The organism is Lentzea cavernae (assembly GCF_014653695.1).
Lineage (GTDB): Bacteria > Actinomycetota > Actinomycetes > Mycobacteriales > Pseudonocardiaceae > Lentzea > Lentzea cavernae.
This window is the reverse complement of sequence record NZ_BNAR01000010.1, coordinates 167,615-282,957: the sequence shown is the minus strand read 5'-3', so window position 1 is coordinate 282,957 and position 115,343 is coordinate 167,615. Positions and strand designations below refer to the sequence as shown.

The window sequence follows — 115,343 nt, the reverse complement described above, 5'->3', positions numbered from 1 at the left end:
GTCGGACCGGCTCGAGGCACTGAGCCAGGAGATCCAGGGCTACGACCACCTCTACGACGTCCCGGTCGCCCTCGTGAGCGCGGACAAGCGGATCCTGCTGGCCTCACGGCTCGGTTTCGACCCCACCGACGACCCCGAGGTCACGAAGGCCCTCAACACGGCGCTGAACGGCGGCGTGCGGCCCGAGCCCGAGTACACGGGCTGGCCGTGGCGCACGGGGCCCATGGTCGTGGTGGAGCCGGTCGGACGGGACAGCGAGGTCGTGGCCGCCGTCGTCACCATCTCGCAGACGCGCGGCCTGCGGGCCGAGGTGCTGCGGCAGTGGGGGCTGATGGCGCTGGCCGGTCTCGCGCCGATGCTGGCCGTGGTCGCCGCCGCCTGGCCGATGTCGCGGTGGGTGCTCCGGCCGGTCGGCAGGCTCGACGAGGCCACCGCCGCCGTGGCCGCGGGCAACCTCGACGTGCGGGCGGACGAGGTTGGAGGGCCGCAGGAGCTCAGAAGGCTCGCACGCAGCTTCAACACCATGGTCGACGTCGTCGGCAAGGCCCTGAACAGGCAGAAGGCGTTCGTGGCCGACGCGTCGCACCAGCTGAGGAACCCGCTGGCGAGTCTGCGGCTCGCCGTGGACAACCTCGAGCCGCACGTCGAGGGGGAGCACGCGAGAGAGGCGCACCAGATCGCGGTCGAGGAGGCCGAGGAGATGGGGCGCGTCCTCGACACGTTGCTCGCCGCGACCAGGCTCGACAGCGCGCGGCAGACCGAACCCGTCGAGATCGACCAGCTGCTCGCGACGCACCGGGCGGCGTGGCAGGCGCTGGCCAGCAGGTCCGGTGTCACGCTGAAGATCGACGTGCCGGCCGGGCTGACCATGCAGGAGCCGCCGGGCGGCCTGGGCAGCGTGCTCGACGAGCTCGTCAGCAACGCCATCCGGCTCTCCGGCGGCTCCGAGGTCGTGATCGCCGGCAAGCACGGTGAGCTGCACGTCGTCGACAACGGCGACGGCCTCACCCCGGAGGAACGCGAGCTCGCGCTGCAACGCTTCTGGCGCGCCACCAAGCACCAGAACGTCGCGGGCACCGGCATGGGGCTCGCGATCTGCGCCGAGCTGATCGAGTCGGCCGGCGGTACGCTCACCCTGCACGACGCGGGCCCCGGACTGGACGTGAAGGTCGCTCTCAGCGCTTCACGGAACGGAACCACCGCATAGCGCCGTCGTGCAGCGGTACGAGACCGGTCGCGATGCCGGTGCGGACGTTGATGCGCGACGCCTCCGGGTGCCCCTCCACGATCCGCGCGGTCTCGGTGAACACCGTGCGCGTCACGACCTCCACGACGTCGGCGCTCAGCGACTCGCGCGCCAGCAGCAGGTTCGGCACCGCGAACGTCTGGTTCGCCGCCACGTCCTCGTAGATCGTGCTGGGGATGGTCGCGGGGATGTACGGGCCCTTGTACGCGTCGGCGAGCTTGATCGCCTCCTGCGGGATGTCGATCAGCCGGACGTCGCCGTGCAGGTCGGTGATCGCGGGCGTCGGGATGCCGGTCAGCGCCAGCAACGCGTCGAGCGACCCGTTCGCGACCCGGCGGGAGGCCTCGGCGTGCGCCATGCGTTCGTCCATTGCGGACACCCCGAAGAACTCGAGCATCCGCTCGGCGGTGAACTCCGTGCCGGATCCGTTGGGACCCAACGAGATCCGCTTGCCGGCCAGATCGCCGAAGCTGGTGATCGGGGACGCCACCGGCACCGCGATCTGCATGAAGCTGTCGTAGAGCCTGCCGACCGCGCGGACGCTCTGCGGGTCGTCGATGGGGTCCAAAGAGGACAGCGCGAGCTGGGCTTCACCTGATCGCAGCAACTGCAGGTTCTCGACCGACGCGGCCGTCGGGATCGCCGTGACCTTCGTGCCGGGCAGCTGCTCGGCCAGCGCGGCCGCCAGGGCGCCCCCGACCTCGCGGAACACCGCGCCCTCCGGCCCGGTCGCGAGCACCAGTTCAGCGGGTGCCTCGACCCTGCGCGGGGTACACCCGGCGAGAGCCAGTCCGGCCCCTACCAGAAGTGTGCGACGGCTGAACGACACCGATGAAGCCTAGCTGTTACGTCAGGGCTGTCTGAAGTTTCCGGACGTCCGCTTGTCGGGCCAGGTGGCGCGGCTCACTCTCTCCCCAACACGTAGTTCAAGGAGGAACAGTGGCCACCACGACCACAGGGCGCAAACCGATCTACAAGCACCTCTACTTCTGGGTGCTCGTCTCCATCGTTCTGGGCGCTGCCGTCGGCTTCCTGTTCCCCAAACAGGCGTCCGAGATGAAGTGGCTCGCCGACCTGTTCGTGAACCTGGTCAAGGTCGTCATCGCGCCGACCATCTTCGCGACGATCATCGTCGGCATCGCGGGCCTCGGCAACCTCGCCAAGGCGGGCGGGCTCGCGCTCAAGACGATCCTCTACTTCACCGCGATGACCACGGTGGCGCTCGCCATCGGCCTCATCGTCGTGAACCTCGTCCAGCCGGGCCACCACGGCGGAGACATCGCGCTCAACGCGAGCCAGGCCGACGCGACGCTGAAGTCAGCCTCGACCGCGGAGACCGGTGTCACCGGCTTCATCCTGAGCCTGGTGCCGAAGTCGTTCGTCAGCGCGTTCACCGACGGCCAGCTGATCCAGGTGCTCGTGGTCGCCATCCTCGTGGCCGTCGCGGTCGCCGGCATGGGTGAGCGCGGCGCCAAGGTCGTCTCCGCGATGGAGACGCTCTCCAAGGTGATGTTCGGCATCATCAAGATCGTCATGTACGTCGCCCCGATCGGCGCCTTCGGCGGCATCGCCTACACCGTCGGCAAGTTCGGCGGCAGCGTCCTGGGCAAGCTGCTCTGGCTGATGGGCTCGTTCTACGCGACCTGCATCCTGTTCGTCATCGTGGTCCTCGGCCTCGTGGCGAAGTTCGCGGGCTTCAGCCTCTTCAAGTTCCTGCGCTACATCAAGGACGAGATCCTGATCGTCCTCGGCACGTCGTCCTCCGAGTCGGTGCTGCCGCGCATGATGGTCAAGCTGGAGGCGGCGGGCGCCCAGAAGTCGGTCGTCGGCCTCACGATCCCGACCGGGTACTCGTTCAACCTCGACGGCACCTGCATCTACCTGACCATGGGCGCGATCTTCATCGCCCAGGCCACGGGTCACGACGTGTCGATCGGCGTCCAGATCGGCCTGCTGCTCTTCATGCTGATCGCGTCGAAGGGCGCGGCGGGCGTCACCGGTGCCGGTCTCGTCACCCTCGCCGCCTCGCTGCAGGCGTTCGAGGCCCACTCGGCCATCCCCGCCGTCGGCATCGCGCTGATCGTCGGCATCGACCGCTTCATGTCCGAGGCCCGCGCCATCACGAACGTGATCGGCAACGGTGTCGGGTCGCTCGTGGTCGCCGCCTGGCAGAAGGCCCTGGACAAGGACCAGTTGACCCGCGTGCTGAACGACCCCGACAGCGTCGACGTCGACGACCTGCTGTCCAAGCAGACCGGCGAGAACGACGACAAGAAGGAGCCGGTCGCGGCTCACTGAGACGTCCGTGGCCGGAGGCGACTCTTCCCGCCTCCGGCCACGCGACCTCGCCGACCTCCACGAATGCCGAGGTCCTGCTCTCCCCGCATGCGGCGCGGGGTGAACGGGGCCTCGGTTTTCGTTTGGTGGCCAACGGTCGTGATCTGCCCGAGTGGACGGTGCCCGCACGACCGGGTTGCACTGAGGTGAGCGTCCGCTAACTGGGACGGCAGGCGTCTGACCAGTGAGAACGGGGGTGCGTCCGGCTCATCCAGTGGCAAATCGTGACTGTAGCGCAGCTCTCATCGGGCTGGCCCTGGTTGAACGTTCGGTTACGCTTACCCGGCTGTAACGAACGCCGACGTTGGCCGCAATATCGGTCCACACCCAGGAATCGTTACACTTCCATGACCTAGATCACCCATTGGCGGGTGTCCCTGGGTTTCGCGGCTGTTAAAGTCGCGTCAACACGCGGGCCATCGTCGTCCCGTGCTCCCACCTGTTGGTTCGAGGTCTGAGCACGAGGACTTTGTTCTTTAGCGAGGACGACGAAGGAGGTCTGCGAAGTGATCTTCTCCGCCATCCCCGGCCCCCAGGGTCTCTACGACCCGGCTGATGAGCGCGACGCCTGTGGTGTCGCCATGGTGGCCGACATCCAGGGCAGGCGTTCCCACGGCATCGTCGTCGATGCCTTGACAGCGCTGGCGAACCTGGAGCACCGGGGCGCCGCGGGCGCAGAGCCCACGTCGGGCGACGGTGCTGGCATCCTTCTGCAACTGCCGGACGAGTTCCTGCGTGCCGTCGTCGAGTTCGACCTGCCCGAGCGCGGGCAGTACGCGGCGGGAATCGCCTTCCTCCCGTTCGAACCCGAAGAACGCGCTGCCGCCATGCAGGAGATCGAGCGCATCGCCGAGCAGGAGAGCCTCGTGGTTCTCGGCTGGCGCGACGTCCCGGTCGACCCGGAGACGGCGGACGTCGGCCCGACCGCGATGTCGGTGGCGCCGCACTTCGCGCAGCTGTTCGTCAAGGGCACGCGCGACGAGTCCGGGATCGCCCTGGACCGCCTGGCCTTCTGCCTGCGCAAGCGGATCGAGCACGAGGGCAGCGTCTACTTCCCGTCGCTGTCGGCGCGCACGATCGTCTACAAGGGAATGCTGACGACCGCGCAGCTGCCGGCGTTCTTCCCCGACCTGCACGACGAGCGCCTCTACACGGCGATCGCGTTGGTGCACAGCCGTTTCTCCACGAACACCTTCCCCTCGTGGCCGCTCGCGCACCCGTTCCGGTTCGTCGCGCACAACGGTGAGATCAACACCGTTCGCGGCAACCGCAACCGCATGCGCGCCCGCGAGGCATTGCTGGACAGCGAACTCATCCCGGGCGACCTCGCCCGGCTGTTCCCGATCTGCAACCCGGACGGCTCGGACTCGGCGTCGTTCGACGAGGTGCTGGAGCTGCTGCACCTCGGCGGCCGCAGCCTGCCGCACGCGGTGCTGATGATGATCCCGGAGGCGTGGGAGAACCACGCCACGATGGACCCGAAGCGCCGCGCGTTCTACCAGTTCCACGCGTCGCTGATGGAACCGTGGGACGGCCCGGCCTGTGTCACGTTCACCGACGGCGAGCTCGTCGGCGCGGTGCTCGACCGCAACGGCCTGCGTCCCGCCCGCTGGTGGCAGACCGCCGACGGCCGAGTTGTTCTCGCATCCGAGACCGGTGTGCTCGACGTGCCGTCCGACCAGGTGGTCGCGAAGGGCCGCCTGCAGCCGGGCCGCATGTTCCTCGTGGACACCACCGCGGGCCGCATCATCGACGACGAGGAGTTCAAGTCGTCGCTGGCCTCGGAGTCGCCCTACGACGAGTGGCTGCACGCCGGCCTGCTCGACCTCGCCGACCTGTCGGACCGCGAGCACGTCGTGCAGAGCCACGAGTCCGTCGTGCGCCGCCAGCTCACCTTCGGCTACACCGAGGAGGAGCTGCGGATCCTGCTGACGCCCATGTCGATCATGGGCATGGAACCGCTTGCCTCGATGGGCACCGACACCCCGGTCGCCGCGCTCAGCCAGCGCTCCCGGCTGCTCTACGACTACTTCGTGCAGAACTTCGCGCAGGTCACGAACCCGCCGCTGGACGCGATCCGCGAGGAGATCGTCACGTCGGTCAAGCGCGTGATGGGCCCCGAGCAGAACCTGCTCGACCCCGGCCCCGTCTCGTGCCGCCACGTGACGCTCGACTACCCGGTCATCGACAACGACGAGCTCGCCAAGCTCATCCACATCAACGACGACGGCGACCTGCCGGGCTTCGCGTGCACCGTCCTGTCCGGACTGTACGAGGTGGACGGTGGCGGCGAGGCGCTGACGGCCGCGATCGAGCGCGTGCGCCGCGAGGCGTCGGAGGCCATCGCGAACGGCGCTCGCACGCTGGTGCTGTCCGACCGCGACTCGGACCACCGCATGGCGCCGATCCCGTCGCTGCTGCTCGTCTCCTCGGTGCACCACCACCTGGTGCGCACCAAGGAACGCCTGCGCGTCGCCCTCGTCGTCGAGTCCGGTGACTGCCGCGAGGTCCACCACGTCGCCGCCCTGCTGAGCTACGGCGCCGCCGCGGTGAACCCGTACCTCGCGTTCGAGACGATCGAGGACCTGATCAGCCAGGGCGCCATCACCGGCGTCCCGGCGCACAAGGCGATCCGCAACTACGTCAAGGCGCTCGTCAAGGGCGTCCTGAAGATCATGTCGAAGATGGGCATCTCGACGGTCGGCGCCTACACCGCGGCGCAGATCTTCGAGGCCGTCGGCCTGTCGAACGACCTGCTGGACGAGTACTTCACCGGCACGCAGTCGAAGCTCGGCGGCGCCGGCCTCGACGTGCTCGCCGAGGAGGTGGCGCTGCGCCACCGCCGCGCCCACCCGGACAACCCGACGGCGCGCGAGCACCGCCGGCTCGAGGTCGGTGGCGAGTACTCGTACCGCCGCGAGGGCGAGCTGCACCTGTTCACGCCGGAGACGGTGTTCCTGCTGCAGCACGCCACGAAGACGCGCAAGGAAGAGGTCTTCCGCCAGTACACGGCGGAGGTCGAGCGCATCTCCCGGCAGGGCGGCACGCTGCGCGGGCTGTTCAAGTTCCGGGGCGAGGGCCGCACACCGATCCCGATCGACGAGGTCGAGCCCGTCAGCTCGATCGTCAAGCGCTTCAACACCGGCGCCATGTCGTACGGCTCCATCTCGGCGGAGGCGCACGAGACCCTGGCCATCGCGATGAACCGCCTCGGCGGTCGTTCGAACTCCGGTGAGGGCGGCGAGGACCGCGAGCGCCTGTACGACCCGGAGCGTCGCTCGGCGGTCAAGCAGGTCGCGAGTGGACGGTTCGGCGTCACGAGCGAGTACCTCGTGAACTCCACGGACATCCAGATCAAGATGGCGCAGGGCGCGAAGCCCGGCGAGGGCGGCCAGCTGCCCGGCTTCAAGGTCTACCCGTGGGTCGCGCGCACCCGGCACTCCACGCCGGGTGTCGGTCTGATCTCGCCGCCGCCGCACCACGACATCTACTCGATCGAGGATCTGGCGCAACTCATCCACGATCTTAAAAACGCGAACGAGCAGGCGCGGGTTCACGTGAAGCTCGTCTCGTCCATCGGCGTCGGCACCGTCGCCGCCGGTGTGGCGAAGGCGCACGCGGACGTCGTGCTGATCTCGGGCTACGACGGCGGTACCGGCGCCTCGCCGATGAACTCGTTGAAGCACGCGGGAACGCCGTGGGAGATCGGCCTCGCCGAGACCCAGCAGACGTTGCTGCTCAACGGCCTGCGCGACCGCATCACCGTCCAGGTCGACGGCGCGATGCGCACCGGTCGCGACGTCGTCGTCGCCGCGCTGCTGGGCGCCGAGGAGTTCGGCTTCGCCACGGCACCCCTGATCGTCGCCGGCTGCGTGATGATGCGCGTCTGCCACCTGGACACGTGCCCGGTCGGCGTCGCCACGCAGAACCCCGACCTGCGCGCCCGCTACACCGGTCAGGCCGACCACGTCGTGAACTTCTTCGAGTTCATCGCGCAGGAGGCCCGCGAGATCCTGGCCGAGCTCGGTTTCCGCACGATCGACGAGGCCGTCGGTCACGCGGAGCTGCTCGACAAGGACGAGGCGATCGAGCACTGGAAGACCTCGGGCCTGAACCTGGACCCGGTCTTCGAGGTGCCGGAGACCCCGTACCCGACGGCGAAGCGCAAGATCCGCGACCAGGACCACGGCCTCGACAAGGCACTGGACCGCACGCTGATCCAGCTCGCCGAGGCGGCGCTGGAGGACGCGCACAAGGTCACCCTCGAACTGCCGGTCCGCAACGTCAACCGCACCGTCGGCACGTTGCTCGGCGCCGAGGTCACCCGCCGCTTCGGCGGCGAGGGCCTCGAGGACGACACGATCCACGTGAAGCTGACCGGCTCGGCCGGCCAGTCGCTCGGCGCGTTCCTGCCGCGCGGCATCACGCTGGAGATGGTCGGCGACGCGAACGACTACGTCGGCAAGGGCCTGTCCGGCGGGCGGATCATCGTCCGGCCGCACGACGACGCGCCGTTCCGCGCCGAGCAGCAGGTGATCGCGGGCAACGTGATCGGCTACGGCGCCACGGCCGGTGAGGTCTTCCTGCGCGGGCGGGTCGGCGAACGCTTCTGCGTGCGCAACTCCGGCGCGCTGCTGGTCGCCGAGGGCGTGGGCGACCACGCGTTCGAATACATGACCGGTGGCCGGGCCGTGGTGCTCGGGCCGACCGGGCGCAACGTCGCGGCCGGCATGTCCGGTGGCATCGCGTACGTGCTCGACCTGGATCCCCTGTCGGTGAACCAGGAGATGGTGAATCTGCAGCGCCTCAGCGCCGAGGACCTGCGTTGGCTCAAGGACGCCGTCACCAAGCACCACAACGCGACGGGTTCCGCCGTCGCCGCGTCGCTGCTCGGTGACTGGACCCGCAGGGCCGGTGCGTTCACGAAGGTCATGCCCGGCGACTACCAGCGCGTTCTCGAGGCCATGCGCCTCGCGCGCGCCGAGGGCCGGGATGTTGACGCGGCTGTCATGGAGGCGTCTCGTGGCTGATCCACAGGGTTTCATGAAGTACTCCCGCTCCGACGCTCCGAAGCGCTCGAAGCCGGATCGCTTGCAGGACTGGAACGAGGTCTACCTGCACGAGGAGCCGGCCGAGCGCAACCAGGCCGTCCGCACGCAGGCGACGCGGTGCATGGACTGCGGCATCCCCTTCTGCCACAGCGGAACCGCGGGCTGTCCACTCGGGAACCTGATCCCCGAGTGGAACGACCTGGTGCGCCGCGGCGACTGGGAGCTAGCCTCGGACCGCCTGCACGCCACCAACAACTTCCCGGAGTTCACGGGTCGTCTGTGCCCGGCACCGTGTGAGGCGGCCTGCGTGCTGTCGATCTCGCACGACGCGGGCGGTGCCGTCGCGATCAAGCGGGTCGAGGAGACCATCGCGGACGTGTCGTGGGAGAACGGCTACGTGCAGCCCTCCCAGGCCGCGGTGTCCTCGGGCAAGCGCGTCGCGGTCGTCGGCTCCGGTCCCGCCGGGCTCGCCGCCGCGCAGCAGCTGACCCGCGCGGGACACGAGGTCGTGGTCTACGAACGCGACGACCGGCTCGGCGGGCTGCTGCGCTACGGCATCCCCGAGTTCAAGATGGAGAAGAAGGTCCTCGACCGCAGGCTGTCGCAGCTGCGCAAGGAGGGCACCAAGTTCGTGACCGGCTGCGAGGTCGGCGTCGACATCACGGTCGAGCAGCTGCGGGCCGAGTTCGACTCGGTCGTGCTCGCCGTGGGCGCGCTCCGCGGCCGTGACGACAAGACGACTCCCGGACGTGAGCTCAAGGGCGTGCACCTCGCGATGGACCACCTGGTCCCCGCGAACCGCGCCGTCGAGGGCGACGGCCCGTCCTCGTTCTCGGCCGAGGGCAAGCACGTCATCGTCATCGGCGGCGGCGACACGGGCGCCGACTGCTACGGCACCGCGACCCGCGAGGGCGCGCTGTCCGTGACGCAGCTCGACCAGTACCCGATGCCGCCGTCCGTCCGCGACGACGACCGCTCGCCGTGGCCCGTGTGGCCGCACATCCTGCGCACGTACCCCGCGCACGAGGAGGCCGGCGAACGCCGCTTCACCGTCGCCGTCAAGCGCTTCGTGGGCGACGAGGACGGCCACGTGCGGTTCATCGAGCTGCAGCAGGTGCGCGTCGAGAGGGACTCGTCCGGCCGCCGCTCGGTGGTGCCGCTGTCCGACGAGGTCGAGGTCCTGCCCGCGGACATGGTGCTGCTGGCGATCGGCTTCGAGGGCGTCGAGCACATGCGGCTCCTGGACGACCTGGGCATCTCGCTGACGCAGCGCGGCACGATCTCGTGCGGCTCCGACTGGCAGACGACCGCGCCCGGCGTGTTCGTCTGCGGGGACGCCCACCGCGGCGCTTCCCTGGTGGTGTGGGCGATCGCCGAGGGGCGGTCCGTGGCGAACGCCGTGGACAAGTTCCTCACGGGCTCCTCGAGCCTGCCTTCGCCGGTCATCCCGAACCAGCTTCCGCTCGCTGTGGTCTGACAACGGCGTCCGACAGCGGAGAGCAGCATGACGCCCCGGCCGACAACGACGTCGACCGGGGCGTTCGCCTTTTCTCTACCGTGTGAGCATGGGGTCTGTGCGGGGTGAGTTCAGCGGGACCGGCTGGGCCGACGTGGCGGAGCGGTTCGACGAGCTGCACCGGGAGCACGACGGCTTCGCGTCGCACCAGCACATGCGGGACATCATCGCGAGCGTCCTCGCGAGTGGAGTGGCCGGCCGGTTGGGCGTGACCACCTCTATGCACGACCTCGTCGTGGTGTCCCTGGACGCGAGGACCTGGCCCCACGAGACGATCAGGGTGGCGTCGCCCTCGTCGCTGGTCCCCGTCCGCGACGGCCACTGCGTCCTGGTCTTCGACGGGCGCAAGCGGCGGCGGCAGGGGAGCCACGAGGTCCAGGAGCACCCCGTCGCCGAGGCCGTGCCGGCGTTCTGGCGGATGGTCGAGGACAAGTTCGGAATCCGGCGCTAGGAGCCGGTTCCGCACTTCACCCACTTCAATCCTGTCGACCAGGTGAACTTCCGGGAAAATCTCGCGCGCTCCGAGTAGCCTCTGTCAGATTGGTGTCGCGATCGCCACATTCCACATTGTGCGACGGCGAAGCTGTGCGCCATCACGGTCTCATTTGGCTTTTGGTGACGGAACGTATTGGTTGCCTATGGATCGCCGATCGGGCGCACTCTTTCGGCATAGTCCAAGCGCTCGATGATCACTCTGCGCATACCTGTCTTTCTGTGATAACAGAAACCCTTTCGGGTGAAACTGATGCATGATGCGAGTGAATCAAGTCTCGTATATCGTAAAAGTTGTTCAATTCGGGCAAAACTGATAGCAGTAGGTCAATCGGTCGGGGGTGTGAGCATGCGCAGCGTTCTTCTTGCTGTCGTCGTCGCCCTGTGCGCCGTGCTCGCACCGGCCGTGTCGACGGCGTCGATCGGCGCGCCGCCGCCCAAGTCGAAGACCTCCGCTCCCAAGGAAGAAGCGCCCCGCGAGGAGCGCGAGACGAGCCGCCTGCGCCTGCTGGTCGTCTCCGTCGACCGCACGTCCAGGGTGGCCGGTCCGTCCTTCGTCACGGTGTTCCTGCCGCGCGCCGTTCCCGGTGTCCTCGTTCTCGTCTCCAACGCCGAACCGATAGCGGTCTGGCGAACACCCCCTGCGTTGCAGGTGTTCCGCAACTGATCGGTCCTCTCTCCCCGGATCGAAAACCGAACACCTCTTCCTACGCAGTGAGGGATTCCCATGGACTTCCATCGCTTTGTTCAGCATGCCCGCGCACACGCCGCATTGCGTTCCAGCGCGCTCGGCCGCAAGCTCGCCGCGGGGCAGCAACCCAGCACGATGTTCATCACCTGCGCCGATTCGCGCATCGTGACCGCCGCCATCACCGGCGCCGAACCCGGTTCGTTGTTCGAACTGCGCACCGCGGGCAACGTCATCCCGCCTTACTCGCTGACCGCCCCGAGCAGCGAGATGGCCACCATCGAGTTCGCCGTCCTGCAGCTCGGTGTCAGCGAGATCGTCGTCTGCGGCCATTCGCACTGCGGCGCCGTGGGCGCGTTGAACGGCGGCGGCATCGACCACCTGCCCGCGATGCGCGGGTGGCTGCGCCCGGGACAACCGCGCCAGGCGTCCGGCCCGGCGATGCGCCCGGAAGGACAGGCGCACGTGCGCACCCAGCTGGAGGTCCTGCTGGCGTACCCGTTCGTGGCCGAGAAGGTCGCCGAGGGCTCGCTGCGCGTGCACGGCTGGTTCTACGATATCGAGACCGGCGAGGTCTCCGCGTGCGCCGAGCACGCCTTCCTTCCGCTGTAGGGGTCCTGACGTGATGAAGAAGCATTGGACCGACCTCGGCGCATCGATCGTCGTGTTCCTCGTGGCGTTGCCGCTGTGCGTGGGCGTGGCGGTGGCGTCCGGGGTGCCGGCCGAACTGGGCATCGTGACCGGCGTGGTCGGCGGCATCGTCGTCGGCCTGCTGCCGGGCAGCACGATGCAGGTGAGCGGACCGGCCGCCGGCCTGACGGTGCTGGTGGCGGATGCCGTCAGCCGGCACGGCATCCAGGCGCTGGGCGTGATCGTCCTCGGCGCCGGACTGCTGCAGGTGGCCTTGGGCTTAGCCAGGTGCGGACGCTGGTTCCGCGCGATCTCCCCGTCGGTGGTTCAGGGCATGCTCGCGGGCATCGGCCTCGTGCTGATCTTCGGTCAGCTCAAGCCGATCGTGGCGTCCCCCGTGGCGCTGGCACTGGGCCTGCTCACCGTCGTGATCATGCTGCTGTGGCAGCGCACCCCGATGAAGGTCGTACCCGGCATCCTGGTGGGCGTCGTCGTCTGCACCGGCCTGGCCGCCCTCCTCGCGTTGCCGGTGGACAAGATCTCCGTCGGCACGCTGTCCACGGACGTGCACCTGCCCGACCTCTCGTTGCTCAACACCGGAGTCATCGGCACAGCGGTGGTGTTCGCCCTCGTCGCCTCCGCCGAGTCGATGTTCAGCGCGGCCGCCGTCGACCGCATGCACAACGGCCCTCGCACCCAGTACAACAAGGAACTGGTCGCGCAGGGCGTCGGCAACACCATCTGCGGCCTGCTGGGCGCACTGCCCATGACGGCCGTGATCGTGCGCAGCGCGGCCAACGTGTCGGCAGGCGCCCGCACCAAGGCCTCCAGGGTGCTGCACGGCGTGTGGCTGCTGCTGTTCGTGGTGCTGCTCCCAGGCCTGCTGACGTTGATCCCGCTCGCCGTGCTGGCGGCCGTGCTGGTGCACGCGGGATGGAAGCTGCTCGGCCTGAAACAACTGGTCACCTTGTGGCGCACCGACAAACCAGAAGGCGCCGTGCTCGTGCTGACCGCGGGCCTCATCGTCGCCACCGACCTCCTGACCGGCACGGTCGTGGGCCTGCTCGCGGCGGTCGTGAAGACAGCATGGGACGTGTCGCGGCTGTCGGTCGTCGTGACACCGGACGGGGTGGCGCTGCGCGGCAACGCGACCTTCCTGCGGCTGCCCGTGCTGCTGGACGAGCTGGAGCGGGTCGACCGCGAGCACGTCCGGATGGACCTGAGCGGGGTCCGGCACCTCGACCAGGCCTGCGGGCAGGCGATCGACCAGTGGGTGGACGAGTCCCGCAAGGCGGGTAAGACCGTCGAGCTCGTCGGCAGGTAGGCGGCTGGTACCGGCGGCGAGGTGGGCTGGAGGCAGTCCGCCTCGCCGCCAACGGCAACGGGTGCACGCAACAGCACCAGAACTCCAGATGAACACTGGGCCGTTCGGGTGTACAAGGCTAACGCCCCCGTGAAACACGTCGACCCACAAGATGAACCACTAGGGGGCGACACATGACCAGCGCAGGCTTTGACCCGAAGTTCCTGGGCACCGCGGCCGGACTCCCCGCCCTGACCGACTCCGGGGCGACCGACGCGGTCGAGCTAGACGGCTCCACCACGATCGACTATACCCACTTCTCCCTCGCGATGAGCAAATCGCGGAAGTTCGCGAGCTGGGTGGCGTGGAACATCGACGGCGGCGAGATGAAAGCGCTGAGCCGCAACAACATCCCGTTCGTCAAGGACCCGCGGATCCCGGCGGAGTTCCAGACCGGCGACGAGCTCTACCGCGACAACCGGCTGGACCGCGGCCACCTCGCCCGCCGCGCCGACCTCTGCTGGGGCCCGAAGGCGGAGGCGCAGAAGGCGAACAGGGACTCGTTCTTCTTCACGAACATCACCCCGCAGATGGACGACTTCAACCAGAGCACGAAGGAAGGGCTCTGGGGCCGGCTCGAGGACGCGGTGCTCGCGGACGTCGACGTCGACGACCTGAAGGTCAGCGTCTACGGCGGGCCGGTGTTCAACGCCGACGACAGGGTGTTCCGCAGCGTCGCGATCCCGCGCGAGTTCTACAAGGCGATCGCGTTCGTGGTGGACGGAGAGCTGCGGTGCAGCGCGTTCCTGCTCACCCAGAACATCGTGCTCGCCGAGGCGCTCGACCTGGACGAGTTCCGGGTGTTCCAGGTGTCGCTGACGGAGCTGGAGAAGCGGCTGAGCCTGACCTTCCCCGCCGAGCTGCACGCCGCCGACACGGCGTCGGTGCAGCTGCTGGAGGAGGCCGACAGGAAGCCGCTGGACAGCCTCGGCGACATCAGGTGGTGATGGTCAGGCCCGGCAGGGCCTGACGCAGTTCCTCCAGCCCGGGCAACGACTCCGGCTGGTGCACCACGAGGTGTTCCAACGCCGGTAACGCGCGCAGGTCGTTCGCTGCCGGGAGTCCGAACACCTCCAGCGTCGTGACGGTCGGCCACCGTCCCAGCCCCGCCAGCGGGTAGGGCGGGCGGTGGTCGATCGCCAGTTCGCGCAGCGCGGGCAGCGAGGGCAGCGCGCCGAGGCCCTCGTCGGTGGCGGAGTCGCGGATCTGCAGCCGTCGCACCGCGCCGCCGTCCAGCGACGCCAGGTCGACCCGGCTGAAGTGCAGGTGCAGCTCGCCGAGGTCCTTCACCGGCGACAGGTCGATCCGCCCGAGCGGACGGCACCGGCTCAGGTGCAGCTCCTCGAGCGACCGCGAGGCCGCCAGCGGCGAGAGGTCGCGCATGACCTCGTTCTGCCACAGCTCCAGCCGGTGCAGCGACGGCATGGCGCCCAACGGGTCGAGCGGGTTGATGTTGCCGATGCACCGCACGTACCGCAGCTTCTCCAGGTGCATGATGAACTGGATCCGGTGCCAGCCGCGGACGTCCACCCGCCGGTCGCCGAAGTCCACTTTGGACAGCACGGACCTGGCGTACTTCTCCGCGTCCGGCGTGTTCCGCCACGCGCGCAGCAGTTCGTCGATGACCATGGTGTGGTCGACGGCCACGAACTCGGCGATCCGCTCCCACGCGCCCTCACCGCCGATGTTGGCGAGCGTCCGCACGATGTACGCGGCCTCGTCGGACGCCTCCGGGCCCGGCAGCAGGTCCACCACGAACGACCCGGCCTCCGACAACGCGTCGGCGTGCGCGAAGCTCGTCGGCGGGATCAGCGAGGAGGCGGCGGCCGTCACCTGGGCCCGTGCGGTCTCCGGTTCGATCACGTCGGCCTGGTCGAGGCAGGCCAGCGCGAGCAGCCGCAGCTTGTCCCGGCCGCGCTCGTCCTTGCGCGTGTCGTCGTTGCCCGCCAGCAGGTCCATCAGCACGCGGGCCCGTTCGCGCGGGCGGGCGTGCGCGACGGCCATCACCACCACGTCGTGCCACTCGTCCAGATGTGCCCTGTCCACCAGCAGGTTCAGGTCGCCGGCGTCCACGACCTCCTTGGCGGCCAGGTAGTCCCGGAACGTCCGGTGCACGAACTGCACGCGTTCGCCGCTCACCTCCCGCAGCAGCCCGGCCCGTTCGAGCAGCCGCTGCATCGCGTCGTCCGGGTCGAGGTCGTGCGACCGCAGCCCGCGCATCGCGTTCCCCAGCCGGTGCACGGCCTCCTCACGCGGCACCATCAGCTCCCGGTTGCGCACCAGCGAGTACGCGAACCGTTGCAGCAGAACGAGTTGCTCCTCCTTGGAGAACGACGGCAGCGCGAGCCCGCGGTCCTCGTCCCACCGGACCAGCAACAGGTCCAGGGCGGCCTCGTACAGGGAGCGGCGATCGCGGGGGAGGTGCATGTTCCGGTCCTGGTGCAACGCGCACAGCAGTCCGGCGAGCAACGGGCTCGACGCCAGCCGCCGCAGGTCCGGCCGCTTCACCAGCGTCGCCACCAGCCGCGCCTCGCACTCGGTCAGCCACACCCGCGCGTCGCGGGAGAGCCCCGGCTCGTCGCGGGCGGCGGTGTGCCAGGCCTCGACGAAGTCGCGCACGCCCTTGTCGCTCAACGGCAACAGGTCGAAGGCCGCGAAGCCGACGTCCTCCAGCCAGTCCTCCGGCACCGCGGCCGGCCGGGTCGTGATCGCGTACCGGGCGTCGGGGTAGGCGCTGACCAGCTTCTCGAGCCACAGCCGGGCCTCGGCGCGGCGCTCCCACACCAGCTCGTCCACGCCGTCGACCAGGACCAGGGCGCGTCCCTCCCGCAGCCGCGCGGTGACCCACCCGGACGGCTTCTCCTCCTCGATCATCGAGGCGGTGGACGAGATGAACTCCTCCGGCTTCGGCAGCGTCGTGTACTGCCGCAGCGGCACGAAGAACGGCACCAGCCCCAGCCACTCGTTGCCGGAGGTCCGGGTCTGCCCCAGCGCGTTCATCGCGAGCCAGCGCAGGAACGTCGTCTTGCCCGCGCCCGCGCCACCCCGGATCAGCACCCGGTGCGCGTCCGCGAGCGCCGCCGCGACGGGCAGCCCCGCGCCGGTCAGTTCGTCGGTGTCACCGACCCGCGCCACCGCCAGCGACACGTACGACGAGTCGAAGGAGTGCCGTCGCGGCGCCCGTCCGCGCGACACCCCGAACAGCTCCAGCCCGCCCAGCGCGTGCGACACCTGCTCGGCGTAGCGGTCCTCGAAGTCCCGGTGCGACGCCGTCAGCGCCAGTTGCTGCTGGTCCGCGATCCGGGCCACGGCATCGGCCGTCGCGCGGCCCATCCGGAACATCTCGACCGCGAGCCGCCGCGCGTACTCCGGCTGCGACCACACCAGTTCGACGACCGCGACGCACACCCGCAGCAGCAACGCGTCGTAGACCGCCGTCGCCTGGTCGGACAGCCCCGCCGCCCGCCGGATCGCCTGCGACTTCGCCATCACGTGCGCCCGCAGCGACTCGGGCGTCAGCATCACCCGCAGCGCCTCCTCCGGGCGCAACGGCAGCGAGGCCTCGATCGACTCGCGCACCGCGTCCACGGCGGCCTGCCACTCGTGCTCCTCGACGGTGCTCAGCTCACCGCGGGCGAGCTCCGCGCTGACCCGCTCGACCAGCGGGCCCGGCCTGGTCAGCTCGCGCTGGCGCTTCTTGTCCTTGGCGCCCTTGTGCACGACGTCGAAGAGACCGAGCAGCACGCGCTCCAGCACGGTCTCCAGCACCATCAGCAGTCCGGCGGAAAACGGGTCGGCCACACCTCCAGTATCAGCACGTGATCACCGGGGGCCGGCGGACTTCACCAGCTGTTCATCCGGGCCTCGTCACTCGGGGATGGCGACCTTGCGGACGTGGCCGATGGCGAACTCCCTGCTCGTGCCGTCCTCGCAGTCCGCGCTCACCACGCCCTCGAGGTGCTTGGTCGGGACGATGAGGTGCGTCTCGGTCCTGCGCGGCCCGGTCGCGTACTTGATCTCGACGCGGCTCCCGTCGACCAGCGCGGACGACAGCAGCAGCACCTCCTCGTCGCGCAGGAAGACGTTCTGGTCGCGCAGCATCCGCGCCGCGTTGGCCCGCGGTGTGCCGCGCCCGACGCTCGGCCGTTCCTGCTCGACCAGCCGGACCGCGAGCTGGGTCAGCTCCACGTCGTCCAGCTCGGTGCGCCACCAGCGCTCCGGCCGGCGCTCGCCGCGCGCGGACGCCCGCACCCGCTCGACACTCTCCACGATGGACTGCTCGCCCGCGTCCAGCCCGGTCGGCGCGTACCCGCACCGGCGCAGCGCCACGAGGGTCTCGGCCATCGGCCGGTCCGAGGCCAGCACGGTCGGCGCGAGGAACCGCAGCTTCAACGGGCCCAGCCGCTTCGACTTGACGATCTCCTGCAGCAGCGCGGGATCCGAGGCCCGCACGCAGCTCGCCACGTCCGTCACCGTCAGCTGCCCGTGCCGCCGCGCCACGTCCCGCACCTGGTACCCGATCGCCTGCGGCAGCGCGACCTCCGACACGGCGGCCAGCTTCGCGAGCACCTCGTCGGCGGACAGGCCCGAGTCGAGCGCGCGCCGCACCGACCCGGCGGACAGCCGCCACACCCGTGCGGCGTCGTTGTCCTCCAGGTCCGCCACCAGGTTCAGCGTCGCGCTCAGCTCGGGCGACGGCAGCCCGTTCACCACCGCCGTCATGTCCGTCTGGAACGCGGCCTTCTCCGTCGCCGGCGGCATCAACTCGCGCGCCGCCGTCTCGACGTCACCGTCCTCCAGCACCGCGACGCCCAGCGGGGTGAGCGCGCCACCGGCGACCAGCCCGAGCGACTCCATCTCGCCGATCACCGCCGCCGTCGCCCTAGGATCGTGTACGGCAGGGCGTTGCCAGGAGAGGTCCTCGACCAGTTCGCTGGTGCTGGTGAACGCCTCCTCCGCCGAGAACCGCTCCAGCGCGCTGCGCCGCAGCACCAGCCCGGCGGCACCGGTGTAGTCGCGCAACGCCGCCCGCGCCTGGTCCGGCTCCGGCCGCCAGTCCATCCGCCGCCACGCCGCCACCAGGGCCGCGAGCCGGGGACCGGGCTGCGAGTCGAGCCACGCGTCACCCTGCCTGGTCGGCAGCAGCCGGGACCGTTCGACACCGAGCAGCTGGGCCTCGACCGCGAGCTCCAGCCACAGCCGCAGCACGCCGTCCGCGACCCGCAGCGCCCGCGCGACCCGCCGGATCTCCACCGTCGCCACCCCGCCGGTGTAGCGGGCGTCGAACGTGTCCTGCTCGCAGTGCGCCAGCAGCCGCGCCACTCCGTCCACAGTGGACATGGCGGCCACGATCGGCGAGGTCTCGGACGCCCTGCGCCTCCTCGGGGTCCTCGGCCGCAACGTCAGCTGGCCCTGCGTCGCGCCGTTGGTCCGCACCGAGTTGATCGCGATCAGCCGCGGCCCCTCCGGCCAGGCCAGCGCCCGCAGCTTGAGCTCGCCGAGCGCCCGTTCGAAGTCGCCGACCGAACACCGCAGCTCGGCGCACACCGTGTCGATGGTCCCGGCGTTGCCCTGCTCGACGATCGCGCCGAGCACGTCGAGCGCGCCCTGGTCCAGCGTGTCCTCGGCGGCGTGCACCGAGTCGGAGTCGGTGAGCTGCGTGGCGAGGTCCTTGAGCGTGCGGACGTAGCGGTCGGCGACGTCTCGGCGGTGCATGAGGATCGCCGCCACCTCGTCCGGCCCGAGTTGGTGGAGCCAGGTCGCGAGCGCGTTGATACGGCGGGGCATTCACCGGATTATGGACTGATTGTGTGTCCTCAAACGAATTTTCACGCACATGGGCGATCGGCCTAGGCTGACTCGGTGACGTTCAGCGGTTTCGGCGAGTACGCCATTGACTTCTTCGACGGCCTGGTCCTGGACAACTCGAAGGCGTACTGGGAGGACAACAAGGAGACCTACCTGCGCGACGTGCGGGCGCCGATGGAGGCGCTGCTGCTCGCGCTGGAGAAGGAGTTCGGCGAGGGCAAGGTGTTCCGGCCGTACCGCGACGTGCGGTTCGCCAAGGACAAGACGCCGTACAAGGACCACTGCGGCGGCGTGATCGAGAAGGGCCGCGGCGGCGGCGCGTACTACGTGCAGCTCAGCCCCGAGGGCCTGATGACCGGCGGCGGCTCGTTCCACATGCAGTCCGACCAGCTGGCCCGCTACCGGGCCTCTGTCGACGCGCACGGCGTGCTGCTGCGCAAGATCGTGGACAAGCTGCTCAAGCAGGGCTGGGCGCTCGCGGGCGACGTGATGAAGTCGAAGCCGCGCGGGTTCGCCGACGACCACCCGCACCTCGACCTGCTCCGGCACCGGTCGATCTACGTGCGCAAGGTGTGGGAGCCGGACGACGTGCTGCACGAGCCCGGCTGCCTCGACCGCGTGCGCAAGTCGTGGAGGCAGCTCAGGGACTTCAACGCGTGGTGCGAGGACCACGTCGGCGTGAGCGAACAGCCGCGGCGATAGCCCAGCCGAGGCCGATCCCGGCCACGTCCACCAGCGCGTCGAGCACGTCCCCGCTGCGGTGCAGCGGCGTGATCAGCTGCTGGAGCACCTCCGAGACGCCTGCGTACGCCACCAGGACGAGCAAGATGCGAGGAATCCTCGCGTACAGGCCGGTGAACGCCAGCAGCGCGAACAGCAGGATGTGGACGACCTTGTCCGTACCAGGTGGAGAGCTCGGCACACCTGACTCGGGGGTGAACAGTACGACGACGCTGAGCGACGCCGCGATCACGAAAGGCAGTACTCGACCCATGTCAGAACATTACCGAGGAGTAGTTCGGGATCGTTCCAGGAACGGGGTCTACTCTCTATACACGTGAGTCGACGCGCAAAGATCGTCTGTACCCTCGGTCCCGCCACTGGCACGCCGGAGAAGGTCCGTGACCTGGTAGCAGCCGGTATGGACGTGGCCAGGATGAACTTCAGCCACGGCAGCCATGCCGACCACAAGCAGGTCTACGACATGGTCCGCGCGGCAGCCGACGAGTCCGGCCGCGCCGTGGGCATCCTCGCCGACCTCCAGGGCCCCAAGATCCGCCTCGGCCGTTTCGCCGCGGGTCCGGTGGACTGGAACAACGGCGACGTCGTCCGCATCACCGTCGAGGACGTCGAGGGCACGCACGACCGCGTGTCGACGACGTACAAGGAGCTCGCGAAGGACGCCAAGGTCGGCGACCGCATGCTCGTCGACGACGGCAAGGTCGCGCTCGTGGTGGTCGACGTCGAAGGTTCCGACGTCGTCTGCGAGGTGACCGAGGGCGGCCCCGTCAGCAACAACAAGGGCCTCTCGCTGCCCGGCATGGACGTCTCCGTGCCGGCGCTGTCGGAGAAGGACATCGAGGACCTCGAGTTCGCGCTCTCGCTGGGCGTGGACTTCATCGCACTGTCGTTCGTGCGCTCGCCCGCGGACATCGACCTGGTCCACCAGATCATGGACCGCTCGGGCAGCAAGCGCCTCCCGGTGATCGCGAAGATCGAGAAGCCGGAGGCCGTCGACAACCTCGAGGCCATCGTGCTGGCCTTCGACGGCGTGATGGTCGCCCGCGGTGACCTGGGCGTCGAGCTGCCGCTGGAGCACGTCCCGCTCGTGCAGAAGCGCGCGATCCAGATCGCCCGCGAGAACGCGAAGCCGGTCATCGTCGCGACCCAGATGCTCGACTCGATGATCACCAACTCCCGCCCGACCCGCGCGGAGACCTCGGACGTCGCGAACGCGGTGCTCGACGGCGCGGACGCCCTCATGCTCTCGGGCGAGACCTCGGTCGGCCGCTACGCCATCGAGTCCGTGCAGACCATGGGCCGCATCATCGAGGCCGTCGAGACCGAGTCGGTCGTCGTGCCGCCGCTGACCCACGTCCCGCGCACCAAGCGCGGCGTGATCTCGTACGCGGCCCGCGACATCGGCGAGCGCCTCAACGCCAAGGCCCTGGTCGCGTTCACGCAGTCCGGTGACACGGTCCGCCGCCTGGCCCGCCTGCACACGCACCTCCCGCTGCTGGCGTTCACGCCGGAGCCGTCCGTGCGCTCGCAGCTCGCGCTGACGTGGGGCACCGAGACGTTCATCGTCCCGCGCGTCGAGTCCACCGACGAGATGGTCCGCCAGGTCGACGTGGCCATGATCGAGATCGGCCGCTACCAGGCCGGCGACCTGATGGTCGTCGTCGCCGGTTCGCCTCCCGGCACCATCGGGTCGACGAACCTCATCCGCGTGCACCGCCTGGGCGAGGACGACCACGCGTAAGTGGTCGGCCTCTCAGTCACGACGGCGGCCCCGTCCCCCCATACTGGTCGTGTGAGGGCGCGGGGCCGTTTCGCGTCTGATGTGCTCTAGGGAGAGTTCTGCCGTGACTGAGGCCGCCCGTGCCGCCGCTTCGCACCCGTCCGGGGTGAGCGGACAATCCGCAGTGGACGACCTGGTCGCGTTGCTCGACCTGGAACGCATCGAGGAGAACATCTTCCGGGGCGTGTCCCCGGCCGAGTCGCCCGTGCGCGTCTTCGGCGGCCAGGTGGCGGGCCAGGCGCTCGTCGCCGCCGGCCGCACCGTCCCGGTCGAACGCCGCGTGCACTCGCTGCACTCGTACTTCATCCGCCCCGGCGACCCGCGCGTGCCGATCGTGTACGAGGTGGACCGCATCCGCGACGGCCGCTCGTTCACCACCCGCCGCGTCGTGGCCGTGCAGCACGGCAAGGCGATCTTCTCGCTGTCCGCGTCCTTCCAGCTCGAGGAGCAGGGCGTCGAGCACACCTCGGAGATGCCCGACGTGCCGGACCCGGAGTCGCTGCCGACGTGGAGCGAGTCCGCCAAGAGCTACCCGCTGGTGAACCTGAAGTTCCCGCGCCCCATCGACGTCCGCTACGTGACCGAGCCGCCGTGGGAGTCGCGTGAGGACGGTCCGGGCAAGGCCACGTCCCGGGTGTGGATGAAGGCCGACGGCAAGCTGCCCGACGACCCGATGCTGCAGCTGTGCGTGATGACGTACGCGTCGGACATGACGTTGCTGGACGGGGTTCTGGCCCGGCACGGGGTTTATTGGGGGCTGGACAAGGTTCTCGGGGCCTCTTTGGACCACGCGATGTGGTTCCACCGGTCTTTCCGGGCTGATGAGTGGTTGTTGTACGACACCGCTTCGCCTTCGGCTTCTGGGAATCGCGGGTTGGCGACCGGGCGGTTCTTCACGCAGGACGGGGTGTTGGTGGCGACCGTGGTGCAGGAGGGGCTGATCCGGGTGATCAAGTCTTCACCCGATGGGGCATGAGTTCGCTTGAACGTTCGAACCGCCCGTGCAGGTGATCAACGTTCCTGTCGATCGAGCCGATGCCTGCACTTGTGACCTTGGACGAGTGGGACGCGATGCCAGGGGGCGAGGACCTCGAGCTCGTGGACGGAGTCCCGCATGTGGTGACCGCAGCCGCACCCCCGCACCAGAAGGCCAAGAGCCGGTTGGCCTACTGGCTGGACGAGCAACTCCCGCCGAGCCTGGTCTCCTACCAGGACGTTGATGTGGTGATCGACCGCTCGAGCCGGCCCACTGTGCGGAAGCCTGACATCGTCGTGGTGACAGCAGAGGCGGCAGACCGCAATCCCAAGCGTTTCGACGTGAAGGACGTGGTTCTCGCGGTGGAGATCGTGTCCCCTGGTTCCGAGCGCGTTGATCGCGTCACCAAGCCCATGCAGTACGCCAAAGCGGGAATCGCGCACTACTGGCTGGTCGAGCTCGGAGACCCGATCAGCCTGACCGCGTTCGAACTCGTGGATGGCATCTACAAGCTCGTGGAAGATGGTGTGGGCGAGGTGCAGCTGACTCGGCCTGCGCCGCTGGCGTTCGACCTCGACGCACTGACCCGTCGACGCTAAGCCTTGCGCCGCCGATGAGTCGGCCGCAGGTTCGCCGGCGGCGTCAACGCCCGCGTCTCCACCCGCTCCAACACCACCGACGAGGTCAAATTCCGCACCTCAGTCCGCGAAGCGATCTTGTCCATCAAGAACGCCTGCAAATGCGTCGAATCCGCCACAGCGATGTGCAGCAGAAAATCAGCCTGCCCGGAAACGTGGAAGATCGACCGGGTCTCCGGCTGAGCCATCACGAACGCCCGGAACCCGGCCACCACCGCACGGGTGTGCGGCCGCACGTTCACCGAGATCACCGCCTCCAGCGGCAGCCCGGTCGTGGCCGGGTCTACCACGGCGTGGCACCCCGTGATCACCCCGAGGTCGCGCAGCCGCCGCACCCGTTGCAGGCACGACGAAGGCGCCAGCCCGACGATCTCCGCCAGCGAGCGGTTCGGCAGGGTGGCGTCGTTCTGCAACTCCTCCAGGATGTGCCAGTCGACCGAATCCAGTTCGGCTTGTTCGCGCATAACCGAACATCGTACTGACCTGCTGGAACGCACACGAACAAACCACAGACGATCTGCGTCATGCACATCGCGTGGACGTCGTTCCTGCTGGCACTCGTGGTCATCACGGTCGTGCCCGGTCCCGACTTCGTACTGGTCATGGGGAACGCGGTCCGGAGCCTGAAGAAGGGCGTCGAGGCGGCGCTCGGGGTGCTGACCGGGCTGTTGATCCACGCGACGCTCGCTACGGTCGGGTTGTCCGCGCTCGTGGCGGCGGCGCCGACGGCCCTGTTCGTGGTCAAGGCGGTCGGGGCGGTGTACCTCGCCTACATCGGGTTCATGACCCTGAGGACGGCCAGCAGGCCGCTCGCCGAGCAGCCGCGGCAGAAGAACGTGTTCCTGCGCGGCATGTTGTGCGACCTGTTGAACCCCAAGGTGATGCTCACGTTCCTGAGCCTCATCCCGCAGGCGATGGACCCGAACGCCGCGCCACTGCCGCAGGCGGCGCTTCTCAGCGCCGTCACCGTGGGTGTGTTCGCGGTGTTCTGGGTCATCGTGGTGCCGAGTGCGCGTCAGCTGGGCAGGTTGTTGAACAGGCCGAGGACGCGCGCGCACTTCGAGAGGGTCTGTGGGACCGCTCTCATCGGGCTGGCGGCGTCAGTTCTCGCTACCTGAGTCCCAGGTGACGGTCAGCTCGTCGCGGGTGCCGAAGCGGACGAGGTGCCGTTCGACGACGTCGCGCAGGCGGGCCGTGTCCTCCTCGGAGGACGCCACGACGCGCATGATCAGTGCGTCGTCGGAGGCCTCGAACTCGGCCAGACCGGCCGAGAAGCGGACGAAACCGCGTGTGTCCTCCCAGGACCCTTCGAGGTCCTTGGCCGTGAAGTGCTTCACCAGCTGCGAGCCGTACCTGGGGGCGCGGTCGGTCGCCGAGCGTCCCACGCTCGTGAATTCCGTCATGAAGCCAACTTACGCCTAGCAATACGTACCGGCACGTGACGCGGTTCACCTGCCAAAACGGAGTCTGAGAACACGCTGTGACGTCTCGCGCAAAGCGGGAGAACACGGCAGGCTGTGCGCATGACGGAAGGCAAAGCACGTATCGCGGTGACCGGTCTTGCCACCATGGGCAGCAACCTCGCGCGCAACCTCGCGCGCCACGGCTTCAAGACCGCCGTGCACAACCGGACGCCCGCGAAGATGAAGGCCCTGCTCGAGGAGCACGGCCACGAAGGCGACTTCGTCGGCGCCGAGACGCTGCAGGACCTGGTCGACAGCCTGCAGACGCCGCGCCAGATCATCATCATGGTCAAGGCGGGTGGCCCCACCGACGCCGTCATCGACGAGCTGAGCGGGATCCTCGAGCCGGGTGACATGGTCATCGACGGCGGCAACGCCCACTTCAACGACACGCGTCGCCGTGAGGCCGCGCTGAAGGAGAAGGGGCTGCTGTTCGTCGGCGCCGGCATCTCCGGTGGCGAGGAGGGCGCGCTCAACGGTCCCAGCATCATGCCGGGCGGCCCCGCGGAGTCCTACGAGCACGTCGGGCCGGTCTTCGAGGAGATCGCGGCCAAGGTGGACGGTCAGCCGTGCTGCGTGCACGTCGGGCCGGACGGCGCCGGGCACTTCGTGAAGATGGTGCACAACGGCATCGAGTACGCCGACATGCAGCTGATCGCCGAGGCGTACGACCTGCTGAGCCGCATCGGCGGGCAGAGCCCGGCGGAGATCTCCGAGGTCTTCACGCAGTGGAACTCGGGCGACCTGGAGTCGTACCTGGTCGAGATCACCGCCGAGGTGCTCAAGCACGTCGACGCCGACGGCACGCCGCTCGTGCAGGTCATCGAGGACGCCGCGGAGCAGAAGGGCACCGGTCGCTGGACCGTGCAGGAGGCGCTGGAACTGGGCGTGCCGGTCACCGGCATCGCCGAGGCCGTCTTCGCGCGCAGCCTGTCCGGCCACACCGACCAGCGCAAGGCCGTGCGCGACGCGTTCGGCGCCAGCGAGGTCGTCGCGAAGCCGGACGCCGACCTGGTCGACGACGTGCGCCAGGCGCTGTACGCGTCGAAGGTCGTCGCGTACGCACAGGGCTTCGACATGATGCGTGAAGCGTCGAAGAACTTCGACTGGAACATCGACCTCGGCGCGATGGCGACGATCTGGCGTGGCGGCTGCATCATCCGCGCGCAGTTCCTCAACCGCATCCGCGAGGCCTACGACAAGAACGCGGACATCGCGTCTCTGTTGGTGGACGACTACTTCCGCGACGCGGTGCGCAACGCCGAGGCCGCTTGGCGCAGGGTCGTGGTCCGTGCGGTCGAATCCGGTGTGCCGACTCCTGGCTTCGTGTCCGCTTTGGCCTACTACGACGGACTTCGCTCCGAGCGACTGCCCGCCGCGCTCGTGCAGGGACAGCGGGACTTCTTCGGGGCGCACACCTACAGGCGCACCGACAGGCCCGGTAGCTTCCACACGTTGTGGTCGGGTGATCGATCAGAGGTGGAAGCGTGAAGTTGAAGGTTCTGGGGGCGGTCGTCGCTGTGGCGGCAGGGGTGTCCCTGACGTCCAGCGGCGGCGCCGTGGCGGTCGGCAACGAGGCCCTCACGGCTGATCTCGACACGATCCTGGCCGACAACGCGCTCAAGGGCGCGGACGTCGGCCTGGTCGTGCGGGACGCCAACTCGGGTGAAGTGATCTACACCAGGCAGAGCAGCAGGCGTTCCCAGGTGGCGTCGAACCTGAAGCTGCTCACCACGACGACGGCGCTGGACCTGCTGGGTCCGGACTACCGCTGGAAGACCGAGCTCGTGTCGAGCGGCACGAGGTCGGGGTCCGCGCTCAACGGCGATCTGGCGTTGCGCGGCGGCGGCGATCCGACGATGTCCCGGCTGCGCTACCAGCAGCTCGCGGACACGCTGAAGGCCAGCGGTGTCACGACGGTCAACGGCTCGTTGGTCGTCGACGACACCAAGTTCGACGCGCAGCCCTACGGTTCGGGCTGGGCGTGGGACGACGAGCCGTACTCCTACAGCGCGGAGACGTCGGCCCTCACGCTCTCGCCGGACGCCAAGTTCAGCGCGGGCACGGTCGTCGTGCGCGTCAAGCCGGGCGCCGCGGCGGGCGCCCCGGTGGTCGTGACGACGGAGCCGGCGAACGACCACGTGCAGGTCGTGTCCACGGCGACGACCGGCAACGCCGGCATCTCCGTGGAGCGCGAGCACGGCACGAACCGGATCTTCGTCAGCGGGTCGACGTCCGTCGAGACGACGGCGCTCTCGACGGTCAAGGACCCGACCGGGCTCGTCACGTCGGTGTTCCAGAAGGCGTTGCAGGCCAGCGGGATCACCGTCACCGGTGGCGTGAAGCGGCAGAAGGCGCCTGCCGGTGCCGCGGTCCTCGCGACCGACACGTCGATCACGCTCGGCGAGCTGGTCAAGCCGTTGCTCAAGGACAGCAACAACATGCTGGCCGAGGTGCTGGTCAAGACCGCGGGCGGCTCGTTCACCAACGGCGTCAACCAGCTCAGCACCAAGTGGGCGGGTCTGGGCGTCGACCCGAACGCGGTCGAGGTCTTCGACGGCTCCGGCATGTCGCGGCTCGACCAGTTCTCGCCGGACGACCTCACCTCGGTGCTGGTCAAGGCGAAGACCAAGCCGTGGTTCTCCGCGTGGCAGGCGTCGCTGCCGGTCGCCGGTGTCGACGGCACGCTGGTCAACCGCATGAAGAACACCCCGGCGGCGGGCAACGTGAAGGCCAAGACCGGGTCGCTCTCGGGCGTCTCGGGCCTGTCCGGCTACGTGACCACGCAGGCCGGCCGGGAGCTCGTGTTCTCGTTGGTGCAGAACAACGTGCTGCTGTTCAACAGCCCGAAGAGCATCGAGGACAGGATCGCCGTGCGCCTGGCCTCGGACGGCGGCCAGGTGCCGCAGGTCCAGTCGGTGCCGCAGCAGCGCAAGGCCCCGGCTCAGGAACGCGTGGTGGTGCCCGCCAAGGAGCGCTTCGACGTGGAGTGCTCCTGGATCGGTACCTGCTAGAAGGTTCCAGGTGGAGCCGCCCCGAGTGTTTTCGGGGCGGCTCCTCGTTTTCTAGGCCGGGGAGGGCACGGGCTCGAGCCCGTTGCGGTCCGGGTCGACCAGCCACACGCGGGCGTTCGAGATGTCGAAGTACATGCCCTTCAACGTGAGCGTGCCCGCCGCGATCGCCTCCCGCACGCTCGGGTAGCCGAGCAGGTTGTCGAGCTGCTGCGCGACGTTCGCGACGGCGAGCCGGTCGGCGACCGGCAGGTCCGCGCAGCCGGGTGATGTCGGCGCGTGGAACCGGATCAGCGACGGTTCGGCGTTGCGCAGCCACGAGTGCAGGTGCGAGCCGCGTGACGCGGACCCCTTCACCAGCGCCTTCATCGCACCGCAGTCGGAGTGTCCACAGACGACGATCGTGCTGACGTTGAGGATCTCCACCGCGTACTCGACGGCCGCCCCGACCGAGCTGTCACCCGCCGACGGCGCCGGCACCAGGTTGCCGATGTTGCGCACGCAGAACAGGTCGCCCGGCCCGGACGTGGTGATCAGGTTCGGCACGACGCGGGAGTCCGCGCACGTGATGAACAGCTGCTGCGGCCGTTGCCCGCGCACCGCCAGCTCGTGCAGGAACGGCCGCACCAGCGGCGCGGAACGCTGCTCGAACTCGTGCATGCCGCGCAGCATCGGGTCGCCTTCGACGGAGGACCGCTGGGCGGGCAACGTCACCGCGTCCGGCGTGCCCTGCCAGTGCGACCACGGTGCGAACCAGCGCGGCAGCGGGCCGGGCAAAGTCTTGCGCCGCCCCGGTTTGCCCTGGTTCGCCCGGTCGTACCAGGTGTCGTGCACCTCGTCGACCCGCACCCGGCCACCGAGCCGTTCGTACCCCTCGCGCCAGTCGTTGATCGCCTCGTACGACGCGTGGTCCAGGTAGTCGACGTGCAGCTCCAGCACCACGGTCTGGCCCAGCGGCAGCCTGCGCAGCTCCCGCACGAGCCGTCCGACCCCCAGGAACACCAGCGATCCCCGCACGCACACCCGGTTGCCCTCGACGCGCACCGAGCAGTGCGTCAACCGGTACAGCGCGCGGAGCAACGCGATGGCGAGCCCGGCGACCACGCCCTCCAGCAGTCCGAAGAGGACGACTCCGAGAGCGGTGGCCGCGTAGACCGTGAACTCCCCGTGCCGCGACAGGGTCCGCATCCGCTGGAACGACACGAGCTTCAGGCCGACGACGAACAGCACGCCCGCCAGCGCCGGCAACGGGATGAGCTCCAGGGCGGGGGCGAACGCCAGCACCGCCACCGCGATCCACACGCCCTGCAGGATCGCGGCGTACCGGGTCTTCGCGCCCGCCGCGACGTTCGTGGAGCTGCGCGCGAGGCCACCGCTGATCGGGAACCCGCCGAGCGCGCCCGCGAGCACGTTGCCGGTGCCCTGCGCGATGAGCTCCTTGTCGAGCCGGGCCCGCGGCCCGTCGTGCAGCCGGTCCGTGGCGACGGCCGACAGCAGCGACTCCATGCTCGCCACCAGTGCGACGGTGACGACCGCCGCGACGACCGCGCCGGAACTGCCCTGCGGCATCTCCGGGAACACCAGCGCGTGGCTGTCCGGCAGGTCGACCCTGGCGACGTCGAGGCGCAGCACGAACGCCAGCGAGGTGGCGGCGGCGACGGCCACCAGCGGCGCGGGGATGACGCAGACGCGGGGAACGCGCGGCCACAGCAGCAGAACCGCGATCGCCACCGCCCCGGACGCCACCGATCCGAGCGGGGCCGCGGCCAGCACTCCCGGCAGCAGCGCCAGGTTCGCGGGCACGGACGACGCCGCCGTGCCGCCCAGCACCACCACGAGCTGCCCGACGGCGATCGAGATGCCGATGCCCGCGAGCATTCCGTGCACCACGGCGGGGGACAGCGACATCACCAGCCGGCTGATCCCGGTGAGCCCCAGCGCGACCTGCAGCACGCCCGCGGCCAGCGTGATCGCCGCCGTGGCCGCCCACCCGAACTGCGCGACCAGCCCGGCCACGATCACCACTAGCCCGGTGCCGGGCCCGCTGATCTGCAACGGCGCACCGCTGAGCGCGCCGACGACCACGCCGCCGACGACCGCGGAGATGATCCCCGCCATCAGCGGCGCACCCGTGGCGTGCGCGATGCCGAGCGACAGCGGGATCGAGATGAGGAACAGCACGAAGCTCGCGGGCAGGTCGTGCTTCAGGACCAGCGGAGGACCGTGCGGGGTGTGCTCGCCGGCGTTCGACCTGGGTTGGTGGTTCACGATTCTTCCTTTGCTGAACAGCGCATGGCCCTGTGCGACCGGTGGCACAGGGCGGGGAGGGGTGAGCTGTGAAGGGGGCGCTCTAGAGGCGCTTTAAGGGCAGCATCCGGCGCGGCCGGACGGCATCGAGCTCGTCGGCGCGGTCATGCGGGGTCGGCACGGGAACACCTCCGTGTCGGCACAGGCATCGAGGGGTCGAGATCAGGCCGCGTCGCCTTCAATGATGAGGCCGGGATCGGCGCTGTGACAGAGGTGTCAGCCAACCGTGTTGATCTTGACCCGCGTCGTCACGCGAGGTGATGACGTAGAAGGGCCGGCTCCGGTCGGGGGGTGCGGAGCCGGCCCAGGTCGGGACGGAACTGAAGAACTATCGAGTTCCGATTTTCAACCTACCGAGCGCAGGTGCTTGCCGTGTGGAGTCTCCTGGCCCACGACGGTCAGGATCAGCTGCGCCGAGAGATAAGCACGGCACGGTGCGGGCATCCGCCTGGAGAACCAGCCGCGCTTGCAGGTGGCGCACCGGCCGTGCTCGTCGGGCTGGTGCTCGTCGAGCAGCGCCTTCACCACCGCGACCACCCTCGGCAGCTCTACCCTGGCGAGCACGAGGGCGGTCTGGTCGTCGCCGCGTTCGGCGAGGTCGGTGAGCGTGGCCAGGTGGGAGTGCAGCGACTTGTCCAGTTGGCTGAACACCGTGACGGCCATCAGGCTCAGAGCTCCAGTCCTTGCGTGAGCAACCCATGCAGACTGGCGCGCCCAACCTGCGATCTGCAAGTTGCAGTACACGAATGGATGACGTCTCTTTGCGACACGCTCCTTTGCTCTCAAACTGGGAACGACCAGGAGGTGTGGATGCCACCCAGGAGGCGTCATGCGGGGTAGCAGTCCGACCCTGCGCAAGCGACGGCTCGTGAGCGAGCTCCGCCGGCTGCGTGAAGTGGCCGGTCTGACGATCGAGGAGGTCGGCGAGCGCCTGGAGTGCTCGGCCTCCAAGATCAGCCGCATCGAGACGGGCCGTGTGGGCGTGAGCCCGCGCGACGTGCGGGACATGCTCGCCGCCTACGGTGCGGACACCGCCACCCTCGAGGAACTGGTCCAGCTCGCCAGGGAAGCCCGCCGCAAGGCGTGGTGGGACGAGTTCGGCGACATCGTGCCCGGCCGTTACGTGGGGTACGAGGCCGACGCGGACTCGATCAGGACCTACCAGGGACTGATGATCCCGGGCCTGCTGCAGTGCGAGGCGTACACGAGAGCGTTGATCTCCCAGGTGTTGCCGAACGCGAGCACCGCCGAGATCGACCGGCGCGTCCGGTTGCGCAAGGCCAGGCAGGCCCTGCTGAACGAGGACGACCCGTTGCGCCTGCACGTCGTGATCGACGAAGCCGCCCTGCGCAGGCTCGTCGGCGGCGCCGAGGTGATGCGCGTGCAGATGGCGCGTCTTCTCGAAGTCGGTGCTCTGCCGAACGTCATGATGCAGGTCGTGCCGTTCAGCGCCGGTGGTCATGCCGCGATGGACGGGCCGTTCGTCATCCTCAGCTTTCCCGAGCGGCTCGACTCCGACGTGGTGTACATCGAGAGCACCAGGAGCGGCGTCTACCTGGAACAACAGTCAGACGTGAACAACTACGCCGAGATGTTCGAGCGTCTCGTGAGTTCCGCCCAGACCCCGCGGGAATCGGTAGCCCTGATCACAGGGATCGCTCGCACTCTCGCGTGACAGCGACCGGGAGTGAACACACAGTGGAAAGCTTGCGTTGGCGCAAGAGCAGCCGATCCTCGGCCGGTGGGCCCGACTGCGTCGAGATCGCCCTCGACGCCCGCGGTGCCGCCGTCCGCGACAGCAAGAACGCGGACGGGGTGCGGCTGAAGTTCGGCGACGCGGGATGGGACACGTTCCTCGCCGCCGCCAAGACCGGCTCCTTCGTCAGCTGATCGGAAGATGAAGCGCAGGGCCCCGGCTGGATGATCCAGCCGGGGCCCTGCGCGTCGTGAAGGGGGACGTGGGCCGGCCGGCGTTCCGCCGCCGCGGGCTGGATGCCCCTTGCACGCCGGCCGACCCACGTCGATCATGGGGAGCAGCGGGTGTTCCGCTGTCCGGTCCAACCTGCTCCGACTCCGCGATCTCCGGTTTCCGTTGATCTCGCGGTCTGTGGTTGGTTGGACACGCTAAGCGTAAGAATGCCTTCTACAGCACGACTGGAGCCCGACTGAAGTGATCTTCGAGCTCCCTGTGGACCCCACGCGAAGGACAGATCGGTGACGGCTGGCGAGGAACCCCTCCGGTTCGAGGTTCTCGGCCTTCTCCGAGTCGTTCGCGCAGGTCGAGAGGTTGATCTGGGGGCAGCGAAGCAACGCGCCGTCCTCGCGGTGCTGCTGCTGGCCCGCGGCACCCCGGTCAGCCGCGGGCAGATCATCGAGGCCGTCTGGGGCGACAACGTGCCCTCGAGCGCGGTGAACCTGGTCCAGACCTATGTCGCCGGGCTGCGCAGGGCTCTCGAACCGACCCGTGCGCGGAGGGCTCCCGCCGAGCTGCTGACGTCGGTCGGCGACGGCTACCTCATGCGCGTCGAGCCCGGCGCTCTGGACCTCGACGTGTTCGAGCGCCAGGTCCTGCTCGCGAACCGCCTGCGCGCCGCCGGTGATCTCGCCGGAGCCGCGGTGGAGCTGGACGACGCGCTGGCGTTGTTCCGCGCGGAGCCGCTGGGCGGCGTCTCCGGTCTCTTCGCCGACGTCGAACGCGGCCGTCTCGTCGAACGCCGGCTGGCCGTGCTGGAGGAACGCGCCGAGCTCGGCCTGGCGGTCGGGCAGGGTCCGGAACTCGTCTCGCAGCTGGGATCGATGGTCACCGAGCACCCGTTGCGCGAACGCGGCCACGGGCTGCTGATGCGCGCGCTGGTGCAGGCGGGCCGCCAGGCCGAGGCGCTGGCCGCGTACCGGGAGGCCCGCGGCGTGCTGATCGAGGAGCTCGGTGTCGAGCCGGGTCCGGAACTGCGCCGCGTGCACCAGGCCGTGCTGGCGGGGGACAGCCCCGAACCGGAACGCGCGCCGGTCCGCGTGCCGCACCAGCCCTCCGCGCCCGAACCGGCGCCGGTGACGATCCCCGCGCAGCTGCCCCGCGCCCCCGTGTCGCTGGTCGGCCGGGACGTGGAGGTGGCGGGCATGGACGCGTTGCTGCGCGGCCCCGGCGGCCCGGTGGTGCTGGTGACCGGTCCGCCGGGGGTGGGCAAGACGGCGCTGGCCCTGCACTGGGCGCACCGGGTGCGGGAGGAGTTCCCGGACGGGCAGCTCTACGTCGACGTGCACGGGTACGACCCGAACCGCGAGCCGCTCGAGATCGGCGAGGTGCTCAACCGGTTCCTGCGAGCGCTGGGGGTCCCGGCGAGCGACACCCCGGTCTCGGTCGACGAGCGCTCGGCGTTGCTGCGCACGTTGCTGGCAGACCGCCGGATGCTCGTGATGCTCGACAACGTCCGCAGCTCGGCGGACCTGCTGCCGTTGCTGCCGGGCGCGCCTTCCTGCGTCGTCGTGACTTCCCGCCGCCGGCTGGTCGGGCTCGTCGCGCAGGTCGAGGCGAAGCTGATCGAGCTGGACATGCTCGACCCGGACGCGGCCGTCGCCGTGCTGGACCGCATCGCCGGCCGGTCCGACATCGAGGCGCACGCCCTGCGTGAACTGGCCGAGCTGTGCGACGGCTTACCGCTCGCGTTGCGCATCGCGGCCGCCCGTCTCGCCGTGTCGCCCCGTCTGCGCGTGGCCGAACTGGTCGAGGAACTGCAGGACGAGCAGGGCCGGCTGGCCGCACTCGGCCTGGAAGACGGCGAAGGCACCGTGCGCGCCGCTCTGGACGCCTCGCGCCGTGCGCTGGCCGAGGAGCCGTCGCGGCTGCTGGCGATCATCGGCCTGCACCCCGGCGCGGACCTCACGCCGCACGTGGTCGCCGCGCTGGGTGACGTGCCGTTGTTGCAGGCCCAACGCGCGCTGGACGCGGTGACGGCCGCGAACCTGCTGTCCGTCAGCGAACCCGGCAGGTACGTCGCGCACGACATCGTCCGCGTCTACACGAAGACGCTGGCGGGGGAGCTGTCCGAACCGGAGCGCCGGGCCGCCACCGGCCGGATGCTCGACTACTACCTGCACTGCGCCGACCTCGCGGACGGCCTGCTGCCGATCAACCGCGGCAGCGTCTTGGTCGCACCGGAGCACAGACCCGTCCACGTGCCGTCGATCTCCGGCCCCGCGGACGCGACCGCCTGGTTCGACGCCGAACGCGCCAACCTGATCGCCGCCGCCGAGCTCGCCGCGGCCTCGGGCTGGCACGTCCACGCGTGGCAGCTGCCGTACACCTTGTCGCGGTACCTGTGGCTGCGGACCGAACGCGAGACCTCGCTGCGCCTCACCGAGGCCGCGTTGCAGGCCGCCATCGCCCTGAACGACGACGACGCCCGGTTCGTCATGCAGTTCAACCTCGGCGTCGCGCTGCTGCAGTTCGAACGCTTCGAGGAGGCCCTGCAGGCCCAGCAGGGCGCGCTGGAAGTGGCCCGCCGCAAGGAGGACGTGCACCAGCAGGCGCGTGCGCTGACGACCGTCGCCGGCACGTTGCAGGACCTGGGCAGGCACGAGGAGGCCGAGGCGCACTACCGCGAGGCCATGGAGATCTCGCGGATCGCGGGCTCGAAGTGGGCCGAGGCGAACGCGCACCACCACCTCGGGCTGCTGTACCTGAGCACCCAGCGGTTCGGCGACGCGATGCCGTGGCTGCGGGTGGCGTTGCGGATGTACCACGAGGTCGGCGAGCAGTGCGGGGAAGCGGCCTGCCACACCGACATCTCCACGGCCCTGCTGGAGACCGGGGACACGGACGGCGCGCTGTCCTCGGCACGTACGGCGCTGGCCGTGGCGTGCGACGCCGTCTCCCCGTACCACCAGGCGCTGGCGCACGACCGGCTCGCGGCGGTGTTCGAGCGGCTGGGCGCGGCGGGGGCGGCGGCGCACTGGCAGCGGGCGCTGGCCCTGTTCACCGAGCTGGGAGCGCCGGAGGCCGACGGGGTGAGGGCCCGGCTGGCTCGCGCGCGGGTCGTCACCGTCGGGTAAGGGGTCCTGCGCGCGGGACTGCGTGATCGCCCGATGCCCGGGGTGAGGCCTCAGGACGACTCTGAGGTCCATGACCGAATGGACCCCTGAGGCGATCAAGGCGGAAATCGACTACCGGCGTGGCAACGCCGTGTGCAACTGGCGCCGGGCGAACCGCGACATGCCGTCGTGGATCAGCCGGGTGATGCACCGCACCTCGGGAAAACACAGCAGCACCAGCTCATGACGTGTGACAGCATGCCTCCTGTGGCGCGCCTCGGTTCCGGAATCCCGTTGGTCGCACGCGATCGGGAACTGGACCGGTTGCGTGCCGCATTGGCCCAGGCCGGGGAGGGCACCGCGGGGGCGGTGCTGCTCGCGGGAGACGCCGGTGTCGGCAAGACGCGGTTGATCGACGAGCTGGCCGCCAGTGCCGACGACACCCTCGTCCTCATGGGACGGTGTCTCGACGCCGGCGAGACCGGCCTGCCGTACCTGCCGTTCGCCGAGGCGCTCGGCACGTTGAAGAGCGACGTGGCGAACCGGCCCGCGCTCGCGATGTTGCTGCCGCAGCTGGCGTTGCCCGCCGAACGCGAGCCCGGCACCGAGGGCATGATCGCGCCGAGCCTGATCCCGGGACGCAGGCCCGAGCAGGACGTGGGACAGCTCCAGCTGTTCGACGCCGTGCTCGGGCTCCTCGGTGACCTCTCCGAACGGCAGCGCGTGCTGCTCGTCGTCGAGGACCTGCACTGGGCCGACGCGTCCACCCGGTACCTGCTGTCGTTCCTGTTGTCCCGCCTGCGTTCCCAGCGCCTGCTGGTCGTCGGCACCTACCGCGCGGACGACCTGCACCGCAGCCATCCGTTGCGCCCCTTGCTGTCCGAGCTGGTCCGGCTGCCCGCCGTCGACCGCCTGGACCTCACGCCGTTCAACGCCGCCGACGCCCGCCGGTTCGTCGAGGCGCTGTCCGACGACCTGCCGGCCGACGTCCTGCAGCAGGTCGCGGAACGCTCCGAGGGCAACGCCTTCTTCGCCGAGGAGCTCATCGCGGTGGCCACCTGCGACGACGCCAGGTCGTTGCCGTCCGCGCTCGCCGACGTGCTGCTGAGCCGGGTCGAGAGCCTCAGTCCCGAGGCGCAGCACGTCATCCGCGTCGCGTCGGTCCGGGGCCGCCGGGTGCGGCACTTCCGGTTGCACGAGGTCTCCGGCATGACGGACATCGCGTTCGACACGGCGTTGCGCGAGCTGGTCCAGCACCACCTCTTCGTCGTGCACGACGACGAGGTCTACGCCTTCCGCCACGCCCTGGTCCGCGAGGCCGTCTACGGCGACCTGCTGCCCGGCGAACGGGTGCGGCTGCACGCCGCCTACGCCCACCACCTGGCCCGGCACCTCGACGAACGCGGTGCCTCGGCGGCACTGGCCCACCACGCCTTCCAGAGCCACGACCTGCCGCAGGCGTTGAAGGCCTCGATCAACGCCTCCAAGGAGGCCGAACGCGCGGGCGCGCCCGCGGAGTCGTTGCGGTACCTGGAGAAGGCGCTCAACCTGTGGGACGCCGTCGCCGAGGCCGACCGTCCGTCCGATGTGGACGAGTCGGTGCTGCTCCGGCGCGCGTCCTGGGTCGCGGGCACGGCGGGCCAGCCGGAACGGGCCGTGGCGTTCGCCCGCAGCGCGACCAAGGCGATCAGGGCCGGGCAGACGCCGGAGGAGGCCGCCGAGATCTGGCTGCGCCTCTCGCAGGCGCTCTCGGTCCTCGACGGCAACGAGGAGGAGCACTTCCTGGTCCTCGGCAAGGCGTTCGCGCTCGTGCAGGACCGCGAGCCCAGCCCCACCCGCGCCCGTGCGTTCGCCGGCAAGGCCTCTTCCCTGCGCCAGCAACGCGAGGACGCCGCCGCACGCGAAGCCGCCGAGCTCGCGATCGCGGACGGTCAGACGGCGAACGCGCCGGGAGCGGTCGCGGACGGCCTGGGCACCCTGGCGATCCTCGACGACCACGCGAACCGGCCGGACGAGGCGAAGAACAGCTTCGAGCGCGCGATCGAGTGCGCACGCGAGGTCGGAGCGTTCAACAACGAGCTGAGGGCTTGGTACTACTACGGCCTGATGCACTACGACCGCGGTGAGCTGGCCGAGTCCGCGCGCGTCTTCAACCTGGCGGGGGACAGGGCCAAGGAGACCGGACTGACGTGGAGCACGTTCGGGCTGGAGATCCGCATCCTGCAGGTGCTGGTGCACTACTACGTCGGCGACTGGGACTACGCGGCGTGGGCCAGCGAACCGCCCGGCATGTCGGTGTCGTCGACGGTGCTGGCCCGGCTGGCGTCGGCGAGCACGCACCTCACGGTCTCGCGCGGTGACCTGGCCGAGTCCGAGCGGATGATCACGAAGCTGCGCAGCGACTGGCACCGCGACATCCAGATCGCGCTGATCACCGGCGGTACGGGCGCGGAGCTCGCGTTGTGGCGCGGCCGTCCGGAACTGGCGGTCGAGCGCGTCACGGACGCGCTGGAGTGGGCGCGCAAGCTCGGCGGGCCGTGGATGCTCGCGGGCATCAGGATCGGCGCGATCGGCATCGCGGCGCACGCCGAGATCGCCGCGAAGGCCCGCCGCAAGCGTGACGCCGAGGCCGAGAAGAACGCTGTCGCGGCAGGTCACGAGCTCGCCGAGCACGTGCGGCTGACCGCGCGCAACGGCAAGCCCCGTGCCGGCACCCTCGGCCCGGAGGGACGTGCCTGGCTGGCCCGCGCCAACGCCGAGGAGTCGCGGCTGCACGGTGCGGGAGACCCGGTCCTGTGGCAGGCGGCGGTCGACGAGTTCGGCTACGGGGTCGCGTACGAGCAGGCGCTGTGCCGGTGGCGGCTCGCGGAGGCGTTGCTGGGCGCGGACCGCCGCGACGAGGCCGCCGAGCAGCTCCGCCCGGCCGACGAGGTGGCGACGAACCTCAAGGCCGTTCCGCTGGCCGAGGCCGTCGCGTCGTGCGCCAAGAGGGCCCGCATCACCCTCAGGGCTGACGAACCGGTGCGCGAGCAGGTCGACCTCTTCACCCCGCGCGAACGCGACGTGCTCGGCCTGGTGGCCTCGGGACGGACGAACCGCGAGGTCGGCGAGGAGCTCTACATCAGCGAGAAGACCGTTTCCGTGCACCTTTCCCGCATCATGGCCAAGCTGGGGGCGTCGCGGCGCGCGGAGGCCGTGGCGATCGCGTACGACCGGGGTCTGCTCGAGTAGCCCCGGTTGTCATACCTCAGGCTGACGCGCAACGCGTCGCGGAGTTGATGTCCGCGCACTCAGGCTCCTCATAGCTTCTTCCTCAGCAAGGAACACCCCCTGTGAGGAAGGCAAGAGACATGTCAGCACTGGTGTCCGAGGTCGGGACCCGGACCGCCGCGGCGGCCCACAACCTGGTGAAGGTCTACGGCAAGGGTGACACCGCGGTGCGGGCGCTCGACGGCGTGAGCGTCGCCTTCCAGGCCGGCCGCTTCACCGCGATCATGGGCCCGTCCGGCTCCGGCAAGTCCACGCTGATGCACTGCCTCGCGGGACTGGACACGGTGGACGGCGGCGCGATCCACATCGGACAGACCGAGATCACCAAGCTGAACGACAAGGACCTGACCAAGCTGCGCCGCGACCGCGTCGGCTTCGTGTTCCAGGCCTTCAACCTCCTCCCGACGCTGACCGCCGAGCAGAACATCCTGCTGGGCCTGGAGCTCGCGGGCCGCAAGCCCGACAAGGAGTGGTTCGACACGATCGTCAACGTGCTGGGCCTGCGCGACCGCCTGACGCACCGCCCGACCGAGCTGTCCGGTGGCCAGCAGCAGCGCGTGGCCTGCGCCCGTGCGCTCGTCGCCCGTCCCGAGGTCATCTTCGCCGACGAGCCGACCGGCAACCTGGACTCCCGCAGCGGTGCCGAGGTCCTCGACTTCCTGCGCATGTCGGTCCGCAAGATGGGCCAGACCGTGATCATGGTGACGCACGACCCGGTGGCCGCGAGCTACGCGGACCGCGTGGTGCTGCTCGCCGACGGCCGGCTCGCGGGCGAGATCCACCAGCCCACCACCGAGTCCGTCGTCAACGCCCTCACGCACCTGGGGGCGTGAGCTAGATGCTGAAGACGATCCTCGCGGGCCTGCGCGCCCGCACGGCGAGGCTGGTGCTGTCCAGCATCGCCATCGCGCTCGGCGTCGCGTTCGTGACGGGCACGCTGGTGCTCGGCGACGCGGTCGGGGAGCAGACGAGGGACAACTTCGCCCGCAGCGCCCGCAACGTCGACGCGGCCGTGCACACGGGGGAGAACAGCCCCAACCGGGAGGACGGCATCCCCGCCGACTTCCTGCAGAAGATCCGCAACACCCCCGGCGTCGAGGGCGCGGACTCGCGCGAGTTCGGCAGCGCCGCGTTGCTCAGCGGGGAGGGCAAGGCGCGCAACGCCTTGGTGCAGCCGCTGCCGACGACGGAGAAGCTGCGCGACTTCAACCTCAAGGACGGCAAGTTCCCGGTCAAGGCCGACGAGGCCGCGATCGACGTCAAGACCGCGCAGATCGCCAAGCTCAAGGTCGGCGACAAGCTGAAGCTGCTCGACGAGGACAACGCGGAGCACGCGTTCACGATCGTCGGCACCTACCAGCAGGGCGCCAGCAGCATCTCGATGTCCGGCAGCGACCACGTCGTCGTCTCGCCGGAGGGCCTGCGCACGGTCATCCCGAAGCAGCGCGTCTACGAGATCGTCGCCGTCGCCAAGTCCGGTGTGACGCAGCAGCAGCTCGTCGCCGACATCACCAAGGCCATCGGCCCCGGTTACCAGGTGCAGACCGGTGAGGAGCTGACCCAGGCGACGCTCGCCCAGGTCGGTGACGCCGCCGGGGAGATCAAGACCTTTCTGCTCGCGTTCGCCGCGATCTCGCTCGTCGTCGCGGGCATGGTCATCTACAACACCTTCACGATCCTCGTCGCCCAGCGCACGAAGGAGCTCGCGCTGCTGCGCTGCGTCGGCGCGAACCGCTCGCAGGTGTTCCGCAGCGTGCTCGCCGAAGCGCTCTTCATGGGTCTCGCGGCGTCCGTGCTCGGCCTCCTGGGAGGAATCGGCGTCTCGGCCGGCCTGCAGGCGTTCATCAGCACGGTCGGCGGCCCCAGCGGCGGTGACGACAACCCGATCCGCCTGCCGATCTCGTGGGTGACGATCGCCGCCGGCTTCGGCGTCGGCGTGGTCGTGACGGTGCTGTCGGCCGTGCTGCCGGCCCGCCGCGCCACCAGGGTCGCCCCCGTGGCCGCCCTGCGTTCGCAGCCGGACAGCAGCGACGACGTCGCCCGCACCGGCAAGCTCCGCGTCATCGTCGCCACGCTCATCGCACTGGCCGGCGGCGCCGCCGTCTACTTCGGACTCCAGCAGGAGAAGGAAGAGCCGGCCATGTTCATCACCGGCGCCGGCGTGATGGTGCTGCTGCTCGCCGTGCTGTTCCTCGGCCCGCTCTACGTGCCGCTGGTGAACCGCCTGTTCGGCAAGGCCCTGCGCGGCGTCCCGGCGAAGCTGGCCTCGGCCAACGCGGGCCGCAACCCCAAGCGCACGGCCGCGACGACGGCGGCGCTGATGATCGGCGTGACCATCGTCGCCATGGTGGCGGTGGTGGCCGGAAGCGGCCGCGCGACCATGAACGAACAGGTCGACAAGCGCTTCCCCTCCGACTACGCGATCAAGTCGAACGTCTACAGCCAGCCGCTGTCGCAGAAGTTCACCGACGACCTCGCGAACGTCCGCAACGTCGCGCAGATCGCCCCCGAACTCAGGGTCTTCGGCGAGTCGCCCAAGCTCGAGTACGCCGACGTCACCGGCTACCCGGCCGAGGCACTGGGCTCCCTGGTGCGCCCCGACGCGGCCGCCGGCACGCTCACCGGTCTCAAGGACGGCGAGATCGCCATGCGCGAGAAGGAGGCCACGGTCGCGGGAGCCACCATCGGCTCCACCGTCCCGATCAGCGGCAAGGACCTCAAGGTCGTCGCCCTGATCAAGGACAACACCTACGGCACCGGCATCGTGACGCTCAAGACCGCAGAGTCCCTGCTCAAGGAACCCGTCAAGGGCTACCAGAACATCCTGGTCAAGCTCGCCCCCGGCACGGACATCACGGCGGCACGCGCCGACCTGGAACGGTTCATCGCGACCTCTCCGGTGGCCGTCCTGGACTCCGCGGCCGAGACCAAGGCGGAGCTGAACGCCCAGATCGACCAGATCCTGCTCTTCATCTGGGCCCTGGTCGGCCTGGCCCTGATCATCGCCCTGTTCGGCATCGCGAACACGCTGACCCTCTCCGTCCTGGAACGGACCCGCGAGTCCGCCCTCCTGCGGGCCCTCGGCCTCACCAGGGGCCAACTCCGGCAGATGCTGGTCGTCGAATCGATCCTGATGGCCCTCATCGGCGCCGTGGTCGGCGTCCTGCTCGGCGCGGGATTCGGCTGGCTGCTGGTCGAAGCGATCTCCAACTCGGAGTTCCAGATCAGCTTCTCGATCCCGTTCGGACAGATCGGCATCATGCTCGGCCTGGCCGTCATCGCGGCGATCATCGCCGCCGCTCTACCCGCCCGCCGCGCGGCCAGGAACTCCGTGGTCGCGGGCATGGCGGAGGCCTAGTACACCCCGCCCGGCCTCGCTGTCGGGGGCCACGGCCGGGCGGGTTCGGGAGTGCGGGAAACAGGGGCCCGCACGACCGGGGGATCGGTGGAGGTCCGGTGCCGTCAGGGCACCGGGCCTCTGCTGTTCCAGGTGGACGAACGGCCGCACTTGTCCGCTGGAAGCCGCGGCAGCCACGGCGAGCCGATCCCGCTGGTACCGGTGCTGGCCACCGCAAGGCGACCACCCCGCTGGAACCGGCGCCTGCCATCGCAGCGGCACCCGCGCGGTGCCAACCGCCGCCCGGCGACGTAAAGCAACCTCGGACGAAACCTGGCGTGGCGATGCGAAGCGAGCCGTCCGAACTCTTACGACTGGGTAGCGGTGCACCCCGCTCATGGCGATTGGGGCTTGACCTTGAGTGGCGGGGTGCTACCCCTCATCGGGCACGGCCGGGCGCTTTTCAGCCCGGCTTTTCCGGCCGTCTCAGCGCCCCGCCGGAGGCTCAAGGTCAAGCCCCAATCGCCAGCCTTTGATTCGTCCCGACCCGCGCGCCCGTCCTCGCAAGGCGACCGACCTCATGGGACGCGACCAACCCCGCTGGAACAGGAGCGGTCGCATGCAAGCCGACCCGACGAACGCCCCCGCCAGCCACAGCAAACCGCCCCAACCCACCCCACAGGCCCCCGCAACCCGGCCCCACCAGTTCCATGTTCACCAACATGAACAACCACCCCGCCAGCCCCCGAAACCCACCCCGACACCGGCCCCCGAGAAAAATCTTGACCGGCACGCGTCACTTTTCCCCCGCAACCCCCTCTACCAGGGGTGAGGGACGACCGGAGCGAGGGCCCGGTCGTCCCTCTTCGTCGTCCCGGGGCACCCGACCACCGCCCGAACGGACACGTTCGGCTCTCAGGTGAAGGTTTTTGTTGCCCCTCTCCACAAAGTTACGGAACGATGTCGACCGCTTGACACCCGCGCGTCTCCGGTTGAGTGTGAGAGCGCTCTCATCACAGTTAAGCGCCGCTCACGGCGTCGTCGAGGAGGACGGATGAGCAGAAGGCTGGTCGGCAGCGCCGCTGCGACCCTCGCTATGGTCATGGTCGCCGGTTGCGGCGGGGGTTCACAGGCTGACGGCAAGATCGAGCTGTCGCTGGGCCTCTTCTCCGACTTCGGGTACGACAAGCTCATCGAGGAATACCAGGCCTCGCACTCGAACATCAAGATCGAGCAGCGCAAGGTCAAGATGGAGCAGCACAACACGCAGCTCGCGACTCAGCTCGCGGGTGGCCGTGGTGCCGCGGACATCGTTGCACTCGAGGAAGGCGTGGTCAGTCAGTTCCGCGCCTCCAAGGACAAGTTCGTCAACCTGGCGGAGTACGGGGCCAAGGACCTGAAGGACCAGTGGGCCGGGTGGAAGTGGAACCAGGGCACCGCCGACGGCGGTGAGTTCGTGCTGGGGCTGGGCACGGACATGGGCAGCCTGGGTCTCTGCTACCGCGCGGACCTGTTCGCGGCGGCGGGTCTGCCGACGGACAGGGCCGAGGTCGCGAAGTTGTGGCCGACGTGGGCCGACTACGCGAAGGCCGCGGACACGTTCACGGCCAAGACGCCGAACGTGAAGTTCGTCGACACGGCCCGCAACGTGTACAAGGCCATCCTCGACCAGACCGAGGAGGGCTACTTCGCGAAGGACGACTCGTACATCGCGGAGAAGAACGACAAGGTCAAGACGGCGTTCGACCAGGCGGCGGCGCTCGGCACCAAGCAGCAGACCGGTGCCCTCGAGCCGTTCAGCCAGGACTGGAACGTCGCGCTGAAGCAGGGTTCGTTCGCCACGACCACGTGCCCGGCCTGGGCGCTCGCGCTGATCAAGGCGGGTGCCGGCGACGCGGCTGCCGGGAAGTGGGACGTGACGACGGCGCCCGGCGGTGGCGGCAACTGGGGCGGTTCGTTCCTGGCCGTCCCGAAGCAGGGCAAGCACCCGAAGGAGGCCTACGAGCTCGCCAAGTGGCTCACGGCCCCCGAGCAGCAGAAGCGGATCTTCAAGGAGACGGGCAACCTGCCGTCGCAGCCGAAGGTCTACCAGGACGCCGAGGTGCAGGCGACCGTCAACGAGTACTTCAACAAGGCTCCGGTGGGCCAGATCTTCGCGACCTCCGCGGAGTCGCTGAAGCCGACCTACCGCGGCACGAAGGACTCGAAGGTCGGACCGGTGTTCGGCACCGCGCTGACCCGTGTGGAGCAGGGCAAGCAGTCCGCTGCTGAGGCGTGGACGCAGGCCCTGAAGGAAGCGACGGACGCCGCCAAGTGACGGTGACTCGTCCAGAGACCGAGGCGGCCCCGGCCGTCTCGGTTTCGCCTTCCAAGGAGCCGAAGCGCTTCCGGCTGAGCAACTGGGACGCCAAGTACACGCCGTACCTGATCATCGCGCCGTTCTTCGTGGTGTTCGGGATCTTCGGGCTCTACCCGCTGATCTACACGGCGTGGGTGTCGCTGCACGACTGGCAGCTGATCGACGGCGACCAGGGGTTCATCGGTCTCGACAACTACGTCAAGTTGTTCGGTGACGCCAACTTCTGGAACGCGCTGTTCAACACGCTGAGCCTGTTCGTGCTCTCGACCGTGCCGCAGCTGCTGGCCGCGCTCGGTCTCGCCGCGCTGCTGGACCGCGGTCTGCGCGGCAGCGCGTTCTGGCGCGCCGGTGTGCTGCTGCCCAACGTCATCTCGGTCGCCGCGGTGGCGCTGGTGTTCGCGCAGTTCTTCGGCCGCGACTTCGGCATCGTGAACTTCCTGCTCGGCTTCGTCGGCATCGACCCGATCGACTGGCGCGCCGAGACCTGGGCCTCGCACCTCGCCGTGTCGACGATGGTCATGTGGCGCTGGACCGGCTACAACGCGCTGCTGTACCTCGCGGCCATGCAGTCGGTGCCCAAGGACATGTACGAGTCGGCCACTTTGGACGGTGCCGGTCGCTGGCGCATGTTCTGGTCGATCACCGTGCCGTCCATCCGGCCGACGATCCTGTTCACCGTCGTCACCTCGACGATCGGTGGCCTGCAGCTGTTCGCCGAGCCTGCGCTGTTCGACCCGGCCTTCGCCACGAGCAACTCGACCGGCGGCTCGGACCGGCAGTTCCAGACGCTGGTGCTCTACATGTACGAGAAGGGCTTCCGGTTGTTCGACGCCGGCTACGCGGCCACCGTCGCGTGGATGCTGTTCCTGGTCGTCCTCGTGGTCGCGGTCATCAACTTCACGCTGACACGGCGCATCGCGGGCAAGGGGTGATCATGAAGAACGCCAAGACAGGTCCACTGCTCTACGGGTTCCTGGTCGCCGTGCTCGCGGCCTCGATCTTCCCGCTGTACTACTCGTTCATCGTCGCGTCGAAGGACAACTCGGTCCTCGGCGAGAAGGTCCCGCCGCTGGTTCCCGGCGGCAACCTGGTCGAGAACATCACCCGCGTCTTCGACACCGTCGACTTCTGGCTCGCCATGCAGAACTCGTTCATCGTGGCGTCGAGCGTGGCGATCTCCAACGTCGTGCTGGGCACGCTGGCCGGGTTCGCGTTCGCGCGGCTGCGGTTCAAGGGCCGCGACTCGCTGTTCCTCGTCGTGCTCGGCACCGCGATGGTCCCGACGCAGCTTGGCGTGATCCCGCTGTACATGCTGATGTCGGACCTCGACTGGTACGGCACGCTGCAGGCGGTCATCGTGCCGGTGCTGATCGGGTCATTCGCGGTGTTCTGGATGCGCCAGGCGTGCGAGGAGACCGTGCCGTTCGAGCTGATCGAGGCCGCGCGCGTCGACGGCTGCTCGGTGCTGCGGACGTTCTGGCACGTCGGGTTCCCGGCGGTGCGGCCCCAGGCCGCCGTGCTGGGCATGTTCACGTTCATGACCGCGTGGAACGACTTCTTCTGGCCGTTGATCGTGCTGGACCCCAACGACAGCCCGACGGTGCAGGTCGCCCTGTCGACGCTGGCCAGCGGGTACTACACCGACTACTCGCTGATGCTCGCCGGCGCCTCCATCGCGGTGCTGCCGGTCATCGCGCTCTTCGTCCTGCTGTCGCGCCAGATCGTCGGCGGGATCATGCAGGGCGCCGTCAAGGGATAGAACACGAGGATGTGACTGCATGACGACCGACTCGGACGTCGAGGTCGGGCAGGAGGTGCTGACCTTCCCACCGGACTTCCTGTGGGGGGCGGCCACCGCGGCGTTCCAGATCGAAGGCTCGACCACTGTGGACGGTCGTGGACCCTCGATCTGGGACACGTTCGCCGCGACGCCCGGCAAGGTGCTGGCCGGCGACACGGGTGACCCGGCCTGCGACCACTACCGGCTGTACCGGTCCGACGTGGACCTGATGGAGTCGCTGGGACTGGCCTCGTACCGGTTCTCCGTCGCGTGGCCCAGGATCCAGCCGAGCGGCAGCGGCAAGGTCGAGGAACGCGGGCTCGCGTTCTACGACCGGCTGGTGGACTCGTTGCTGGAGAAGAACATCCAGCCGCTCGCCACGCTCTACCACTGGGACCTGCCGCAGGTCCTGGAGGACTTCGGCGGCTGGCGCAACCGCGACACCGCCTACCGCTTCGCCGAGTACGCGGCCATCGTGCACGAACGCCTCGGCGACCGCGTGCAGGCCTGGACCACGCTGAACGAACCGTGGGTCTCGGCGTTCCTGGGCTACGGCAACGGGATCCACGCGCCGGGCATCACCGACGCGGTGGCGTCCCTGGAAGCGGCGCACCACCTGCTGCTGGCGCACGGACTGGCCACGCAGGCGTTGCGCGCGCAGGCGCCGGAGTCGCACCGGCTCTCGATCGTGCTGAACTTCAGCACGATCTGGGGCGACGACGCGGAGGCGGTCCGCAAGGTCGACGGCCTGCAGAACCGCATCCTGCTCGACCCGGTCCTCGGCAAGGGCTACCCGCTCGACGTCCTGCAGGACACGACGTGGCTGGGCGACTGGACGAACGTGGTCCGCGACGGGGACATGGAGACCATCGCGACCCCGATCGACTGGATCGGCGTGAACTACTACAACCCGACCCGCGTCGCGCCCGCGGACCCCGACTTCGTGCCCCTCGGGCCGCACGCGGGACTGCGCGGCGTCTCGATCGAGCCGCCGCAGGGCGAGCTGACCGGGTTCGGGTGGGAGCAGAACGCCGACGCGTTCACGGAGCTGCTCGTCCGGTTGTCGCGGGACGCCGGCGGGGTGCCGCTGGTGGTCACGGAGAACGGGTCGGCGTTCCCGGACGTCGTGGACCCCTCGGGTCGCGTGCACGACGTCAAGCGGACGAAGTACCTGGTGGACCACGTTCGCGCGGTGCACAGGGCGATCTCCGAGGGCGCCGACATCCGCGGTTACCTGGCGTGGTCGCTGCTCGACAACTTCGAGTGGGCGGCCGGGTACTCCCAGCGGTTCGGGATCGTGCACGTCGACTTCGAGACGCAGCGGCGAACGGTGAAGGAGAGCGCGGCCACGTTGTCCCGGATCATCGGGCGCAACGGGCTTCCCGCGCACGGTTACACCGTTTAGCCCTCAGTCGGGCCGAGGGGGCCTCAGCGCTCTCACCTGCGGATACAGCTGTGCCGCAGGTGAGAGCGCTCTCTTGTCTAGCGCCTGCGCAGGACCCGCGGGTCGGCGTGCAGACCCTCCGCCAGCCTGATGGTGATGAACTCGTTGTTGTCCGGCTTGCCCGGCGTGCGGCCCGACGACGACGGGAAGTTGTTGTCGTTGAGCACCGCGATCGTGCGGTCGTCGAGGATCGTGACGTCCTCGATCGTCGTGAACGGGAAGCGGAACGGGTCGGCCTGGCCACCGACGTGCTTCGGGTTGGCCAGGTTCAGAAGGTCGGCGACGAGCGTCTTGTCGAGCTTGCCGTCGGAGTTCCTGTCGCGCTTGTCGGCCAGGTACACGCGCTTGACCTTGGCGTCGGCGCCCTGAGCACCGTCGCGCTCGATGATCAGCAGGCGGTTCGCGTCGACCGCGATGGCGTCGCCGATCGCGAAGCCCGGGTCTTCCAGCTGGTAGCGCCAGGTCTTGCCGGTGTAGCGGTGCGACGCGATGTCGAACTCGTTGAGGCGCAGCGTGCCCGGCTCGTCACCGGCGACGGTGCCCTCCAGCAGCGCGTTGAGCGTCTTGCCGTCGGGGGAGAGCGTGATGCCCTCGAACCCCTTGCTGCCGCCGATGGTGGGGTTGCCCTCGGGGTTCTCGGGAGCCCGCACGCCGGCCAGCGGGACCGGCGCGGCGAGGAGGCGCCCGGCCCGGTCGAAGTGCAGCAGGTACGGGCCGAACTCGTCGCCCATCCAGTAGGTGCCGTCGGAGCCGCGGGTGAACGACTCGACGTCGAGGTCGGCGCCCGTGAGCACGCGGTCGGCGCGGGTGAGCGGGGTCTTGATGTGGCCGTTCGGGTCGGTCAGGGTGATGCCGCCGAGCACGTCGACCTGGTTGCTCCTGAAGTCCGGCGCGATGCGGTGGACGCGCAGGTTGAAGTCGGCGCTGTTGGCCTTCGTGCCGTAGCCGTTGTCCGACAGCACGTCGTAGGTGCCGTCGCTGTTGCGCAGGACGCCGCTGAAACCCTGGACGGGCTGGTCGGCGAACGGCGGCGTGACACCGTTGACGGGGGCGGTGCCGAGAGCGGACCCGCTCGGCTCGCTGCCGGGGACGTAGGTCTCGGCGGGCAGAGAGGCGAAGTTCGTGAGCGTCGCCTGCCTCGGCGCTCCGTGACGGGCCGTCTCGGGGGCGGCGGCGGTCGGGGTGGCCAGCGCGGCGACGCTGAGCAGGGTGAGGCCTGCGGCCAGAGTTCTCCTCATTCCGCGACCCTATGAGCATCGTTTTACGCGTGGTTCGTCTCGCGGCAACAAGTTCCATGAACTCTTGACGTCATGACGACGACCTGGCGCTTGCGCTTCGAACTCAGCGACAGCCCCGGCGCGCTCGCCCGCGTCACCGTCCGGCTGGCCGCCGCCGACTGCAACGTCCTCGCGCTGCACGTGATGCCCGTGCCCGGTGGGGTGCTGGACGAGATCGTCGTGCGGGCCGGCGAGGGCGTGCTCCCGGCGGACCTCGTCGACGCCGTGCGGACCGAAGGCGGTAAGCGCGTCGGCATCACCCTCGCCGACATGAGGGACCTGGTGGACGAACCGACGGCCGCGCTGCGGGCGGCCAGGACCGCGATGGCCGATCCGTCGCGGACCGGTGAGGCGCTGCGGCGAGTGCTGGCCGCGGACTCGGTGACCGCGGGGGAGGCCGCGGACGGTCAGGTCCAGTTGGGAGAGTGGGTGGCCCGGCGCGGCTGGGCCAGGTTCACCGAGGTGGAACTCACGCGGGCGCAGGCCTTGCTCGACCTCCTGGAGGCACCCGCGCCGACGCTGCGCGCCGCGCTCCTCGAGGACGGCGCGGCCCTGGTCCTGCGGCCCGGCTCCCCGTCCGACGAGGACGCCGTCGCCGACCTGCACTCGCGCTGTTCGATGAGGACGTTGTTCAACCGCTACCACTCCGGCATGCGCACCCTGCCCCGCCGCTGGGTGCACCGCCTGCTCGCCCCGCCGCGCGGCACCGCCGTGCTCGCGCAGGCGGGGGACAAGGTCGTGGCCCTCGGACAACTCATCCACACCGCGACACCGGAGTGCGCCGAGGTCTCGTTGTTGGTCGAGGACGCCTGGCAACGCCGTGGCGTGGGCGCGACCCTGCTGGGCGCACTGGCCGCGGACGCCCGTGCCGCCGGCTTCACGGAGCTCGTCGCGTGGTGCCTGCCCTCGGAGTCCGCGTTGGTGCGCACCGCGGCCCGCGCCGGCCTTCAGGCCACGACACGCCGAGAGGACGGCCTGCTCCGCGTTTCGATCACGCCTGGCACGTGTGCTGTGAAGACGCCGAGTGCAGCGGCCATAGCCGAAAAAACACGATGAACAGCGCGGAAACCCTCCTCGGAGATCGCTTGGGGCTAAGCTGCTTAGCGACTCAAAGGTTTTCATCGAGGAGTGGTGGTGCTCGTGTCCAACCACGCGCGTCCGACGTTGGAAGACGTTGCCGCGAGGGCAGGGGTTTCCCGCGCCACAGCGTCACGAGTGCTGAACGCGTCACCGCGCGTGAGCCCGGAAGCGCTGGAAGCGGTCAACGCGGCCGTGACAGCGCTGGGCTACCAGCCGAACCGCGCAGCACGGGCGTTGGTCACCCGCCGCACCGGCGCCGTGGCCGTGCTCTTCTCCGAGCCGGAACCCAAGATCTTCGATGACCCGCACTTCGCGCGCCTGATCCGTGCGGGCGCCCGCGCTCTCGCGGACGTCGACGTGCAGATGGTGCTCATGCTCGTGCACTCGCCCGACGACCAGGCACGCGCACACCGGTTCCTGGCCGGCGGCCACGTGGACGGTGCCCTGGTGTTCGCGCCGCACCGCAACGACGAGCTGGTCTCGATCGTGAAGAAGCTGCCGCTGCCGGTCGTGTACGCCGGTAAGCCGTGGGGGTCGTTGCGGGGCATGCACCTCGTGGACAACGACAACGAGGGCGGCGCCGTCCTCGCGACCGAACTGCTGAAGTCGCTCGGGCGCAAGAAGATCGTTCACGTTTCCGGGCCGTTGGACGAGTTGTCCGCCATCGACCGGTTGAACGGGTTCAAGTCCGCCCTGTCGTTGGACGACAAGGGAGTGGCCCGGTTGGTCGAGGACGGTGGGTTCACCCGGGAGGGTGGGCGGAAGGCCATGTCCTCGTTGCTGGCTCGGGTGCCTGGGCTTGATGCCGTGTTCGTTGCTTCGGATCTGATGGCTGCTGGGGCTCTTGAGACGTTGCAGGAGGCTGGGAAGAGGGTGCCGCAGGATGTCGCTGTGGTCGGGTTTGATGATCATGTGGCGATTGCTGAGCACACTTCGCCGCCGTTGACTTCGGTTCGGCAGGATTCTGATGAGCAGGTTGCTCACATGGTCGAGCATTTGATGCGGTTGCTTCGGGATGAGACTGTGAAGCGGAAGCAGCAGATGTTGCCGACTGTGTTGGTGCGGCGCGAGTCTGCGTAGCGTTGGTTGCCTTCGGCGTTGTCGCGCCGGTTTCGTGGGGCGTCCCCCGGTTGCGTTGGCGGGTGCCGGTTTGTAGTTCGTAGGTGGTCGCCTTGCGGGCGTTGGCTGGCGGTTGAGTGCGTTGTCTGAGGGCTCCGCCCTCAGGCTCCCGACACTCCCAAAGGAGCCGTTCCACGCCGCTCGCAAGCTGATGGCACGCCTGTTGCTTTGGGCGGCTTGCTGTTGCGTAGGTGGTTGCGTCTGCGGTGGTGGCTCCCCCGTCCAGCGCTCGCGAGGCAGCCACACTCGAGAGGGGGTGTCAAACGGACGAAGAGCGTGTCCGTTTGACACCCCCTCTCGAGCGCGGCAACGGCATCGGAGCGCTAGACGGGGGAGCCACCACCGCCAGGTTCGTGTGCTCAGGACTGCTCGGCTTCGCCATCGGACTGCTCGGCTTCGCCATCGGACTGCTCGGCTTCGCCATCGCTGGGGTGGGCTTGCCCTCGGGGTCGTGCGCTGGTGGGTGCCCTTGCCGCTGCTCTTGATTCACTCGCCGGGACTGTCGGACCTCGTGGCTAGCCTGGGTCGCGGGGGAGCCGAAATCGCGGGGTACCTCTGCGTGAGCCTGCGCGCGTGAGCTAGTTGCCCAGGTTCTTGCAGGTGGGGGGTGGCAGCGGGTTCAGGGGGCTGCACGGCCAACCCGACGAGGACGGCGGTGGCGTCGTCGTTTGTGCCGGCGTTGACGGGGGCTGTTGTTCCTGGTTCGTCGCCGCTGGGGGTGGGGTGGTCTTCTTCGGGCTTTGCTGCGTGCTCTGGGGGGTGCTGCTCGAGCTGGGGGGTGTGCTGCTGTTGTCCTGCGTCGAGCTCTCCGTCGAGCTCGGCTGGGTGGTGCTCGTGGTGGACGTGATCGGGGTGGCCGGTGGTCTGCTCAGCGGGTCTTCGCCTGCTGCTCCGTGGAATGCCATGCCTACCAGCACGCCGAGCAACGCTGACCCGAGCACAGCGGAACCACCTGCGGCCCACAGTGCGCGCACAGCGGTCCTCCTCTAGATGCTCACGGTGTGAAGTCGGACGATCACTCCCGGCACAGTACCGGGTGGGCCGGTTGCGGAGAACGTTCGTCTGGATGCCTTATCGGCTCCCCGGTGGCCCCGGTTGAGTGGTTGCCGTCACTGAACTGTGATCCGGGCGAGCACCAGACTGGCCCCGGAAAGGCCTGCCACCAGCACGGTTCCGGTCAGATGCCACGTCGGAGCGTCACCCGAGCAGGTGAACACCTCGGTGAAGCGTTCCGTGGAGCAGGTGACGAAAGGGACCGAGGAGAGGGCGATGGAGGCGGCTGCCACGCCGCCCAGCAGGGCTGAGCCGAACGTGCGCATGAGGGGGAACGCGGCGTTGGCGGTGCCCACCGCTGCGATGGCGAAGAGGAGGGGGACGGGTCTGGGGAAGAGTCCTGTCAGCGCGCAGCCGACCATCAGGACGCCGAGCACGGCCTGGCCGATCCTCGCCTGTGTCGCCACGGCGGCACCCTAACAACTCCGTAAGCTCTTTTCGGTCCGGTTTGGGCCAGTATTTTCGGTATGCGCAGTCGCCGTTTCCTGATTCCCGTCTCAGTTTTCCTGGTCGTCGCGCTCGGAGTGGGGTTGTACCTGTTCCAGCCGTGGCGGCTGCTCACGGTTCGCGAAACGCGGGACGCGTTGCTGGTGCCTCCCGCGCCGATCTCCACGACCGCTCCCGCGGCTGCTTCGGCCTCCGCAGAGGCGAGTGCCGAGGCGTCTGCCGAAACGCCGCAGGAGGTCGCGGTGGGGCAGTGGCGTTCGCTCGAGCACGCGACCACGGGCAAGGCGAGCCTCATCTCGTTGCCGGGTGGCGGGCATTCGGTCCAGTTCGCTTCGCTGGAGACCAGCGATGGGCCTGACCTGTACGTTTACCTGTCCCCGCACGCGTCGAGTTCGCCGGAGAAAACGTTTGGCGAGGGATTCACCAGCCTCGGCAAGTTGAAGGGGAACCGAGGGGACCAGGTGTACGAAATTCCCGCGGGGGTGGACGTGTCCACCATTCGAAGTGTGGTGATCTGGTGCAAGAGGTTCAGCGCCGGCTTCGCCGTAGCGCCACTGGAACAAGCCTGAAACATGCGCGCCCGAGTGCTCTATTCGCACTATTGACTTTCCTGGTCTAGACCACATAGCGTTAACGTGAACGAACACCACGACGTCCCTTGCCGATGGGCGTGCGGAAGCCCCGTTGGCGAGGAGTACGGCTCACTGGGTGGGCCCACTGCGGCGGTGACGCGGCTCCAACTCTCCCCGGAGCCGCGCCACCGCCGGTGGCGTTTACTGTGGTTCGTGCACACCAGGACAGTGGCGATCCACTACGTGCGTGCGGCGCTCCGCGCGTGCCCGGAGCCGTCTGCGGTGCTGCACGGTGCCGGCATTCCCCCGAGCCTTCTCGCGGACGACCGTGCGCGCGTCACGCCCGCTCAGTACACGAAGTTCATCCAGACTCTCTGGGAAGTCCTCGACGACGAGTTCATGGGCTTCGGGCCGCGGCCGTCGAAGCGCGGCACGTTCGCCATGATGTGCCTGCTCGCCGTGCACTGCCCGGACCTCGATGCGGCCCTCAAGCGCGGTCTCGCCTTCTACGCGCTCTTCGACGAGCCGCTGGAGTTGTCACTGGACGGCGGCCGCTTCACGTTGCACATCCCCGGCGACCCCGACCACTTCCTGACCGAGTCGCTCCTCGTGCTGTGGCACCGCTTCTCGTCGTGGCTCATCGGTCGCCGCATCCCCTTGCAGAGCGCGGAGTTCGGCTACCCGGAACCGGCGCACGCCGCCGAGTACCACCTGATCTTCGGGTGCCCGCTGCGGTTCGGCGCGCCTGCCACGGCGATCACGTTCGACCCGAAGTTCCTGCACATGCCGGTCGTGCAGGACGAGGCGGCGCTGCGGCGGTTCCTGCGGCACTCGCCGGCGGACCTGTTGTCGCGCCGGGACCACGGCGCGGACACGGCGGGGCACGTGCGGCGGCTGCTCGGGCGCGGGGTGACGGGGCTGGAGGCCGTGGCGGCGCAGCTGGGGGTCTCGGCGCCCACGTTGCGACGGAGGCTGGCGGCCGAGGGGACGTCGTTCCGCGAGGTGCGCGAGCAGCTGCTGCGCGACCAGGCGGTGGCCTCGCTGGTGCGGGGCGGGGAGTCGGTGGAGGAGTTGGCGCTGCGCCTCGGGTTCTCCGAGGCGAGCGCCTTCCACCGGGCCTTCAAGCGGTGGACCGGATCTTCACCCGGCTCTTACCGCGCCTAGGACCTAGAACTTGTCGCGCTCCCGCAGCGATGCCGGGGGACGGAACCGCTCCCCGTACGTGTCGGCGAGGTAGTCCGCGCGCTCCACGAACGCCTGCACGCCGTAGGAGTTGATGAACTGCAGCGTGCCGCCGCTCCACGGCGCGAAGCCGAACCCGAAGATCGAGCCGATGTTCGCGTCCGCCACGGACGTCAGCACGCCCTCGTCCAGGCACCGCACGGTCTCCAGCGACTGCACGAACAGCAGCCGGTCGCGCACGTCCTGCTCGGACACGCCCGCGTCGGCCTTCGCGTACCGGGTGGTGAGCTCGGGCCACAGGAACTTCTTCGACCCGTCCGAGGGGTACTCGTAGAAGCCCGCGCCGGTCGACTTCCCGCTGCGGCCCAACGACACCAGCTCGCGGATCAGGTCGTACGCCGGGCTTTCCGACACGAGCGACGGGTCGTCGGCGAGCGTCTGGTCGTGGATCTTCAGCTGCAGCGACAGCGTCACCTCGTCCGACACCGCCAGCGGGCCGACGGCCATGCCGGACTTCTTGGCGACGTTCTCGATCAACGCCGGTGCCACGCCCTCGGCCAGCATCGTGATCGCCTCGATCACGTACGTGCCGAACGTCCGCGAGGTGTAAAAGCCGCGCGAGTCGTTGACCACGATCGGCGTCTTCCCGATCTGCCGCACGTAGTCCAGCGCGCGCTGGAGGGTCTCCTCGGAGGTCTTCTCGCCGCGGATGATCTCCACGAGCCGCATCTTCGGCACGGGCGAGAAGAAGTGCAGGCCGATGAACCGCTCCGGCGCCGTCACCGCGGAGGCGAGGCCGGTGATCGGCAGCGTCGAGGTGTTGGACGCGATCACGGCGTCTCCCAACGCCTTCGCTTCGGCAGCGGGCAGCACCTTGTTCTTGAGCTCGCGGTTCTCGAAGACGGCCTCGATGATCAGGTCGCAGCCCGCGAGGTCGTCGTCGGAGTCGGTCGGGGTGATGCCCTCCAGGCCCTGAGCGCCCTTCTGGGCGCCTTCGAGGCTGACGTCCTTCAGGACGACCTCGATGCCCGCCTTCGCGGACACCTCGGCGATTCCGGCGCCCATCATGCCCGCGCCCAGCACGCCCAGCTTGGTCACGCGCTTGCCCGTGGCGGACGCGCGGCCGTTGACCTCGTTGAGGTTGAACCAGAACGCCGTGATCATGTTCTTGGAGACCTGACCGGAGGCCAGTTCCACGAAGTAGCGGCCCTCGATCTTCAACGCCGTGTCGAAGTCGACGTAGGCGCCCTCGACCGCCGTCGCCATGATCTTCTCCGGCGCCGGGTAGGTGCCGTGCGACTTCTTGCTCAGCACGGCGGGAGCGGCGGCGAGGAGGCCGTAGCTGTTGGGGTCGCCGAACTTGAGGTCCGGCACGCCCGCGCCCTGCACGTCCCACGGCTGCGACGGCGCCGGGTTCGCCTTGATCCACGCGAGGGCCTCGGAGATCAGCTCCTCGCGCGTCTCCACGATCTGGTGCACGATTCCGGCCTGCAGCGCGCGTTCCGGCCGCAGCTGCTTGCCCTCCATGAGCAACGGCAACGCCTTCTGCACGCCGAGCAGCCGCACCATGCGCGTGACGCCGCCACCGCCGGGCAGCAGGCCCAGCGTCGCCTCGGGCAGACCGACGCGGATCTTGTTGTCGTTCAGCACGATCCGGCGGTGCGCGGCGAGTGCGATCTCGAAGCCGCCACCCAACGCGGTCCCGTTGATCGCCGCCACGACCGGCTTGCCGAGCTTCTCCAGGCGCCGCAGCTGCGACTTGAGCTCCTCGACGCCTTCCAGCGCCTGCGAGGCGTTCTCCGGCGTGATCGCGATGAGCACGTTCAGGTCGCCGCCGGCGAAGAACGTCTTCTTGCCGGACGTGATGATCACGCCGGTGATCTCGTCGCCCTCGAGCTTCGAGACGGCGTCGCCCATCAGCTCGCGGTACTCGTCGTTCATGACGTTGGCGGAGCCGGACATGTCCATCGTCAGGGTGACGACGCCGTCTGAGTCCTTGTCGTAGTGGAAAGGCATCTCAGACCCTCTCGATGATCGTCGCGATACCCATGCCGCCGCCCACGCACAGCGTGGCGAGGCCCCGGCGCAGGTCCCGGCGCTCCAGCTCGTCCAGGAGCGTGCCCAGGATCATGCAGCCGGTGGCGCCGAGCGGGTGGCCCAGCGCGATCGCGCCGCCGTTGACGTTGACCTTGTCCTCGGGGACGTCCATGTCCCGCAGGAACTTCAGCACGACCGACGAGAACGCCTCGTTGACCTCGAACAGGTCGATGTCCTCGACCGAGAGGCCCGCCTTGTCCAGCGCCTTGCGCGCGGACGGCGCCGGCCCGGTCAGCATGATCGTCGGCTCGGTGCCCACGACCGCGACGGACACGATGCGGGCGCGCGCGGTCAGGCCGAGGGCCTTGCCGGCGGCCGCCGAACCGATCAGCATCGCCGCGGAGCCGTCGACGATCTGCGACGAGTTGCCCGGCGTGTGCACGTGGCTGATGCGCTCGACGGTGGGGTAGCGGTCGATCGCGACGGTGTCGTAGCCGAGGTCGCCGTGGAACTGGAAGCTCGGCTTGAGCCTGCCCAGGGACTCCACGGTGGACTCGGGACGGATCGTCTCGTCCTCCTTGAGCACCACCGTGCCGTTCTGGTCCACGACCGGCACGACGGACCGCTCGAACCAGCCGTTCTTCTGCGCCTCGAACGCGCGGGCGTGCGACCGGGCGGCCCACTCGTCGACGTCCGTGCGGGAGAAGCCCTCGAGCGTCGCGATCAGGTCGGCCGAGACGCCCTGCGGCACGAACGACAGGTCGAAGTTGGTGGCGGGGTCGATCGCCCACGCACCACCGTCGGACCCCATCGGCACGCGCGACATCGATTCGACGCCACCCGCCACCACGAGGTCCTCGAACCCGGACGCGACCTTGGCCGCGGCGAGGTTCACCGACTCGAGCCCGGACGCGCAGAACCTGTTGAGCTGCACGCCGGCGGGACGCTGGTCCCACCCCGCGGCCAGCACCGCCGTGCGGGCGATGTCGCCGCCCTGCTCGCCGAGCGGGGAGACCACGCCGAACACGACGTCGTCCACCGCGGAGGTGTCGAGGGAGTTGCGTTCGGACAGCGCGCGCAGCACACCGGCGGCCAGATCCACGGGCTTGACGCTGTGCAGCGACCCGCGCTTCCCCTTGCCGCGCGGCGTGCGCACCGCGTCGAAGATCAAGGCTTCGCTCATGACACCACGCTAGGCCCGCGTGCGGGAGCTGGCCATGACCGCGAAGGGTGACCGATTAGCTCACCGCGAGCTGGAGGTACTCGGGATCCTCCGTGTCGACGAACCCGAGCCTCTTGTAGAGCCTGCGAGCAGGCAGGTTGTCCACCCACACGCGCAGCCGGACGACCTTCCAGCCCTCCTGCACCGCCCACGCCAGAACGGCCTTGAGCAGCCCTTCCCCGAGCCCGCGGCCGCGGTGGGAGGGCCGCACCCACATCGAGTAGAGGTAGAGCCCCTCGGGCTTCGCGGTGGCCGCGACCAAGGCGACGGGGTCGTCGTCGAGCGCGACGACCTTCAGGCCCTCCGCGGCGCGCTCGCGCCACTCGGCCTCGTCGAACTCCTGCTCGACGGCCAGCGTCGACCCGAACTCCTCGGGGTCGCTGGACAGCGCCTCCAGGCGGATGTCGCGCCACAGCCGCCACTCGTCCGGCGCGACCTGATGGATCTCCATACCGGCCAGTCTGTACGACGGGGTGGGAATTTCGCTCAGTTTTTCCGGGTCGGAGTGGCGCGGCGGTCATGGCGTGGATCACCGCCCGGTGGTTTCGTGGACCGCATGGCAGAGCGTCGATCGCGGTGGATGGACAGCGACCTGGACCAGTTGCGGCAGCTCGCGCGCACGTTCTTCGAGAAGGAGGTCACGCCGAACGCCGAACGCTTCGCGGAGCAGAAGCAGGTCGACCGCGAACTCTGGCGCAAGGCCGGTGAGCTCGGACTGCTGTGCCTGAGCATCCCCGAGGAGTACGGCGGGGGCGGCGGCACGTTCGCGCACGAGGCCGTGTTGCTCGAGGAGCAGGCACGGGCAGGCGACAGCGCGTGGGGCAACAGCGTCCACAGCGGCATCGTCGCCCACTACCTCAACTCCTACGGCACGGAGGAGCAGAAGCAGCGCTGGCTGCCCAAGCTCGCCTCCGGCGAGTACGTCGGCGCGATCGCGATGACCGAACCGGGCGCGGGCTCCGACCTCCAGGGCATCCGCACGAAGGCCATCAAGGACGGCGACGAGTACGTCATCAACGGCTCGAAGACGTTCATCACCAACGGCGTGCACGCCGACCTGGTGATCGTCGTGGCCAAGACCGACCCGGCGCAGGGCGCCACCGGCATCTCGCTGCTCGTCGTGGAGAACGACATCCGGCGCGGCCGCGTGCTCGACAAGGTCGGCATGAAGGGGCAGGACACCGCCGAGCTGTTCTTCGACGACGTCCGCGTGCCCGCCGCGAACCTGCTGGGCGGGCAGGAGGGCCTCGGGTTCGTCCAGCTCATGCAGCAGCTGCCGCAGGAACGCCTGATCATCGGCGTCTGCTGCATCGCGGGCATCGAAGCGGCCGTCGACCTCACGTTGTCGTACGTGAAGGACCGCAAGGCGTTCGGCAAGGAGCTGATCAAGTTCCAGAACACCCGGTTCAAGCTCGCCGAGTGCGCCACCGAGGCTGCTGTGACCAGGGCGTTCATCGACGAGTGCATTGAGAAGCACCTGAAGGGCGAGCTCGACGTGCCGACCGCCGCCATGGCGAAGTGGTGGGCCAGCGACCGGCTGAGCAAGGTCGTCGACGAGTGCGTGCAGCTCTTCGGCGGCTACGGCTACATGAACGAGTACCCGATCGCACGTGCCTGGTCAGACGCCCGCGTGCAGCGGATCTACGGCGGCACGAACGAGATCATGAAGGAAATCATCGCGAGGTCCCTGTGAGCACCCCTTCTGGGAGCGGGCCCCTGGCGGGACTTCGCGTCGTCGAGCTCGCGGGCCTCGCGCCCGCGCCGTTCGCGTGCATGGTGCTGGCCGACCTGGGCGCGGACGTGGTCCAGGTGCACAAGCCGGGGAGCGTGCAGACCATCCCCGGCGACTTCCTCGGCCGCAACCGTCGCTCGATCGCGATCGACACCCGCAAGCCGGAGGGTGCCGAACTGGTGCTGCGGCTCGTCGAACGCTCCGACGTGCTCGTCGAGGGCTTCCGGCCGGGCGTCACCGAACGGCTGGGCATCGGGCCGGCGCAGTGCCTCGCCCGCAACCCGCGCCTCATCTACGGGCGGATGACCGGCTGGGGTCAGGACGGGCCGCTGTCCGACCGCGCCGGGCACGACATCAACTACATCGCCGTCGCGGGCGCGCTGGAGCCACTGGGACGCGCCGGCGGGCCGCCGTCGTTCCCGATCAACCTGCTCGGCGACTTCGGCGGGGGAGGGCTGCTGCTGGCCCTCGGTGTGCTCGCCGCGCTGTACGAACGGGAACGCTCCGGACGTGGCCAGGTGGTCGACGCGGCCATGGTCGACGGGGCCGCGTTGCTGACGACGTTCCTGCACGGGATGCGCTCGGCGGGCATGTGGCAGGGCGGCCGCGGCGAGAACATGCTCGACGGCGGAGTGCCGTTCTACGACGTCTACGAGGCCGCGGACGGGCAGTACGTGGCCGTCGGCGCGCTGGAGGAGAAGTTCTACGCCGACCTGGTCCGCGTGCTGGGGCTGCAGGACGCGCCCTCGCGCAACGACCCGGCGAACTGGCCCGAGCTGCGGGAACGCATCGCGGCGGCGGTGAAGACGCGGACGCGGGACGAGTGGGCCGGCCTCGCGCTGGACACGGACGCGTGCCTGGCGCCGGTGCTCACCCCGGCCGAGGCGGCGCGTCATCCGTACAACGCGGCCCGCGACTCGTTCGTGGACGTCGCCGGGGCGCTGCACCCCGCGCCGGCCCCGCGGTTCGACCGCACTCCCGCGGCGGTTCCGACGCCGCCGGTCCCGGTCGGGACGAACACCGGGGAAGTGCTTGCCGACATGGGTGTGGCGGACGACCGCATTGTGGAACTGCGGCGGTCTGGAGTAATTGGATGAATGTTCGGGTGCGCATTAATTGCGCCACGAAGGCGTGACGGTGCGTGATGGGACACGTTCGGCATCCGGGTGAGGCCCGGTGCAACAGTCTCTCTTCCAAGCTGTGGGATGCGAGGGGTTCGTGTTCACCTCGTGCCCAGGACATCGGCGCTGTTGACGCCCCTCTTTAGCCGCCATTCGGGTGACGTTGGCCGCCGTGCAGGCGTGTGCCGCTGGCAGAACCTGGGAGGAGTTTGGCGTGGTCGTTGTTCATCGGCCGGGTGAATGAGGGACCATGACGGGTGACACGGGCGGCCAGCCGCCCGACCGGTGAACCACACGGACGGAGAGGTACCTGTGAACCTCAAGAAGGTGCTAGTGCTGGCGGGCGTCGCGCTGGTGCTGTTCCTCCTGATCACCCGGCCCGAGGAGTCCGCTTCGGCGGTCCAGACGGCTCTCGGCTGGCTGCGGGACGGAGCGGAGTCGATCATCACCTTCATCAGGAGCCTCTTCGGGACGGCCACCCCGCTCAGCTAGTGACGGACGGTGATCCTCGGCCATCTGCGTTGAGCCGGACGGGTGGAATGCGGCCAATCACGCACTGGTAACGGGTGTTCTGGTGATTCAGGGTCTGGCGATTGTCAGACCTACCGAATACCTTCCGCTGCAATGGCCGATCCCCGACCGACGAGGAGGCACATATGGTCGAGGACTCCGGGGTCCACGAGCTGTTGCAGCAGTGGGCGGCTGAACGGTCTGATGACGCAGAGATGCAGGAGGTGAACCGGATCAAGAACGCATGGCTCGCGGAGGCTCCCCCCTCGGCGCCAGGCATCCCCGTGCAGCGGGGAGGCAGGAGCGGGTCGCGTGGCTTGGTCAAGGTCGACTCTGCGGATCCGGCCTACGTGGCCGCGATGCGCAAGCGGGCGCCGGAGGCACCCGAGGCACTGCTCGCCGCCGCGGCGAGCTACTGGCAGCTGGTGGGCGACGTCGCCGAGGCCGAGCAGTGGTGGGACGCGGGCATCAGCCCGTTGGACCAGCGCGCGCTCGACTACCGCGCGGCCGGCCTGTCCCCTGCCGATCTCGGGAGGCGCCTGGGACCGATGACGGTTCTCCAGCACCTTCGTCGTGGCTCCGCCGCGGCCTGGTGCGTTGCTCGTCTGCAGAGGCAGCGCCGGGACGGCGTGGCGTAGTTCGGTGACGGGCTCTCGGAGGCGGGAGCCCTGTATCCACTTGTCGAACGGGCACGCGCGCTCGTGCGGAGCGCGCTAGCCGACCGTTCGTTCGTCCACGTTCGTGCGCCGTTTTCCGCTGAGGGCTGAGGCCCTCACACCCCACAGGGTGGCCTCCTCTTCGCGGAGGTCTCACCCAAGTAGTGTGGAGGTCGTGCGCGGCCTCCTTACTCCCCAACGTGTGCTGATCGCGTTCGCCTGCCTGGCGGCGCTGGTCGCCTGTTGCGGGCTCGCGTGGTGGCAGTGGCAGCGCTTCGAGTCCGCCAGCGGCACGTTCCAGAACCTCGGGTACGTGCTCCAGTGGCCGCTCTTCGGTCTCTTCCCGCTCTTCATGGTGTGGCGGTTCCGCCGTCTGGCACGTCAGCGCCGTGACGAGGATCCGGTTGCGCCGGCTCCCCAGCCGGTCAGTACCGTTGACGCCGTCAAACCCGCGCCTGTCGAACACTTCGACGATGACGAAGACGCGGAGCTCGCGGCCTACAACCGCATGCTCGCGGACCTCAACGCGCGGGACGGTCGTTGAGCGAAGGCGGGCAGATGAAGGGTGCGTTGACCCGGTTCAGGGTCATGGCTTACGTGGTCGGAGTCTTCCTGCTGCTCCTGGTCGTGGCCATGGTGCTCAAGTACGCGGCGGACATGGGCGGCGCGATGAAGGTCGTGGGCCCGATCCACGGCTTCCTCTACGCCATCTACCTGGTGCTTTCCGTCGACCTCGCGCTGAAGCTGCGCTGGTCGATCAAGGGCACCGCGCTGGTGCTGCTCGCCGGCACGATCCCGTTCCTGTCCTTCTGGGCTGAGCGCAAGGTGGTCGAGAAGACTGCGCAGGGCGTCCCGCTGTGACGTTTGGCCTGCTAGCGTCTGGGGCTACCAACTGAACACGGCCGTCGATGTCGCGCGGGAGAGCTCCCTTCAGCGGGAGCACCGTAGGAGCAACTCCTCCCCGGAATCTCTCAGGTACAGGTACCGCGCGACGAAGGCAACTCTGAAAAGCAGGCTGCTCGGCAGCCTCGCCCACGGTGCAAACCACTGCGGTGGTGAAGCTCTCAGGCTCATGACAGAGGGGGAGGCTCGCTCTGGTGAGGAGTCTCCGATGGACCGTGTCATTCTTCTGATGCCTCAGCCGGCCACGTCCGGCTCTTTGGCGCACCCTGGAGGAGCGTTCTGATGTCCCGCCTCACGCCTCTGAACGCCGAGCACGAGCAGCTCGGCGCGATGTTCACCGACTTCGCGGGCTGGCGGATGCCGCTGCGCTACTCGTCCGAACTCGCGGAGCACCACGCGGTGCGCCAGACCGCGGGCCTGTTCGACCTCACGCACATGGGTGAGATCGTCCTGACCGGTCCGCAGGCGGGTGAGGCCCTCGACTTCGCGCTCGTCGGCCACATCTCGGCGCTGGCCGTGGGCAAGGCCCGCTACACGATGATCACCCAGGCCGACGGCGGTGTGGTCGACGACCTGATCGTGTACCGCCTGGGCGACCAGGAGTACATGGTCGTCGCGAACGCCTCCAACGCTGCGGTGGTGGCTGAGGCCCTGGTCGAACGCGCCTCCGGTTTCGACACCGTCGTCACCGACAGGTCGACCGACTACGCGTTGATCGCGATCCAGGGCCCGAAGTCGGTCGAGATCCTGTCCGGCCTGACCGAGACGGACCTGTCGACGGTCAAGTACTACGCGTCGTACCCGTCCACCGTGGCCGGCGTCGACGCGCTGCTCGCCCGCACCGGCTACACCGGTGAGGAGGGCTTCGAGCTCTTCGTCGCGCCCGCCGACGCGCCCGCCGTCTGGGCGGCGCTGCTGACCGCCGGTGAGGCGCACGAGCTCAAGCCGTGCGGTCTCGGCTGCCGCGACACGCTGCGCCTCGAAGCCGGGATGCCCTTGTACGGCAACGAGCTCACGACGTCGCTCACGCCGTACAACGCGAACCTGGGCCGGGTCGTGAAGCTCGACAAGCCGGGCGACTTCGTGGGCCGCGACGCGCTGACCAAGGTCGCCGAGTCCGGTGTGGACTCGGTCCTGGTCGGACTGAAGACCCCCGAGCGCCGCGCCCCGCGTCACGGCTACGCGGTCCTCAACGGCGACGAGGTCGTGGGCGAGGTGACGTCGGGCGCGCTGTCCCCGACCCTCGGCTACTCCGTCGCCATGGCCTACGTGACCAAGGCGAGTGCCGAGCCCGGCACCCAGTTGCTGGTCGACGTCCGCGGCAAGAAGCAGCCGGTCGAGGTCGTCGCACTTCCGTTCTACAAGCGCGCCAAGTAGGGAGATCTTCCAGATGTCCGACCAGTTCAACGCTTCCCTCGCGGAGTACGACCCCGAGGTGGCCGAGGCCGTTGCGGCCGAGCTGGCACGCCAGCAGGGCACTCTCGAGATGATCGCCTCGGAGAACTTCACGCCCGTCTCGGTGCTCCAGGCCCAGGGCTCCGTCCTGACCAACAAGTACGCGGAGGGCTACCCCGGCCGCCGCTACTACGGCGGCTGCGAGCACGTCGACGTCGTCGAGCGCCTCGCCATCGAGCGCGTCAAGTCGCTCTTCGGCGCCGGCTTCGCGAACGTCCAGCCGCACTCCGGCGCGCAGGCCAACGCGGCCGCGATGTTCGCGCTGCTCCAGCCCGGCGACACGATCCTGGGCCTGGACCTCGCGCACGGCGGCCACCTGACGCACGGCATGCGCATCAACTTCTCCGGCAAGCTCTACAACGTCGTGCCGTACCACGTCTCGGACGGCGACGGCCGCGTCGACATGGCCGAGGTCGAGCGCCTGGCCACCGAGCACCGTCCCAAGCTGATCGTCGCGGGCTGGTCCGCCTACCCGCGTCAGCTGGACTTCGCCGAGTTCCGCCGCATCGCGGACTCGGTCGAGGCCTACCTGATGGTCGACATGGCGCACTTCGCCGGCCTCGTCGCCGCCGGTCTGCACCCGTCGCCCGTGCCGCACGCGCACGTGACGACGACGACCACGCACAAGACGCTGGGCGGTCCTCGTGGTGGCGTGATCCTGTCGAACGAGGCGGACATCGCCAAGAAGATCAACTCGGCGGTGTTCCCCGGCCAGCAGGGCGGGCCGCTGGAGCACGTGATCGCGGGCAAGGCCGTGGCGTTCAAGCACGCCGCCTCGCCCGAGTTCGCCGACCGCCAGCGCCGGACGCTGGAGGGCGCGCGGATCCTCGCCGAGCGCCTGTCGCGGTCCGACGTGGCCGACGCCGGGGTGAAGGTGCTGACCGGTGGCACCGACGTGCACCTGGTGCTCGTCGACCTGGTGAACTCCGAGCTCGACGGCAAGCAGGCCGAGGACGTGCTGCACCAGATCGGCATCACGGTCAACCGCAACGCCGTTCCGAACGACCCGCGCCCGCCGATGGTGACGTCCGGGCTGCGGATCGGCACGCCGGCGCTCGCGACCCGCGGGTTCGGCGAGGTGGACTTCACCGAGGTCGCCGACGTGATCGCGGAGGCCCTGAAGCCGAACGCGGCGATCGACGAGCTGCGTGCGCGCGTCGAGGTGCTGGCGGCGAAGCACCCGCTGTACTCGACCCTCTGAGGTTGGGACGACGAAGGGGCGCCACCGGGATTTCGGTGGCGCCCCTTCGGCTTTGCGTCCCTGGAGCGAAACGACGGGAACCCCGGCCCCTTCCCCAGGGCCGGGGTTTCACCGTGTCAGGGTGATGTGTCTCTCAGATGGACCGTCCTAACGGGATCTGTGGGGGGTTACGCGGCGGGGGCCGTCACACCGGGCGGGAGGCACTCGACGTTGCGCTTGCCGTTGGGCTGGATCACGAACCACGTGCCGCCGATGCCCTGGCCGGCCCACTTGCCCGGCGCCGGGTCCTTCGAGTACGTGTAGAGGCCCCAGCCGTCGATGGCGACCTGCTTCTTGCCGTCAGCGCGGGTGATCAGCGAGACCAGCTTCGAGTCGACGCCTTCCAGCTGCGGAATCGTGTCCGACAGCATCGGCGGCCAGGTCACCGCGCACTGGTCGTTGCAGTTGGACTTGCCCTCGGGCTTCGGGACGTCCTTGTCGAAGCGGTAGAGGGTGCGGCCATCGCCGTCCTGGACGACCTGGCCCATCTTGTCCACGGCCTTGCCGACCAGCCTCAGCGTGCTGACCGGTGCTGCTGCGGGGGGCTGCGCCGCCGGGGGCTGCGCGACCGGGGTCTCCGGAGCCTGCTGCTGCACGGGCGCTTCGGGAGCCTGCGCGGGTTCCTGGAGTACCGGGGGCTGACCCACGTCGCCGTAGTCACCGAGGACGCCCAGGTCGGTTTCGGTCTGTGCCACCGGCTTCGAGTTGCTCGGGCCACTTCCCGTGGCGCTCCAGACACCCAGACCCAGCACAACTGCCAGTCCCGCGGCGAGCCCGATGGCAATGCGGTTACGTCGGATCACACTCATGTCCTCCTCGTCCATCCGTTCGCTCTATCGAGGCCATACGGGCGGGGTTGCGTCTCGGTTCAGAAACGAACCGAACCTCATCCCGTCTCGAACGTCGGGGGGAGTCAGGTCACGCAGGAGGTGCAGGGTGGTCGTCGCTGGTCAGCTGGCGGGAATGGCCGAAAGGGTGCTCGGTGCGCCGGTGCCGATCGGATTTCGGGCGTGGGACGGGAGCACGGCCGGGCCGCAGGACGGCACGGTGCTCGTGATCCGCTCCCGGGACGCGCTGCGGCGGCTCGTCTGGAGCCCGAACGAGCTGGGTCTCGCGCGCGCGTACGTGAGCGGGGAGCTCGACGTGGAGGGAGACCTCGCGACCGGGCTGTCGGAGATCTGGGGGCTCGTGCGGCGGGGCGTCACCCGGCGGCCCAGGATCTCGGAGGTCGCGAAACTCGCGGTGAAGCTCAAGGTGCTGGGCCCGAACCCGGACGCGCCCAAGGAGGAGGCGCGGCTGCGGGGCGCGTTGCACACCAAGAGCCGCGACCGGGACGCCATTTCGCACCACTACGACCTGAGCAACGCGTTCTACCAGCTCGTGCTCGACCCGAGCATGGCCTACTCGTGCGCGTACTTCACGTCCGGCGACGAGCCGCTCGAGCAGGCGCAGCACAACAAGCTGGACCTCGTGTGCCGCAAGCTCGGCCTGCAGCCGGGCATGCGCCTGCTCGACGTCGGCTGCGGGTGGGGTTCGATGATCATCCACGCCGCGAAGCACTACGGCGTGCACGCGACGGGCGTGACGATCTCCGCCCAGCAGCGCGAGCACATCCTCGGCCGGATCGAGGCCGAAGGGCTCACCGGCCGCGTCGAGGTGCGGCTGCAGGACTACCGCGAGGTGCGCGACGAGCCGTTCGACGCGATCTCCACGATCGAGATGGGCGAGCACGTCGGCGAGAGCAACTACCCGGAGTACGCCTCGACGCTGCACCGGCTGCTCAAGCCCGAGGGGCGCCTGCTGCTGCAGCAGATGTCCCGCGGACGCAACGCGCCCGGCGGCGGGGCGTTCATCGAGTCGTACGTCGCCCCGGACATGCACATGCGGCCGGTCAGCCAGACGACCGCCTTCCTCGAGGGCGCCGGCCTGGAGATCCGCGACGTGCACGCGCTGCGCGAGCACTACGTGTGGACCGTGCGCGCGTGGGCGCAGACCCTCGAGGAACGCTGGGACGAGGTCGTCGCACTGGTCGGGGAGGGACAGGCGCGCGTCTGGCGGCTGTACCTCGCCGGCGGCGCGCTGACGTTCGAGGAGGGGCGGATGGGCGTCGACCAGATCCTCGCGGTCCGCAGGAGCGAGACCGGGCGCAGCGGCATGCCGCGCGTGCGCCGTGAGCTGGTCGCCCGATGAGCTTCCTGATCAGCTTCGTCGCGGTCCTCTTGTTGCTCAGCGGACTGTTCCTGTACGCGGACTCACGCAAGCGCTACGACCTGATCGACTCCGTGTGGGGCCCCGGCTTCGCCGTGATCGCGGTGATCACGCTGCTGTTCGCGGAGGGCGAACCGACTCGGCAGTGGATCATCACCGCGCTCACCGTCGTGTGGGGTCTGCGCCTGGGCGTGCACATCCACTCGCGCAACAGAGGCAAGGACGAGGACCCGCGGTACCAGGACATCCTGAGGCGTGCCAAGGGAAATCCGCGCCTGAAGATGTACCGCGTCTACCTGCTGCAGGCCGTGCTGATGTGGATCGTGTCGCTGCCCGTCCAGGCCGCGCAGCACCTTTCGGCCCCGTTCGGAGTGCTAGATTTCGTGGGCACTGGCGTGTGGGTGGTCGGCTTCGTGTTCGAGGCAGTGGGTGACTGGCAGCTCTCCCGGTTCCGCGCGGACCCGGCGAACAAGGGCGCCGTGATGGACCGCGGGTTGTGGCGCTACACGAGGCACCCCAACTACTTCGGCGACTCGGTCGTCTGGTGGGGCCTGTACCTGTTCGCGTTGCACTCGTGGGTCGCCGCGCTCACGATCATCGGTCCGGTGGTCATGACGTGGCTGCTCGCGAAGGGCAGCGGCAAGCCGTTGCTGGAGAAGGACATCGTGTCGCGTCGCCCTGGGTACGCCGAGTACGTCCGGCGGACCAGCGGCTTCGTTCCGCTGCCTCCGAAGAGGCGGGTGGAGGCCTGAGCCCTGGGGTTCGGCGCGCGCTCTTCGTGGCACGCGCCGGATCCTGGGCGGTCCGTGTTCTTTCCTGGCGTGAGCCGGACTCTCGGCAGGCGTCAATCCTTCGCAGCGAACTGTGCCGAGTTCGTCCGGCGGGCGAGCGGCTTTGTCCTGCTGCCTCCGCGCAGTCGAGCAAGAGCCTGAAACCGGTGTCCGGCTCGCGCTCCTCCCGCAGCACGAGCCGGACCCCGGTCAGGCGTCAGACCGCCGCCGCGAACTGCGCCGAGTACAGGCGGTGGTAAGCCCCTTCCCGGGCAAGCAGCTCGTCGTGCGTCCCCTGCTCCACGATCCGCCCCGCCTCCATCACCAGGATCAGGTCCGCATCCCGGATGGTCGACAACCGATGGGCGATGACGAACGACGTGCGCGACGTGCGCAGCGCCGCCATGGCGTGCTGCACCAGGGATTCCGTGCGGGTGTCGACCGAACTGGTCGCCTCGTCGAGGATCAGCAGCGTCGGGTCGGACAGGAAGGCTCGCGCGATGGTGAGCAGCTGCTTCTCGCCCGCCGACACGTTCGAGCCCTCCTCGTCGATGACGGTGTCGTAGCCGTCGGGCAGGCAGCGGACGAACCGGTCCACGTAGGTCGCCTCGGCGGCGGCGAGGATCTCCTCCTCCGTGGCGCCGGGCTTGCCGTAGGCGATGTTGTCGCGGATGGTGCCGCCGAACAGCCACGTCTCCTGCAGCACCATGCTGGCCTGCGCGCGCAGGTCCTCGCGGCGCAGTGTGGTGATGTCGACGTCGTCGAGGGTGATGCGGCCGCCGCTGAGCTCGTAGAACCGCATGATGAGGTTCACCAGCGTCGTCTTGCCGGCGCCGGTCGGGCCGACGATGGCGATCATCTGGCCTGGTTCGGCGACCAGCGACAGGTTCTCGATCAACGGCTTGCCGGGCTCGTAGGAGAACGACACGTCCTGGAACTCGACCTTGCCGCAGCGCCACGGCGGTGGTGTCGCGTCGGCCGGGTCCGGTCGCTGTTCCGGTGCGTCGAGCAGGTCGAAGACGCGCTCCGCGGACGCCACGCCGGACTGCAGCAGGTTCGACAGCGACGCGGCCTGGGTGAGGGGCTGGGTGAACTGGCGCGAGTACTGGATGAACGCCGTCACCTCGCCGAGCGTCATGGTGCCGGAGGTGATCCGCAGGCCGCCGATCACCGCGATGGCGACGTAGCTCAGGTTCGACAGGAACATCATCGACGGCATGATCAGGCCGGACACGAACTGCGCGCCGGCCGCGGCCTCGTAGAGCTGGTCGTTGCGGCGGCGGAACTCCGCCTCCGACTCCTGCTGCCGGCCGAACGCGGTCACGAGCTGGTGGCCGCTGAACGCCTCCTCGATGTGCGCGTTGAGCTCGCCGGTGTGCTTCCACTGCGCCACGAACTGCTTCTGCGCGCGCTTGCCGATCGCGCGGGTCAGCGCCACCGAGATCGGGATGACGAGCATCATCACCAACGCCAGCAGCGGGGAGATCACGAACATCATCACGGTCACGCCGACGAGGCTGAGCACCGCGGTGAGCAGCTGGCTCATCGTCTGCTGCAGCGTCGTCGAGATGTTGTCGATGTCGTTGGTGACGCGGGAGAGCAGCTCACCGCGCGGCTGGCCGTCGAAGTACTTGAGCGGCAACCGGTGCAGCTTCTCCTCGACGCTCTCGCGCAACCGGTAGACGACGCGCTGCACCACCGTGTTCAGCAGGCGTCCCTGCAGCCAGCTGAACAGCGAGGCCACCACGTACAGGCCCAGCGCGAAGGAGAGCACGCCGGCCAGGGAGCCGAAGGCGATCCCGTCCCCGATGATGCCGTTGAAGATGATGTCGGTGGCGTCGCCGAGGATCTTCGGGCCCACGACGGTGAACGCGACGCCGAGCACGCCGAGTCCGACGACGGCGGCGAACGTGAGGCGTTCGGGTTTCATCAGGCCCGCCAGGCGTGTCGCCGACGTGCCGAAGTCCTTCGCCTTGCTGACCGGTGCCTGGGCGGCGAAGCGTCCGGCGGGGCCGCCGACCGGCTGAGGCCGATCACGGGTCGTGGTGCTCACGGCGTCTCCTCCGGCGTGATCTGCGAGTGGACGATCTCCTGGTAGGTGGGGCAGTCGTCCATCAGCTCGCGGTGCGTGCCCATGCCGACGACCTCACCGTTCTCCAGCACCAGGATCTGGTCGGCCGAGGCCACTGTGGACACCCGCTGCGCCACGATGATCACGGCCGCGTCCCGTGTGGAGGGTCGCAGTGCCGCGCGCAACGCCGCGTCGGTGGCGAGGTCGAGCGCGGAGAACGAGTCGTCGAACAGGTACACGTCCGGCCTGCGCACCAGCGCCCGCGCGATGGACAGCCGTTGTCGCTGGCCGCCGGACAGGTTGGTGCCGCCCTGCGCGATCGCGGCGTCGAGTCCGCCCATCGTGGTGACGAAGTCCCTCGCCTGCGCGATGTCCAGCGCCGCCCACAGCTGCTCTTCGGTGGCGTTCGGGTCGCCGTGCAGGAGGTTCGACCGCACGGTGCCGGTGAACAGGTAGGCCTGCTGCGGCACCAGCCCGATGCGCGACCGCAGCGCCTCGGGGTCCTGGGCCCGCACGTCGACGCCGCCCACCCGCACCTCTCCCGCCGTCACGTCGATCAGCCGGGGGATCAGGCTCATCAGCGTGGTCTTGCCGGAGCCGGTGCTGCCGATGATCGCGGTGGTCTGACCGGCGCCGACCCGGAACGAGATGTTCCTCAGGACCGGGGCGTCGGCGCCGGGATAGCGGAACTCCGTGCTGTGGAAGGAGATCTCACCGCTCCCCGCGGCCGCCGCCACCGATGATGAGGGCGCGTGCACCGACGGTTCGGTGGTGATGACCTCCATGATCCGGCCGGCGCTGACGGCGGCTCGCGGCACCATCGTGGAGATGAACGACGCCATCATCACCGACATCAGGATCTGCAGCAGGTAGGCGAGGAACGCGGTGAGCGCGCCGACCTGCATCTCCCCGTCCGCCACGCGCTGCGCCCCGAACCACAGCACCGCGACGCTGGAGACGTTGAAGATCAGCGTGACCGTCGGGAAGATCATCGCCTGCAGCCTGCCCGCCCGCAGCGCGATGTCGGTGAGCTGCGCGTTGGCGTCGGCGAAGCGCTCGGTCTCCGCCTTCTCCCGCACGAACGCCCGCACCACGCGCACGCCGGTGAGCTGCTCGCGCAGCACCCGGTTCACCTGGTCGACCCGCTCCTGCTGGCGGCGGAACAACGGCACCATCCGCGCGGTGATCAGGAAGACCGCGACCGCCAGCACCGGCACGCACACCAGCAGCAGCCACGACAGCCCGACGTCCTCGCGCAGCGCCATCACCACACCGGCCACGGACATGATCGGCGCGGCGACGAACATCGTCGTCAGCATCACGACGAGCACCTGCACCTGCTGCACGTCGTTCGTCGTGCGGGTGATCAGTGACGGCGCCCCGAACCGCGCGACCTCCTGCGCGGAGAACGAGCCGACCCGGCGGAACACGCCCGAGCGGACGTCCCGCCCGAACGCCATCGCGGTGCGCGTGCCGTACCGGACCGCCACGATCGAGCAGACGATCTGCACCAGCGAGATGACGAGCATCCATCCGCCGAGCTCGACGATGTACGAGGTGTCGCCGCGCGCGACGCCGTTGTCGATGATGTCGGCGTTGAGGCTCGGCAGGTACAGCGAGGCGATCGTGCCGACGAGCTGCAGCGCGAGCACGATCGTCAGCTCTCGGCGGTACGGCCGCAGGTAGGTGGTCAGCAGGCGGGTGAGAGCGCCGTCTTCGCCCACCTCCGGGCTCCCGGCTCGCGCATCGGGGTCCGGGCGGCGCGGCGCCGTCGCTGTCAGCTGGGTGGACACGGGAGAGCTCCTGGAGGGTTCGGCGGTAGATAGTCAAGATTTATGACTATATCGGACGAGGTCGCGGGTTAGTGTGGGCTCGTGGGCAACGACATCTCCTTCCCGCGCCAACAGGCGCGCACCCAGCGGTTCACCGTCGGCGCACCGAGGACCTTCGCGGTGTCGGCGGACGGCGCACGCGTCTTCTTCCTCCGTTCGGCCACGGCCACCAGCCGTGCGAACGGCCTCTGGGAGCTGAACACTTCCACCGGAACCGAACGGCTGCTCGTCGACCCGGCGGAGCTGCTGTCCGACCCGGAGGACCTGCCGGCGGAGGAGAAGGCACGCCGTGAGCGCACGCGTGAGTCCGGTGCGGGCCTGGTCGGGTACTCCCTGTCCGGGGACGCCTCGGTGGCCGCGTTCGCGCTGTCCGGCCGCCTGTTCGTGGCCGATCTGACCAGAGGGGACGTCCGCGAGCTGCCGACGCAGGGCGGGGTCGTCGATCCCCGCGTCGACCCGACGGGTGAGCGCGTGGCCTACGTCACGCGCGGCACGCTGCGCGTGGTCGAACTGGAGTCGGGCGAGGACTACGCCGTCGCCGAACCGGACGGTGAGGACGTGACGTTCGGCCTCGCCGAGTTCATCGCGGCCGAGGAGATGTCGCGCTACCGCGGCTACTGGTGGGAGCCGAGCGGCCAGCGCCTGATCGCCGCGCGCGTCAACAACTCCCCGGTGCAGCGCTGGTACATCGCCGACCCGGCGAACCCGGCGACCGCGGCCACCGAGATCGCCTACCCGGCGGCGGGCACGGACAACGCCTCGGTGTCGCTGAACGTCGTGTCGCTCGACGGCACCTTCGTTCCGGTGCTGCTCGAGTTCGACTACCTCAACGACGTGCACTGGTCCTCCGGCGGCGCTCCGCTGATCACCACGCAGACCCGCGACCAGCGCACCCGCACGATCTACGCGCTGTCCCCGGAGACCGGCTCCGTCACCGAGCTCGCGACCGAGACCGACCCGACGTGGCTCGAGGTCACCGACGGCGCCCCGGCCTGGACCCCGGACGGCAGGCTCGTGCGGATCGTGGGTTCCGGCGACGAGTACGCGCTGCAGGTCGGCGACGACGTCCTGACGTCCGGCCTCCAGGTGCGCCGCGTGCTCGACATCGCGGACGACTCGATCCTGGTCGCCGCGTCCGCCGACGACCCGACGCAGACGCACGTCTACTCGGTCGGCGGCAGCGTCGAACGACTGTCCTCTGAGGACGGTGTTCACTCCGCGGTTCGGGGTGGTGGCACGGTTGTCCTCGTTTCGGCCACTGTGGACAGGTTCGGCGCACGCGCGAGCGTCGGCTACCACGTGATCGAGTCGTGGGCGGACACCCCGGTCCTCACGGCGTCCCCGCGCCTGCTGACCCTCGGCGAACGGTCGCTGCGCGCCGCCCTCCTGCTGCCCACCGGTCACGTCCCGGGCACCAAGCTCCCGGTGCTGCTGGACCCGTACGGCGGCCCGCACGCCCAGCGCGTCGTGTCGGCGCAGAACGCCTACCTGGCCTCGCAGTGGCTGGCGGACCAGGGCTTCGCGGTCCTCGTCGCCGACGGCCGCGGCACCCCGGGCCGGGGCCTCGCCTGGGAACGCGCCATCGCGTACGACTTCGCCGGCGCCACCCTCGAGGACCAGGTGGACGCCCTCCAGGCGGCCGCGGCGATCGAGCCGGACCTCGACCTGACGCGCGTGGCGATCCGGGGCTGGTCCTACGGCGGCTACCTGAGCGCGTTGGCCGTGCTGCGCCGCCCGGACGTCTTCCACGCGGGCATCGCGGGCGCCCCGGTCACCGACTGGCGCCTCTACGACACCCACTACACCGAGCGCTACCTCGGCCACCCGGACGACAAGCCCGAGGTCTACGACCAGAACTCGCTCATCGCCGACGCGGACAAGCTCTCCCGCCCGCTGATGATCATCCACGGCCTGGCTGACGACAACGTGGTGGCCGCGCACACCCTGCGCCTGTCCAGCGCCCTGCTCGCGGCCGGCCGCCCGCACACCGTGCTGCCGCTCTCGGGCGTCACGCACATGACGCCGCAGGAACAGGTCGCGGAGAACCTGCTCCTGCTGCAGGTCGAGTTCCTCAAGCAGTCACTGGCCTGACGCGACGAGAAGGGGGCGCCTCCCGCGAACGGGAAGCGCCCCCTTCTCAAGCCTCGATCAGGCCAGCGACTGCCGCACCCGGTACGGCGGGATGCTGTTGCCCACCAGCGCCAGGTCGTCGATCGACTCCGGCTCGTACCCGGCCGTCTTCAACCGCTCGACCATCAGCGCGGTCGGGTCCTCGACGACGTCCGCGCGGCCGAACAGGTACGCCCACTCGTGCTCGTCCGAGCCGTAGTACGCGACCGTCTCGAACACCTCGTTGAACCGCTGCCAGGAGCGGATCAGCGTGGTGTTGCGCCACATCGTCTGGCACCCGGACTGGTTGACGACGACGCCACCGGGACGCAGCAACGCCTTGCACATGCGCAGGAAGTCCGCGCCGTACAGGCGGTTGTGCTGCGCCTCCTCCTCGCGCTCGTCGGGCAGGTCCACCAGCACGATGTCGTACTTCTCCGACGTCGTGCGGATGTACTCGAACCCGTCGATGTACTGCACGCGGATCGGACCGTCGCCCTTCTCGGCGGCGGCCAGCTCCTCGAGCGTGTAGCCGTACGGGAGGTGCTCCGCGCACAGCTTCACGGCCTGCTCGTCGATGTCGATGTGGTCGACGACGGAAGCACCGTGCTGCACGGCCATCTGGCACACGACGCCCTCGGAGGAGCCGATGACCAGCACGCGCTCGACGGTGTCGGCCAGCAGCAGCGCCGGCACCATCAGGGCCTCGTGGTAGGTCAGCTGGCTGAACTCCGTCGACTGCCGGTCGTCGTCGCAGAACAGCGACAACCCCTGGGCCGTGCGGGCGATCACCAGGTGCTGGAAGTCGGTCTTGGTGTCGACCAGCACCTCGTCCACCTGCCAGTGGCGGGTCATGCCATCGGCGAGCGGCTCGTTGATCGTGTTCACGCGACATGCTCCTTGACGCCACGAGTGACGAGATCCGTGCTCACATGAGCAGCGCCCAGGGCGTCAGCGAGCAGCTTGACGGCCAGCGCGGGTTTCGCACGAGTGCCACAGGTGAAGACGTCGACGAACACCGAGCCCACTTCGGGATAGGTGTGGATCGACGCATGGGATTCCGACAGCAGGGCCAGCACGGTGACTCCTTGGGGATCGAACTTCTTGGAGATCACCTCCAGCACCGTCGCGTCGGCCTGCGTGAGAACTTCACCGAGGGCGTGCTTGAGGAACTGCTCGTCATCGAGCAGATCGGCACTCACACCCGAAAGCTCTGCAAGTACGTGCTGTCCCGCGAACAAACCGACGGTCTCCTCGGTCTGACAGGGCGCTTCGGACATCAATCACTCCAAACTATGTGATGTGCAAACGGTCTTAGATGCAGTACGTGGCCAACGGCGGGAAGCCGTTGAAGCACACGGACGAATAGGAGGAGGTGTAGGCGCCGGCGTGGAGGATGTCCACGTGGTCGCCCGCCTGCAGGTCGAGCGGCAGGTCGTAGCGGGTGTGCTGGTAGATCACGTCGTCCGCGTCGCACGTCGGCCCCGCCAGCACGATCGGACCGGTCTCGCCGCCGTCGCGCGAGGTCCGCAACCGGTACGCGATCGCCTCGCCCTCGGTCTCGGCGAGACCCTGGTAGCGGCCGATGTCGACGTACACCCAGCGGCGTTCGTCCGAATAGGACTTGCGTGACACCAGCACGACCGAGGAGCGGATCATCCCCGCCTCGGCGGAGATCGCCCGGCCCGGTTCGATCATCACCCTGGGGCGCGCGGCGCCGAAGTGGCGGGCGAGCGAGGCCTCGATGGCGGCCGAGAACGCCTCGAGTGACGGCGTGGACTCCTGGTACACCGCGGGAAGCCCGCCACCCAGGTTCACCGTCGTCGTCTCGATGCCCTCGGCGCGCAGCTTCGCGGCGATCAGGGCCGCGTCGGCGATGCCGGAGTCCCAGCCCTCGACCGAGAGTTGTTGCGAGCCCGCGTGGAACGCGACGCCGAGAGGAACGAGGCCCAACTCGTGCGCCAGCCGCAAGAGATCCGTCGCCATCTCGGGATCGCAACCGAACTTGTTGCCGAACGGGTACGTGGAACCCTTGCTGTGTACAAGAATCCGCACCAGCACGGACGAACCGGGCGCGTGGGAAGCGACGAACCGGACGTCCTGCTCGCTGTCGGACACGAACATCCGCACACCGCGCGAGTACGCGTACGCGATGTCGGCGGCCTTCTTGATGGGGTTGCTGTAGGAGATCGCCGACGCCGCGGCGCCGCGCGCCAGGCACAGGTCGATCTCCGCGGGGGACGCCACGTCGAACCGCGCACCCTCGTCGGCCAGTGCGCCGACCACGTCGGACTCCGGGTTCGACTTGACCGCGTAGAAGATGTCGATGGACGGCATGGCGGCGTGAATCGCCTGGTAGCGCGTGCGAATCGTCTTGAGGTCGATCACCAGACACGGTGTCGACGGGTTCTCCTGGTCCAGGAAACGCCGAATACGAGCCTCTGCCTCGTTGCGCCGATCAACGGCGAAGCTCTCGGTCATTTCCCCAGGGGTCCCCCTTCATCCGCCTCGCGTTCCACACGCGGGCACGGCCGTCCACTCTACGGCCTTGACACCGCAATCGCGCAATCAAGTACAGCCGAGTGTGATTTACCCAGCAGAACGCAGCTCGATCATCGTGATGTCCGGCGGGGCGCCCACGCGCACCGGCGGACCCCAGAAACCCGCGCCACGACTGGTGTAGAGCCACGTGTCGTCCACCTTCGACAACCCCGCGGTGCTGGGTTGCTGCAGCGGCACGAACAAGTTGAACGGCACCATCTGTCCGCCGTGCGTATGACCGGACAACTGGAGGTCGACGCCGTGTGAAGACGCGTCGGTGACCTGCACGGGCTGGTGCGACAACAGGACGACGGGGTTGTTCGGGTCGCGGTTCGAGAGCGCGCGCTCGAAGTCGGGGCCGTCGTTGTAGGACTTGCCCGTGACGTCGTTCACGCCCACGACGTCGATGCCGCCGGCGACCGTCAACCCCTCGTTGCGCAACGGGTTCACGCCGAGCTTGTCGAGCTCCGCGATCCACTGCTCGTGGCCGGAGAAGTACTCGTGGTTGCCCGTCACGAAGAAGCTGCCGTGCCGGGACACCAGGTCCCGCAACGGCGCCGCGGCCTCGCCCAGTTCGGCGACGGTGCCGTCCACCAGGTCGCCGACGATCGCGACGAGGTCGGCCTCCTGCTCGTTGATCATCCGCACGATCCGCTCGGTGTGCGAACGCCCGAGCAGCGGTCCGAGGTGGATGTCGCTCACCACGGCGATCCGGAAACCGGACAACGAGGACTGCAGCTTGTTCAGCGTCACCGGCACCCGCAGCAGCTGCGGGTCGCCCAGCGCCTGCGTCATGCCGTACCCGACGACACCGCCCGCCGCGATGCCCGAGCCGATCGCCACCGAGCGCGCGATGAACAGCCGCCGCGACGGGTCCGGCACGACCTCGACCGGTTCGACGGGCTCGGGACCGGCGCCGACGGCCACCGGCGCGAGCGTCGCGCGCTTGAGGACGATCCGGCGGGGGATCTCGGCGATGCCCAGGGCGATCGCCAGGTAGAAGAGCACGGCCAGCCAGATGAACCCCGGCCAGGCGAAGAACTTCCCGTACTCCGGCGGCACCCTGCGCGTGACGACCAGGGCGCTCATCAGCACCGCGAACGCGGCGATGATCGCCACGGTGCCGATGCGCCGTCCGAGCGTGCGCGGGAGCGTGGTGTCCACGACCAGCCGCCGCCACAGGTACAAATGGCCCAACGCGACCGGGACGCCGAGGAGCAAGAAGAAAATCACGACATCAGTATGCGATTCGGGGAACTCGTGCAACCCGCCAGGCCTCAGGTGGCGTGACTAACCCGGCACCGCAGACAGGGGGACAACTGATGAGTGATCGGGACGCCGCGTTCCAGGAGTACTTCGCGGCCCGTTCCGACGCCATGCGCGGCACGGCATACCTGCTGTGCGGCGACTGGCATCGCGCGGAGGACCTCGTGCAGCAGGCCTTCACCAAGCTCTACCTGGCTTGGCGGCGGATCGAGCGGCACGAGGCGCTGGACGCCTACACCAGGCAGATCCTGGTGCGGACGTTCCTGTCCGAGCGACGGCGCGGGTGGTTCCGCTTCGAGTCGGCGAGTGACGACCTGACCGACTCGGCTGCTCCTCCAGGCGCCCACCCCGAGGAACGGATGGTGCTGCTGGGGGCACTGGCGAAGGTGCCTCCGAAGCAGCGTGCGTGCCTCGTCCTGCGGTACTGGGAGGACATGTCCGTCGAGCAGACGGCCGTCCTCCTGAAGTGTTCGGAAGGAACCGTGAAGAGCCAGGCCGCGCGGGGGCTGCAGACGCTGCGCGGTCTGCTCTCGGAGCAGGAGAGGGTTCGATGAACGAACAGGACCTCAAGCGAGCTTTCGAGGACGTGGTGGTGGCGAGCAGCCCGCGGCCGTCCATGGACCCGCGTGTCGCGCTCGACAGGGCGCACAAGGCGCGTTCCCGGCGGCGGGCGTCCGTCACGGGGGCCGTGGTCGCCGTGCTGGTGGTCGGCGTCGGCCTCGGGTCGGCGTTCGCGCTGAACCCGCAGGGGACGAAGGAGTACGTGCTGGGCGCCGGGCCGAGCAGCTCCCACCGCGGCGTACCGGATCCGGAGTGGGGCGAGCAGTGGCCGGTCGGGCAGAACGACCGCACGGCCACCAACGGACCGCAGGCCGATCGCGGCAAGCAGTTGCTGGAGCTGGCCAGGGCCTCCGTGCCGGCCGGCTACGACGCGCCCGACCTCCAGTACAAGACCCCCGGCATGGCAGGGGGCATGCTCCGCGGCCAGGCGCAGATCATCACGAACAAGGGTGAGACTCCCCAGGTCTGGGAGTACACGGCGTCCGTCCCGGTGCGCAAGGGAGACAAGGTCGGCAGGCTGACGGTGCGCGTGTCCACGCCGAATCCGAAGGCCCCGACCGACCCGTGCGCGCAGGTCAACGGATACCTGGGCAACTCCGGTGCCGGCGGCTGCAAGACCTACGACGTCGCCGGGAACCAGGTCGCGACCGCCGCGTCCATGACCTCCGGGCCCGCCAGCACCTGGGCGTCCTACCGGGCGGCCAACGGCTGGACGGTGACCGTCGGGCAGGCGGAGGAGTACTCCGACAGCGGATATCCGAAGCTGGACTCGCAGCCGTTCTTCACCCCCGCGCTGGCGGAGCTGGCGGCTGATCCGAAGTTCCTGCTCGGCAGCTGAGTTCGCGGTCGGGTTCGGAGGGCGGTCACGATCTGTGGCCGCCCTCTCTCATTGCTCCTATCGGGTGTTTTGGCAGGTAGAGTGCCGTCCTGCAATGCGGACACTGCTCATCGACAACTACGACTCGTTCACGTTCAACCTCTTCCAGCACCTGGCCGAGGTGAACGGCGCCGAGCCCGCGGTCGTCCACAACGACGACCCGCGCTTCCGGCTTGCCTCGCTGCGGTCGTTCGACAACGTGGTGATCTCGCCCGGCCCCGGCCGGCCCGGCAATCCCGCCGACTTCGGCATCTGCCGCGCGGTGATCGACCACGCCGAGATCCCGTTGCTGGGCGTGTGCCTGGGGCATCAGGGCTTATGCCTGTCGTACGGCGCTGTGGTGGGACCGGCGCCCGTGCCACGCCATGGAATCGTTTCGCCGGTTATGCATTCGGGCGTCGACGTGTTCGCTGGATTGCCCTCGCCGTTCGATGTCGTGCGTTACCACTCGTTGGCCGTCACGGATCTGCCTTCTTCTTTGGAAGCCATCGCGTGGAGCGACGACTCCGTGTTGATGGGTGTGCGCGCTCTCGACAGACCCGCGTGGGGTGTGCAGTTCCACCCCGAATCGATCTGCACCGAGTTCGGCCGCGAGATGCTCGCGAACTTCGCCGCGCTGACCCCGACGCGGACCGCCGCGGTGCCGGAGCCGGTGCTGGTTCGCCCATCGCCTCAGAAGCGTCCTGTGCACGTCCGCAAGCTCGCCGCGGCCGTGAACGCGGAGGAGGCCTTCGCGGCGCTGCACGGGGCCTCTGAGACCGCGTTCTGGCTGGACAGCGGGTCCGGCGGCCGGTTCTCGTTCATGGGGGACGCCTCGGGGCCGCTCGCCCGCGTCGCGCAGTACTCGGTGCAGGACCAGGTGCTCACGCTCGACGGCACACCGCGACCCTGCCCGTCCTTCTTCTCCTGGCTCGACGACGACCTCCAGTCGTGGGCCGTCGAGCAGCCCGGCGTGCCGTTCGACTTCGCCCTGGGATGGGTCGGCTACCTCGGCTACGAGCTCAAGGCGGAGTGCGGCGGCGACTTCGCCCACCGCGCCGAACAGCCCGACGCCTCGTTCGTCTTCGCGGACCGCGCGGTGGTCCTTGATCACGCCGAAGAATGCGTCTATTTGCTCTCGTTGAGCGAGGACGAGTGGTTCAGCGAGGTTTCCGCCGTCCTGGGCCGACTGTCGCCATTGACCGAACCTTCACGACCTGTCGTGTCCGGTGTGACGTTGCGCCATCCGCGCACGCACTACCTGAAGCTGATCGACGCGTGCCAGGAAGCGATCACGGCCGGGGAGACGTACGAGGTGTGCCTGACGAACACGATGTCGTGGCGTGCCTCGATCGACCCGTGGGACACTTATCGGCTGCTTCGCGCCGCAAATCCCGTTCCGTTCGGCGCGTTGCTGCGATTCGGTGACCTGTCCGTGCTCAGCACGTCACCCGAACGATTTATGAGGGTGGGCCGAGATGGCGTCGTCGAGTCGTCGCCGATCAAGGGGACGCGTCCACGCGGTGTTGATGCGGCGGACGACGAGATGTTGCGCACAACGTTGGCGCGTTCTGTCAAGGACCGCGCGGAGAACCTGATGATCGTGGACCTCGTCCGCAACGATCTCGGCACGTGCGCGGAAGTGGGTTCGGTCGAGGTGACGCGGTTGTTCGACGTCGAGACCTACGCGACCGTACACCAATTGGTGAGCACCGTCAGGGCCCGACTTCGGCCGGACAGTTCTGCCGTCCGATGTGTTCGAGCCGCGTTTCCCGGTGGATCCATGACCGGTGCGCCGAAGATCCGCACCATGCAGATCCTGGATGGGTTGGAAGCCGGTCCACGCGGGGTGTACTCCGGAGCGCTCGGTTACTTCTCGCTCAACGGAGCCGCCGACTTCAGCATCGTCATCCGAACGCTGGTCGCGAACGGCGACCGGGTGAGTTTCGGTGTGGGCGGAGCAGTCATCTCGCTGTCCGACCCTGACGAGGAATTCGAGGAGACAGCGGTCAAGGCCGCCGCGGTGTCACGCCTGTTCGGAGCGCACTTTCCCGGCCGTTGATCCCGCGTTCCGGGGATAGTGTGAACGAACCGGGACGTGTTAGATCTTCGGGGTTTAACACGTCGGCCGGCGCCCCGGCCGACGTGTGGAAACCTCGCGAGTCCGCCCAGGTCAGGAAGCGTGCGCTTCCTGGAACTGCACGACCAGGTTCTGCGGAATGCGACCGCGGTCGGAGATCTGGTGCCCCTGCGCGCGAGCCCAGTCGCGAATGCGCTGCGCCTCAGCCTTGTCGGTGGCCTTGACCGTGGACTTGCCGGTGCCCTTGCGCTGCTTGCGGCCACCCGCGCGACGAGCCTTGCCGACGAAGTCCGACAGCGACTCGCGAAGCCGCTCCGCATTTCCCTTCGACAGGTCGATGGCGTACTCGACACCGTCAAGTGCGAAGGTCACGGTCTCGTCGGCTTCTCCGCCGTCGAGGTCGTCGATGAGTTGGACGACGGTCTGCTGTGCCACTGTTCCTCCGTTGGGTACTCACATAGCACGCGGATCCTCGACGTAACCACGTGCTTCGACAACACCATAGTCCACATCACGAAAAACCACGAACCTTTCGCAGCTAAAATGTGACCCCAACCGCCCGGTCGGGGCATTTACCCGGTAAACCGCACGGGTGTTATGGGTCCAAAATGTGCTGCTAGTCGTCTCACTCCGACCCGTTGCTGGGCTTGCCGGACGCTTCCCCATTCCCGCTGACGGAGCAGTCCACGACATAACGCACCCCCATCCGGAGCGGGTATCCTCGACATACCCACCAGGGGTAGGGAAGGTCAGGAGCCGATGCACGGGTACACCGCGGACAAGGACGCATACCTCAAGCGACTGCGCCGCATCGAGGGACAGATCCGCGGCCTCCAGCGCATGGTCGAGAACGACGAATACTGCATCGACGTCCTCACCCAGATCTCCGCGGCCACGAAGGCACTGCAGGCCGTCTCGCTGGGGTTGCTCGACGAGCACCTGAAGCATTGTGTGGCACAGGCCGTCGCAGAAGGCGGCCCCGTGGCCGAGGAGAAGCTGGCAGAGGCCTCCGCGGCGATCGGACGACTCGTTAAGTCGTAGGGGTCCCCACAAGAAACCCCGTGGCGTGATCCGCTACAGTTCACCCAGCTACGCCCCCGTAGCCCAATCGGCAGAGGCAGCGGACTCAAAATCCGTCCAGTGTGCGTTCGAGTCGCACCGGGGGCACGATCATCGGGCGTCCCATGTTCGCGGAATGCGCTCACCGTTGCCTCGCTCGTGGTGTTTTCTGGGGGCCGAGCCCCCAGACCCCCAGCCGGCGGGCTCCGCCCCCGGACCCCGGATCGGGTCGTCGCTTCGCTCGACCATCATCTGGGCACCCCGTTTGGTCGTGGGTGGTGGTTTGTTGCCATTCGTTGGAGTGCGAATCAGGGGTTGTGGCTCGACCCTCTGTTGGTGATCGCCGTGCGGCCTCTCCATCGGAGCTGGCATGGCCACCACCGCAACGGGCCTTTCGCTGAAATTCACCAGTCGCCACAGCCGATTCCGCTGGAACCGGCGCCAGCTACCGCAAGGCGACCACCCCGCTGGAACCGGCGCCAGCCATCGCAGCTGCACCCGCGCGGTGCCATCCGCCGCCCGGCGACGCAAGGGCAACCTCAGACGAAACCTGGCGTGGCGATGCGCAGCGAGCCGTCCGAACTGAAAGCTCTGGGTGGCGGTGTACCCCGGTCCTGCGATTGGGGCTTGACCTTGAGGGGCGGGGTGCTACCCCTCATCGGGCACGGCCGGGCGCTTTTCAGCCCGGCCTTTCCGGCCGTCAAGCGCCCCGCCGGAGGCTCAAGGTCAAGCCCCAATCGCCAGCCCTTGATTCGTCACGACCCGCGCGCCCGTCCTCGCAAGGCGACCGACCTCATGGGACGCGACCAACCCCGCTGGAACCGCGACAGACCAACGCAAGCCGACCCGCGCACCCCAACACCGACCCCGCGCACCCACACCCAATCCACCGCCCAGGCCCGCCCAGTTGATCCACAGCAGAGCCTTTCGACCCTTTCCCGCCGCCCCCATCCCCAACCCGTTGACAGCCAATACTGGTTTGCACCAGTATTGGCGGCACGTCGGCTGACCAGGGGGAGTGGGCATGGCGGGAGCACATCTGCGGGTCGACAACCGGTTGATCCACGGCCAGGTGACCGTCGCGTGGACCGGGGGGTTGCGCGTACGGAAGCTGGTCGTGTGCAACGACGAGGTCGCCGGTGACGAACTGCAGAGGATGTTGCTCCCGCAGGCAGCGAGGGGGCTGCCGACCGAGGTGCTCACGGTCGCCGAAGTGGTGGAACGCGTCTGGGGAGAGGACGTGATGCTGATCGCGAAGCATCCGGCCGACGCGTTTCGCCTCGTCGAGGGTGGGGTGCGGCCTGGGGTGGTGAACGTCGGGAACGTCGCACCCCGCCCCGGCGAGGAGTACACGATGGTGACGCGGTCGATCGCGGTGACGGCGCAGGACGCGGAAGGTTATCGGCGGCTCGTCGCCGAGGGGATTCCTGTTGTCGCGCAGATGATGCCGCGGGACAAGGCCGCCGACTTCACGGCGTTGCTCGCCAAGAAGGGGCTGTAAGCGCAGATGCTCGTGGCGCTGGCTTTGACGCTGTGGGCCGTCGTCTGCACCTACGACGTGCTGGGGCCCTTTCTGATCTTCGCGGGGCGGCCGCTGGTGGCGGGGTCGGTGGCCGGTCTCATCACGGGTGACCCGTTGCTCGGCATGGCGATCGGGGCGACGCTGGAACTGGTGGCGCTGGGCGTGTACCAGTACGGCGGCGCGACGATCCCGGACTACCAGACCGGGGCCATCGTCGGCACGGCGCTCGCGGGGAGTGCGGCCGGGCCGTTGAGCGCGCAGGTGGCTGTCGGTATCGCGGTGGCGTTGCCCGCCGCGCTTCTGCTGTCCACTTTGGACCCGGTCGGCAAGATGATCACGACTGGGCTGGTGCACCGGGCCGACCACTACGCGGCGTCGGGGGACGCGCGGGGGCTGGCGAGGATTCACTGGCTCGGCCTTGTGCCGTGGTGCGGTGTTCGGGCGATTCCCACGTTCCTGGCGGCGTTGACGGCTTCCAGTGGTGTGGTGGAGAGCTTGACGCGGGGGATTCCCGCCGGGTTCGTGAACGGCATGACGCTTGCCGGGTCGTTGTTGCCCGCGGTGGGGTTCGCGTTGTTGTTGTCGATGATGCAGCTGTCGAAGTACTGGTACCTGTTGCTCATCGGGTTCGTGGCGTTCGCCTACATGGACGTGCCGGTGCTGGGCATTGCTTTGTTGGGCGTTGCGATCGCGTTCTTGGTCGTCGGACGGAGTGAGCCGGCGGCGGTGCCCGTCGAAGCAGAAGAGTCCGGTGTGGACCGCGTACTGACGGAACAGGACCTGAAGAAGGCCTACCGGCGGTACTTCTGGTCCAGTCAGATCTCGTGGAACTACGAGCGGATGCAGGGGCTCGGGTTCGCGTACGCGATGGAACCGGTGCTGCGCAGGCTCTACCCGGACGCGCACGAGTACGCGCGGGGGTTGCAGCGGCACATGCAGTTCTTCAACACCTCGGTGCTGGTGGGCGGGCCGTTGATCCTCGGGTCGGCGATCGCGATGGAGGAGGCGCGGTCGCCGGAGTCCGCGGAGAGCACGAAGGTCGCGTTGATGGGGCCGCTGGCCGGCATCGGAGACACGCTCGTCTTCGCGCTGTACAACAGCATCATCTTCACCATCGGCGCCTCGCTCGCGCTGCAGGGCAACTGGCTCGGGCCCGCGTTCGCGATGGTCATGGTGCTGGTCCCGTACGCGCTGGTGCGCCGCTGGCAGTTCCGCCTCGCCTACCGCGAGGGCAGGAGGCTGGTCTCCCGCTTCGCCGCCGGCACGCTGGACCGGCTCTCGCAGGGGGCGACCGTGCTCGGGTTCGTCGTGCTCGGCGGGTTCATTCCGATGATCGTCAAGGTCGTCACGACGCTGACCTACCGGCAGACCACGACGGTCGACGGAGCGCAGGTCACGCAGACCGTGCCGATCCAGGAGCGGCTCGACGAACTGCTGCCGCACCTGCTCCCCGTGCTCGTCACCGCCGCCGCGTACCTGTTGCTGACCAAGGCCAGGCTGAAGCCCGTGCTGGTCATCGGCATCGTCGTCGTGGTCGGCGTGGCGCTGGGCTGGCTCGGCTGGTTCGCGCCCGCCGCGCCCAAGAGTTAGGAACGACCGATGACGATCCCCGTCCTGCTGGCCGGGCACGGCGCGCTGCCGTCCGGTGTCGCCGACGCGGCCGAGCTCGTGACCGGGCCGCAGTCCCGGCTCCTGGTTTGTGAGCTGGGCCCGGCGGAAAGCCCCGACTCGTACGGTGAACGGCTCTCGGACCTGGTGGGCGACGCTCCGGAGGTGCTCGTGCTGGCCGATCTCCCCGGCGGGACCCCCGCCAACGCCGCGAAGCTGGTCGCCGCGCGCCGGGGTGGTCTGCGGATCGTGACCGGTCTGAACCTGCCGATGCTGCTGGAGGTGCTGGTGCGCGACGGGGACCTGGACGAGTTGGCGGCTCTCGCCCAGAGCGCGGGAAAGGGCGGAGTTCTGACCGAACCGGTGCTCACCCGATGACACTCCTGCTCGCGGCCGGCCGCACGGTGATCACGCCGGGCTCCGGCCACCCGATGGGCGGCTACCTGGCCAGGGAGGGCGTTGCCAGCGGTGTGCACGACGACCTCGAGGCCACGCTGGTCTGGCTGTCCACAGAGGACGATCCGGGCGTGGTGTGGGTGACGCTCGACGCGCTGGCCACCGACGTCTCGCTGACCCGCGCGCTGGCCGCCGTGGTCGCGCGGGAGACGGGAGTCCCCGTCGAGCGAGTGCTGGTGTGCGCGTCGCACACCCATTCCGCGCCGGACGGGTGGACCGGGTCGATCCACCCCGGGATGCCCGCCGAACGGGAGCCCGAACTCGTCCAGCGGCTGACCGAGCGGGTCGGTGCGGCGGCGCGGCAGATCCGTCCACATCGGACACCGGTGTGCGCCCGCTGGCACGAGGGTGCGGCGGCGCGCGTCGGTGCCAACCGCCACCGGCAGGACGGGCCGCACGACGATTCGGTGGGCGTGCTGACGTTGCACCACCTCGACGGCACCCCGGCGGCGCTGCTCTTCGACTACGCCAGCCACCCGACCGTTCTCGGCGCGGACAACCTCGACTGGTCGGCGGACTGGCCGGGCGCCACCCGCAGGGAACTGGCGGGACTCGCCCCGGTGGTCGCGTTCCTGCAGGGCGCGGCGGGGGACGCGAGTTCGCGGTTCGTCCGGCGCGGGCGCGGGCACGCCGAGGTCTCCGCACTCGGCGGCAGGCTGGCCGACTCGATCACGCGGTTGCTGTCGTCCGGTGTGGAGGTCGAGGAGCCGATCCGGCTGACGCGGACGGTGCTGCGCCTGCCCCACCGCGCGTTGCCGTCGCTCGCCGAATGCCGGCGGTTGCGCGAGAGGGCCGAGCACGGGTGGCGGAAGATGTTGCCCTGCGACGAAAGCGACCCGGCCGTCCGCATCGCGCGCACCCGCTACGAGGGAACGCTGATGCTCAGCACCCTCGCCGCCGCCGGTCTGAACGGTGACGCGGAGGTGCCGGTCACCGTCGTGTCACTGGGCGAGATCGCCTGGCTGCACACGCCTTTCGAGTTGTTCTCCTCGATCGGCCTGCGCATCAGGGCCGCCAGCCCGTTCGCGCACACGAGGGTGATCGGCTACACCGACGGCTACGCGGGCTACCTGCCCGACCAGGACGCCTACCGCGACGGGCTCTACGAGTCCTACATCGCGCTGGTGGAACAGGGTGCGGCGGACGTGCTCGTGGAGCGCTGCGCCGAACTGCTGTGCGCTCACCGCGAGCGGCGCGCGGTGGTGAACACGGTGTAGCGGTCGGCCCGGTAGAGCGACCGGCCCGCCTCGATCACCCGGCCGTCCGCCGCGTGCAACGTGCCCTTGAGGACGAGGCACGGCTGGCTCTGTTCGATCTCCAGCAAGGCGGCGTCCTGCGGTGGCGGCAACACGGCACTGATGGCCGTGTCATTCCATTCCGCGCGCACGCCGAACCGTTCTTCGAGCGTCTTGTGCAGTGAGTGCGCCGCCCAGTCGAATGCGTCGACGCCGGGAAAAAGGTCGAGCGAGAGGTTCGTCCGTTCCAGCGCGAATGGCTCGTCATCGACCGAACGGAGTCTTTCCAGGCGAAAGACCGGAGCGCCGGGAGGAATGTTCAGGCGGCCGGCGATCTCGGCTCCCGCGGATTCCACGACGGCCAGCAGCACCCTCGTTCCCGGCACCGAGCCGCGGGCCTGGATGTCCTCGGTGAACGACGTGAGCATGTCGATCTGCCTGGGCGGACGCTCCGCGGTGAAGGTGGCGTTGCCGTGCTGGCGGTACAGCAGACCGTCCGCCACGAGCCGGTTCACCACCAGCCGGACGGTGCTCCTGGAGATCTGATAATGCTCGGCCAGAAAACGTTCAGAAGGAATCGACCTGCCCGGCCCCGCACCGGTCGCGACGCTCTCCAGAATCTCCCTGAGCTGGTCGCCCTTCGGGCGGTCGGGGGCCAGCGCGTCGGGAAAATCCAGATCGTCCGCGGGAACATGCTTGGGGCGGGGCACATTGCCATTATGCCCGAGTGATCGGGGAAAAGGCCGCAGGCCGCCGGTGTCCCCGCCGTCGTTGATCAAGGCCGAACGGCGGATGTGAGCGGTGCTCGGCGATTGCTACGGTCGTGCTGGTTGCATGATCGTGTGCGGGAGTCCCTCGTGTTCCGGAAGTCCTTGTGTTTTTTCGTGGTTCTGCTGACGTGCGCGTGCACGTCCGAGAGCCCATCACGCCCCTCGAGCACCCCCGTGCAGGTGCGTCAGCCGACGTTGGTCAACGACGCCCGCGGAGACGTGTCGGCGGTCGTGCGCGCGGTGATCGACGGCCGCACGATCGAGCTCGACAGCGGTGAGCGCGTCCAGGTCTCGTTGCTCGCGGCGCCCGCGGACTGCTGGGCCCCGGCCGCGCGCACGTTCGCCGAGAAGCGGTTGCTGGCCAAGACCGTTCGCGTCACCGCCGTCACGCCGGGAGAGGTGAACGTCCGGCTGGAGGACAACACCGACTACGCGGCGCTCGCCGTGCGGGAGGGCGTGCTGCGGGCCCAGTCCGCGGCCGGGTCGCTCGCCGACGCCGAACTCGGTGCCGCGCGCGAGGACCGGGGCCTGTGGGGAGCGCCCTGCAACGGCATGGACGTCGCCCCGACGACCACGACGACGACCACGGCGCCGTCCTCCTCGCAGCGCGCCGAGCCGTCGAAGTCCGTGGCCACGACCACGACCCCGCCGCCTCCCGTCGTGACGACAGTGGCCGCACCGCCGCCCTGCTCGGTCGCCTACCGGGTCGACAACCAGTGGCAGGGCGGGTTCCAGGGCAGGGTCACGGTCAGGAACACCGGCACCGCCGCGATCAACGGCTGGACGTTGCGGTGGTCCTACGCCGACGGCCAAGCCGTGCGGGAGGTGTGGAACGCGACCGTGGCGCAGCGGGGGACGACCGTCGCCATGAGCGGCAACGACCAGACGAGGACGATCTCCTCGCGCGGCGAGGTGACGATCGGGTTCCTCGGGTCGTTCCGCGACCGGAACACCGCGCCCGGCTCGTTCACCCTCAACGAGACGGCCTGCTCGACGGGCTGACTGTTGGCCCTGGCGGTCACCCGTGGCAAGATAAATTAGTAATTAACTGCTGATTGATCATGCCAGGGATGAGCCGTGCAGGTCACAAGTGTGGTGCCGCTGCACGCCGAGGTCGACCACGACCTCGGCGGCCGCTGGACCTCGCTGCGCACAGCCGACCGCGAGTGGCTGTGGCACCGAGCCGATCCCGCGCGCGCTGGCGTGACGCCGGGCTCCGCGTTCGTCGACGCGGGCGGCCTGGAGGAGTGCGTTCCGACGGTGCGCGGCCTGCCGGACCACGGTGACGCATGGAGCAGACGGTGGCACCGGACCGGTGTGGACTGCCCCGACTTCACGCTCACCCGCGCGATGGGCTCTCACGACGGCGCGGTCGTCGCCGACTACGAACTGGTCGCCGAGCCCGGTTACCGGTTCGTCTGGGCGGCGCACGCCCTGCTCGACGTCGGCCCGCGTGCCCGTTTGGACGCTCCTGCGGGCACTTCCGTGCTGATCGCCGATCCGGAGCCGGTGCTGCGCGACTGGCCTGCGAACCTCGACGCGCTGGGACCCGACGACGGCACGGCGGTCGGCGCGGTGCTGGAACGGGGCCAGATCCGCGTGGTCGACGGAGACCAGCAACTCGACCTGCGCGTGGAGTGCGAGGGGCAGCCCGTGTCGATCGCGTTGTGGCGCAACCTGTGCGGCTGGCCCGAGGCGCGGCCGTACCGCAGCGTCGGCGTGGAACCCATGCTCGGCCGCACCTTCGACCGCGCCGACACCACCCGCCCGGTGGCGGTCGTGCCCGCATCGGGTTCCGTGCGCTGGCGTCTGACGATCACCGCCTATGCAGGAGGAACGGCATGATTGACGGGGGCACCATCCGATGACGCTGACGCAGTGGAACTTCGAGCAGCTCGAACTCGGCGAAGGCGCCCGCTGGATCAACGGCAGGCTGGTCCTCGTCGACCTCCTGGCAGGCCGCGTCCTGCAGACGCGCGGCGACGTTCCCGCGCCGTTCGAGGAGATCACCACCCTTCCGGTTCCCGTGGGAGCCGTGGCTCCCGTTCGGGGCAGCGACGAGCTGATCGCCGCTTCCGGCACCGGCGCAGGACTTCTGCATGCACCACAACGGGAAACCTTCGCGGGCGAGGGCATGCGCGTCAACGACGCGGTCGCCGACCCGTTCGGCCGTTTCTGGGTCACGACGATGGCCTGCGACACCGAACACGGCGCCGGCGCCCTGCACCGCCTGGGATCGCCCTCACCCGTCCTCAAAGGACTCACGATCCCGAACGGCCCGGCGTTCTCGCACGACGGCACACTCATGTACCTCGCCGACAGCGCACGGGGAGTGGTCCACCGCTTCGAGGTCGACCGCGACGGCGAACCGGGCGGCCGCCGCGTCTTCCTGCACACCCCGCACCACACCCCGGACGGCATGACCGCCGACGTCGCGGGCAACGTCTGGATCGCCTTCTGGGGAGCGTCGGTCGTCCGCCGCTACCGCCGGGACGGCCGGCTGGACCGGGAGATCACCCTGCCGGCCCGCCAGCCCACGAGCGTCTGCCTGGGCGGCCCCGACCTGAACCGCCTGTTCGTCACCACCGCCCGGTACGGCCTGCGCCGCCCGAGCCTGCACGACGGCGCGCTGTTCGCCGTCGACGTGGACGTGCCCGGCCGTCCGGCGGACGAGTTCGTCCCCGCTCAGCCGGCCCAGTAGCGCGAGGAGGTCCCGGGGTCCGGCGCGAACAACCACGCGGCCGTGCCGGACTCGTCCGTGCGGATCTCCAGATATCTGGTGGGATCGGCGTACCCGGAGGCGTGCCGGATCACGGTCTCGTAGACCTGCGACGACACCATCACCGCGAGGTCGGAGTCGGAGCCGGTCAGCTCAGGCGCGCTCAGCAGGCGGGACGCCGCCGCGATCGCCTGCCCCGACAGACCGCCCGCGCTCACGGTGACGGGGCCGACGTGCAGCGACGCCCTGAGCTGCATCCGCACGGGAGCGGCTTCGCGGTTGTAGCGCCGGACGCGATCCCTGATGCGGGGAATCAGCCGGTCGACGATCGCGGACGTGGTGACGCTGGGCGGAATGACGACCAGAACGCCGTCGTGCCTTTCGGTGTGGCGGCAGCTGCTCCACGGGATGTCCGACTCCGCGAAGGCGTCGCGCAGCACCCGGTGCAGTGGCGCCCGCGCCATCTCGCGATCGTTCTCGGTGCCGCCCGGACCGCTGAGGGAAGCGATCTCCAGGAAGAGGAGGGAGTGGTTGACGTGGTCCCATCGATCTGTGGATCGACCGAACCTGTCCGGCGAGGCGGTCATGGTGGGCCCCCTTGCGAATCGGCTTACCGGCGTGAAGTGTGGCGCCACGACTCAGGTTAAATTCGTGTCGGAGAAGCAACAACGAATTCTTTGGGAAAGGCGTGATCGTTCTACGTGATCGTTGATCACGTGAAAATCGAAGACTGCCGTTCTTCAGGCCGGCTGAACGTGGTCCACGTTGAGGGCGAACGCGAGGGCACCCTGCGCGCCTGCCTGCAGGCCCAGTTCGGAGGCCTCGACCGTCATCGGCGCCACGTAGTTGAACATGCCGCCGAGCGCGTGCTGGCGCATCATCTCGGCAGCGGGCTCGATCAGGAGGTCGGCCGCCCGGCCCAGTTCGCCACCGATGAAGACCTTCTCCGGGTTGAGCAGGTTGCACGTCCTGGCCAACGCCATCCCGATGCCACGACCGGCGTCCTGCAGCACGCGACGGCACAGGAGGTCACCGCTCTTCGCGCGCTCGACGACGTTCGCGAGGCTCGTGGGGAGGTCGACGCGGTAACCGATGTAGGCCCGCCGGACCTGCTCGACCAGACGTGCTCCGCCCACGACGGTCTCCAGACAACCTCGGTTGCCGCACTGGCAGACGACGCCCTGGGGGTCCATCACGAGGTGCCCGATCTCGCTGGCGAGACCGTGCCTGCCGCGGTAGATCAGCCCGTTGATGACCAGTCCGGCGCTCACGCTGGTCGACGACTTCACGAACAGCACCGTCTCGGCTCCGCGGCCCCCGCCGTAGAGGAACTCGCCGTACGCTGCGAAGTTGGCCTCGTTGTCCATGATCACCGGCACGCCGGGGAAGTGCTCGCGCAGGCGTGCGCCGACGTCCATGCCGCGTTCCCAGTCGAGCGCCCACGCGACCTGGGAGATCGTTCCCGTGCGCGGTTCGACGGCGGCTGGGATGCCCAGCCCGATGGACACGATGTCGGTGTCGTCCAATCCGGTCCGCCGGACGACGTCCTTGATCAGCGAGACGCACTCGCGGATCCACACCTGGCTGCCGTGCTCCGCGCCGCGACTGGACCTGTCCACTTCGACGCGGGGACCGTCCACGCGACGGGCGGCGACGATGACCGAGTCGTAGCTGACCTCGACGCCGATGGCGACGCCGCGCACAGACGTGAGACTGACCTTCTTCCCGCGTTCGCTGTCGTTGCCGTCGACCACGACCACACCTTCGCGCTGGAGGTCCTGGACGATGCCGGAGACCGTCGCCTGGGAGAGGTGGGTGAACCTGGCGAGTCTCACCTGGGTGTTGGGAGCGACCATGATGGCCCGGAGGACACGTCTGCGGTTGTTGCCGCGCTGAGCGTCCGACGGCTTTCCCCAGATCAAACCTCTGGCGTGCTTGTCGCCACTGGGCACTCGCGCCCCCTTCACTTCGAATTGAAGGGCGACACAATGGTAGCGGCGTTCGGGGCGTCAAACGGAAGCCGCCAAGAGTGCGGTTCGCAGGCTACGGACGGCTCGAGCCGGCTTCGGGGGACGTCGCGGTCAGGAAACGATTGGGGTTGGCCTGGAGGGTCGCCCTCTGCTGATCTTGCCGACCGGATAGGATTCCGCCTTTCTTGTCGGCTGGGGCTGCGCGGAAGAGGCACGTTCGTGAGCAATGACGACGTCGAAGGCGTTGTGGCGGCAGTGGAGTACGAGCCGCCGATCCTGTTCGACCTGGGATCCGTCGTCGGTATCACCTTCGGAAGCAGCAGCGGCGCTGGCGATGCTTCCGGCCAGAGCTTCTCGTAACACCGAGGACGCCGACTCCGCCGCGCCCATCGAGGTTCACGGCGATTGTTTCGCCGCGAAAGACGCGTTCTCCCTCGGCCTGACCGAGTTCTCCGAGTCCCATGACCACCGCCGCATCACCGGCCAGACCGGCTGTTATTCGGTGGTCGTGCGGCAATCCGGTGAAACGACGTTGTTCGCCGATCCGGTGGGGCAGTTTCCGCTCTTCTACGACGAGGCCGGGCAGTACAGCACCCGATCGGGTGAACTGGGCACCGTCGTCGACAGGGTGTACCTCGCGACTCGCCTGGCATGCCTCGACGGCGCTGGTCTGTTCGAGAACCGCAGCCTGTACGAGGGCGTCCGGCGGGTCCGTGAAGGTCACGCGCTCCACATCGGGGCCGGCGTGCTCGACGAGCGCCCCTACGCGCCGTTGCGCACCGACCCCGACCTGAGCGACGCGACCGCCGCCGACATGCTCCGGGACGCGCTCGTCGGTGCGGTGAGTGCCCGTGCGCGTTCCGCACGACGGCTGGTCGCGGACTTCAGCGGTGGTCTCGACTCGACGTCGCTGGCCCACCTCGCGGTGGCCGAGGTGAGCGATCTTCCCGTGTTCACCCACCACAACACCGCGTTCCCGGTTCTCGACGACGTGGAGCGGGCGGACCTGTACGCCGGTGCCGACCGGCGATTCGACCAGCGGCACGTCGACGTGCCGGCCGAGCACCTCCCCTACCAGGACCTGGCGCCGGTGGGGGACGAGCCGCACGCTGCCTCGATCGCCTGCGGCCCCGCCCGCCTGCGATTCGCCGCCGCGGCGGCGCTCGGCGCCGACGTGCACCTGATGGGCGAGGGTGGCGACGCCGTGCTGTGGGCTCCCGGCGCGTACTTCATCGACCTGGCCCGGCGAGGTGATCTGGCCACGCTCTGGCGCCATTGCCTCGCCTGGGCGCGGTTGCGCAACAGGTCTCCGCTGACCGTGTTCCGGCGGGCGGTCGTGATGGCGGGACTCGGACGCCGGCGCGCGTTGCTCCGGCTCGCCGACACCCTGGAACGTGGTCGTGTTACCGGTGACCTGGCGTGGGAGGTTTCGGTCGTCGCCCGGTGGGACGCGCCGCAGGTGCAGTGGTACACGCCTTCGACCCGGCAGTTGCTGGCCGCGCAGGCCCGCCGGGTGGCCGAGCAGGAGTCCGATGTGGACGCCGGTGAGTCCGTTGTGCTCACCCAGTTGCGTCTGCACGGTCTCACCCAGCAGGTGCACCGGGTGATCGGCCTGGCGGCCGGGGTCTCCGTTCAGGCGCCGTTCCTCGACACGGCCGTCGTGCGTGCGGCCATGGCGATCCCGGCACATCGCCGTGCGGATCCGGCCGTGGCGAAACCCCTGCTGAAGAAGGCGTTGACGGGCCTCGTTCCTGATCGTGTGCTCGCGAGGGAGACGAAGGGCGACTACAGCCGTGAGGCGTACCAGGGAATAAAACGGGCGGCGCCGTTTGTGCGCAAGCTCCTGGCCGACTCGGCGGCGGCCGACTTCAAGCTGATTGATCCGATACCCGTCCGGCAGACGCTCGAGGACGCGGTGAACGGCCTGCGCGTGCCGTGGGGCGCGCTCAACCAGGTTCTCGCCGTCGAGGTCTGGCTTCGCGCGCACGAAAGGGAAGTGGCTTCGACATGACACGTTTCGTGGTTCCTGGTCCGGTGCACACGACGTCTCACGCCGACGGGAGCCTTACTCTGCTCAACCTCACCACCGGCCAGTGGCACAAGCTGAACCGGACGGGGAACGAGCTCTTCTCCGCGATCTGCGCGAACGGCGTCGACACCGCGGTCGGCATCTTCATGAGCAGGTATCCCCAGGTGCCCCAGCGCGAAATCCGTGAGCAGGCCGAGACGTGCCTGTCGGCGTTGGTGGAACGAGGTCTGCTGGAACCGGAGAGCCCGGTGCGGGGCAGCGGCGGGGTGCCGATCGCGCTGGCTCCTCTTGGTGCTGTCGGGCTGAAACCACGACTGGTGGCGGCTGTGGCCTTGCCGGTGGCGCTGCTGCTCCTTAGGTTGCCCTTCCGCGTGACGGTGAGGGGCTTCAAATTCGTGAAGCGGAGACGGGCCAGACGAGTGGCGACGAGGCCCGAGGCGTTGCAGGCGCTGGCCGCGTCGAAGCGGGTCAGCAGGTTCCACCCCGGGCGGGTGGCGTGCCTAGAACTCTCGCTGACCGCGGCGCTGGCCGTGGCGTTGCGCGGTGGTGAGGTGCAGTGGTGTCTGGGGGTGGCGAGTGACCCGCAGGCTTTCCACGCCTGGATCGAGGCCGACGGCGAGCCGGTGACCGATCCGTTCGACGAGCCGATTCCGGCCACGTACCAACGGGTGCTCGCCGTCTGAGGACTGCTGTGAGCTGATCTGCCCACAGCAGAGAACGCAGCGAACCGTTGCGGTCGAAGGGCATCGTCGGTGCCATGACGAACAGCGAGAAGCTCTTCAGCCCAGGGCTGCGAGAACGGTTCTTCGGTCAGCGGGTGCTGATTCTCGACGGCGCGCTCGACGACGACAACGGCACGGTGCTGGCGACGCAGATGCTGTCGCTGGCGAGCGAGGACCCGCGGCAGGACATCGCGTTGTGGATCAACTCGCCCGGCGGGTCGGTGCCCTCGATGCTGGCCATCCGCGACGTGATGCGGCTGGTGCCGTGCGACGTGGCGACGCTGGCGCTCGGACTTGCCTGCAGCGCGGGGCAGTTCCTGCTCTCGGCGGGGACGCCGGGCAAGCGGTTCGCGTTGCCGCACGCGCGGATCCTGATGCACCAGGGGAGTGCGGGCATCGGTGGTTCGGCCGTCGAGGTGGAGGTGCAGGCGGACGACCTGCGCCACACCAGGGACACGGTGCTCGGGCTGATCGCGGCGGACACCGGGCAGCCGTTCGACCGGATCTTCACCGACTCGCTGCACGACCGGTGGTTCACCACGGAGCAGGCGCGCGAGTACGGGTTCATCGACCACGTTGTGAGTGACCTGGGCCAGGTCGTCCCCGTCCGCATGCACAAGCTCGGACTGCACTCGGGAGCCGTCGCATGAGCACCTACACCATTCCCAACGTCATCACGCGGGACGCTCGTGGCGAGCGCGTCATGGACGTGTACTCGCACCTGCTGTCCGAGCGGATCGTCTACCTCGGCACCGGGATCGACTCCGGCGTCGCCAACGCGCTGATCGCGCAGCTGTTCCACCTCGAGGCGGACAACCCCGACCTCGAGATCAACCTCTACATCAACTGCGAGGGCGGCGACCCCTCGGCGATGCTCGCGCTCTACGACACCATGCGCTACATCAAGGCGCCGGTCGCGACGACCTGCGTCGGGCAGGCGGTCGCGGCGGGCGCGGTGCTGCTGGCCGCGGGCGCGGAGGGACGCCGGTCCGTCCTGCCGCACTCCAGGGTCGTGCTGCACCAGCCGGCGGCGCAGGGGCGGGGCACGATCCCGGACCTCATCCTCGCGGCGGACGAGGTGGTGCGGGTGCGCACGCAGCTGGAGGTGATCCTGGCCAGGCACACCGGCCGGACCGTGGCCGAACTGCGCCACGACACCGACCGGGACCGCGTGTTCGACGCACCGGGCGCGGTCGAGTACGGACTGGTCGACCGAGTTCTCGACCAGCGCGCTTAGGCGGCCCAGGCCATCGCCACCGGACCGGACGGCCGGCCCGTGGGGCGCGAGGTGTGGAACTGGTTGCCCGCCTTGAGGTAACCGGAGGCGCGGAGGTTGCGGACCTGGCCCGCGATGCCGATCAGCAGGTCGGCCAGGTCGACGCCCAGCGCACCGGCGACCGCCGCGATCATCTCGCTCGACGGCTCCTTGCGGCCGCGTTCGATCTCGGACAGGTACTGCACCGAGATGCCCGCCCGGTCGGCCACGTCGACCAGGCGGTCGCCGCGCTCCTCCCGGGTCTCGCGAAGCTTGCGGCCCAGAGCTTCCCGCCACAGCGGTTCGGGGGGTTCCGGGGTGCGTGTGAAGTCCAGGATCTCCGCCATGTGGTCATGGTGACAGCACGGCGACCACCACCAAGGGCGGTTCTGCCACGAGCAGAACGGCAGTGCAAGACAGGTTGGCAGTGACTGACAGACTGGCGTACGGTGTCGGCATGGGAGTCGACTTCGGGAAGCAGACGGTGCTGGTCACCGGGGCGAGTGCGGGCATCGGCGCGGAGTTCGCGCGGCGGCTCGCGGCGCGCGGATCGAGCCTCGTGCTGGTCGCGCGCCGCAAGGACAGGCTGGAGGAGCTGGCCGGACGGTTGCGGGTGGCGCACGGCGTGACCGTGCACGTCGTGGCTGCGGACCTGGCACAGCCGGGCATCGGGCAGCGGCTGGCGGAGGAGGTCGCCGGGTTCGGCGTCACCGCCGTCATCAACAACGCCGGGTTCGCGAACTTCGGGGCGTTCCACGAGGAGGAGCCCGAACGGCTGCGGCAGGAGGTCGCGGTCGACGTCAACGCCGTGGTCGAGATCAGCAGGGCGTTCATCGAACAGTTGCGCGCCAACGGTCACGGCTTCCTCGTGAACGTGGCGAGCATGGCGGCCTACCAGGCGACGCCCTGGTCGTCGGTCTACGGCGCGACGAAGGCGTTCGTGGTGAGCTTCACCGAGGGGCTGTGGGTCGAGTCGCGCGGCACGGGCCTGCGCGTCATGGTGCTGTCACCCGGCGCCACGCGCACCGAGTTCTTCGAGGTCGCCGGCGGGGAGGAGATGGCGGGCGGGTCCCGGATGCAGACCCCCGGCGAGGTGGTCGCGACCGCGATCCGCGCGCTGGACCGCCGGGTCACGCCCGTCGGTGTCATCTCGGGCAGGGCGAACCGCGTGATGGCGTTCGCCGGACGTCACTTCGCTTCCCGGGCGATGGGCGCGAGGGTGATCGGGCGGATGGTCCGGCGTAGTTAGAGTGGGGCGCATGGAGAAGTCGTCGACGCTGTGGGACCGGTCGCGTCAGGCCGTGGTCGCCGAGATCGTCGACACCGCGCTGGCGTTGTTCGCGGAACAGGGCTACGAGGCGACGACGATGGCCCAGGTCGCCAAGAGGGCGGGCGTGTCGCAGCGGTCGGTCTTCCGGTACTTCGGCACCAAGGAGGACCTGGTCTGCGGTGAGCAGGAGGCGCTGGGCGAGGTGCTCGTCTCCGCCGTCGCGGCGCAGCCCCCCGAGGTGTCCACCTGGGACGCTCTGCGGGCCGGGTTCACGACGATCCTCACCGCGTCGAACCACACCCCTCAGCGGGTGCTGGAGATCTCGGCCCTGATCTTCGACAACCCGTCGTTGCACGCGCGGTACCTCGAGAAGCGCCTGCGCTGGCAACGATCTCTCGTTCCCGTGATCGAGAAACGGATGGGCATCGACTCGGGGGAAGTCCCGGACGCCCGCGCGATGGGCGTCATCGCCACGGTGTTCGCGTGCGTCGACGCCGCATCGGAACTGTGGGTCCGCCACGGCGGCAAGGCTGATGCGTTCGAACTGTACGAACAAGCGCTTGCCGCCGTGCGCGGTTAGACCGTCACTTCGGACTTCCTGCGGCGCACGCGAAGCACGACCGCCACCGTCAGCAGCACGATGAGGATGCCGTAGGCGACCGCCGCGAACGGGCTGGTCACCAGCGCGCTGAAGTCGCCCTCGCTGATCTGCAGCGTGCGCCGGACCTGCTCCTCCGCCATCGGCCCGAGGATCAGGCCGACCACGAGCGGCGCGACCGGATAACCGTGGCGCCGCATGAAGAACCCGATGACACCGATCACCAGCAGCACGATCAGGTCGTCCACGACGAAGTTCACCGCGTAGGTGCCCAGCGCCGCGAACAGCAGGATGCCCGCGTACAGGTACGGCCGCGGGATCTGCAGCACTTTCACCCAGATCTTCACCAACGGCAGGTTCAGCACGAGCAGCATCACGTTGCCGATGTACAGCGACGCGATCAGCGCCCACACCATCGTGGAGTTGTTGGTGAACAGCAACGGTCCCGGCTGGATGCCGTAGCTCTGGAACGCCGCCACGATGACCGCCGCCGTCGCGGTGGTGGGAAGACCGAGGGTCAGCAACGGCACCAGAACACCGGCCGCCGCGGCGTTGTTGGCCGCTTCAGGACCCGCCACGCCCTCGATCGCGCCCTTGCCGAACTCCTCCGGCCGCTTCGAGAGCTTCTTCTCCGCGCCGTACGACAGGAACGTCGACACGTCCGCGCCACCGGCCGGCACGGTGCCGATCGGGAAGCCGATGAACGTGCCGCGCAGCCAAGGCTTCCACGAGCGCGACCAGAACTCGCGCGTGTTCCACCTGCCGCCCACGGGGATGACCTCGATCGGCCCGTGCCGCAGCCGCGACGCCACGTACAGCGCCTCGCCGACCGCGAACACGCCGACCGCCACCACGACCACGTCGATGCCGTCGGCCATCGTCGACACCCCGAGGGTGAAGCGCTGCTGACCGGTCAGCGTGTCGGTGCCGACGAGCCCGATGAACAGGCCGAGACCCAGCGAGGCGAGGCCGCGCAGGGGCGAGGACCCGAGCAGCGCCGCCACGGTCGTGAAGGCCACCACCATCAGCGCCACGTAGTCGGCCGGGCCGAGTTGCACGGCGACGTCCGCGATGGTCGGTGCGAGCAACGTGAGCAGGATCGTGGCGATCGTGCCCGCCACGAACGAGCCGATGGCGGCGGTCGCGAGCGCGGCCGCACCGCGCCCGGCTTTCGCCATCTTGTTGCCCTCTAGAGCTGTCACGATGGACGCGGACTCGCCCGGGGTGTTGAGCAGGATCGACGTCGTCGAACCGCCGTACATGCCGCCGTAGTAGATGCCCGCGAAGATGATCAGCGCGGCGGTCGGCTCCAGCGTGTAGGTCAACGGCAGCAGCAACGCCACCGTCATGGCCGGTCCGATGCCCGGCAGCACGCCGACCGCGGTGCCGAGCGTGACGCCCAGCAGCGCGTACAGCAGGAACTCGGGCTGCGCGGCGGTCGCGAAACCCTCCAGGAGGGCGGTGATGCTATCCATCGAGGAACGGCACCCCTTCGAAGATCCCGGCGGGCAGCGACAGGCCCAGGCCGTACGCGAACACCACCTGCACGACCACGGCCAGCACGACCGCGATCACGAGCGCGCGCCACCAGACCGCGCCGAGCGACCAGGCCGCGCCGAAGAACAGCAGAGCCGCCGCGACCGGCCAGCCGACCACGTCGATCAGCACCAGGTGCACGACGAGCACGGCCACGAGCTTGGCCACGGTGAGCCAGTCGGTCCGGACGTTCTCGTCGACGTCCTCGGCCTCCTCGGCGTGGCCGAGCTTGCCCCGGGCGGTCGCGATGATCGCCGCGATGCCCGTCACCACAAGAAGAACTCCCACGGCGTAAGGAAACGCGCGTGGTCCTACGGCGTTGTCGTCACGAGCGACGATCGTGGTCGCGTCGACCAGGGTGAAGACCCCGACCGCCGCGACCAGACCGCCGAACGCGTACTCCTCGACTTTGGCCGAGATCACTTGACGAGCCCGATGTTCTGCAGTGCGGGCTTCACCCGCCCGATCTCCTTCGCCATGAACGTGGAGAACTCGCTGCCGGTGAGGAAGGTGTCCGTCCAGCCCTTCTTGGACAGCTCCTCCTTCCACTGCTCGCTCGCGTGCATCTCGGTGACGAGCTTGGTCAGCCGCTGCTTGGCCTCGGCCGAGATCGACGCCGGCGCCACGACACCGCGCCAGTTGATCAGCTCGACGCCCAGCTCCTTGAACGTGGGCACGTTCAGGTCGGGGACCGGGTTCGGGCCGGAGGTGCCCAGGGCGCGCAGCTTGCCCGCCTTGATCTGCTCCTTGTACTCGCCGATGCCGGAGATGCCCGCGTCGACCTTGTTGCCCAGCAGCGCCGCCAGCGACTCGCCGCCGCCGGAGTACGGCACGTAGTTCAGCTTGGCCGAGTCGATGTTCTTCGCCTTGAGCAGCATCCCGGCGAGGATGTGGTCGGTGCCGCCGGCCGAACCGCCGGTGATCGAGACGCCCTTGCCCTTCTCCTCGACCGCCTTGAGCAGGTCGTCGATCGTCTTGTGCGGCGAGTCGGACGGCACCACGACGACCTCGTCCTCGGCCGTCAGCCGTGCGATCGGCGTGGTCTCCTCCAGCCGGGCCGACGACGCGTTGGTCTCCACCGCGCCGACCATGACCAGGCCGGTGATCATCAGGAACGACTCGGAGCGCTCGTTGACGAGCTTCTGCAGGCCCACCGTGCCGCCGGCCCCGCCGACGTTGGTGACCTGCACGGAGTTGGCGAGCTTGGCGCCCTGCACCGCCGTCTGCATAGACCTCGCGGTCTGGTCCCAGCCACCACCGGGGTCGGCGGGCGCCATGATCTCCAGCTTCGCGATGGAGTCACCGCCGCTCGCGCTCTTCGCCCCCTGACCGCAGCCCGCGAGCACCAGTCCGGCGGCAGCGACCGCCACCGCTCGTCTCCATGCCGTACCCATCGAACACTCCTCGCTTCGTCGCGAACGTTGGGCGGGGACGCTAGGTAACGGCTGTGTGCACACGTAAGTGTTAGGTCGTAAGTTCCGTATTGGTCGTTTAGTTCGTGACCTGTTTCACAGCCGATGCGTCAGAATTCCATCCATGTTCCGTCGATCTGTTTCGTTTGGAGCCTTGCTGCTCGCGTTGCAGGTGGTCATCGTGCTGATGACGACCTGTGCCGCCGGTCTGCTCGCTGCCAAACTGCAGAGCGACCGGATCCGGGACTCCTACAAGGACCGGATGCTGTCCGTCGCGGAGAGCGTGGCGCGGCTACCCACGGTGATCGAAGCCTTCGACTCGGTTGACCCGACCGTGACGATCCAGCCGTTGGCCGAGGTGATCCGCAAGGCGTCCAACGTGACGTACGTGGTGGTCACCGACCACAACGGCGTCCGCTACGCCCACCCGGACCCCAAGCGCATCGGCGAGCGCGTGTCGACCGACCCGACCACGGCGCTGTCCGGTGAGGTCTTCGTCGGCACGGAGACGGGCACGCTCGGCACGTCGCTCCGCGCGAAGGTGCCGGTGCGGGCCCTGGACGGGCGGATCATCGGCATGGCGTCGGTGGGCATCCTCGAGAGCCAGCTCTCGGACGACCTCGCCGAGGACCTGCCGGAGCTGATCGGCTGGCTCGCGGCGGCCGCGTTGATCGGAGTGCTCGGCGCCGCGCTCGTCACGCAGCACGTGCGCCGGCGGACGTTCCGGCTCGAACCGGCCGAGATCGCGCAGCTGCTGGAGACCAGGGACGCGATGCTGCACGGCATCCGCGAAGGCGTCGTGGCCGTGGACGACCAGGAGAAGCTCGCACTCGTCAACGACGAGGCGATGCGGCTGCTGGGTCTCGAGGAGAACCCGAGCGGCCGGCCGGCGGCGGAGGTCCTCGACGACGGCCTGCTGGACCTCGCGCGCGGTGACGACGACGTCGCGGACCGCCTCGTCCTCGCGGGAGAACGGGTCCTGGTCGCGAACCGGATGACGGCCAAGACGAACGAACGCGCCGTCGGTGTCGTGCTGACGTTGCGCGATCGGACGGAGCTGCACGACGCGTTGCGGGAGCTCGACGGCCAGCGCACCGTCACGGAGGTGCTGCGCGCGCAGGCCCACGAGTTCTCGAACCACCTGCACGTCATCGGCGGCCTCCTGGAACTGGACCGCAGTCCCGACGCCGTCGCCTACATCGAACGGGTCGGCGGCGCCGGGTCGCTGACGGCTGACATCATCGACGGGGCGAACGCCGATCCCGCGCTCGCCGCGCTGTTGTTGGCGAAATCCTCCACCGCGCACGAACGAGGTGTGGAGCTCCGGCTGGATCCCGGCAGCTCCGTCGACATTCGTGCGGGCGACGACGCGTTGACCGTGCTGGGAAACCTGGTCGACAACGCGGTCGACGCCGTGGAGACCGGAGGAACCGTGCGGGTGCTGGTGCGCTCGTCGGTGAGCGGGGTGCGGGTGGTCGTGGACGACGACGGGCCGGGAGTGGCGGAGTCGCAACGCGGCCGCATCTTCGACCTGGGCGTGAGCTCGAAGGACGCTCAGGGCGCGCACGGCAGGGGAATAGGTCTCGCATTGGTGTCGAGGGTGGTCACGCGGCGCAGCGGCCGGGTGGCGATCACCGACTCGGAACTCGGCGGCGCGTCGTTCGACGTGTGGCTGCCGGAAACGGGGAACCGATGAGCGTGCGAACGCTCGTGGTCGACGACGACTTCGCCGTGGCGGCGATCCACCGCGGGTTCCTGGAGGCGATGCCCGAGTTCGAGGTGGTCGGCGAGGCGCACCGCGGCGGGGAGGCGCTGCGGGCCGTGGAGTCGCTGCGCCCGGACCTGGTGCTGCTCGACATCCACCTGCCCGACATGTCCGGGCTGGAGGTGCTGTCACGGCTGCGTGCGCGCGGCGGCCCGCCGGTCGACGTCATCGCGGTGACGGCCGCCCGCGAACGCGAGACCGTGCGGCAGGCGATGTCCCGCGGCGTCGACAACTACTTGGTGAAGCCGTTCACGCGCACGGCGTTCCTCGACCGGATGCGGGAGTACCTCGCCCAGCGGATCGAGGTGCAGAGGCTCGGGCAGGTGCTGGACCAGGACGAGGTCGACTCGCTGATGCACCACCGCCCGCGCACCCCGGCGATGCCCAAGGGGTTGTCGGCGGTGACGTTGCGGCTGGTGACCGACGCGTTGCGGGACAGCCAGAACGACCTCTCGGCGCAGGAGGTCGGCGACCGCGCCGGGCTGTCGCGCGTGAGCGCGCGCCGCTACCTGGAGCACCTGGTGACCATCGGCAAGGCGGAGGTGCAGCCGCGTTACGGCATGGCGAACCGGCCGGCGCACGGGTATCGGCTGACCTGAGGCCGTGTCCGGTGTGTTAAATCTTCTGGTGGCAGTGGTTTTCCGTGCTCTCATGGCGTCATGTCGACCACCGCGCTCCTGAGCTTCACGTTCGTCGCGCTGCTGACGGTCATCACGCCGGGCCTGGAGACGCTGCTGGTGCTGCGGACCGCGCTGCTGGTCGGCCGCCGTGCCGCCATGGGCGTCGTGGTGGGCAGCACGCTCGGCTGCCTGGTGTGGGCGACGGCGGGGCTCGTGGGGCTGACGGCGTTGCTGCAGGCGTCCCAGCTGGCCTACGACATCGTGCGCTGGCTCGGCGCGGGTTACCTGGTCTACCTGGGCGTCAAGGCGTTGTGGCAGTCCCGGCGTCCGGCCGAGATCGACGAACCGGCGCCGGTGCCGTCGGTGCGCGCGGCCGTCCGGGTGGGACTGCTGACGAACCTGCTCAACCCGAAACCGGGCGTCTTCTACATCTCGTTGCTGCCGCAGTTCCTGCCCGTCGGTCAGCCCGCGTGGGGTGGTGTGCTGGTGGCGATCCACCTCGGCATCGGGTTGCTGTGGTTCCCCGTCCTGATCACGGCGGCCGGTCGTGCGCGTGCTTTCCTGCTGCGGCAACGGCTTCTGCTGGACCGCCTGTCCGCGTCAGCGCTGATCGCGTTCGGCCTGAAGACGGCGGCGGACGCGCGCTAGCGCTCTCCGGAGGCCGAGCGGTGCCAGGCCGCGAGCGCCACCCTGCTCGGCAGGCCCAGCTTCGAGCGGATGTTGACCACGTGCCGGTCGGCGGTGTGCGGCGAGATGAACAGCTGGGCGCCGATCTGCTTCGACGTGTACCCGTCCGCGACCAGTCCGGCGATGGTGAACTCCTGCCTGGTCAGCCCGCCGGGCAACTGAGGCCTGGGCGGCCGGCGTTCGGAGACCGGCACCGGTTCGAGCGCGAACGCCATCGCCTGCTCCGGGCGCAGGTCGGCGCCGAGCGTCGTGATCACCTGGTAGTCGTCGCCCAGCGAGCGGCGGACCGTGCGGTCGGAGTGGTCCAGCAGCCGGTGGAACGGTTTCATGCCGCTGAACGAGATCTTCGAGATCCGTTCCTGCGACCGCAGCGCACCGAGCAGCCGTGCCGCGCGGTCGAAGGCACCGAGTTCGACGCACGTGCAGGCGAGCAGCCACAGGCTGAACGGGGCGCTCCACGTGTCGCCGAGCGTCAGCTGGATCCGCAACGCCTGGACCACCAGCGGGTGCACCTGCGCCGGGTCGCCGTGCAGCAGTTCGTGGAGGCCGCGGTGCCACAGGCCCCAGGCGTGCGCCCAGTTCACGCCGTTGCTCTCCGCCTGCCGGGCCAGTGCCGTCGTGGCCTTGTCCGATGCCTCGGCGTCCTGCAGGAAGCACGCCGCCATCGTGTGCATCAGTTCGGTGATGTAGATGTCGCCTGGCGACGAGTACTGACGGCACAGCTCGACGACGTGGGCGTACAACGGGACGCAGTCCGCTGAGCCCTCCACGAAGAAGAGATGCGTGGCCTCGGCGAGAACCAGATGCACGTCCGTGATCGGTAATCGCGGCAACGCCCGTGCCTCGGTCATCAACGGGAACGCCACTTCCGCGTCACCGCGCACCTGCGCCATGTACGCGCAATGTGCCAGCAGAGATGTCCGCAGTGGCGCCTCGGTGACGACCTCACGGGCGGCCACGAGCAGGTCCCACGCCTGGCCGAGCATGCCCGCGAACGACGTGAAGCGCGCCCGCTGCACGTTCATCGCCACGGCCGCGCCCACCGCGGCCAGGTCGGGTGTCCGAAGTGCGTGCCCGACCGCCGCGCGGACGTTCGGCCACTCCTCCCACAGCCTGCCCATCCACAGCGATTCGCCGGGCGAGAACCACGAGCGGGCGGCCTCGTCCACGAACTCGCTGTAGTGCACGGCGTGACGGCGCAACGCCTCGTCCGCATCGGTCAGCAGACGGGCACCGAACTGCGACACGGTGTCCGGCAACCGGTAGCGGGTCTCGCCGGTGACGGGACTCGTCGCCGTCTCGACGAGCGACCGGAGAACCAGCGCGGACAACGGTTTCAGCACGTCCGCGTCCGCCACCGCCTCGGCGGCGGCGAGGTCGAGGTCCGCGGGGAACACCGACAGCCGCGCCCACAGCCGCCGTTCGTCGTCCGTGCACTGCTGCGCCGTCCACTCGAGCACCTGCTCCAGCGTGGCCGGTTCGGGGTGGTGGAGGACTTCGGACAGCACGGCACCGCCCGGCTGCGCGGCCAGGACCTCGACCGTGAGCGGCAGCCCGTCCACCGCCCGGCACAGCGCCGCCACCTCAGCCCGTTCCGGCGCCATCTCGGCTCGGTCCAGGAACAACCGCACGGCGTCGTCCCCGTCCAGCGGCGGAACCCGCTGCACCTGTTCGCCGTAGACGCCGAGCGGTACCCGTGACGTCGCGAGGATCGTCAGCCCCTCGCAGTCGTGCAACAGGCGGTGCACGAGCTGCCGCACCGCCTCCAGCAGGTGCTCGCAGTTGTCCAGGACGAGCAACAAGTGCTTGTCGTGCAACGACTCCACGAGCCGGCCGAGACCGGGCTCCGGTGCGTTGTCGACGATCCTCAGCACCGTCGTCACCGTGCGGGCGAGCGCCGCCGGGTCCTGGAGATCTCCGAGCCGCACCCGCCAGGCCCCGTGCTGGAACGCCTGCGCCAGCGCACGCCCGGTCTCCACGGCGACGCGGGTCTTGCCCACCCCGCCCGGACCCGTCAGCGTGACGAGCCGGGCCCGGCGCAGGAGCGCCCCGGTGTCGGCGAGCACGGTCCGGCGACCGACGAACGTCGTGGTCCCGGCAGGCAGATCACCCCGCGCGGTCATCGGCGCATCTTCGCCTAGTGGCGCGGAAGTGCGCCGACGAGGATCACCTCTCCACCCTTTCGGCCTAGCGAGTTCGACCATGCGTGGTGACGCGCCCGCGCGTGCGGATGATCATCTTGCTCGCGAGCCGGAGTCCCTGGCGCGCGTTGAGGTGCGGCAGGTACGCGCGGCTCACCGCGTTCGCGATGCGCGGCAGTGCCGCCGAGTCCGGGTACACCATGAACATCGGCTGGTAGGTCGGCTGGAACTTCGCCTTGAACGCGAACAGCGAGCGGAAGCCGTACACCGGCTCCAGCACCTGCCCGGTGAAGTCCAGGACGCGCTGCAACGCCCGCGGGCGCTCACCGCGGTCCAGCCGGGCGAGAGGTGCCCCGGACAGGCTCAGGAACCGCGCCCCCTCCGCCTGCAGCTGTTGTGCCGCCGAGGCGATCAGGAACTCCATCGAGCCGCGGAACCCGTGCGAGCGGCGGCGCATGAAGTCGAGCGTCCAGCCGACGACCTCGCCGTCCGCGTACACCGGCAGCCAGCTCGTGATGCCGTGCACGGTCCGATCGCCGTCCACGGCCAGCAGGCAGCGGACACCTTCTCCAGTGAGTTCTTCCAGTCCTCCCAACGTGAAGCCCATTTCGGGCAGGCCCTTGTCCGCCACCCACTCCGCCGAGATCGACCGGATCTGGTCCGTGATCGCGTACGGCGCGTCGGCGTACGTGCACCACTCGGCGGTGATGCCGGCCTTGGCGGCCTTGTTCAACGCCGTGCGCACGTCCTGCCACTTCTTGCCGGTGAAGCTCAGCTCGTCCAGTTCGATCACCGTGTCCTCGGCGACCTGCACCGCGGACCACCCGAGGCTCTCCACCGCGGCGCGCGTCTCCGCGCCCACGCTGTAGAGACACGGCGTCCAGCCGTTGCGCGCGCAGAACTCCGCGAACCCGCGCACGGCGTCCACCCGCGCCGGACCGATCGGATCACCGACCGTCAGCGCGATGGTCGACACCACCCGGTACGCGACGGCCGTTTCACCGTCCGGCGTGAACCAGTACTGGTTGCCGCGCCACGTCGTCATGTACGACAACGACGAACCGCCGTGGCGCCGCATCAGGTCACGGGCGTGTGCCGCCTCCTTCTCGCACGACGACGGCCACGTCCGCCACGACGCCATCAGCAGACCGGCCAGCACGATCAGCCAGAACACCACGCCCGTGTACTCGAACAGCAACGCGCCGACGAACCCCTCGGCGGAGAACTGCAGCGGCACCAGGTCGAGGTAGCCGGGCGGCAGGAACCGCGTCGGCAGGTCCGCGAGCAACGCGCCGAAACCCGGCACCGGCGTGAACTGGTCGCGGACCAGGTACCCGCCGAAGACGTACAACGCCGACAACAGCGCGACGCTGATCGCCGTGAACCGCCAGAACTTCACGACGGCACGCCGAGGTAGACGCACGTCGAAGTGCTTGCGCGTCAACAACAGCACGATGATGATCGCGAGCGGTGCCAGCATCGGCACACCGAACGAGACCGACAGCTCCAGCAGTGTGGCGTCCGGGAACTGCGCGACGTACACGACGTACGAACCGATGAACGCCGCGAAAGCCACGTTGAACACCAGCGCCGTCCGCCACGCGAACCGCCGGCCGCGTCGCAGCCCTTCCGCCAGCACGAGCAACAGCAACGCCGGCAGCAGGGACATCACGAGCGCGGGGAACCTGTCGTACGACAGCTGGACCACCATCGTCCGGCACAGTTCGACCGCGTCCGAGGAGCACACCTCGCCGACGTACTCCTGCGACGGTTGTGCGACCGCCACGACGTCCGCGAACCACCACAGCGGCCCGTTCGGGTACGGCGACATCATCGACACCACCGGCCCGAGCGCCGACGCCGCGATCAGCAACGCCACCAGCACCCGCGTCTCCTGCAGCGAACGGGCCCTGGACACCGGCCCGCTCCTGAGGAACAGCGCTCCCAGCACCAGCCCGGCCACGCCACCGGACAGGCGGAGGAGGTCTTCCAGCCAACCTGAGTACAGGGTAAGCACCAGCACCGACAAGATCATCAAGAGCCGGACGCGACGCCTCCAGAGCAGGGGCATCCGGAACGTCAGGGCGAGCACGAGACCCACCGCTCCGATCGACGGCCCCGCCGCGACCGCGCCCATCAGCGACTCGAGCCAGCCCCACTGCACCGCGTGGCCGGCCATCACGACGAGGAGACCCAGGAGCACGCCGGCCACGTGCGACGCCAGGAAGACCGCCGCGGTCCTCAGCGAGCCGAACGAGCGCTCGGCGTAGGGCCCGGCGACGAGCAGGAGCACGGTGGTCGCGACGTCGCCCAGCAGGTCCATCGACCACAGCGCCGAGGTCAGTACGGTCCACCACGGACTGTCCGTGCCGAACCCGACGAGCAGGAGCAGGTCGTCGCTCGCGCCGCCGATCGCACCGGTCAGCGCCCCGACCGTCCAGAAGACGACGAGGAACACGCAGGTCAGCGGCGCCGCGCGCAACAGCCGGGCGATCATGTGACCAGCCCTGTCCGCTGCGCGAGCCACGGCAGCGAGCCGTAGAGGCCCGGCCGCCACACGTTCCAGTCGTGTCCTCCCGGCAGTTCCTTCCACTGCACGTCCATTCCGGCCTTGCGACAGGCCTCGAACACCTCGGCTCCCGCCGGGCGGTAAAGAGCGTCGTCCCTGCCCGCCACGATCACGCCGGAGAGCTGGGGGAACTGGCGCTGGGCGAGGACGTCCAGCGGGTTGACGCGGACGAACGCCGCCTCGTCACCGCCGAACGCGGCTTTGACCGTGTCGGCGCGCGTGCCGAGCGTGGGCTCGCGCTGGCCGGACAGGTCGATGAAGTTGGCGTACACATCAGGCGCGCGCACTGCGAGTTGCAGGGAGCACGTGCCGCCGTGAGAGAGCCCCGCGACCGTCCACGCTTCACGGCGTTCGTCGACCGTGAGGCGTTCTTTGATCCACTTGGGCACGTCGCGAGTCAGGTACGTCTCCGCCTGGCCCAGCTTCGAGTCGAGGCACAGCGGGTTCGCGGTGAGCGAGCCGAGGGAGTCCGGCATGACGACGATCGGCGCGAGGCCGCGGTGGGCGCGCGCGAACTCGTCCATGTTGTCGGTGATCCGGCCGGCGTCGTACCAGTCGCGGGGCGACCCCGGCTGGCCCGCCAGCAGGACGAGCACCGGCAGCCGCGGTCGGGGCTTCGCGGCGTACGCGGGAGGCAGGTAGATCCACGCCGGACGCGTCTTCATGGCACCCGGGATCTCGATCTCGGACAGCGTGCCCTTGTCCGGCAGGCCGCCGCCGGTCCACACGTCGGCCAGCGTCTTGCCGGCGGGTACGTCGAGCACGTCGGAGACGCTGTCCGGCAGGTCGACGCTCGGGTTGTTGAGCACCTCGAGCGCCGCCCGCGAGGTCGGGTACAGCCCGTAATACGCGTTGGTGGCCGTCAAAGCGCTCGAGATGACGACGACCGCGGCGATGACGGTGACCACGCGCGCGTACCAGCGCGACGGCCGTAGCCGTGCGACGGCAAGACTGATGGCCACGAGTGCCGCGCCCAGCCACACCATCAGGATCACCGGCATCGGCTCCGGCCACGGTTTCCACAGGTGGTTGATGACGAGCGTCAGCCCGGTCACCACGAGCGCGCACGCCAGCACGACGATCGGCAGCACGCGGACCCACCAGGTCCGGTTCTTCCGGATCGCCAGGTACGTGAGAGCGAGCACGGCCGCGACCGTGGCGGCCTTGGGGATCGGTCCGTTTATCAGGGACAGATCCAACGGGCTGAGCATGTCCTCAATGCTTCAGGAAGTCTTCAGGAAGCACATCGGTGGTTCGTCTGAGTTCAGGTCCGTGAACATCAGCCTGAAGAATGACAACCCTTCAGACGTGCGGTGCGTCGCGCCAGGCGTTGGTGAGCACTCCGAGCGCCTCCGGGTGGTCGGCGATCTCCGCGGCGCGGGACAAATCGGACTCCGCCATTCCCAGTTCCCGCAACGAGGTCGCCGCGCCGAACCTCGTCGCGGTGTCGTGGACGCGCCTGGTCAGATCGGCGGGTGCCGTGTGGGGGAGCAGCGCTGTGTGCGTGGCGGCGTGCGGCAATCCGAACGTACCGCCCAAAACGTGCGCGAGCTTGTGGTGCAGTCCCATGGGGACGGACGCGAGGCACGTGCCGGCGAGCCACGCCGAGGACAGCAGCTCCGTGCGCGCCTCCACAGTGGACGGGTTTCCGCTCAAAGCGTGCAAAACGCCCTCGATCGCCTTGGTCGCGATGGCGTCGATCAAGGGGTTCTCGTTGCCTCGCGCTGCGACGGCGTGCGCGAGAGCGTTGAGCGCGCTTGTCACCGTGACGTCGAGTGGCAGGTCCAGCGTGAGGTCGACGTCGTAGATCACCGTGTCCGGCTGGATCTTGCCGTCGCGCCGCGTGTTCTTCAGCCCCGACGCCGTCTCGCCGAGCACCTGGGTGACCTCGGAACCCGCGTAGGTCGTCGGAATGATGATCTGAGGCACGCCCGAACGCACCGAGAGGGCCTTCGACAGCCCCGTGCTCGATCCGCCACCGACCGACACGACGCAGTCCGCACCGTGTTCGCGCAACGACGCGAGCGCGCGCTCCGTGACCTCGACCGGCGTGTGCATCGCCGCACCCGTGAAGCGGGTGACGAGCAGGGGACCGAGCTCGTCGGCCACCTTGTCGCCTCCGTGCCGGGCGATCAGCAGCACCCGCGTCGCGCCCAGCCGCTCGGCCTCGGCGCGCACGGAGGAGGCGGTGCCGCGGCCGAAGACGACACGGGTGCGGCCGGGTTCGAAGGTGAAGCTCACGGAAGACGAATATTCGTGAGCGCGGTGCCGGGCGCAACAGCAGAGGGTCAAGCCTTTCGGCTCTGACGGGGCGACTTCGTCACTCCTTAGCGTGAATCTTCATGAAGCGTGTTCGTGTTGTAGTGGCGTTAGCAGGGGCCCTGACCCTGACGCCAATCCCTGCCACAGCGGCGACACCGGCGTTCACCCTGTCCGGCGGCGTCACCGCGCCGATCCACTCGATGGCCGACGCCGTGCGCGAGACCGTCTACGTGGACTCCGGACTCGACCTCGACGGCGACGGCACCCGCGACCGGGTGGCGGCCGACGTCATCAGGCCGTCCACGACCGGGCGCGTGCCCGTGATCATGGACGCCAGTCCCTACTACCAGAGCGCGGGACGCGGCAACGAGAGCGAGGTCAAGACCTACGACTCCGCCGGCGTGCCGGTGAAGTTCCCGCTCTTCTACGACAACTACTTCGTCCCGCGCGGCTACGCCGTCGTGCTGGTCGACTTCCTCGGCACGAACCGGTCGCGCGGCTGCGTCGACGTCGGCGGCCAGTCGGAGATCGCCTCCGGCACCGCCGTGATCGACTGGCTGAACGGCCGCCGCACCGGCTACTCGACCCTGACGGGCTCCGCCACGAAGTCCGCCTCCTGGTCGACCGGCGCCGTCGGCATGATCGGCAAGTCGTGGGACGGCTCGATCGCGAACGGCGTCGCGGCGACCGGTATCGACGGGCTGAAGACCATCGTGCCGGTCGCGGCCATCAGCTCCTGGTACGACTGGTTCCGCTCGGACGGCGTCGCCTACCCCGGCTACAGCTCGCCGACCGGGCTGGGATCGCAGTTCGAGAACTCCAACGCGCGCTCGCGTTGTGCTGCCGTGCGCACACAGATGACGAACGGTTCTCCAGCCAACGGCGACTACACGGCGATGTGGCAGACACGCGACTTCGTGCGCAACGCCTCGAAGGTGAAGGCCTCGATCTTCGCGATCCACGGCCTGAACGACCTCAACGTCAAGACGCTGCAGTACGGGCAGTTCTGGGACGCGGTGCCCTCGACGGTGCCGAAGAAGCTCTGGTTCTCCCAGACCGCGCACGTCGACCCGTTCGACTTCCGGCGCAGCGAGTGGGTCCCGACGCTGCACAGGTGGTTCGACCGCTGGCTGCTGGACGTGCAGAACGGCATCGAGAACGAACCGCAGGTGTCGGCGGAACGCGCGCCCAACCAGTGGGCGGACGACCAGACGTGGCCGCCTGCGGGCACCGTGAGCACCGTGTTGCGTCCTTCTTCTTCGGGACTCGGCACGACAGCGGGCACGGGCACGTCGGCGTTCACCGACAACGGCAGCGGCACACCGTCGAACTGGCTCTCCGGCTCGAACACCGGTCGGGCGATCTACTCGACCGCACCCCTGACCTCCGACCTGCGGGTCGCGGGCACGTCGTCGATCACGGTGGGCGTGTCGTCCTCCACACCGACCGCGCACCTCACGGCCTACCTCGTCGACTACGGACCGGCCACGGTGCGCACCGGCGAGGGCATCCGGACCCTGACCACGGAGTCGTGCTGGGGTGAGAGCCGCACGGGCGACGACGCCTGTTACCGCAACACGGAGGCGACGTCGGGCAACGTGGACGCGCAGATCATCGCGCGCGGCTGGGCGGATCTCGCGAACTACCAGTCGCTCTCGGCCCCGCGCACGATCACGCCGGGGACGAAGTACCGCATGACGTTCCGACTGTCCACAACGGACCACCTGCTCAAGGCTGGCCACCGCCTGGGCCTGGTGATCGGCGGCACCGACTCGAGCGCCATCGTGCGCCCGAGCCAGCTGCCGAGGCTGACCGTCGACCTGGCGGACACGTCGGTGCGGATCCCGCTGAAGGGCTCGGTGCCGTCCGCGTCGGCCGTCCCGCTCGTCGCGTCCAGCGTTTCCGCAGGTACGAAGAGCCAGTTGGGCTAGCGGACCGGACTGTCGGTGCTGCTCGCTAGCATCGGCGGCATGGGTTCAACCGACGATGTCGTTCTCGGAGACGCGCTGCAGGTCCTGCAGCGCGTCTTCGGGTACCCCGAGTTCCGCGGCGACCAGGGCGCCATCGTCGAGCACGTGATCGCGGGCGGCGACGCGCTCGTGCTCATGCCGACCGGCGGCGGCAAGTCCCTGTGCTACCAGGTGCCGGCCCTCGTGCGGTCCGGCACGGGCGTGGTCATCTCACCGCTCATCGCGCTGATGCAGGACCAGGTGGACGCGTTGCGCGCCCTGGGCGTGCGCGCGGGCTTCCTGAACTCCTCCCTGTCGTGGGACGAGCGGCGGATGGTCGAGGCGGAGTTCGTCAACGGCGAGCTCGACCTGCTCTACCTGGCGCCGGAGCGGCTGACGTCCGAGGCCACCCTGCGCCTGCTCGACCAGGGCGAGATCGCGCTGTTCGCGATCGACGAGGCGCACTGCGTCTCGCAGTGGGGCCACGACTTCCGGCCCGACTACCTCTCGCTCACGCACCTGCACGAGCGCTGGCCGAAGGTCCCGCGCATCGCGCTCACGGCCACGGCCACGGAGGCGACGCGCAAGGAGATCCTCACGCGCCTCGAGCTGGGCGACGGGCGCCAGTTCGTCTCCAGCTTCGACCGGCCGAACATCCAGTACCGCATCGTCGGCAAGAAGGAGCCGAAGAAGCAGCTGCTGGACCTCCTGCGCGGCGAACACCAGGGCGACGCGGGCATCGTCTACTGCCTGTCGCGCGCCTCAGTGGAGAAGACGGCGGAGTTCCTCGTCGCCAACGGCATCCCGGCCCTGCCGTACCACGCGGGCCTCGACGGCTCGGTCCGCCAGCGCAACCAGGCCCGCTTCCTGCGGGAGGACGGCCTGGTCATGGTCGCCACCATCGCGTTCGGCATGGGCATCGACAAGCCGGACGTCCGCTTCGTCGCCCACCTCGACCTGCCGAAGTCCGTCGAGGGCTACTACCAGGAGACGGGCCGCGCCGGCCGCGACGGCCTCCCGTCCACCGCCTGGCTCGCCTACGGCCTGCAGGACGTGGTGCAGCAGCGCAAGATGATCGAGTCCTCCGAGGGCGACCTGGCGTTCCGCCGCCGCTCCCAGGCCCACCTGGACGCGATGCTCGCCCTCTGCGAGACGGTCACGTGCCGCCGCACCAGACTCCTCGAGTACTTCAACGAGTCCGGCGTGCCCTGCGGCAACTGCGACACCTGCCTGACCCCACCCGAGTCCTGGGACGGCACCGTAGCCGCCCAGAAGGCCCTCTCCACGATCTACCGCCTGCGCAAGGAGCGGAACCAGAAGTTCGGCGCCGGCCAGGTCATCGACATCCTCCTGGGCCGCAAGACCGCCAAGGTTATCCAGTTCGACCACGACCAGCTCAGCACCTTCGGCATCGGCGAAGACCTCACCGAGGGCGAGTGGCGCGGCGTGATCCGCCAACTCCTCGCCCAGGGCCTGCTGGCCGTGGAAGGCGAGTACTCCACCCTCGTCCTCACCGAGGCGAGCTCCGAGGTCCTGGGCCGCAAGCGCGAAGTGAAGATGCGCAAGGACCCGACCCCCGCCCGCTCGACGACGAGGACCGCCTCCCCGTCCTCAGGCGCAGCCAAGGTGAAGGTCGACCTCCCAGCCGACGCGGGCCCTCTCTTCGAATCGCTGCGCGAATGGCGCGCGGGCCAAGCCCGCGAACAGGGCGTCCCCGCCTACGTGATCTTCCACGACGCCACCCTGAAGTCCATCGCGGCCTCTCGCCCCGGCTCACTGACGTCCCTGGGCGCGGTCAGCGGTGTCGGCCAGGCCAAACTCACCAAGTACGGCGACCAGATCCTGGAAGTGGTGGCCGCCACCGGCCCCGCCACCGACTCCGCACCCCCGGTTTCCGCTCCCTCAGCCTCCACGTCCTCGTCCGCCAGGCCTCCAGCTGCCAAGCCCAAGACGACGAGCACGGGCGGCGCCGCCTGGGGTTCGGGTGCGGAGGCAGACGAATGGCCGGAGCCGGAAGAGCCCGA

At 69.2% G+C, this 115,343-nt stretch carries 98 protein-coding genes, 1 tRNA gene and 2 riboswitches (2 of these 101 running past the window's edge); of the genes, 67 read left to right on the top strand and 32 right to left on the bottom strand.

Annotation, left to right across the window (positions count from 1 at the left end; genetic code table 11):
• Window positions 1-1,207, top strand: the 3' portion of a protein-coding gene (locus tag IE307_RS30295; protein WP_191302794.1) for a sensor histidine kinase. Its footprint begins 167 nt before the window's first position; only the last 1,207 of its 1,374 coding nucleotides appear in the window; its start codon lies off the left edge, out of view; it ends in the stop codon at window positions 1,205-1,207.
• Here the strand turns inward: IE307_RS30295 and IE307_RS30290 are convergent.
• Window positions 1,176-2,075 (bottom strand): TAXI family TRAP transporter solute-binding subunit, encoded by a 900-nt coding sequence (locus tag IE307_RS30290; RefSeq protein ID WP_229905214.1) that lies wholly within the window; start codon window positions 2,073-2,075, stop codon window positions 1,176-1,178. The genes IE307_RS30295 and IE307_RS30290 overlap by 32 nt on opposite strands.
• A gap of 110 nt (window positions 2,076-2,185) precedes the next feature.
• Between IE307_RS30290 and dctA the strand changes: the two genes are divergently transcribed.
• From dctA to IE307_RS30250, 8 genes are all read left to right on the top strand, one after another.
• Window positions 2,186-3,544, top strand: coding sequence for a C4-dicarboxylate transporter DctA (gene dctA, locus IE307_RS30285; protein WP_191302793.1), 1,359 nt, complete (start codon window positions 2,186-2,188; stop codon window positions 3,542-3,544).
• A 545-nt stretch (window positions 3,545-4,089) separates the two neighbouring features.
• Window positions 4,090-8,613: a glutamate synthase large subunit gene (gltB, locus tag IE307_RS30280; RefSeq protein WP_191302792.1), complete on the top strand. Its 4,524-nt coding sequence runs from the start codon at window positions 4,090-4,092 to the stop codon at window positions 8,611-8,613.
• The gene (locus IE307_RS30275; RefSeq protein ID WP_191302791.1) at window positions 8,606-10,111 is read left to right on the top strand and encodes a glutamate synthase subunit beta; all 1,506 of its coding nucleotides are present in this window, start codon (window positions 8,606-8,608) and stop codon (window positions 10,109-10,111) included. The genes gltB and IE307_RS30275 overlap by 8 nt, the downstream gene beginning before the upstream one ends.
• Window positions 10,112-10,199: 88 nt before the next feature.
• Entirely contained in the window at window positions 10,200-10,601 is a 402-nt protein-coding gene (locus IE307_RS30270) for a hypothetical protein (protein ID WP_191302790.1), read from the top strand.
• Window positions 10,602-10,991: 390 nt separating this feature from the next.
• A complete protein-coding gene (locus IE307_RS30265) occupies window positions 10,992-11,309 on the top strand; it encodes a hypothetical protein (protein ID WP_191302789.1) in 318 nt (105 codons plus the stop codon).
• A 60-nt stretch (window positions 11,310-11,369) separates the two neighbouring features.
• The gene (locus IE307_RS30260; RefSeq protein WP_191302788.1) at window positions 11,370-11,942 is read left to right on the top strand and encodes a carbonic anhydrase; all 573 of its coding nucleotides are present in this window, start codon (window positions 11,370-11,372) and stop codon (window positions 11,940-11,942) included.
• Window positions 11,943-11,955: 13 nt separating this feature from the next.
• Window positions 11,956-13,284: a SulP family inorganic anion transporter gene (locus IE307_RS30255; RefSeq protein ID WP_191302787.1), complete on the top strand. Its 1,329-nt coding sequence runs from the start codon at window positions 11,956-11,958 to the stop codon at window positions 13,282-13,284.
• Between the two features lie 173 nt (window positions 13,285-13,457).
• Entirely contained in the window at window positions 13,458-14,270 is an 813-nt protein-coding gene (locus IE307_RS30250; RefSeq protein WP_191302786.1) for a DNA/RNA non-specific endonuclease, read from the top strand.
• On the opposite strand, the gene IE307_RS30245 is transcribed toward IE307_RS30250, so the two are convergent.
• Window positions 14,260-17,124: an NACHT domain-containing protein gene (locus tag IE307_RS30245; RefSeq protein ID WP_191302785.1), complete on the bottom strand. Its 2,865-nt coding sequence runs from the start codon at window positions 17,122-17,124 to the stop codon at window positions 14,260-14,262. The two genes, IE307_RS30250 and IE307_RS30245, sit on opposite strands and share 11 nt — an antisense overlap.
• A gap of 66 nt (window positions 17,125-17,190) precedes the next feature.
• Complete coding sequence (locus IE307_RS30240; RefSeq protein ID WP_191302784.1) at window positions 17,191-19,110, bottom strand: helicase-associated domain-containing protein; 1,920 nt, start codon at window positions 19,108-19,110, stop codon at window positions 17,191-17,193.
• 75 nt (window positions 19,111-19,185) lie between these two features.
• Here IE307_RS30240 and IE307_RS30235 point away from each other — a divergent pair, with 75 nt between their 5' ends.
• Window positions 19,186-19,833 (top strand): DUF2461 domain-containing protein, encoded by a 648-nt coding sequence (locus tag IE307_RS30235; protein WP_191302783.1) that lies wholly within the window; start codon window positions 19,186-19,188, stop codon window positions 19,831-19,833.
• Here the strand turns inward: IE307_RS30235 and IE307_RS30230 are convergent.
• A complete protein-coding gene (locus tag IE307_RS30230) occupies window positions 19,781-20,125 on the bottom strand; it encodes a VanZ family protein (protein ID WP_191302782.1) in 345 nt (114 codons plus the stop codon). The two genes, IE307_RS30235 and IE307_RS30230, sit on opposite strands and share 53 nt — an antisense overlap.
• 63 nt (window positions 20,126-20,188) lie before the next feature.
• Between IE307_RS30230 and pyk the strand changes: the two genes are divergently transcribed.
• The 3 genes from pyk to IE307_RS30215 all read left to right on the top strand — a co-directional run bounded on the left by pyk (window position 20,189) and on the right by IE307_RS30215 (window position 23,227).
• Window positions 20,189-21,613 (top strand): pyruvate kinase, encoded by a 1,425-nt coding sequence (gene pyk / locus IE307_RS30225; protein ID WP_191302781.1) that lies wholly within the window; start codon window positions 20,189-20,191, stop codon window positions 21,611-21,613.
• Between the two features lie 103 nt (window positions 21,614-21,716).
• The gene (gene tesB / locus IE307_RS30220) at window positions 21,717-22,628 is read left to right on the top strand and encodes an acyl-CoA thioesterase II (protein ID WP_229905213.1); all 912 of its coding nucleotides are present in this window, start codon (window positions 21,717-21,719) and stop codon (window positions 22,626-22,628) included.
• A gap of 59 nt (window positions 22,629-22,687) precedes the next feature.
• Complete coding sequence (locus IE307_RS30215) at window positions 22,688-23,227, top strand: Uma2 family endonuclease (RefSeq protein WP_191302779.1); 540 nt, start codon at window positions 22,688-22,690, stop codon at window positions 23,225-23,227.
• On the opposite strand, the gene IE307_RS30210 is transcribed toward IE307_RS30215, so the two are convergent.
• On the bottom strand, window positions 23,224-23,730 hold the full coding sequence (locus IE307_RS30210) for an Lrp/AsnC family transcriptional regulator (protein ID WP_191302778.1): 507 nt from the start codon (window positions 23,728-23,730) through the stop codon (window positions 23,224-23,226). The two genes, IE307_RS30215 and IE307_RS30210, sit on opposite strands and share 4 nt — an antisense overlap.
• A gap of 60 nt (window positions 23,731-23,790) precedes the next feature.
• On the opposite strand from IE307_RS30210, the gene IE307_RS30205 reads away from it, so the two are divergent.
• Window positions 23,791-24,384 carry a LysE family translocator gene (locus tag IE307_RS30205; RefSeq protein ID WP_191302777.1) on the top strand — a complete coding sequence of 198 codons (594 nt, stop codon included), beginning with the start codon at window positions 23,791-23,793 and terminating at the stop codon, window positions 24,382-24,384.
• Here IE307_RS30205 and IE307_RS30200 read toward each other — a convergent pair.
• Window positions 24,367-24,669 carry a DUF2218 domain-containing protein gene (locus tag IE307_RS30200; RefSeq protein ID WP_191302776.1) on the bottom strand — a complete coding sequence of 101 codons (303 nt, stop codon included), beginning with the start codon at window positions 24,667-24,669 and terminating at the stop codon, window positions 24,367-24,369. The two genes, IE307_RS30205 and IE307_RS30200, sit on opposite strands and share 18 nt — an antisense overlap.
• A 120-nt stretch (window positions 24,670-24,789) precedes the next feature.
• Between IE307_RS30200 and gnd the strand changes: the two genes are divergently transcribed.
• Together gnd and dacB are read left to right on the top strand one after the other, a co-directional pair.
• Window positions 24,790-26,220, top strand: coding sequence for an NADP-dependent phosphogluconate dehydrogenase (gene gnd / locus IE307_RS30195; RefSeq protein ID WP_191302775.1), 1,431 nt, complete (start codon window positions 24,790-24,792; stop codon window positions 26,218-26,220).
• Complete coding sequence (dacB, locus tag IE307_RS30190; RefSeq protein WP_191302774.1) at window positions 26,217-27,743, top strand: D-alanyl-D-alanine carboxypeptidase/D-alanyl-D-alanine endopeptidase; 1,527 nt, start codon at window positions 26,217-26,219, stop codon at window positions 27,741-27,743. Before gnd ends, dacB begins: the two co-directional genes overlap by 4 nt.
• 51 nt (window positions 27,744-27,794) lie before the next feature.
• Here the strand turns inward: dacB and IE307_RS30185 are convergent, their stop codons facing one another.
• Window positions 27,795-30,008 (bottom strand): SulP family inorganic anion transporter, encoded by a 2,214-nt coding sequence (locus tag IE307_RS30185; protein ID WP_191302773.1) that lies wholly within the window; start codon window positions 30,006-30,008, stop codon window positions 27,795-27,797.
• Window positions 30,009-30,392: 384 nt separating this feature from the next.
• Entirely contained in the window at window positions 30,393-30,710 is a 318-nt protein-coding gene (locus tag IE307_RS30180; protein ID WP_191302772.1) for a hypothetical protein, read from the bottom strand.
• Window positions 30,711-30,876: 166 nt separating this feature from the next.
• On the opposite strand from IE307_RS30180, the gene IE307_RS30175 reads away from it, so the two are divergent.
• The 11 genes from IE307_RS30175 to IE307_RS30125 all read left to right on the top strand — a co-directional run bounded on the left by IE307_RS30175 (window position 30,877) and on the right by IE307_RS30125 (window position 47,226).
• The gene (locus IE307_RS30175) at window positions 30,877-31,722 is read left to right on the top strand and encodes a helix-turn-helix domain-containing protein (protein WP_191302771.1); all 846 of its coding nucleotides are present in this window, start codon (window positions 30,877-30,879) and stop codon (window positions 31,720-31,722) included.
• A gap of 32 nt (window positions 31,723-31,754) precedes the next feature.
• Entirely contained in the window at window positions 31,755-31,937 is a 183-nt protein-coding gene (locus IE307_RS30170) for a DUF397 domain-containing protein (protein ID WP_229905212.1), read from the top strand.
• Window positions 31,938-32,261: 324 nt separating this feature from the next.
• Window positions 32,262-35,096: an AfsR/SARP family transcriptional regulator gene (locus IE307_RS30165; protein WP_191302769.1), complete on the top strand. Its 2,835-nt coding sequence runs from the start codon at window positions 32,262-32,264 to the stop codon at window positions 35,094-35,096.
• A 70-nt stretch (window positions 35,097-35,166) separates the two neighbouring features.
• Window positions 35,167-35,322: a hypothetical protein gene (locus IE307_RS30160; RefSeq protein ID WP_191302768.1), complete on the top strand. Its 156-nt coding sequence runs from the start codon at window positions 35,167-35,169 to the stop codon at window positions 35,320-35,322.
• Between the two features lie 11 nt (window positions 35,323-35,333).
• Entirely contained in the window at window positions 35,334-38,306 is a 2,973-nt protein-coding gene (locus tag IE307_RS30155; protein ID WP_191302767.1) for a helix-turn-helix transcriptional regulator, read from the top strand.
• 119 nt (window positions 38,307-38,425) lie between these two features.
• Entirely contained in the window at window positions 38,426-39,178 is a 753-nt protein-coding gene (locus IE307_RS30150; RefSeq protein ID WP_191302766.1) for an ABC transporter ATP-binding protein, read from the top strand.
• Window positions 39,179-39,183: 5 nt separating this feature from the next.
• Window positions 39,184-41,703 (top strand): ABC transporter permease, encoded by a 2,520-nt coding sequence (locus IE307_RS30145; protein ID WP_191302765.1) that lies wholly within the window; start codon window positions 39,184-39,186, stop codon window positions 41,701-41,703.
• A 1,033-nt stretch (window positions 41,704-42,736) separates the two neighbouring features.
• Window positions 42,737-43,999, top strand: a complete 1,263-nt coding sequence (locus tag IE307_RS30140; protein WP_191302764.1) for an ABC transporter substrate-binding protein — start codon at window positions 42,737-42,739, stop codon at window positions 43,997-43,999.
• A 74-nt stretch (window positions 44,000-44,073) separates the two neighbouring features.
• On the top strand, window positions 44,074-44,973 hold the full coding sequence (locus tag IE307_RS30135; RefSeq protein ID WP_229905223.1) for a carbohydrate ABC transporter permease: 900 nt from the start codon (window positions 44,074-44,076) through the stop codon (window positions 44,971-44,973).
• A gap of 2 nt (window positions 44,974-44,975) precedes the next feature.
• Window positions 44,976-45,800, top strand: a complete 825-nt coding sequence (locus tag IE307_RS30130; protein ID WP_191302763.1) for a carbohydrate ABC transporter permease — start codon at window positions 44,976-44,978, stop codon at window positions 45,798-45,800.
• Between the two features lie 19 nt (window positions 45,801-45,819).
• A complete protein-coding gene (locus tag IE307_RS30125; RefSeq protein WP_191302762.1) occupies window positions 45,820-47,226 on the top strand; it encodes a GH1 family beta-glucosidase in 1,407 nt (468 codons plus the stop codon).
• A 77-nt stretch (window positions 47,227-47,303) separates the two neighbouring features.
• Here the strand turns inward: IE307_RS30125 and IE307_RS30120 are convergent, their stop codons facing one another.
• On the bottom strand, window positions 47,304-48,503 hold the full coding sequence (locus tag IE307_RS30120; RefSeq protein WP_191302761.1) for an esterase-like activity of phytase family protein: 1,200 nt from the start codon (window positions 48,501-48,503) through the stop codon (window positions 47,304-47,306).
• 72 nt (window positions 48,504-48,575) lie between these two features.
• Here IE307_RS30120 and IE307_RS30115 point away from each other — a divergent pair, with 72 nt between their 5' ends.
• The 3 genes from IE307_RS30115 to IE307_RS30105 all read left to right on the top strand — a co-directional run bounded on the left by IE307_RS30115 (window position 48,576) and on the right by IE307_RS30105 (window position 51,731).
• A complete protein-coding gene (locus tag IE307_RS30115; protein ID WP_191302760.1) occupies window positions 48,576-49,598 on the top strand; it encodes a GNAT family N-acetyltransferase in 1,023 nt (340 codons plus the stop codon).
• Between the two features lie 78 nt (window positions 49,599-49,676).
• Window positions 49,677-50,702: a LacI family DNA-binding transcriptional regulator gene (locus tag IE307_RS30110; RefSeq protein WP_191302759.1), complete on the top strand. Its 1,026-nt coding sequence runs from the start codon at window positions 49,677-49,679 to the stop codon at window positions 50,700-50,702.
• Between the two features lie 786 nt (window positions 50,703-51,488).
• A complete protein-coding gene (locus tag IE307_RS30105; RefSeq protein ID WP_191302758.1) occupies window positions 51,489-51,731 on the top strand; it encodes a hypothetical protein in 243 nt (80 codons plus the stop codon).
• 119 nt (window positions 51,732-51,850) lie between these two features.
• On the opposite strand, the gene IE307_RS30100 is transcribed toward IE307_RS30105, so the two are convergent.
• Window positions 51,851-52,201: a hypothetical protein gene (locus tag IE307_RS30100; RefSeq protein ID WP_191302757.1), complete on the bottom strand. Its 351-nt coding sequence runs from the start codon at window positions 52,199-52,201 to the stop codon at window positions 51,851-51,853.
• A 60-nt stretch (window positions 52,202-52,261) separates the two neighbouring features.
• On the opposite strand from IE307_RS30100, the gene IE307_RS30095 reads away from it, so the two are divergent.
• A complete protein-coding gene (locus IE307_RS30095) occupies window positions 52,262-52,810 on the top strand; it encodes a DM13 domain-containing protein (protein ID WP_191302756.1) in 549 nt (182 codons plus the stop codon).
• Between the two features lie 216 nt (window positions 52,811-53,026).
• Window positions 53,027-53,977, top strand: coding sequence for an AraC family transcriptional regulator (locus tag IE307_RS30090; RefSeq protein WP_191302755.1), 951 nt, complete (start codon window positions 53,027-53,029; stop codon window positions 53,975-53,977).
• A 3-nt stretch (window positions 53,978-53,980) separates the two neighbouring features.
• On the opposite strand, the gene IE307_RS30085 is transcribed toward IE307_RS30090, so the two are convergent.
• From IE307_RS30085 to IE307_RS30075, 3 genes are read right to left on the bottom strand one after another with little or no spacing between them, the layout of a single operon-like run.
• Window positions 53,981-56,011: a 3-hydroxyacyl-CoA dehydrogenase NAD-binding domain-containing protein gene (locus IE307_RS30085; RefSeq protein WP_191302754.1), complete on the bottom strand. Its 2,031-nt coding sequence runs from the start codon at window positions 56,009-56,011 to the stop codon at window positions 53,981-53,983.
• Between the two features lies 1 nt (window position 56,012).
• Window positions 56,013-57,215: an acetyl-CoA C-acetyltransferase gene (locus IE307_RS30080; protein WP_191302753.1), complete on the bottom strand. Its 1,203-nt coding sequence runs from the start codon at window positions 57,213-57,215 to the stop codon at window positions 56,013-56,015.
• Between the two features lie 55 nt (window positions 57,216-57,270).
• Window positions 57,271-57,705: a GNAT family N-acetyltransferase gene (locus IE307_RS30075; RefSeq protein WP_191302752.1), complete on the bottom strand. Its 435-nt coding sequence runs from the start codon at window positions 57,703-57,705 to the stop codon at window positions 57,271-57,273.
• Between the two features lie 105 nt (window positions 57,706-57,810).
• Between IE307_RS30075 and IE307_RS30070 the strand changes: the two genes are divergently transcribed.
• The 8 genes from IE307_RS30070 to glyA all read left to right on the top strand — a co-directional run bounded on the left by IE307_RS30070 (window position 57,811) and on the right by glyA (window position 64,832).
• Window positions 57,811-58,947 carry an acyl-CoA dehydrogenase family protein gene (locus IE307_RS30070; protein ID WP_191302751.1) on the top strand — a complete coding sequence of 379 codons (1,137 nt, stop codon included), beginning with the start codon at window positions 57,811-57,813 and terminating at the stop codon, window positions 58,945-58,947.
• Window positions 58,944-60,083, top strand: a complete 1,140-nt coding sequence (locus tag IE307_RS30065) for a CaiB/BaiF CoA transferase family protein (RefSeq protein ID WP_191302750.1) — start codon at window positions 58,944-58,946, stop codon at window positions 60,081-60,083. The genes IE307_RS30070 and IE307_RS30065 overlap by 4 nt, the downstream gene beginning before the upstream one ends.
• 336 nt (window positions 60,084-60,419) lie before the next feature.
• Window positions 60,420-60,599 (top strand): hypothetical protein, encoded by a 180-nt coding sequence (locus tag IE307_RS30060; protein ID WP_229905211.1) that lies wholly within the window; start codon window positions 60,420-60,422, stop codon window positions 60,597-60,599.
• Window positions 60,600-60,763: 164 nt separating this feature from the next.
• Window positions 60,764-61,255, top strand: coding sequence for a transcriptional regulator (locus IE307_RS30055; RefSeq protein ID WP_090012227.1), 492 nt, complete (start codon window positions 60,764-60,766; stop codon window positions 61,253-61,255).
• 193 nt (window positions 61,256-61,448) lie between these two features.
• Entirely contained in the window at window positions 61,449-61,817 is a 369-nt protein-coding gene (locus IE307_RS30050) for a hypothetical protein (RefSeq protein ID WP_229905210.1), read from the top strand.
• A gap of 14 nt (window positions 61,818-61,831) precedes the next feature.
• Window positions 61,832-62,134 (top strand): DUF3817 domain-containing protein, encoded by a 303-nt coding sequence (locus tag IE307_RS30045; RefSeq protein WP_191302747.1) that lies wholly within the window; start codon window positions 61,832-61,834, stop codon window positions 62,132-62,134.
• Window positions 62,135-62,179: 45 nt separating this feature from the next.
• Window positions 62,180-62,270: riboswitch (glycine riboswitch) on the top strand.
• A 1-nt stretch (window position 62,271) separates the two neighbouring features.
• A riboswitch (glycine riboswitch) is annotated at window positions 62,272-62,359 on the top strand.
• Between the two features lie 99 nt (window positions 62,360-62,458).
• A complete protein-coding gene (gcvT, locus tag IE307_RS30040) occupies window positions 62,459-63,553 on the top strand; it encodes a glycine cleavage system aminomethyltransferase GcvT (protein ID WP_191302746.1) in 1,095 nt (364 codons plus the stop codon).
• 13 nt (window positions 63,554-63,566) lie between these two features.
• The gene (glyA, locus tag IE307_RS30035) at window positions 63,567-64,832 is read left to right on the top strand and encodes a serine hydroxymethyltransferase (protein ID WP_191302745.1); all 1,266 of its coding nucleotides are present in this window, start codon (window positions 63,567-63,569) and stop codon (window positions 64,830-64,832) included.
• 167 nt (window positions 64,833-64,999) lie between these two features.
• Here glyA and IE307_RS30030 read toward each other — a convergent pair whose 3' ends face one another.
• Window positions 65,000-65,680, bottom strand: coding sequence for a COG4315 family predicted lipoprotein (locus IE307_RS30030; RefSeq protein ID WP_229905209.1), 681 nt, complete (start codon window positions 65,678-65,680; stop codon window positions 65,000-65,002).
• 154 nt (window positions 65,681-65,834) lie between these two features.
• On the opposite strand from IE307_RS30030, the gene IE307_RS30025 reads away from it, so the two are divergent.
• On the top strand, window positions 65,835-67,061 hold the full coding sequence (locus tag IE307_RS30025) for a class I SAM-dependent methyltransferase (RefSeq protein ID WP_229905222.1): 1,227 nt from the start codon (window positions 65,835-65,837) through the stop codon (window positions 67,059-67,061).
• Complete coding sequence (locus tag IE307_RS30020) at window positions 67,058-67,831, top strand: DUF1295 domain-containing protein (RefSeq protein ID WP_191302742.1); 774 nt, start codon at window positions 67,058-67,060, stop codon at window positions 67,829-67,831. Before IE307_RS30025 ends, IE307_RS30020 begins: the two co-directional genes overlap by 4 nt.
• Before the next feature lie 235 nt (window positions 67,832-68,066).
• On the opposite strand, the gene IE307_RS30015 is transcribed toward IE307_RS30020, so the two are convergent.
• Complete coding sequence (locus tag IE307_RS30015; protein ID WP_373306050.1) at window positions 68,067-69,902, bottom strand: ABC transporter ATP-binding protein; 1,836 nt, start codon at window positions 69,900-69,902, stop codon at window positions 68,067-68,069.
• The gene (locus IE307_RS30010) at window positions 69,899-71,644 is read right to left on the bottom strand and encodes an ABC transporter ATP-binding protein (protein ID WP_191302826.1); all 1,746 of its coding nucleotides are present in this window, start codon (window positions 71,642-71,644) and stop codon (window positions 69,899-69,901) included. The genes IE307_RS30015 and IE307_RS30010 overlap by 4 nt, the downstream gene beginning before the upstream one ends.
• Window positions 71,645-71,794: 150 nt before the next feature.
• On the opposite strand from IE307_RS30010, the gene IE307_RS30005 reads away from it, so the two are divergent.
• Window positions 71,795-73,843, top strand: coding sequence for a S9 family peptidase (locus tag IE307_RS30005; RefSeq protein ID WP_191302741.1), 2,049 nt, complete (start codon window positions 71,795-71,797; stop codon window positions 73,841-73,843).
• A 57-nt stretch (window positions 73,844-73,900) separates the two neighbouring features.
• Here the strand turns inward: IE307_RS30005 and IE307_RS30000 are convergent, their stop codons facing one another.
• The 4 genes from IE307_RS30000 to IE307_RS29985 all read right to left on the bottom strand — a co-directional run bounded on the left by IE307_RS30000 (window position 73,901) and on the right by IE307_RS29985 (window position 77,635).
• Window positions 73,901-74,716 carry a spermidine synthase gene (locus IE307_RS30000; protein ID WP_191302825.1) on the bottom strand — a complete coding sequence of 272 codons (816 nt, stop codon included), beginning with the start codon at window positions 74,714-74,716 and terminating at the stop codon, window positions 73,901-73,903.
• Window positions 74,717-74,745: 29 nt separating this feature from the next.
• On the bottom strand, window positions 74,746-75,141 hold the full coding sequence (gene speD, locus IE307_RS29995; RefSeq protein ID WP_191302740.1) for an adenosylmethionine decarboxylase: 396 nt from the start codon (window positions 75,139-75,141) through the stop codon (window positions 74,746-74,748).
• 34 nt (window positions 75,142-75,175) lie between these two features.
• The gene (locus IE307_RS29990) at window positions 75,176-76,342 is read right to left on the bottom strand and encodes a type III PLP-dependent enzyme (protein WP_191302739.1); all 1,167 of its coding nucleotides are present in this window, start codon (window positions 76,340-76,342) and stop codon (window positions 75,176-75,178) included.
• 108 nt (window positions 76,343-76,450) lie between these two features.
• Window positions 76,451-77,635, bottom strand: a complete 1,185-nt coding sequence (locus IE307_RS29985) for a metallophosphoesterase (RefSeq protein ID WP_308436412.1) — start codon at window positions 77,633-77,635, stop codon at window positions 76,451-76,453.
• A gap of 89 nt (window positions 77,636-77,724) precedes the next feature.
• Between IE307_RS29985 and IE307_RS29980 the strand changes: the two genes are divergently transcribed.
• The 3 genes from IE307_RS29980 (at window position 77,725) to pabB (ending at window position 81,147) form a co-directional block, all read left to right on the top strand.
• The gene (locus tag IE307_RS29980) at window positions 77,725-78,222 is read left to right on the top strand and encodes a SigE family RNA polymerase sigma factor (RefSeq protein ID WP_191302738.1); all 498 of its coding nucleotides are present in this window, start codon (window positions 77,725-77,727) and stop codon (window positions 78,220-78,222) included.
• Complete coding sequence (locus tag IE307_RS29975; RefSeq protein WP_191302737.1) at window positions 78,219-79,067, top strand: hypothetical protein; 849 nt, start codon at window positions 78,219-78,221, stop codon at window positions 79,065-79,067. The genes IE307_RS29980 and IE307_RS29975 overlap by 4 nt, the downstream gene beginning before the upstream one ends.
• A gap of 94 nt (window positions 79,068-79,161) precedes the next feature.
• A complete protein-coding gene (pabB, locus tag IE307_RS29970) occupies window positions 79,162-81,147 on the top strand; it encodes an aminodeoxychorismate synthase component I (RefSeq protein ID WP_191302736.1) in 1,986 nt (661 codons plus the stop codon).
• A 111-nt stretch (window positions 81,148-81,258) separates the two neighbouring features.
• Here pabB and IE307_RS29965 read toward each other — a convergent pair whose 3' ends face one another.
• Window positions 81,259-81,600, bottom strand: coding sequence for a histone-like nucleoid-structuring protein Lsr2 (locus IE307_RS29965; RefSeq protein WP_093597089.1), 342 nt, complete (start codon window positions 81,598-81,600; stop codon window positions 81,259-81,261).
• A 324-nt stretch (window positions 81,601-81,924) separates the two neighbouring features.
• On the opposite strand from IE307_RS29965, the gene IE307_RS29960 reads away from it, so the two are divergent.
• The 6 genes from IE307_RS29960 to IE307_RS29935 all read left to right on the top strand — a co-directional run bounded on the left by IE307_RS29960 (window position 81,925) and on the right by IE307_RS29935 (window position 87,027).
• A complete protein-coding gene (locus IE307_RS29960) occupies window positions 81,925-82,206 on the top strand; it encodes a metal-sensitive transcriptional regulator (protein WP_189158599.1) in 282 nt (93 codons plus the stop codon).
• 52 nt (window positions 82,207-82,258) lie between these two features.
• Window positions 82,259-82,332, top strand: a tRNA-Leu gene (locus IE307_RS29955).
• 916 nt (window positions 82,333-83,248) lie between these two features.
• Complete coding sequence (locus tag IE307_RS29950; protein WP_191302735.1) at window positions 83,249-83,725, top strand: PTS sugar transporter subunit IIB; 477 nt, start codon at window positions 83,249-83,251, stop codon at window positions 83,723-83,725.
• A gap of 6 nt (window positions 83,726-83,731) precedes the next feature.
• Window positions 83,732-85,336, top strand: a complete 1,605-nt coding sequence (locus IE307_RS29945; RefSeq protein WP_191302734.1) for a PTS system mannose/fructose/sorbose family transporter subunit IID — start codon at window positions 83,732-83,734, stop codon at window positions 85,334-85,336.
• A gap of 9 nt (window positions 85,337-85,345) precedes the next feature.
• Entirely contained in the window at window positions 85,346-85,732 is a 387-nt protein-coding gene (locus IE307_RS29940; protein WP_191302733.1) for a PTS sugar transporter subunit IIA, read from the top strand.
• Complete coding sequence (locus tag IE307_RS29935; RefSeq protein ID WP_191302732.1) at window positions 85,729-87,027, top strand: hypothetical protein; 1,299 nt, start codon at window positions 85,729-85,731, stop codon at window positions 87,025-87,027. Before IE307_RS29940 ends, IE307_RS29935 begins: the two co-directional genes overlap by 4 nt.
• On the opposite strand, the gene IE307_RS29930 is transcribed toward IE307_RS29935, so the two are convergent.
• On the bottom strand, window positions 86,991-87,755 hold the full coding sequence (locus IE307_RS29930; protein WP_191302731.1) for a GntR family transcriptional regulator: 765 nt from the start codon (window positions 87,753-87,755) through the stop codon (window positions 86,991-86,993). The two genes, IE307_RS29935 and IE307_RS29930, sit on opposite strands and share 37 nt — an antisense overlap.
• Window positions 87,756-87,995: 240 nt before the next feature.
• Here IE307_RS29930 and IE307_RS29925 point away from each other — a divergent pair, with 240 nt between their 5' ends.
• From IE307_RS29925 to IE307_RS29915, 3 genes are all read left to right on the top strand, one after another.
• Entirely contained in the window at window positions 87,996-88,817 is an 822-nt protein-coding gene (locus IE307_RS29925; protein WP_229905208.1) for a cellulose binding domain-containing protein, read from the top strand.
• A gap of 75 nt (window positions 88,818-88,892) precedes the next feature.
• Window positions 88,893-89,660 carry a hypothetical protein gene (locus IE307_RS29920; RefSeq protein ID WP_229905207.1) on the top strand — a complete coding sequence of 256 codons (768 nt, stop codon included), beginning with the start codon at window positions 88,893-88,895 and terminating at the stop codon, window positions 89,658-89,660.
• Between the two features lie 19 nt (window positions 89,661-89,679).
• Window positions 89,680-90,516: an SMP-30/gluconolactonase/LRE family protein gene (locus IE307_RS29915; RefSeq protein WP_191302729.1), complete on the top strand. Its 837-nt coding sequence runs from the start codon at window positions 89,680-89,682 to the stop codon at window positions 90,514-90,516.
• Here IE307_RS29915 and IE307_RS29910 read toward each other — a convergent pair.
• Both IE307_RS29910 and IE307_RS29905 read right to left on the bottom strand, forming a co-directional pair.
• On the bottom strand, window positions 90,501-91,121 hold the full coding sequence (locus IE307_RS29910; protein ID WP_191302728.1) for a hypothetical protein: 621 nt from the start codon (window positions 91,119-91,121) through the stop codon (window positions 90,501-90,503). The genes IE307_RS29915 and IE307_RS29910 overlap by 16 nt on opposite strands.
• Before the next feature lie 153 nt (window positions 91,122-91,274).
• Window positions 91,275-92,369: an ROK family protein gene (locus IE307_RS29905; RefSeq protein WP_229905206.1), complete on the bottom strand. Its 1,095-nt coding sequence runs from the start codon at window positions 92,367-92,369 to the stop codon at window positions 91,275-91,277.
• A 354-nt stretch (window positions 92,370-92,723) separates the two neighbouring features.
• On the opposite strand from IE307_RS29905, the gene IE307_RS29900 reads away from it, so the two are divergent.
• The 5 genes from IE307_RS29900 to IE307_RS29880 all read left to right on the top strand — a co-directional run bounded on the left by IE307_RS29900 (window position 92,724) and on the right by IE307_RS29880 (window position 96,492).
• Window positions 92,724-92,864 (top strand): hypothetical protein, encoded by a 141-nt coding sequence (locus tag IE307_RS29900; protein WP_191302726.1) that lies wholly within the window; start codon window positions 92,724-92,726, stop codon window positions 92,862-92,864.
• Complete coding sequence (locus tag IE307_RS29895; protein WP_191302725.1) at window positions 92,839-94,515, top strand: asparagine synthase-related protein; 1,677 nt, start codon at window positions 92,839-92,841, stop codon at window positions 94,513-94,515. Before IE307_RS29900 ends, IE307_RS29895 begins: the two co-directional genes overlap by 26 nt.
• Window positions 94,512-95,216, top strand: coding sequence for a lasso peptide biosynthesis B2 protein (locus tag IE307_RS29890; RefSeq protein ID WP_191302724.1), 705 nt, complete (start codon window positions 94,512-94,514; stop codon window positions 95,214-95,216). Before IE307_RS29895 ends, IE307_RS29890 begins: the two co-directional genes overlap by 4 nt.
• 74 nt (window positions 95,217-95,290) lie before the next feature.
• Window positions 95,291-95,905, top strand: a complete 615-nt coding sequence (locus tag IE307_RS29885) for a ClpP family protease (protein ID WP_191302723.1) — start codon at window positions 95,291-95,293, stop codon at window positions 95,903-95,905.
• A complete protein-coding gene (locus tag IE307_RS29880; protein WP_191302722.1) occupies window positions 95,902-96,492 on the top strand; it encodes a ClpP family protease in 591 nt (196 codons plus the stop codon). Before IE307_RS29885 ends, IE307_RS29880 begins: the two co-directional genes overlap by 4 nt.
• Here IE307_RS29880 and IE307_RS29875 read toward each other — a convergent pair.
• Window positions 96,489-96,857 (bottom strand): helix-turn-helix domain-containing protein, encoded by a 369-nt coding sequence (locus IE307_RS29875; RefSeq protein ID WP_191302721.1) that lies wholly within the window; start codon window positions 96,855-96,857, stop codon window positions 96,489-96,491. The two genes, IE307_RS29880 and IE307_RS29875, sit on opposite strands and share 4 nt — an antisense overlap.
• Window positions 96,858-96,967: 110 nt before the next feature.
• Here IE307_RS29875 and IE307_RS29870 point away from each other — a divergent pair, with 110 nt between their 5' ends.
• Both IE307_RS29870 and IE307_RS29865 read left to right on the top strand, forming a co-directional pair.
• A complete protein-coding gene (locus tag IE307_RS29870) occupies window positions 96,968-97,759 on the top strand; it encodes an SDR family NAD(P)-dependent oxidoreductase (RefSeq protein WP_191302720.1) in 792 nt (263 codons plus the stop codon).
• A gap of 10 nt (window positions 97,760-97,769) precedes the next feature.
• A complete protein-coding gene (locus tag IE307_RS29865) occupies window positions 97,770-98,360 on the top strand; it encodes a TetR/AcrR family transcriptional regulator (RefSeq protein ID WP_191302719.1) in 591 nt (196 codons plus the stop codon).
• Here IE307_RS29865 and IE307_RS29860 read toward each other — a convergent pair.
• The 3 genes from IE307_RS29860 to IE307_RS29850 are packed head-to-tail and all read right to left on the bottom strand — an operon-like array spanning window position 98,357 to window position 101,308.
• Window positions 98,357-99,853 carry a tripartite tricarboxylate transporter permease gene (locus IE307_RS29860; RefSeq protein WP_191302718.1) on the bottom strand — a complete coding sequence of 499 codons (1,497 nt, stop codon included), beginning with the start codon at window positions 99,851-99,853 and terminating at the stop codon, window positions 98,357-98,359. The genes IE307_RS29865 and IE307_RS29860 overlap by 4 nt on opposite strands.
• The gene (locus IE307_RS29855; RefSeq protein WP_191302717.1) at window positions 99,846-100,337 is read right to left on the bottom strand and encodes a tripartite tricarboxylate transporter TctB family protein; all 492 of its coding nucleotides are present in this window, start codon (window positions 100,335-100,337) and stop codon (window positions 99,846-99,848) included. The genes IE307_RS29860 and IE307_RS29855 overlap by 8 nt, the downstream gene beginning before the upstream one ends.
• A complete protein-coding gene (locus tag IE307_RS29850; RefSeq protein WP_191302716.1) occupies window positions 100,334-101,308 on the bottom strand; it encodes a Bug family tripartite tricarboxylate transporter substrate binding protein in 975 nt (324 codons plus the stop codon). Before IE307_RS29850 ends, IE307_RS29855 begins: the two co-directional genes overlap by 4 nt.
• A gap of 142 nt (window positions 101,309-101,450) precedes the next feature.
• Between IE307_RS29850 and IE307_RS29845 the strand changes: the two genes are divergently transcribed.
• Genes IE307_RS29845 through IE307_RS29835 form a run of 3 tightly spaced genes read left to right on the top strand, consistent with a single transcriptional unit; the run spans window position 101,451 to window position 104,359 of the window.
• Window positions 101,451-103,022, top strand: a complete 1,572-nt coding sequence (locus IE307_RS29845; RefSeq protein ID WP_191302715.1) for an ATP-binding protein — start codon at window positions 101,451-101,453, stop codon at window positions 103,020-103,022.
• The gene (locus IE307_RS29840) at window positions 103,019-103,690 is read left to right on the top strand and encodes a response regulator (protein WP_191302714.1); all 672 of its coding nucleotides are present in this window, start codon (window positions 103,019-103,021) and stop codon (window positions 103,688-103,690) included. Before IE307_RS29845 ends, IE307_RS29840 begins: the two co-directional genes overlap by 4 nt.
• A gap of 60 nt (window positions 103,691-103,750) precedes the next feature.
• On the top strand, window positions 103,751-104,359 hold the full coding sequence (locus tag IE307_RS29835; protein WP_191302713.1) for a LysE family translocator: 609 nt from the start codon (window positions 103,751-103,753) through the stop codon (window positions 104,357-104,359).
• On the opposite strand, the gene IE307_RS29830 is transcribed toward IE307_RS29835, so the two are convergent.
• From IE307_RS29830 to IE307_RS29815, 4 genes are all read right to left on the bottom strand, one after another.
• Window positions 104,356-106,521, bottom strand: coding sequence for an ATP-binding protein (locus IE307_RS29830; RefSeq protein WP_191302712.1), 2,166 nt, complete (start codon window positions 106,519-106,521; stop codon window positions 104,356-104,358). The genes IE307_RS29835 and IE307_RS29830 overlap by 4 nt on opposite strands.
• A gap of 64 nt (window positions 106,522-106,585) precedes the next feature.
• Window positions 106,586-109,036: a rhomboid family intramembrane serine protease gene (locus IE307_RS29825; protein ID WP_191302711.1), complete on the bottom strand. Its 2,451-nt coding sequence runs from the start codon at window positions 109,034-109,036 to the stop codon at window positions 106,586-106,588.
• Window positions 109,033-110,319 carry an alpha/beta hydrolase gene (locus tag IE307_RS29820; RefSeq protein ID WP_191302710.1) on the bottom strand — a complete coding sequence of 429 codons (1,287 nt, stop codon included), beginning with the start codon at window positions 110,317-110,319 and terminating at the stop codon, window positions 109,033-109,035. Before IE307_RS29820 ends, IE307_RS29825 begins: the two co-directional genes overlap by 4 nt.
• Window positions 110,320-110,410: 91 nt before the next feature.
• Window positions 110,411-111,349 (bottom strand): maleylacetate reductase, encoded by a 939-nt coding sequence (locus tag IE307_RS29815; protein ID WP_191302709.1) that lies wholly within the window; start codon window positions 111,347-111,349, stop codon window positions 110,411-110,413.
• A 101-nt stretch (window positions 111,350-111,450) separates the two neighbouring features.
• On the opposite strand from IE307_RS29815, the gene IE307_RS29810 reads away from it, so the two are divergent.
• Window positions 111,451-113,301, top strand: coding sequence for a Xaa-Pro dipeptidyl-peptidase (locus tag IE307_RS29810; RefSeq protein ID WP_191302708.1), 1,851 nt, complete (start codon window positions 111,451-111,453; stop codon window positions 113,299-113,301).
• 39 nt (window positions 113,302-113,340) lie between these two features.
• Window positions 113,341-115,343: the 5' portion of a DNA helicase RecQ gene (gene recQ, locus IE307_RS29805; RefSeq protein WP_191302707.1), read on the top strand. It continues 19 nt past the right edge of the window; the window shows 2,003 of its 2,022 coding nt (coding positions 1-2,003); the start codon lies at window positions 113,341-113,343; its stop codon lies beyond the right edge, outside the window.

Bases quoted from the DNA above. Each gene is read 5' to 3' on its own strand.
- IE307_RS29975 (WP_191302737.1), top strand. From the start codon at position 78,219: ATGAACGAACAGGACCTCAAGCGAGCTTTCGAGGACGTGGTGGTGGCG.
- IE307_RS29830 (WP_191302712.1), bottom strand. From the start codon at position 106,521: ATGACCGCGCGGGGTGATCTGCCTGCCGGGACCACGACGTTCGTCGGT.
- IE307_RS29840 (WP_191302714.1), top strand. From the start codon at position 103,019: ATGAGCGTGCGAACGCTCGTGGTCGACGACGACTTCGCCGTGGCGGCG.
- IE307_RS29950 (WP_191302735.1), top strand. From the start codon at position 83,249: ATGGCGGGAGCACATCTGCGGGTCGACAACCGGTTGATCCACGGCCAG.
- gnd (WP_191302775.1), top strand. From the start codon at position 24,790: ATGACGGAAGGCAAAGCACGTATCGCGGTGACCGGTCTTGCCACCATG.
- IE307_RS30200 (WP_191302776.1), bottom strand. From the start codon at position 24,669: ATGACGGAATTCACGAGCGTGGGACGCTCGGCGACCGACCGCGCCCCC.
- IE307_RS30045 (WP_191302747.1), top strand. From the start codon at position 61,832: ATGAAGGGTGCGTTGACCCGGTTCAGGGTCATGGCTTACGTGGTCGGA.
- IE307_RS29835 (WP_191302713.1), top strand. From the start codon at position 103,751: ATGTCGACCACCGCGCTCCTGAGCTTCACGTTCGTCGCGCTGCTGACG.
- IE307_RS30210 (WP_191302778.1), bottom strand. From the start codon at position 23,730: ATGCGCGAACAAGCCGAACTGGATTCGGTCGACTGGCACATCCTGGAG.
- IE307_RS29870 (WP_191302720.1), top strand. From the start codon at position 96,968: ATGGGAGTCGACTTCGGGAAGCAGACGGTGCTGGTCACCGGGGCGAGT.
- IE307_RS29890 (WP_191302724.1), top strand. From the start codon at position 94,512: ATGACACGTTTCGTGGTTCCTGGTCCGGTGCACACGACGTCTCACGCC.
- IE307_RS29875 (WP_191302721.1), bottom strand. From the start codon at position 96,857: ATGGCGGAGATCCTGGACTTCACACGCACCCCGGAACCCCCCGAACCG.
- pabB (WP_191302736.1), top strand. From the start codon at position 79,162: ATGCGGACACTGCTCATCGACAACTACGACTCGTTCACGTTCAACCTC.
- gcvT (WP_191302746.1), top strand. From the start codon at position 62,459: ATGTCCCGCCTCACGCCTCTGAACGCCGAGCACGAGCAGCTCGGCGCG.
- IE307_RS30175 (WP_191302771.1), top strand. From the start codon at position 30,877: ATGCGGGGTAGCAGTCCGACCCTGCGCAAGCGACGGCTCGTGAGCGAG.
- IE307_RS30130 (WP_191302763.1), top strand. From the start codon at position 44,976: ATGAAGAACGCCAAGACAGGTCCACTGCTCTACGGGTTCCTGGTCGCC.
- IE307_RS29915 (WP_191302729.1), top strand. From the start codon at position 89,680: ATGACGCTGACGCAGTGGAACTTCGAGCAGCTCGAACTCGGCGAAGGC.
- IE307_RS29860 (WP_191302718.1), bottom strand. From the start codon at position 99,853: ATGGATAGCATCACCGCCCTCCTGGAGGGTTTCGCGACCGCCGCGCAG.
- IE307_RS30030 (WP_229905209.1), bottom strand. From the start codon at position 65,680: ATGAGTGTGATCCGACGTAACCGCATTGCCATCGGGCTCGCCGCGGGA.
- IE307_RS30140 (WP_191302764.1), top strand. From the start codon at position 42,737: ATGAGCAGAAGGCTGGTCGGCAGCGCCGCTGCGACCCTCGCTATGGTC.
- IE307_RS30265 (WP_191302789.1), top strand. From the start codon at position 10,992: ATGCGCAGCGTTCTTCTTGCTGTCGTCGTCGCCCTGTGCGCCGTGCTC.
- IE307_RS29895 (WP_191302725.1), top strand. From the start codon at position 92,839: ATGCTTCCGGCCAGAGCTTCTCGTAACACCGAGGACGCCGACTCCGCC.
- IE307_RS30000 (WP_191302825.1), bottom strand. From the start codon at position 74,716: ATGACCCGCCACTGGCAGGTGGACGAGGTGCTGGTCGACACCAAGACC.
- IE307_RS30230 (WP_191302782.1), bottom strand. From the start codon at position 20,125: ATGGGTCGAGTACTGCCTTTCGTGATCGCGGCGTCGCTCAGCGTCGTC.
- IE307_RS29880 (WP_191302722.1), top strand. From the start codon at position 95,902: ATGAGCACCTACACCATTCCCAACGTCATCACGCGGGACGCTCGTGGC.
- IE307_RS30055 (WP_090012227.1), top strand. From the start codon at position 60,764: ATGGTCGAGGACTCCGGGGTCCACGAGCTGTTGCAGCAGTGGGCGGCT.
- IE307_RS29935 (WP_191302732.1), top strand. From the start codon at position 85,729: ATGACACTCCTGCTCGCGGCCGGCCGCACGGTGATCACGCCGGGCTCC.
- IE307_RS30145 (WP_191302765.1), top strand. From the start codon at position 39,184: ATGCTGAAGACGATCCTCGCGGGCCTGCGCGCCCGCACGGCGAGGCTG.
- IE307_RS30155 (WP_191302767.1), top strand. From the start codon at position 35,334: ATGCCTCCTGTGGCGCGCCTCGGTTCCGGAATCCCGTTGGTCGCACGC.
- IE307_RS29980 (WP_191302738.1), top strand. From the start codon at position 77,725: ATGAGTGATCGGGACGCCGCGTTCCAGGAGTACTTCGCGGCCCGTTCC.
- IE307_RS29910 (WP_191302728.1), bottom strand. From the start codon at position 91,121: ATGACCGCCTCGCCGGACAGGTTCGGTCGATCCACAGATCGATGGGAC.
- IE307_RS30150 (WP_191302766.1), top strand. From the start codon at position 38,426: ATGTCAGCACTGGTGTCCGAGGTCGGGACCCGGACCGCCGCGGCGGCC.
- IE307_RS30270 (WP_191302790.1), top strand. From the start codon at position 10,200: ATGGGGTCTGTGCGGGGTGAGTTCAGCGGGACCGGCTGGGCCGACGTG.
- IE307_RS30075 (WP_191302752.1), bottom strand. From the start codon at position 57,705: ATGGAGATCCATCAGGTCGCGCCGGACGAGTGGCGGCTGTGGCGCGAC.
- IE307_RS30255 (WP_191302787.1), top strand. From the start codon at position 11,956: ATGAAGAAGCATTGGACCGACCTCGGCGCATCGATCGTCGTGTTCCTC.
- IE307_RS29990 (WP_191302739.1), bottom strand. From the start codon at position 76,342: ATGACCGAGAGCTTCGCCGTTGATCGGCGCAACGAGGCAGAGGCTCGT.
- IE307_RS30085 (WP_191302754.1), bottom strand. From the start codon at position 56,011: ATGCCTTTCCACTACGACAAGGACTCAGACGGCGTCGTCACCCTGACG.
- IE307_RS29825 (WP_191302711.1), bottom strand. From the start codon at position 109,036: ATGATCGCCCGGCTGTTGCGCGCGGCGCCGCTGACCTGCGTGTTCCTC.
- IE307_RS30205 (WP_191302777.1), top strand. From the start codon at position 23,791: ATGCACATCGCGTGGACGTCGTTCCTGCTGGCACTCGTGGTCATCACG.
- IE307_RS29820 (WP_191302710.1), bottom strand. From the start codon at position 110,319: ATGCTCAGCCCGTTGGATCTGTCCCTGATAAACGGACCGATCCCCAAG.
- IE307_RS30120 (WP_191302761.1), bottom strand. From the start codon at position 48,503: ATGAGGAGAACTCTGGCCGCAGGCCTCACCCTGCTCAGCGTCGCCGCG.
- IE307_RS29940 (WP_191302733.1), top strand. From the start codon at position 85,346: ATGACGATCCCCGTCCTGCTGGCCGGGCACGGCGCGCTGCCGTCCGGT.
- IE307_RS30020 (WP_191302742.1), top strand. From the start codon at position 67,058: ATGAGCTTCCTGATCAGCTTCGTCGCGGTCCTCTTGTTGCTCAGCGGA.
- IE307_RS29960 (WP_189158599.1), top strand. From the start codon at position 81,925: ATGCACGGGTACACCGCGGACAAGGACGCATACCTCAAGCGACTGCGC.
- IE307_RS30125 (WP_191302762.1), top strand. From the start codon at position 45,820: ATGACGACCGACTCGGACGTCGAGGTCGGGCAGGAGGTGCTGACCTTC.
- IE307_RS30115 (WP_191302760.1), top strand. From the start codon at position 48,576: ATGACGACGACCTGGCGCTTGCGCTTCGAACTCAGCGACAGCCCCGGC.
- IE307_RS30080 (WP_191302753.1), bottom strand. From the start codon at position 57,215: ATGAGCGAAGCCTTGATCTTCGACGCGGTGCGCACGCCGCGCGGCAAG.
- IE307_RS29810 (WP_191302708.1), top strand. From the start codon at position 111,451: ATGAAGCGTGTTCGTGTTGTAGTGGCGTTAGCAGGGGCCCTGACCCTG.
- IE307_RS30240 (WP_191302784.1), bottom strand. From the start codon at position 19,110: ATGCCCCGCCGTATCAACGCGCTCGCGACCTGGCTCCACCAACTCGGG.
- IE307_RS29885 (WP_191302723.1), top strand. From the start codon at position 95,291: ATGACGAACAGCGAGAAGCTCTTCAGCCCAGGGCTGCGAGAACGGTTC.
- IE307_RS30070 (WP_191302751.1), top strand. From the start codon at position 57,811: ATGGCAGAGCGTCGATCGCGGTGGATGGACAGCGACCTGGACCAGTTG.
- IE307_RS30025 (WP_229905222.1), top strand. From the start codon at position 65,835: ATGGCCGAAAGGGTGCTCGGTGCGCCGGTGCCGATCGGATTTCGGGCG.
- IE307_RS30250 (WP_191302786.1), top strand. From the start codon at position 13,458: ATGACCAGCGCAGGCTTTGACCCGAAGTTCCTGGGCACCGCGGCCGGA.
- IE307_RS29850 (WP_191302716.1), bottom strand. From the start codon at position 101,308: ATGGGTACGGCATGGAGACGAGCGGTGGCGGTCGCTGCCGCCGGACTG.
- IE307_RS29845 (WP_191302715.1), top strand. From the start codon at position 101,451: ATGTTCCGTCGATCTGTTTCGTTTGGAGCCTTGCTGCTCGCGTTGCAG.
- IE307_RS30180 (WP_191302772.1), bottom strand. From the start codon at position 30,710: ATGGCCGTCACGGTGTTCAGCCAACTGGACAAGTCGCTGCACTCCCAC.
- speD (WP_191302740.1), bottom strand. From the start codon at position 75,141: ATGTCCGAAGCGCCCTGTCAGACCGAGGAGACCGTCGGTTTGTTCGCG.
- glyA (WP_191302745.1), top strand. From the start codon at position 63,567: ATGTCCGACCAGTTCAACGCTTCCCTCGCGGAGTACGACCCCGAGGTG.
- IE307_RS30095 (WP_191302756.1), top strand. From the start codon at position 52,262: ATGCGCAGTCGCCGTTTCCTGATTCCCGTCTCAGTTTTCCTGGTCGTC.
- IE307_RS29865 (WP_191302719.1), top strand. From the start codon at position 97,770: ATGGAGAAGTCGTCGACGCTGTGGGACCGGTCGCGTCAGGCCGTGGTC.
- IE307_RS29945 (WP_191302734.1), top strand. From the start codon at position 83,732: ATGCTCGTGGCGCTGGCTTTGACGCTGTGGGCCGTCGTCTGCACCTAC.
- IE307_RS30160 (WP_191302768.1), top strand. From the start codon at position 35,167: ATGACCGAATGGACCCCTGAGGCGATCAAGGCGGAAATCGACTACCGG.
- IE307_RS30260 (WP_191302788.1), top strand. From the start codon at position 11,370: ATGGACTTCCATCGCTTTGTTCAGCATGCCCGCGCACACGCCGCATTG.
- IE307_RS30215 (WP_191302779.1), top strand. From the start codon at position 22,688: ATGCCTGCACTTGTGACCTTGGACGAGTGGGACGCGATGCCAGGGGGC.